This is a genomic window from Geomonas sp. RF6, assembly GCF_021044625.1.
Classification (GTDB): domain Bacteria; phylum Desulfobacterota; class Desulfuromonadia; order Geobacterales; family Geobacteraceae; genus RF6.
This window is the reverse complement of the sequence record NZ_CP087999.1, coordinates 3108015-3223357: the sequence shown is the minus strand read 5'-3', so window position 1 is coordinate 3223357 and position 115343 is coordinate 3108015. Positions and strand designations below refer to the sequence as shown.

104 protein-coding genes and 1 tRNA gene are annotated in these 115343 nt (G+C 62.5%); 31 read left to right on the top strand and 74 right to left on the bottom strand.

Going from position 1 to position 115343, the window contains the following annotated elements; translation table 11 throughout:
• Window positions 1-45: 45 nt before the first annotated feature.
• The 7 genes from flgM to miaB all read right to left on the bottom strand — a co-directional run bounded on the left by flgM (window position 46) and on the right by miaB (window position 7870).
• Window positions 46-357: a flagellar biosynthesis anti-sigma factor FlgM gene (flgM, locus tag LPW11_RS13915; RefSeq protein ID WP_230994476.1), complete on the bottom strand. Its 312-nt coding sequence runs from the start codon at window positions 355-357 to the stop codon at window positions 46-48.
• Between the two features lie 138 nt (window positions 358-495).
• The gene (locus LPW11_RS13910; RefSeq protein WP_230994475.1) at window positions 496-1155 is read right to left on the bottom strand and encodes an HAD family hydrolase; all 660 of its coding nucleotides are present in this window, start codon (window positions 1153-1155) and stop codon (window positions 496-498) included.
• A 217-nt stretch (window positions 1156-1372) separates the two neighbouring features.
• Entirely contained in the window at window positions 1373-2923 is a 1551-nt protein-coding gene (gene guaA / locus LPW11_RS13905; protein WP_230994474.1) for a glutamine-hydrolyzing GMP synthase, read from the bottom strand.
• Window positions 2924-3050: 127 nt separating this feature from the next.
• Window positions 3051-4520, bottom strand: a complete 1470-nt coding sequence (guaB, locus tag LPW11_RS13900) for an IMP dehydrogenase (protein ID WP_230994473.1) — start codon at window positions 4518-4520, stop codon at window positions 3051-3053.
• A gap of 279 nt (window positions 4521-4799) precedes the next feature.
• Window positions 4800-5870 carry a M42 family metallopeptidase gene (locus LPW11_RS13895; protein WP_230994472.1) on the bottom strand — a complete coding sequence of 357 codons (1071 nt, stop codon included), beginning with the start codon at window positions 5868-5870 and terminating at the stop codon, window positions 4800-4802.
• Between the two features lie 148 nt (window positions 5871-6018).
• Entirely contained in the window at window positions 6019-6549 is a 531-nt protein-coding gene (locus tag LPW11_RS13890) for a bifunctional nuclease family protein (protein WP_230994471.1), read from the bottom strand.
• The gene (gene miaB, locus LPW11_RS13885; RefSeq protein WP_230994470.1) at window positions 6542-7870 is read right to left on the bottom strand and encodes a tRNA (N6-isopentenyl adenosine(37)-C2)-methylthiotransferase MiaB; all 1329 of its coding nucleotides are present in this window, start codon (window positions 7868-7870) and stop codon (window positions 6542-6544) included. Before miaB ends, LPW11_RS13890 begins: the two co-directional genes overlap by 8 nt.
• 423 nt (window positions 7871-8293) lie before the next feature.
• Between miaB and rpsT the strand changes: the two genes are divergently transcribed.
• Window positions 8294-8560 carry a 30S ribosomal protein S20 gene (gene rpsT, locus LPW11_RS13880; protein WP_230994469.1) on the top strand — a complete coding sequence of 89 codons (267 nt, stop codon included), beginning with the start codon at window positions 8294-8296 and terminating at the stop codon, window positions 8558-8560.
• 228 nt (window positions 8561-8788) lie between these two features.
• On the opposite strand, the gene holA is transcribed toward rpsT, so the two are convergent.
• From holA to der, 17 genes are all read right to left on the bottom strand, one after another.
• Window positions 8789-9787: a DNA polymerase III subunit delta gene (holA, locus tag LPW11_RS13875; protein WP_230994468.1), complete on the bottom strand. Its 999-nt coding sequence runs from the start codon at window positions 9785-9787 to the stop codon at window positions 8789-8791.
• 5 nt (window positions 9788-9792) lie between these two features.
• Complete coding sequence (gene lptE / locus LPW11_RS13870) at window positions 9793-10296, bottom strand: LPS assembly lipoprotein LptE (protein ID WP_230994467.1); 504 nt, start codon at window positions 10294-10296, stop codon at window positions 9793-9795.
• 82 nt (window positions 10297-10378) lie between these two features.
• Entirely contained in the window at window positions 10379-12853 is a 2475-nt protein-coding gene (leuS, locus tag LPW11_RS13865) for a leucine--tRNA ligase (RefSeq protein ID WP_230994466.1), read from the bottom strand.
• A 290-nt stretch (window positions 12854-13143) separates the two neighbouring features.
• The gene (locus LPW11_RS13860) at window positions 13144-13521 is read right to left on the bottom strand and encodes a response regulator (protein ID WP_230998295.1); all 378 of its coding nucleotides are present in this window, start codon (window positions 13519-13521) and stop codon (window positions 13144-13146) included.
• 25 nt (window positions 13522-13546) lie between these two features.
• Window positions 13547-14368: a GAF domain-containing protein gene (locus LPW11_RS13855; RefSeq protein ID WP_230994465.1), complete on the bottom strand. Its 822-nt coding sequence runs from the start codon at window positions 14366-14368 to the stop codon at window positions 13547-13549.
• Between the two features lie 114 nt (window positions 14369-14482).
• On the bottom strand, window positions 14483-15538 hold the full coding sequence (locus LPW11_RS13850; protein WP_230994464.1) for a protein-glutamate methylesterase/protein-glutamine glutaminase: 1056 nt from the start codon (window positions 15536-15538) through the stop codon (window positions 14483-14485).
• Window positions 15535-16398: a CheR family methyltransferase gene (locus LPW11_RS13845; protein WP_230998294.1), complete on the bottom strand. Its 864-nt coding sequence runs from the start codon at window positions 16396-16398 to the stop codon at window positions 15535-15537. Before LPW11_RS13845 ends, LPW11_RS13850 begins: the two co-directional genes overlap by 4 nt.
• Window positions 16398-18380, bottom strand: coding sequence for a HEAT repeat domain-containing protein (locus LPW11_RS13840; protein WP_230994463.1), 1983 nt, complete (start codon window positions 18378-18380; stop codon window positions 16398-16400). The genes LPW11_RS13845 and LPW11_RS13840 overlap by 1 nt, the downstream gene beginning before the upstream one ends.
• A gap of 75 nt (window positions 18381-18455) precedes the next feature.
• Window positions 18456-19511 carry a response regulator gene (locus LPW11_RS13835; RefSeq protein WP_230994462.1) on the bottom strand — a complete coding sequence of 352 codons (1056 nt, stop codon included), beginning with the start codon at window positions 19509-19511 and terminating at the stop codon, window positions 18456-18458.
• Between the two features lie 3 nt (window positions 19512-19514).
• On the bottom strand, window positions 19515-20015 hold the full coding sequence (locus LPW11_RS13830) for a chemotaxis protein CheW (protein WP_230994461.1): 501 nt from the start codon (window positions 20013-20015) through the stop codon (window positions 19515-19517).
• Window positions 20012-20392, bottom strand: coding sequence for a response regulator transcription factor (locus LPW11_RS13825; RefSeq protein ID WP_230994460.1), 381 nt, complete (start codon window positions 20390-20392; stop codon window positions 20012-20014). Before LPW11_RS13825 ends, LPW11_RS13830 begins: the two co-directional genes overlap by 4 nt.
• A gap of 15 nt (window positions 20393-20407) precedes the next feature.
• Window positions 20408-21358, bottom strand: a complete 951-nt coding sequence (locus LPW11_RS13820) for a chemotaxis protein CheW (RefSeq protein WP_230994459.1) — start codon at window positions 21356-21358, stop codon at window positions 20408-20410.
• Window positions 21359-21454: 96 nt separating this feature from the next.
• Window positions 21455-22255, bottom strand: coding sequence for an ExeA family protein (locus LPW11_RS13815; RefSeq protein WP_230994458.1), 801 nt, complete (start codon window positions 22253-22255; stop codon window positions 21455-21457).
• Window positions 22255-24276, bottom strand: coding sequence for a chemotaxis protein CheA (locus tag LPW11_RS13810; protein ID WP_230994457.1), 2022 nt, complete (start codon window positions 24274-24276; stop codon window positions 22255-22257). The genes LPW11_RS13815 and LPW11_RS13810 overlap by 1 nt, the downstream gene beginning before the upstream one ends.
• 50 nt (window positions 24277-24326) lie before the next feature.
• Window positions 24327-24692: a response regulator gene (locus tag LPW11_RS13805; protein ID WP_230994456.1), complete on the bottom strand. Its 366-nt coding sequence runs from the start codon at window positions 24690-24692 to the stop codon at window positions 24327-24329.
• Complete coding sequence (locus LPW11_RS13800) at window positions 24689-26425, bottom strand: response regulator (RefSeq protein WP_230994455.1); 1737 nt, start codon at window positions 26423-26425, stop codon at window positions 24689-24691. Before LPW11_RS13800 ends, LPW11_RS13805 begins: the two co-directional genes overlap by 4 nt.
• 79 nt (window positions 26426-26504) lie before the next feature.
• Window positions 26505-27827, bottom strand: coding sequence for a ribosome biogenesis GTPase Der (der, locus tag LPW11_RS13795; protein ID WP_230994454.1), 1323 nt, complete (start codon window positions 27825-27827; stop codon window positions 26505-26507).
• Window positions 27828-28192: 365 nt separating this feature from the next.
• Between der and LPW11_RS13790 the strand changes: the two genes are divergently transcribed.
• Window positions 28193-28372: a DUF1328 domain-containing protein gene (locus LPW11_RS13790; protein WP_230994453.1), complete on the top strand. Its 180-nt coding sequence runs from the start codon at window positions 28193-28195 to the stop codon at window positions 28370-28372.
• A gap of 217 nt (window positions 28373-28589) precedes the next feature.
• Here the strand turns inward: LPW11_RS13790 and era are convergent, their stop codons facing one another.
• Genes era through rnc form a run of 3 tightly spaced genes read right to left on the bottom strand, consistent with a single transcriptional unit; the run spans window position 28590 to window position 31272 of the window.
• The gene (era, locus tag LPW11_RS13785; protein WP_230994452.1) at window positions 28590-29480 is read right to left on the bottom strand and encodes a GTPase Era; all 891 of its coding nucleotides are present in this window, start codon (window positions 29478-29480) and stop codon (window positions 28590-28592) included.
• A gap of 38 nt (window positions 29481-29518) precedes the next feature.
• On the bottom strand, window positions 29519-30577 hold the full coding sequence (locus LPW11_RS13780) for an elongator complex protein 3 (RefSeq protein WP_230994451.1): 1059 nt from the start codon (window positions 30575-30577) through the stop codon (window positions 29519-29521).
• Window positions 30574-31272, bottom strand: a complete 699-nt coding sequence (gene rnc / locus LPW11_RS13775; RefSeq protein WP_230994450.1) for a ribonuclease III — start codon at window positions 31270-31272, stop codon at window positions 30574-30576. Before rnc ends, LPW11_RS13780 begins: the two co-directional genes overlap by 4 nt.
• A 139-nt stretch (window positions 31273-31411) precedes the next feature.
• On the opposite strand from rnc, the gene tmk reads away from it, so the two are divergent.
• The 5 genes from tmk (at window position 31412) to LPW11_RS13750 (ending at window position 36530) form a co-directional block, all read left to right on the top strand.
• Window positions 31412-32092 carry a dTMP kinase gene (gene tmk / locus LPW11_RS13770; RefSeq protein ID WP_230994449.1) on the top strand — a complete coding sequence of 227 codons (681 nt, stop codon included), beginning with the start codon at window positions 31412-31414 and terminating at the stop codon, window positions 32090-32092.
• 2 nt (window positions 32093-32094) lie between these two features.
• On the top strand, window positions 32095-33066 hold the full coding sequence (gene holB / locus LPW11_RS13765; protein ID WP_230994448.1) for a DNA polymerase III subunit delta': 972 nt from the start codon (window positions 32095-32097) through the stop codon (window positions 33064-33066).
• Window positions 33067-33160: 94 nt separating this feature from the next.
• Complete coding sequence (locus tag LPW11_RS13760) at window positions 33161-34105, top strand: PSP1 domain-containing protein (protein WP_230994447.1); 945 nt, start codon at window positions 33161-33163, stop codon at window positions 34103-34105.
• The gene (gene metG / locus LPW11_RS13755; protein WP_230994446.1) at window positions 34105-35634 is read left to right on the top strand and encodes a methionine--tRNA ligase; all 1530 of its coding nucleotides are present in this window, start codon (window positions 34105-34107) and stop codon (window positions 35632-35634) included. The genes LPW11_RS13760 and metG overlap by 1 nt, the downstream gene beginning before the upstream one ends.
• A 212-nt stretch (window positions 35635-35846) precedes the next feature.
• On the top strand, window positions 35847-36530 hold the full coding sequence (locus LPW11_RS13750) for a DNA alkylation repair protein (protein ID WP_230994445.1): 684 nt from the start codon (window positions 35847-35849) through the stop codon (window positions 36528-36530).
• Between the two features lie 198 nt (window positions 36531-36728).
• Here the strand turns inward: LPW11_RS13750 and LPW11_RS13745 are convergent, their stop codons facing one another.
• From LPW11_RS13745 to LPW11_RS13735, 3 genes are all read right to left on the bottom strand, one after another.
• Window positions 36729-37460, bottom strand: coding sequence for an SDR family NAD(P)-dependent oxidoreductase (locus tag LPW11_RS13745; RefSeq protein WP_230994444.1), 732 nt, complete (start codon window positions 37458-37460; stop codon window positions 36729-36731).
• A gap of 86 nt (window positions 37461-37546) precedes the next feature.
• A complete protein-coding gene (locus LPW11_RS13740) occupies window positions 37547-39112 on the bottom strand; it encodes an MFS transporter (RefSeq protein WP_230994443.1) in 1566 nt (521 codons plus the stop codon).
• Between the two features lie 183 nt (window positions 39113-39295).
• Window positions 39296-39886: a YdcF family protein gene (locus LPW11_RS13735; RefSeq protein WP_230994442.1), complete on the bottom strand. Its 591-nt coding sequence runs from the start codon at window positions 39884-39886 to the stop codon at window positions 39296-39298.
• Window positions 39887-39996: 110 nt separating this feature from the next.
• On the opposite strand from LPW11_RS13735, the gene rpmB reads away from it, so the two are divergent.
• Complete coding sequence (gene rpmB / locus LPW11_RS13730) at window positions 39997-40188, top strand: 50S ribosomal protein L28 (protein WP_230994441.1); 192 nt, start codon at window positions 39997-39999, stop codon at window positions 40186-40188.
• A 67-nt stretch (window positions 40189-40255) separates the two neighbouring features.
• On the opposite strand, the gene LPW11_RS13725 is transcribed toward rpmB, so the two are convergent.
• The 7 genes from LPW11_RS13725 to LPW11_RS13695 all read right to left on the bottom strand — a co-directional run bounded on the left by LPW11_RS13725 (window position 40256) and on the right by LPW11_RS13695 (window position 46800).
• Entirely contained in the window at window positions 40256-40636 is a 381-nt protein-coding gene (locus tag LPW11_RS13725) for a RidA family protein (protein ID WP_230994440.1), read from the bottom strand.
• A 293-nt stretch (window positions 40637-40929) separates the two neighbouring features.
• On the bottom strand, window positions 40930-43080 hold the full coding sequence (locus LPW11_RS13720) for a RelA/SpoT family protein (protein WP_230994439.1): 2151 nt from the start codon (window positions 43078-43080) through the stop codon (window positions 40930-40932).
• 179 nt (window positions 43081-43259) lie between these two features.
• Window positions 43260-43469: a DNA-directed RNA polymerase subunit omega gene (gene rpoZ / locus LPW11_RS13715; RefSeq protein ID WP_230994438.1), complete on the bottom strand. Its 210-nt coding sequence runs from the start codon at window positions 43467-43469 to the stop codon at window positions 43260-43262.
• 27 nt (window positions 43470-43496) lie between these two features.
• Complete coding sequence (gene gmk, locus LPW11_RS13710) at window positions 43497-44141, bottom strand: guanylate kinase (protein ID WP_230994437.1); 645 nt, start codon at window positions 44139-44141, stop codon at window positions 43497-43499.
• Window positions 44131-45009, bottom strand: coding sequence for a YicC/YloC family endoribonuclease (locus tag LPW11_RS13705; protein WP_230994436.1), 879 nt, complete (start codon window positions 45007-45009; stop codon window positions 44131-44133). Before LPW11_RS13705 ends, gmk begins: the two co-directional genes overlap by 11 nt.
• A gap of 41 nt (window positions 45010-45050) precedes the next feature.
• The gene (gene galE / locus LPW11_RS13700) at window positions 45051-46037 is read right to left on the bottom strand and encodes a UDP-glucose 4-epimerase GalE (protein WP_230994435.1); all 987 of its coding nucleotides are present in this window, start codon (window positions 46035-46037) and stop codon (window positions 45051-45053) included.
• 286 nt (window positions 46038-46323) lie between these two features.
• Window positions 46324-46800, bottom strand: a complete 477-nt coding sequence (locus tag LPW11_RS13695) for a hypothetical protein (protein WP_230994434.1) — start codon at window positions 46798-46800, stop codon at window positions 46324-46326.
• Window positions 46801-46985: 185 nt separating this feature from the next.
• Here LPW11_RS13695 and LPW11_RS13690 point away from each other — a divergent pair, with 185 nt between their 5' ends.
• Together LPW11_RS13690 and LPW11_RS13685 are read left to right on the top strand one after the other, a co-directional pair.
• Complete coding sequence (locus LPW11_RS13690; RefSeq protein WP_230994433.1) at window positions 46986-48323, top strand: GGDEF domain-containing protein; 1338 nt, start codon at window positions 46986-46988, stop codon at window positions 48321-48323.
• On the top strand, window positions 48320-48859 hold the full coding sequence (locus tag LPW11_RS13685) for a hypothetical protein (protein WP_230994432.1): 540 nt from the start codon (window positions 48320-48322) through the stop codon (window positions 48857-48859). The genes LPW11_RS13690 and LPW11_RS13685 overlap by 4 nt, the downstream gene beginning before the upstream one ends.
• 8 nt (window positions 48860-48867) lie before the next feature.
• Here LPW11_RS13685 and LPW11_RS13680 read toward each other — a convergent pair whose 3' ends face one another.
• Complete coding sequence (locus LPW11_RS13680; RefSeq protein WP_230994431.1) at window positions 48868-49170, bottom strand: hypothetical protein; 303 nt, start codon at window positions 49168-49170, stop codon at window positions 48868-48870.
• A 275-nt stretch (window positions 49171-49445) separates the two neighbouring features.
• On the opposite strand from LPW11_RS13680, the gene LPW11_RS13675 reads away from it, so the two are divergent.
• The 4 genes from LPW11_RS13675 (at window position 49446) to LPW11_RS13660 (ending at window position 59979) form a co-directional block, all read left to right on the top strand.
• Window positions 49446-51395 (top strand): Ig-like domain-containing protein, encoded by a 1950-nt coding sequence (locus LPW11_RS13675; protein WP_230994430.1) that lies wholly within the window; start codon window positions 49446-49448, stop codon window positions 51393-51395.
• 200 nt (window positions 51396-51595) lie between these two features.
• The gene (locus LPW11_RS13670) at window positions 51596-56848 is read left to right on the top strand and encodes a trifunctional serine/threonine-protein kinase/ATP-binding protein/sensor histidine kinase (protein WP_230994429.1); all 5253 of its coding nucleotides are present in this window, start codon (window positions 51596-51598) and stop codon (window positions 56846-56848) included.
• On the top strand, window positions 56845-58680 hold the full coding sequence (locus tag LPW11_RS13665) for an ATP-binding protein (RefSeq protein WP_230994428.1): 1836 nt from the start codon (window positions 56845-56847) through the stop codon (window positions 58678-58680). Before LPW11_RS13670 ends, LPW11_RS13665 begins: the two co-directional genes overlap by 4 nt.
• Window positions 58681-58830: 150 nt before the next feature.
• Window positions 58831-59979, top strand: coding sequence for a sensor histidine kinase (locus tag LPW11_RS13660; protein ID WP_230994427.1), 1149 nt, complete (start codon window positions 58831-58833; stop codon window positions 59977-59979).
• A gap of 450 nt (window positions 59980-60429) precedes the next feature.
• Here the strand turns inward: LPW11_RS13660 and LPW11_RS13655 are convergent, their stop codons facing one another.
• Entirely contained in the window at window positions 60430-61020 is a 591-nt protein-coding gene (locus tag LPW11_RS13655; RefSeq protein WP_230994426.1) for a fibronectin type III domain-containing protein, read from the bottom strand.
• 197 nt (window positions 61021-61217) lie between these two features.
• Here LPW11_RS13655 and LPW11_RS13650 point away from each other — a divergent pair, with 197 nt between their 5' ends.
• Together LPW11_RS13650 and LPW11_RS13645 are read left to right on the top strand one after the other, a co-directional pair.
• Complete coding sequence (locus LPW11_RS13650) at window positions 61218-62120, top strand: protoglobin domain-containing protein (protein ID WP_230994425.1); 903 nt, start codon at window positions 61218-61220, stop codon at window positions 62118-62120.
• Entirely contained in the window at window positions 62121-63140 is a 1020-nt protein-coding gene (locus LPW11_RS13645) for a serine hydrolase domain-containing protein (protein WP_230994424.1), read from the top strand.
• Window positions 63141-63258: 118 nt separating this feature from the next.
• Here the strand turns inward: LPW11_RS13645 and LPW11_RS13640 are convergent, their stop codons facing one another.
• A complete protein-coding gene (locus LPW11_RS13640) occupies window positions 63259-63897 on the bottom strand; it encodes a response regulator (RefSeq protein ID WP_230994423.1) in 639 nt (212 codons plus the stop codon).
• Entirely contained in the window at window positions 63869-65629 is a 1761-nt protein-coding gene (locus LPW11_RS13635; RefSeq protein ID WP_230994422.1) for a sensor histidine kinase, read from the bottom strand. Before LPW11_RS13635 ends, LPW11_RS13640 begins: the two co-directional genes overlap by 29 nt.
• Before the next feature lie 425 nt (window positions 65630-66054).
• Between LPW11_RS13635 and LPW11_RS13630 the strand changes: the two genes are divergently transcribed.
• The 4 genes from LPW11_RS13630 to LPW11_RS13615 all read left to right on the top strand — a co-directional run bounded on the left by LPW11_RS13630 (window position 66055) and on the right by LPW11_RS13615 (window position 68294).
• On the top strand, window positions 66055-66681 hold the full coding sequence (locus LPW11_RS13630) for a cytochrome c3 family protein (protein WP_230994421.1): 627 nt from the start codon (window positions 66055-66057) through the stop codon (window positions 66679-66681).
• Between the two features lie 31 nt (window positions 66682-66712).
• Complete coding sequence (locus LPW11_RS13625) at window positions 66713-67114, top strand: transposase family protein (protein ID WP_230994420.1); 402 nt, start codon at window positions 66713-66715, stop codon at window positions 67112-67114.
• Window positions 67115-67187: 73 nt separating this feature from the next.
• The gene (locus tag LPW11_RS13620; RefSeq protein ID WP_230994419.1) at window positions 67188-67817 is read left to right on the top strand and encodes a sigma-70 family RNA polymerase sigma factor; all 630 of its coding nucleotides are present in this window, start codon (window positions 67188-67190) and stop codon (window positions 67815-67817) included.
• A 57-nt stretch (window positions 67818-67874) separates the two neighbouring features.
• Complete coding sequence (locus LPW11_RS13615) at window positions 67875-68294, top strand: hypothetical protein (protein WP_230994418.1); 420 nt, start codon at window positions 67875-67877, stop codon at window positions 68292-68294.
• Between the two features lie 505 nt (window positions 68295-68799).
• On the opposite strand, the gene LPW11_RS13610 is transcribed toward LPW11_RS13615, so the two are convergent.
• Complete coding sequence (locus LPW11_RS13610) at window positions 68800-69861, bottom strand: hypothetical protein (RefSeq protein ID WP_230994417.1); 1062 nt, start codon at window positions 69859-69861, stop codon at window positions 68800-68802.
• Window positions 69862-70242: 381 nt separating this feature from the next.
• Between LPW11_RS13610 and LPW11_RS13605 the strand changes: the two genes are divergently transcribed.
• Complete coding sequence (locus tag LPW11_RS13605) at window positions 70243-70428, top strand: hypothetical protein (protein WP_230994416.1); 186 nt, start codon at window positions 70243-70245, stop codon at window positions 70426-70428.
• Window positions 70429-70545: 117 nt separating this feature from the next.
• On the opposite strand, the gene LPW11_RS13600 is transcribed toward LPW11_RS13605, so the two are convergent.
• Window positions 70546-71517 (bottom strand): alpha/beta fold hydrolase, encoded by a 972-nt coding sequence (locus tag LPW11_RS13600; RefSeq protein ID WP_230994415.1) that lies wholly within the window; start codon window positions 71515-71517, stop codon window positions 70546-70548.
• A gap of 218 nt (window positions 71518-71735) precedes the next feature.
• Here LPW11_RS13600 and LPW11_RS13595 point away from each other — a divergent pair, with 218 nt between their 5' ends.
• Complete coding sequence (locus tag LPW11_RS13595) at window positions 71736-73244, top strand: HAMP domain-containing methyl-accepting chemotaxis protein (protein ID WP_269145342.1); 1509 nt, start codon at window positions 71736-71738, stop codon at window positions 73242-73244.
• A gap of 307 nt (window positions 73245-73551) precedes the next feature.
• On the opposite strand, the gene LPW11_RS13590 is transcribed toward LPW11_RS13595, so the two are convergent.
• Window positions 73552-74502, bottom strand: coding sequence for an aldo/keto reductase (locus tag LPW11_RS13590; protein WP_230994414.1), 951 nt, complete (start codon window positions 74500-74502; stop codon window positions 73552-73554).
• Between the two features lie 344 nt (window positions 74503-74846).
• On the opposite strand from LPW11_RS13590, the gene LPW11_RS13585 reads away from it, so the two are divergent.
• The 5 genes from LPW11_RS13585 to LPW11_RS13565 all read left to right on the top strand — a co-directional run bounded on the left by LPW11_RS13585 (window position 74847) and on the right by LPW11_RS13565 (window position 78295).
• Window positions 74847-75158 (top strand): hypothetical protein, encoded by a 312-nt coding sequence (locus LPW11_RS13585; RefSeq protein WP_230994413.1) that lies wholly within the window; start codon window positions 74847-74849, stop codon window positions 75156-75158.
• Between the two features lie 248 nt (window positions 75159-75406).
• Window positions 75407-75661 (top strand): hypothetical protein, encoded by a 255-nt coding sequence (locus tag LPW11_RS13580; RefSeq protein ID WP_230994412.1) that lies wholly within the window; start codon window positions 75407-75409, stop codon window positions 75659-75661.
• 36 nt (window positions 75662-75697) lie between these two features.
• Window positions 75698-76693 carry a glycosyltransferase family 2 protein gene (locus LPW11_RS13575; RefSeq protein ID WP_230994411.1) on the top strand — a complete coding sequence of 332 codons (996 nt, stop codon included), beginning with the start codon at window positions 75698-75700 and terminating at the stop codon, window positions 76691-76693.
• Between the two features lie 156 nt (window positions 76694-76849).
• Window positions 76850-77830: a helix-turn-helix domain-containing protein gene (locus LPW11_RS13570; protein WP_230994410.1), complete on the top strand. Its 981-nt coding sequence runs from the start codon at window positions 76850-76852 to the stop codon at window positions 77828-77830.
• 168 nt (window positions 77831-77998) lie between these two features.
• The gene (locus LPW11_RS13565; protein ID WP_230994409.1) at window positions 77999-78295 is read left to right on the top strand and encodes a PLD nuclease N-terminal domain-containing protein; all 297 of its coding nucleotides are present in this window, start codon (window positions 77999-78001) and stop codon (window positions 78293-78295) included.
• Between the two features lie 136 nt (window positions 78296-78431).
• On the opposite strand, the gene LPW11_RS13560 is transcribed toward LPW11_RS13565, so the two are convergent.
• The 14 genes from LPW11_RS13560 to LPW11_RS13495 form a co-directional block, all read right to left on the bottom strand.
• Window positions 78432-78518, bottom strand: a tRNA-Leu gene (locus tag LPW11_RS13560).
• 18 nt (window positions 78519-78536) lie between these two features.
• Window positions 78537-78818 (bottom strand): integration host factor subunit beta, encoded by a 282-nt coding sequence (locus LPW11_RS13555; RefSeq protein WP_230994408.1) that lies wholly within the window; start codon window positions 78816-78818, stop codon window positions 78537-78539.
• A 52-nt stretch (window positions 78819-78870) separates the two neighbouring features.
• The gene (locus tag LPW11_RS13550) at window positions 78871-80625 is read right to left on the bottom strand and encodes a 30S ribosomal protein S1 (RefSeq protein WP_230994407.1); all 1755 of its coding nucleotides are present in this window, start codon (window positions 80623-80625) and stop codon (window positions 78871-78873) included.
• A 69-nt stretch (window positions 80626-80694) separates the two neighbouring features.
• Window positions 80695-81543 (bottom strand): 4-hydroxy-3-methylbut-2-enyl diphosphate reductase, encoded by an 849-nt coding sequence (ispH, locus tag LPW11_RS13545; protein ID WP_230994406.1) that lies wholly within the window; start codon window positions 81541-81543, stop codon window positions 80695-80697.
• A gap of 2 nt (window positions 81544-81545) precedes the next feature.
• Window positions 81546-82247: a (d)CMP kinase gene (gene cmk, locus LPW11_RS13540; RefSeq protein ID WP_230994405.1), complete on the bottom strand. Its 702-nt coding sequence runs from the start codon at window positions 82245-82247 to the stop codon at window positions 81546-81548.
• Window positions 82244-83533, bottom strand: a complete 1290-nt coding sequence (aroA, locus tag LPW11_RS13535) for a 3-phosphoshikimate 1-carboxyvinyltransferase (protein ID WP_230994404.1) — start codon at window positions 83531-83533, stop codon at window positions 82244-82246. The genes cmk and aroA overlap by 4 nt, the downstream gene beginning before the upstream one ends.
• A 37-nt stretch (window positions 83534-83570) precedes the next feature.
• Window positions 83571-84431, bottom strand: coding sequence for a prephenate dehydrogenase (locus LPW11_RS13530; protein WP_230994403.1), 861 nt, complete (start codon window positions 84429-84431; stop codon window positions 83571-83573).
• A gap of 6 nt (window positions 84432-84437) precedes the next feature.
• The gene (gene pheA, locus LPW11_RS13525) at window positions 84438-85514 is read right to left on the bottom strand and encodes a prephenate dehydratase (RefSeq protein ID WP_230994402.1); all 1077 of its coding nucleotides are present in this window, start codon (window positions 85512-85514) and stop codon (window positions 84438-84440) included.
• Window positions 85515-85653: 139 nt separating this feature from the next.
• Complete coding sequence (locus tag LPW11_RS13520) at window positions 85654-86403, bottom strand: hypothetical protein (protein ID WP_230994401.1); 750 nt, start codon at window positions 86401-86403, stop codon at window positions 85654-85656.
• A gap of 296 nt (window positions 86404-86699) precedes the next feature.
• Window positions 86700-87857: an ABC transporter permease gene (locus tag LPW11_RS13515; protein WP_230994400.1), complete on the bottom strand. Its 1158-nt coding sequence runs from the start codon at window positions 87855-87857 to the stop codon at window positions 86700-86702.
• A 40-nt stretch (window positions 87858-87897) separates the two neighbouring features.
• Window positions 87898-89064, bottom strand: a complete 1167-nt coding sequence (locus tag LPW11_RS13510; protein WP_230994399.1) for an ABC transporter permease — start codon at window positions 89062-89064, stop codon at window positions 87898-87900.
• Between the two features lie 9 nt (window positions 89065-89073).
• Window positions 89074-89769, bottom strand: coding sequence for an ABC transporter ATP-binding protein (locus LPW11_RS13505; protein WP_230994398.1), 696 nt, complete (start codon window positions 89767-89769; stop codon window positions 89074-89076).
• A 2-nt stretch (window positions 89770-89771) separates the two neighbouring features.
• The gene (locus LPW11_RS13500) at window positions 89772-90989 is read right to left on the bottom strand and encodes an efflux RND transporter periplasmic adaptor subunit (RefSeq protein ID WP_230994397.1); all 1218 of its coding nucleotides are present in this window, start codon (window positions 90987-90989) and stop codon (window positions 89772-89774) included.
• A gap of 226 nt (window positions 90990-91215) precedes the next feature.
• Complete coding sequence (locus tag LPW11_RS13495) at window positions 91216-91497, bottom strand: DUF503 domain-containing protein (RefSeq protein ID WP_230994396.1); 282 nt, start codon at window positions 91495-91497, stop codon at window positions 91216-91218.
• A gap of 302 nt (window positions 91498-91799) precedes the next feature.
• Here LPW11_RS13495 and LPW11_RS13490 point away from each other — a divergent pair, with 302 nt between their 5' ends.
• From LPW11_RS13490 to rdgC, 3 genes are all read left to right on the top strand, one after another.
• Entirely contained in the window at window positions 91800-92921 is a 1122-nt protein-coding gene (locus LPW11_RS13490; RefSeq protein WP_230994395.1) for a hypothetical protein, read from the top strand.
• A 60-nt stretch (window positions 92922-92981) separates the two neighbouring features.
• Entirely contained in the window at window positions 92982-94244 is a 1263-nt protein-coding gene (locus LPW11_RS13485) for a multiheme c-type cytochrome (protein WP_230994394.1), read from the top strand.
• Window positions 94245-94538: 294 nt separating this feature from the next.
• On the top strand, window positions 94539-95729 hold the full coding sequence (gene rdgC, locus LPW11_RS13480; protein WP_230994393.1) for a recombination-associated protein RdgC: 1191 nt from the start codon (window positions 94539-94541) through the stop codon (window positions 95727-95729).
• Between the two features lie 263 nt (window positions 95730-95992).
• On the opposite strand, the gene LPW11_RS13475 is transcribed toward rdgC, so the two are convergent.
• The 16 genes from LPW11_RS13475 to rpsB form a co-directional block, all read right to left on the bottom strand.
• On the bottom strand, window positions 95993-97891 hold the full coding sequence (locus tag LPW11_RS13475; protein ID WP_230994392.1) for a PAS domain-containing sensor histidine kinase: 1899 nt from the start codon (window positions 97889-97891) through the stop codon (window positions 95993-95995).
• Between the two features lie 531 nt (window positions 97892-98422).
• Window positions 98423-99202: a CDP-diacylglycerol--serine O-phosphatidyltransferase gene (gene pssA / locus LPW11_RS13470; RefSeq protein ID WP_230998292.1), complete on the bottom strand. Its 780-nt coding sequence runs from the start codon at window positions 99200-99202 to the stop codon at window positions 98423-98425.
• A 26-nt stretch (window positions 99203-99228) separates the two neighbouring features.
• Complete coding sequence (locus LPW11_RS13465; protein WP_230994391.1) at window positions 99229-99888, bottom strand: phosphatidylserine decarboxylase family protein; 660 nt, start codon at window positions 99886-99888, stop codon at window positions 99229-99231.
• A 262-nt stretch (window positions 99889-100150) separates the two neighbouring features.
• Complete coding sequence (gene ilvC / locus LPW11_RS13460) at window positions 100151-101167, bottom strand: ketol-acid reductoisomerase (RefSeq protein ID WP_230994390.1); 1017 nt, start codon at window positions 101165-101167, stop codon at window positions 100151-100153.
• Window positions 101168-101279: 112 nt separating this feature from the next.
• Window positions 101280-101774, bottom strand: coding sequence for an acetolactate synthase small subunit (ilvN, locus tag LPW11_RS13455; protein WP_230994389.1), 495 nt, complete (start codon window positions 101772-101774; stop codon window positions 101280-101282).
• Between the two features lie 132 nt (window positions 101775-101906).
• Entirely contained in the window at window positions 101907-103607 is a 1701-nt protein-coding gene (gene ilvB, locus LPW11_RS13450) for a biosynthetic-type acetolactate synthase large subunit (RefSeq protein WP_230994388.1), read from the bottom strand.
• A gap of 169 nt (window positions 103608-103776) precedes the next feature.
• Window positions 103777-105435 carry a dihydroxy-acid dehydratase gene (gene ilvD, locus LPW11_RS13445; RefSeq protein WP_230994387.1) on the bottom strand — a complete coding sequence of 553 codons (1659 nt, stop codon included), beginning with the start codon at window positions 105433-105435 and terminating at the stop codon, window positions 103777-103779.
• A gap of 336 nt (window positions 105436-105771) precedes the next feature.
• The gene (gene tsaB, locus LPW11_RS13440) at window positions 105772-106485 is read right to left on the bottom strand and encodes a tRNA (adenosine(37)-N6)-threonylcarbamoyltransferase complex dimerization subunit type 1 TsaB (protein WP_230994386.1); all 714 of its coding nucleotides are present in this window, start codon (window positions 106483-106485) and stop codon (window positions 105772-105774) included.
• A 97-nt stretch (window positions 106486-106582) separates the two neighbouring features.
• Complete coding sequence (rseP, locus tag LPW11_RS13435) at window positions 106583-107647, bottom strand: RIP metalloprotease RseP (RefSeq protein WP_230994385.1); 1065 nt, start codon at window positions 107645-107647, stop codon at window positions 106583-106585.
• 36 nt (window positions 107648-107683) lie between these two features.
• Window positions 107684-108841: a 1-deoxy-D-xylulose-5-phosphate reductoisomerase gene (locus LPW11_RS13430; RefSeq protein WP_230994384.1), complete on the bottom strand. Its 1158-nt coding sequence runs from the start codon at window positions 108839-108841 to the stop codon at window positions 107684-107686.
• Window positions 108842-108927: 86 nt separating this feature from the next.
• Window positions 108928-109722, bottom strand: a complete 795-nt coding sequence (locus LPW11_RS13425) for a phosphatidate cytidylyltransferase (protein WP_269145419.1) — start codon at window positions 109720-109722, stop codon at window positions 108928-108930.
• Between the two features lie 27 nt (window positions 109723-109749).
• A complete protein-coding gene (locus LPW11_RS13420) occupies window positions 109750-110502 on the bottom strand; it encodes an isoprenyl transferase (RefSeq protein WP_230994382.1) in 753 nt (250 codons plus the stop codon).
• A gap of 106 nt (window positions 110503-110608) precedes the next feature.
• Window positions 110609-111166, bottom strand: a complete 558-nt coding sequence (gene frr / locus LPW11_RS13415; protein ID WP_230994381.1) for a ribosome recycling factor — start codon at window positions 111164-111166, stop codon at window positions 110609-110611.
• Between the two features lies 1 nt (window position 111167).
• Complete coding sequence (gene pyrH / locus LPW11_RS13410) at window positions 111168-111887, bottom strand: UMP kinase (RefSeq protein WP_230994380.1); 720 nt, start codon at window positions 111885-111887, stop codon at window positions 111168-111170.
• A gap of 79 nt (window positions 111888-111966) precedes the next feature.
• A complete protein-coding gene (tsf, locus tag LPW11_RS13405; protein ID WP_230994379.1) occupies window positions 111967-112617 on the bottom strand; it encodes a translation elongation factor Ts in 651 nt (216 codons plus the stop codon).
• A gap of 158 nt (window positions 112618-112775) precedes the next feature.
• Window positions 112776-113543 carry a 30S ribosomal protein S2 gene (gene rpsB, locus LPW11_RS13400; RefSeq protein WP_230994378.1) on the bottom strand — a complete coding sequence of 256 codons (768 nt, stop codon included), beginning with the start codon at window positions 113541-113543 and terminating at the stop codon, window positions 112776-112778.
• Window positions 113544-113809: 266 nt separating this feature from the next.
• Here rpsB and LPW11_RS13395 point away from each other — a divergent pair, with 266 nt between their 5' ends.
• Complete coding sequence (locus LPW11_RS13395) at window positions 113810-114613, top strand: OB-fold nucleic acid binding domain-containing protein (RefSeq protein ID WP_230994377.1); 804 nt, start codon at window positions 113810-113812, stop codon at window positions 114611-114613.
• Window positions 114614-115343: the final 730 nt, after the last annotated feature.

The window sequence follows — 115343 nt, the reverse complement described above, 5'->3', positions numbered from 1 at the left end:
CGCACCCTGCCTCTTGCTGTCAATCCCTTTTTTACTCTTCACCCATTAGTGCACGGTGGTGCCGGCTCCGACTTTCGCGAGCATCTTCTCCGCGACGGCACGACTGTCCACCTGGTACGTCCCGGCCTGCACCTGCGCCTTGATCTCCTGCACGCGCTGCGCACGCATCGCCTGCTGGTTCACCATCTCGGCGCTCATGCTGGGCACCATGCCGGACAACTCTACCTTGTCACCGGCAGGCTGCGGCTTCACCACCAAATCTGACTGCGCCTGTGCACCGGTGGCATCAGGCCTCTCGGCCCTGTTGTTCATCTGATGCATGACTGCCATTTTCTGGTTGGAATCTTCGATCTTCATTTCTAAAGCCCCCGTAGTTTTACCACTTGCTCTGCTTATCGGTATCACATAGCGATACTTTAGCAGGAAATCACAGATGGTTCTTTTTTTCCTTCGGTGTCGAGGGCACTTTTTCGGATCGAGTGCGGCTGCTTTGCGTTATTTCACCACTTTAAGAGCAGGGAGATTAAGGATGGCGGGAAAATCCCTGACAACGTATTCGGCGCTTTCCAGTTCTGACAGATCGCCGTACCCGTAGCTGCAGCCGATGGTGATGATTCCGGCGCCGTTTCCGGCCGCGATGTCGTTGATGCTGTCCCCGACGATCGCGCTTTGCCGAGCGGAGACGTCGAAGTGGCGCAGCAGCGTGAGGACCGGCTCCGGCGAAGGCTTCCGCGCTGCGAGGGAGTCGGCTCCCAGCACCGCGGAGAAGTACTGGTCGACTCCAAACTGCTTCAGGACCTGGTGGCAGAGGGCGACGTTCTTGTTGGAAACAACGGCCTGCTGCACCCCCATCTGGTCGAGCTGTTCAAGGGTCTCGCTCACCCCGGGGTACAGCCTCGTCTTGTCGGCGATGTGCTCGGCGTTGTACTTGATGTAGATAGAGAGTCCCTCCTCGATCGCCTCGTTCGGGAAGCCCGGGAGGGCCCGCTGCACCAGCGACCGGGCGCCCTGCCCCACCAGCTTGCGTACCGCCTCGGCGTCGAGCTCCGGGAGGGAAAAATGCGCCCGCACCGTGTTCGTCGCGTCAATGAGGTCGGGAAGGGAATGGATGAGGGTGCCGTCCAGGTCGAAGATTATCAGTTTGATGCCGATCATGCTCCGCTCACCTCTATTGTCTTTTTAGCCTAATGGGGCTGAACCCCATCCCCACCCTGTCCCTCCCCTTGAAAGGGAGGGGACGCCTGGGCGCCGCTTGGAGTTGAAGCGGCAGACCAAGTGGACCAGGGGTCCACCAATAGGAAACGCCGGGTCGCCCCGGCGTCCTTGTGCCTATTTTACTGCAAAAAACCGTCCGAAAAGGCGGGAACCCGTTTTATTCCCACTCGATCGTTGCGGGGGGCTTCTGGCTGATGTCGTACACCACCCTGTTCACCCCTTTTACTTCGTTGATAATGCGGGAGGAAATCGAGCCCAGGAGCTCGTACGGCAGCTTTACCCAGTCGGCGGTCATGCCGTCGAGGGAGTTCACCGCACGCAGCGCGACGGTCCACTCGTAGGTCCTGGCATCCCCCATGACCCCCACCGTCTTCACCGGGAGGAGTACGGCAAATGACTGCCAGATCTCGCGATATAACCCCGCCTTCCTGATCTCTTCGATGACGATGGCGTCGGCCTCGCGCAGGATGTCGAGCTTCTCCGCGGAGAGCTCGCCGATGCACCTGATGGCGAGACCCGGCCCCGGGAAGGGCTGACGGTAGACCATCTCATCCGGCATACCGAGCTCTTTGCCGAGGAGGCGCACCTCGTCCTTGAAGAGCTCACGCACCGGCTCGAGGAGCTTCAGGTTCATCTTCTCCGGCAGCCCGCCCACGTTGTGGTGGCTCTTGATGACCGCGGAGGGGCCTTTCGTGGAGACGGACTCGATGACGTCCGGGTAGAGGGTCCCCTGCGCCAGGTAGTCGACCTGCCCGAGCTTTTTCGCCTCTTCCTCGAAAAGGTAGATGAACTCGTTGCCGATGATCTTCCGCTTCTGCTCCGGATCGGAGATCCCCTCGAGCTTGTCGAGGAAGCGCTCGGTGGCCTGCACGTAGTCGAGGTTGATCTGGAAGTGCTTGGTGAAGAGGTTCACCACCTTCTCCGCCTCCCCTTTTCTGAGGAGACCGTTGTTCACGAAGACGCAGTGCAGCTGGTCGCCGATGGCGCGGTGGATGAGGACCGCCACTACCGCGGAGTCGACCCCGCCGGAGAGGGCGCACAGCACCTTCCCGTCGCCTACCTTTGCACGGATCGCTTCCACCTCGGTCTGGATGAAGTTCGCCATCGTCCAGGTCGGCTTGCAGCCGCAGATGTTGAAGAGGAAGTTCCCGAGCATCTCGCCACCCTGCGGGGTGTGCACGACTTCGGGGTGGAACTGGACGCCGTAGAAGCGCCTCTTCTCGTCCTTCATGGCGGCAACAGGGCACCCTTCGGTGGTGGCCATGATCTGGAAGCCGGCGGGCATCGCCTGGATGCGGTCGCCGTGGGACATCCACACCTCTACGCTCCCGGAGAAGCCGGAGAAGATCTCGCTGGCACCTTCCAGAGCAAGGTGCGCGCGCCCGAATTCCCGCTTGTCGCAACGCTCTACCTTCCCGCCGAGCTGCTGGGTCATGAGCTGCATCCCGTAGCAGATGCCGAGGACCGGAACGCCGAGGTCGTAGATCCCCAGGTCGGACAGGGGGGCACCCTTGTCGTAGACGCTGGAGGGGCCGCCGGAGAGGATGATCCCTTTCGGGGCGAAGGCCTTGATCTTCTCAAGCGCCATGTTGTACGGGTGGATTTCGCAGTAGACGCTCTGCTCACGCACCCTTCTCGCGATCAGCTGGGTCACCTGGGAGCCGAAGTCAAGTATCAGCACCTTCTCGGAATGAATATCTACGGTCATGTACGCCCTATCCTTTTCTGAAAACGATTGAAAGAGACTGCAGCAGGTCCTGATTCTTGCGGAACCGGTGCCCCCCCTCCCCGTGCGGGAGGAGGAGCACCCCTTTTGCGTCCCTGCGTTGAGGAAATTACTTCTCGACCTGGTAGTTCGGGGCTTCCTTAGTGATCATCACGTCGTGGACGTGGGACTCCTTGAGGCCCGCGCCGGTGATGCGGATGAAGCGGCCGTTTTGCTGCAGGTCCGCTACAGTGCGGCACCCGGTGTACCCCATGCCGGCGCGCAGGCCGCCCATGAGCTGGTGCACGCTGGAGGAGAGAGGTCCGCGCAGCGGCACCATCCCTTCGATACCCTCCGGCACGAGCTTCACGTCGCTCTCGACGTCGGACTGGAAGTAGCGGTCCTTGCTCCCCTGCTTCATGGCGCCGATGGAGCCCATGCCGCGGTAGCTCTTGTAGGCGCGACCCTGGTAGAGGATGGTGTCGCCCGGGGACTCCTCGGTGCCGGCAAAGAGGGAGCCGATCATGAGGACGTCGGCGCCTGCTGCGACAGCCTTCGTAATGTCGCCGGAGTACTTGATGCCGCCGTCGGCGATAAGGGGGATACCGTGCTTCTTCGCCACTTTGGAGCACTCGGCGATGGCGGTGATCTGCGGCACCCCGATGCCGGCAACGACGCGGGTGGTGCAGATGGAGCCGGGGCCGATGCCGACCTTGATGGCGTCAACGCCCGCGGCGATGAGCGCCTCGGCGGCGTCGGCTGTGGCGATGTTTCCGGCAACGAGTTCGATGGTGGGGAAGGTCGACTTGATGCGCCTGATGGTGTCGAGCACCCCCTGGGAATGGCCGTGCGCGGTATCGATGGCGATGACGTCCACCCCTGCGCGCATGAGGGCGTCGATGCGGGCCTCCACATCGGGGGTCGGGCCGACGGCTGCGCCGACTCTCAGGCGGCCGAGCGCATCCTTGCAGGAGTTCGGATACTTCTTCACCTTCTCGATGTCCTTGATGGTGATAAGCCCCTTCAGGTTCTTCTCGTCGTCCACCACCAGGAGCTTCTCCACGCGGGTGTGCTTCAGATGTTCCTTTGCCTGCTCAAGCGTCGTCCCTACCGGAACGGTGACCAGGTTTTTCTTCGTCATGCGGTCGGAAATGAGGAGATCGAGGTTCGTCTCGAAGCGGAGGTCGCGGTTGGTGAGGATGCCGACGAGCTTGCCGTTCGCCTTCGTGATAGGCACGCCGGAGATGCGGTACTTCGCCATGATCTCGAGCGCCTCGCGGATGCGCTGGTTGGGGCGCATGGTGATCGGGTCGACGATCATGCCGGACTCGCTCTTTTTCACCTTGTCGACTTCCATCGCCTGCTCTGCAATGGTGAAGTTCTTGTGGATGAAGCCGAGCCCCCCCTCGCGGGCCATGCAGATGGCTGCCCTCGACTCCGTGACGGTGTCCATGGCTGCGCTCAGAAGCGGGATATTCAACGGGATGTTGCGGGTCAGGTTGGTGGAGAGATCAACATCTCGGGGGAGAATCTGCGAGTGAGCCGGAAGGAGCAGGACGTCATCAAAGGTAAGGCCTTCGGGGAGGTTGCTTTCTAACATGGAAACTCCTTTTTCTTGTTGCAGGGAACGAATATTAACCGAAAAATCTAGTACACGCGGCCCCCCAAGTCAATCAAAAAGGAGTTAAAAATGCTTCAAATCATTGGGTGAAACGGTCGCAATGGGAGGATTTTATGTTTACTCAAAAACGGCAGGGTGAGCTGTCTTCGGCCGTACCCCCCTCCCTCCCCGCATCGGAAGGGAGGGAAGGAGGGGCGAGTTGTTGCGCTACAGCTTTATGCTGTCCTTTTAACGCGCAGGCGGCGCAACCGCCAGACCCTAGGCGGGAACGAAGACTTCCTTGTCGCTGATCCTGGTGAGCGCGGCTACGATGAGGCTGACCGCGTTCTCCAGGTCCTGGAGCGAAAGGAGCTCCACCGGGGTGTGCATGTAGCGCAGCGGAATCTTCACGAGAGCCGTAGCGACGCCGTTTCGTGAGATCTGCATGACATTTGCATCCGTGCCGGTCGCCCGCGGAACGCCGGTGTACTGCACCGGGATCCCCTCCTCCACGGCACTGTGGCTCAAGAGGTCAAAGAGGGCGGGGTTGATGTTGGCACCCCTCGGCAGGATCGGCCCCTTCCCGATCCCCACGTCACCCTGCAGCTTTTTGTCCACGTCCGGCTGGTCCGTGGCAAAGTCGACCTCCACGCAGATCCCGATGTCCGGATTCACCGAGTAGCTGCTGGTCGTGCCGCCGCGCAGTCCGACCTCCTCCTGGACGGAGGAGACGCCGTAGAGATCTACCGCCAGCGGCTTCTCCAGCGCCGCGACCCTGCGCAGCACCTCGGCCACCACGAAGCTCCCGGCCTTGTCGTCGAAGCCGCGGGAGACGACGCGATCGCCTGCCAGGCGATCCAGCCCCACCGCGATCGTCACCGGATCCCCCACGCGCACCAGCTCCTCCGCCTCTTTCTTGTTTCCCGCGCCGATATCGATGTACTGCGCGTCGAGCTTCACCACGTTGTCGCGGTCCTTCGCCTCGATGAGGTGGATCGGCTTCTTCCCGATGACGCCGTTCACGCTCCCCTTCGCGCCATGAACCTGAACCCGCTGCCCCTGGGTGATCTGGGAGTCGACGCCGCCGATGGCGCCGAAGTAGAGGAAACCGTTGTCGTCGATGTAGCGCACCTGCAGGCCGATCTCGTCGCTGTGCCCGACGAGCATGACGCGGGGCCGGCGCTCCCCTTCCCCCTGGATCAGCCCGAAGACATTCCCCATGACATCGGTGGCGACCTGCGAGTACTGCTCGATGTAGGCGCGAAAGACGCGCTGGGCAGGCTGCTCGTAGCCGGAAGGGCTCGGCGCCTGCACGAGCGCTTTCAGGAATTCGAATGATGCTTCACGCATGGCAAGACCTCCATCTAATCGGTCGAGGCCGAGATGAGAGTCGCAGCAGCCTCATCACTAACCGTAGCCTCAACCACATTTCATTTCAAATACTTCTTTGCGCCTGAAGCGACTCTGTGAGCCGTCGTTCGAAGCACTGCAACATCCGCTACATCGGATACTTCCCCATGGTAGAGGGGTCGAGCTGGTCGAGGAAGTCGACGAAGCGGCGGGCGTTGTTCTCTTTCGCGAAATCTTCCTCGTTCATGTCGAGGGTGGCGATGTTTCCGAGAATCTCCCGCTTTACCATTACCGGCAGCCGGTATTTGAGGGAGAGAAGCATCGCCTCGCTGACGTGAAGGTCGAGGCAGAGCTCCTCTCCGCCGGTCGTCTCCATGCGCACCGATGCGCTGAAAAGCCCGTCGTTGAGGGCGTCGATGGCAATCATGACGATCTTCATCTCCAGCCGCTCGAGAAGAGAGGTGAAGAGGTCCTTTCTACCGCTGCGGACGGAGATTTCCCTGCCGACAAACTCTGCGGCAAACGCGACAGACTCTGCGGCGTTCACCCAGACGGGGACGGTGTGCTCGCCGCTGGCGTCCTTGAGGATTATCACCGGCATCTGGGCGATGGCGTCGAGCGCAAAGCCGTACACCTGCATCTCGAGAAAAGTATCGTCACCCACTCTGCTATCAGGCATTGATGATCTCCCCCCTGAGAAGTGTCTGCAGCCCCTCGATGATGCGGACGTCGACGACGCGGCCGGCGAGGGAGCGCTCCCCCATCATGATCGTGCCGCGGTTCCCGCCGGTGCGCCCGAAAAGCTCCTCGCCGGAGGTGCTCGGCCCCTCGACGAGAACCTGCTGCACCGTTCCTACCATGCTCTGGTTCCTGCCCAGCGTCACCTGCCGCTGCCGCTCCTGCAGCCGCTCCAGACGGGGCTGCTTCTCCGCACGCCTCGCGTCGTCCGGGAGCTCCGCCGCCTTTGTGCCGGGGCGCGGCGAGTAGATGAAGGAAAAGAGGTCCGCGTACTGCACCTCCTCCACCAGCGAGAGGGTATCCTCGAAAGCAGCTTCGTCCTCGCCCGGAAAGCCGACGATGATGTCTCCGGTGATCTGGATCCCGGGGCAGGCGCTCTTTAGCGCCGCAATCTTCTCCAGGTACTGGGCCCTCGTGTAGCCGCGGTTCATGGCGGCCAGTATCCGGTCGCTCCCCGACTGGGCCGGGAGATGGATGTGCGGCGCGAGCTTCGGGATCTCCGCAAAGCAGGAGATCAGCCGCTCCGAGATATCCTTCGGGTGCGACGTGGTGAAGCGCAGCCGCTTTATCCCCTCGATCTGCGCCACCATGTGCAGAAGTTCGGGGAAATCAGGCTCGCCGGGACTCTTCAGGTCGTACGAGTTCACGTTTTGCCCCAGGAGAGTCACCTCGGTCACCCCCGCGGCGGCAAGCTGCGCTATCTCCTGCACAACCTTCTCCGCTTTCCTGCTGATCTCCCGCCCGCGCACGTACGGCACGATGCAGTACGAGCAGAAGTTGTCGCACCCCTGCATGACGGTGACGAAGCGGGTGACGCCCCCCTCCTCCGCTCCCGTTATGGGGAAGAGGTCGAAGCGTTCCTCGTTGTCGATGAAGGTAGTCTCGATGCGCCTCTTTCCCGCGGCAGCGGCGCGCACCATCTCCGGAAGAAGCTGCAGGTTGTGGGTGCCGAAGACCAGGTTCACGAAGGGCGCCTTGCGCAGGAGCTGCTCACCTTCCTGCTGCGCTACGCAACCGCCGACGCCTATGATGAGCTCCGGCTTTCTCTTCTTCAGGCTCTTGAACTTGCCGAGGTGGCCGTACATGCGGTTTTCCGCGGTCGCGCGGATGCTGCAGGTATTGAGAAGAATGAGGTCGGCCTGCGCCGCCTCCGACGTCTCGCCGTAGCCGATCCCTTTCAGCAGTGCCACTATTTTTTCGGAATCGCTCACATTCATCTGGCACCCGAAAGTCTCCAGATAGAGCAATTTTTCCTGTTTCACGCGTTTTCCTCTGATTATGACAAATAGAGCCGGATTCTACGCAGTTTCCCCTTCTTTCGTCAACTCATTTCAGGTTTGAACCCCGCCAGCAGGCGCCCTCCACCTTTTGCTTCCCCTGATTTCAGGAAGGCGCAAACCCTGGCTCAGTGGGAAGGCGAAGAGGCGGACGTTAGGACTTGCCGAGCCAAATCGCAAAATGCAAAGCCTGACCCCGGATCGAACATCGCGACGGCGGAGATGATAAACTGTCGGAAGAAATAGGTGGAAAAGGGTGACGGGGAATGGTATGGTCGGCGTTTGGAAAAGCGCACGGTGACGGAAATGGTTGGCAGGATTTTTTCTTGACACTTTCCTGCAGCCGGTGGTATAAGTTTTACTTTCGAAAATTCACGGCTCTACTTATAAATACATCGGAGGTGTAGTTTGGCAAATCATAAGTCGGCACTCAAAAGGATCAAGCAGACGGAAAAAAGAACGGACCGTAACAAGCACGTTCGCTCCACCCTGCGCACCTTCATCAAGCGCGTCCGCGAAGCTGTGGCCAGCAAGGATCAGGCAGCTGCAAAAGAAGCGCTTGCTCTCGCTATTCCGGTCATCGACGGCGCTGCTACCAAGGGTGTGATCCACTCCTCCAACGCTTCGAGGAATGTGTCCCGTCTCACCAAACTGGTGAACACGCTGGGTCAGTAACAGCTCCGATCATAATAGTAAGAGAAAAAGGGGATCCCGTTTCGGGAGTCCCCTTTTCTTGTTTCCAGAACCGTTGCGTTGCAGGGCGGAATAAGCGATAGCGTTTCCGGCATTCGCTGGTGTCCGCTGCGTCTGTGGTGGACTGCCGGGAACGCCTGGCGGCTTATCCCGGCCTACATGGACTACATCTGACCTCACATGTAAATCCGGCGCGCAGGGGGGAGAGCTTTACCCCCTGTTCCCCTGGCAGACCTGAAAGACGAATCCCTCCAGCAACGCCTCTGCCTTTCCCCCCGATTTGAACGCCAGATCGAGCTCCAGCATCTGCTCGAAAATCCGCAGCAGGTCGGCGGTGCCGAAGTTGCGCACCTGCTCCTTTATCTTGTTCAGCGCAAAGGGTGCCACGCCTGAAGCCTTGGCGAGCTCTGCCGGCGGCACCTTCCGCTGCAGCGCCGAGCGTACCTGCCAGATCTGCCGGAAGTGCCTCGCCACCGCGCCGAGAATCTTCAGCGGCGCCTCACCGTCCGCCAGGAGCCCGGAGAGCATGCGCAGCGCCTTCGCCGCATTCCTCGTCCCGAGAGCGTCGGTGAATTCGAAGACGTTCTCCACCTTCGTGTCGGAGACGATCGCCTTCACCTCTTCCACGCCGATCGTCTCTTTCTTGCCGCAGTAGACGACGAGCTTCTCGATCTGCGACGCGAGCTCCTGCAGGTTGTTTCCCACCAGGTACGCCAGAAGCTCCGCGGCGGAGGAGTCTATCCTCTTCCCGGCGGCGCGGATCTCCTCGCGCACGAAGGGGCCGAGCTGGTTCTCGTAGGGGCGCTTGAACTCGACAGCCTCCCCCTTCTTCTTGAACTCGGCAAAGAACTTCTTGCGCCCGTCGACCTTGTCGGCCTGCAGAATGAGGCACGTCTCCGGTGCGGGATCCTGCAGGTACGACAGAAGGACCTCCTGCGCCGCCGCCGGCAGGTCGCCCCCCTTTTTCACCAGCACCACGCGGCGCTCGGCGAAGGTCGGCAGCGTCTGCGCGGCGCCGAAGATCTCGGCCCCCTTGCACTCGTTGCCGTAGAAGATGTCCAGGTTGAAGTCGCGCAGCCCCGGATCGACGACGCGATCCATCAGCTTCTTCACGGCGCGCTCCACCAGATACGGCTCGTCACCGTAGAGGAGATAGAGGGGGCCAGGCGTCCCCTTTTCCACCATTCTGTCGAATTCTTCCGGCTTCATGTGTACTAGAACCTCTCCGAAAGCCTATGCCAGACGTCTTCGGAGAGCTTGCGGCAGATCCTCTCCAGCGCAGCGTCCTCCGCGTTTTGCTGGAGGGCGATATTGGGATTCACCGGATAGACCTGGGTCTCCGTCAGCTGCTCCTTCCAGAGCACCTTCTGTGTCTTCGCGTCGCGCAGTACCGCTTCCACCCTCAGGGCAGAGCGGTATTCGCGGATCGTGTCGGAGGCGGAGTAGGAGACCGCGCCGGAGTCGTAGGAGAGGATGGTGCCGGAAAGGACGGTGGATGCCTGCTCGGCGGAGACGACGCGCCCCCCTGTACGACGGGCCAGTTCATCCACCATGGCGCGCCCGAGTACACCTTCCATTCCGCCACGGTAGGTGGTGTTGGCAAAGATGAGGACGTTGACGCCGTTCCCCTCGGAGAGCGCGCCGACGTTCGTTACGGGATGATAGCCGCACCCCGACAGGGCGCAGACGACGGCAATGGCTGACAACAACTTTCGCAAGGTAAGAACTTCTCCTTTGTGCTACCTGGCCTCAGGCGATGGTCCCCTCCCCCTTCGAAGGGGGAGGAGTGCCGCTTGCATTTTACCCAACGACGATGTTTACCAGCTTCCCGGGGACGTAGATCACCTTCCGCACCGTCTTGTCGGCAAGGAAGGGCTGCACCTTCTCCTCGGCAAGGGCGGCGGTCCGCACTTCCTCTTCCGTGGCGGCGGGGGCGACGCTGACCTTCCCGCGCAGCTTCCCGTTCACCTGGATCACCACCGTGATCTCCTCGTCCTGGACCGCGTCGGTGTCGTAGGCGGGCCACCCCTCTGCCTCGAGGGTATTGTCGTGACCGAGCTCGGTCCAGAGCTCCTGGCTGAAGTGGGGCACGAACGGGGCCAGCAGCCGCACCACCGACTCCACCGCTTCCTTCACGACCGGCACGTTCTCAGGGCTCGTCTTCGCCTCGAAGGCCTGGATGCCGTTCACCAGCTCCATGACCGCCGCGATGGCGGTATTGAAGTGGAAGCGCCCGTCGACGTCCTCGGTGACCTTGCGGATCGTCTTGTGCACGGTGCGGCGCAGGTTCTTACCTTCCGGGGAGAGCGCATCGGCCTGCGGCGCGCCCACGCCCGCAAAGGACGGAAGGGTGTCGTACACGAGGCGCCAGACGCGGTTCAGGAAGCGGTAGCTGCCGTCCACCCCCTGGTCGCTCCAGTCGAGGTCCTTTTCCGGGGGTGCCGCGAAGAGGGAGAAGAGGCGCGCGGTGTCGGCGCCGTACCGCTCGATGAGGGCGTTGGGGTCGACGACGTTCCCCTTCGACTTGCTCATCTTCGCGCCGTCCTTGATGACCATCCCCTGGGTGAGGAGGTTCGCGAACGGCTCTGCCACCTTGCAGTAGCCGAGGTCGCGCATCACCTTCGTGAAGAAGCGCGCGTACAGCAGATGGAGCACGGCGTGCTCGATGCCGCCGATGTACTGGTCGACCGGCATCCAGTACTCCACCTTCTCGCGGTCGAGCGGCCCGGCGGTGAAGCTCGGGGAGCAGTAGCGCAGGAAGTACCAGGAAGACTGCACGAAGGTGTCCATGGTGTCGGTCTCGCGCCGCGCGCTCTTGCCGCACACCGGGCACTCGCAGTTCACAAAGCCGGGGATAGCCGCAAGCGGGTTCCCCCCTTCTCCGGTAAAGGCCGCATCCATCGGCAGGACCACCGGCAGCTGCTCCGGCGGGACGGGGACGATGCCGCAAAGGTCGCAGTTGATCACCGGAATCGGATTCCCCCAGTAGCGCTGGCGGGAGATACCCCAGTCGCGCAGGCGGAAGTTCACCGTCTTCTTCCCGATCCCCTCCTTCTGGAGGTAGTCGGCGATCGCCTCTTTTGCGTCGGTGTTCGCCATCCCGTCAAAGCGGCCGGAGTTCACCATGGTTCCGTCGGCGGTGAACGCCTCGGTCATCCCCTCGGCGGCGAGCGTCTCGCCGGAGGGATTGATCACCACCTGCAGCGGCAGGTCGTACTTCCTGGCGAACTCGAAGTCGCGCTGGTCGTGGGTCGGCACCGCCATGACCGCGCCGGTGCCGTACTCCATGAGGACGAAATTGGCGAGGAAGATCGGCATGCGCCGGTTGGTGAGCGGGTTAATGCAGTAGGAGCCGGTAAATACCCCTTCCTTTTCCTGGTCCTCAGATCCCCTCTTCAGGCGGTCGCTGCGCTTCACCTTCTCGATGAATGCCTCCACCTGGGGACGCTGCTCCGGGGTCGCCAGCTCCAGCGCCAGGGGGTGCTCCGGGGCAAGGCTCATGAAGGTCGCGCCAAAGACGGTGTCCTGGCGGGTAGTGAAGACCTTTATCTTGTTCAGGCTCCCTTCGAGGGGGAAGTCGATCTCGCACCCGACGCTGCGCCCGATCCAGTTGCGCTGCATGGTGAGGACGCGCTCCGGCCAGCCGTCGAGCTTGAAGGTGTCGTCCAGAAGCTCCTGCGCGTAGTCGGTGATGCGGAAGAACCACTGCTCCAGGTCCTTCTGCACGACCTCGGAGTCGCAGCGCCAGCAGCAGCCGTCCTCCACCTGCTCATTGGCAAGGACCGTCTCGCAGTTGGGGCACCAGTTGACGCTGGAGCGCTTCTTGTAGGCCAGCCCCTTCCTGTACATCTCCAGGAAGACCTGCTGCTCCCACTTGTAGTAATCGAGGTTGCAGGTGGCGATCTCCCGCTCCCAGTCGTAGGAGAGCCCGAGCCTCTTCAGCTGTCCCCTCATGTAGTCGATGTTTTCGTAGGTCCACTTCGCCGGGTGGCTCTTGTGCTGGATCGCGGCGTTCTCGGCGGGCATGCCGAAGGCGTCCCACCCCATCGGATGGAGGACGTTGAAACCCTGCATTCTCTTGAAACGCGCAATGACGTCACCGATGGAGTAGTTGCGCACGTGTCCCATGTGGATGCGCCCGGAGGGGTAGGGAAACATCTCCAGGAGGTAATACTTCTTCTTCCCCGGGTCCTCCGTCGCCTTGAAGCTCTGCTTCTCTTCCCACTCTTTCTGCCACTTATCCTCAACCCGCGCGGGGATGTATCTTTCTTCCATTGACCGTACCTCCTGGAGGGAGCGATCTGCTCCCGGAAATGTGAATTTTATGTTATTGCGGCTTCGCTCGCGCCGTTTCGCGGGGAGAACCCCATCCCTACCCTGTCCATCCCCTTGAAAGGGAGGGGACGTTGCGGCTCCCTTGCCTGCTAAAGATCTGCGGCTCCCTTGCCTGCTGAAGGTCGCGTCCCCGATGCGGCACCCTCAACACGCAAGCGTTCCCAGACCGGGGAGCCTGGGAACGTCGCGGTGCTGCAGTCCTTCGTGCCGGAGCCGCTGACTGTGCGGCTCTAGGTGATCTTCAGCAGAGTCTTTGCCACGTCGAGGATGCGCGTCGGCTGGATCGGCTTCGTGATGTAGTCGTTCGCGCCGAGGGAAAGCGCGCGCTCCCGGTCCTCCTGCGCCCCCTCCGTGGTGATCACCACGATCGGGATGGAGCGGTAGTTGGCGTCGTTGCGCACGAGGCTCACCAGTTTCAGCCCGTCCATGATCGGCATGTTGATGTCGGTGAGGATAAGGTCGAAGCGCTCGGAGGAGAGCTTTTTCAGGCCGTCGACGCCATCGTTCGCCTCGACGATCCTGACCCCCCTGATCCTTTTCAGGGCAAAGGCGATGAGCTGCCTCATCGTCGGGGAGTCTTCGACTATCAAAACATTGTATTGTGAGATCTGCACGGATTCCTCCAGATATTCGCTACTTGGTCAATAAGTCAATAAATCCCTGGATCGTAGAGAGCTTCCGCTCGGAGTCGCTGTAGAGCCGCGAGCTGAAGATCGCCGTCGCCGCGTGACCGGCAAGGAGGGTGAAGAGCTCGAAGTCGACCGGCGCGAATTCCGTCTTCTGGGTCAGCAGCTTGTACACCGCGAGGACCCCGATAACGTGATCCTTGATCTTCAGGGGGATGCACACCATCGGCTCCGTGAAGTCGCGCTGGTACACGGTGACATCGGGGGCGAAGTAGCTCTCGCCGGAGCGGGCCACCTCCCCCACCACCCCTTTCCCGATCCTGACCGTGGGGATCTCGCTGCGCTCCACCCCTTCGGTGGAGACCGCCTGCAGTTCGTGGCTCTTCTCGTCGAGCAGGAGAATGGCGAACTCTTCGGCACCGATCAGGTTGATGATGATCTCGGTGATGATCTGCAGCACCTCTTTGAAGTCGAGAGTGGAGTGCAGCTGGTAGCTCGCGATGTAGAGGTTCGCCAGGTTGTTGTTCTCGTACTCGATCTCCAGGTAGCGGTTGGCGAAGTCCTGGTTCTCGGCCTCGACCTGCCGGATGCGGTCGAGGATCTCCGCCTTTTCCCGCTCCAGCTCCTCGATCCGCGCCGAAAGCCTCTGCGCCTCCGGGCTGTCCGGCGCTATCGCCGCGAGGCTCTGCCCCTTCTCGAGCTCCAGCAGCCGGTAGCGCAGACGCTCGTTTTCGCGCAACAGCTCCTGGGTGAATTCGGCGCCCTTCTTGAATACCTGCAGGAACTCCTCGCCCCTGTTGTGGACCAGCTTATCGTCATCCTTCTGCATTGAGCACCCCGGAAAAGGAAAATCAGAAACGGAAACAAAAAAAGAAGATCTTACCACCGGCTTTCCCTAAAGACCCGGGAAAAAGGTGGAAAAAGCATCAGTTGCGGGGCTCCCTCACCCCTTCTGGCAGCAGCGCTGCACTATCTCGCGGGCCATCCCGTCCAGCGGGAGGACCTTGTCCACCAGACCGGTGGCGATCGCCTCGCGCGGCATGCCGAATACCACCGACGACTCCTCAGACTCCACGATGACCTGCGCGCCCGAGGACTTCGCCTCGCGCACCCCTTTGGAGCCGTCATTCCCCATCCCCGTCAGCACGACCGCCAGCATGCGGGCGCCGTAGATGCGGGCACAGGAGGAGAACATGGCATCAGCGGAAGGGATGAAGCGGTCGCTCGGCGCCGGCTGGACGATCCGGGCCATGACCTTGCCGTCGATCTCGGTGAAGAGGAGGTTCTTCCCCCCCGGCGCGATGAGGATCCTGCCGGGAGCGACCACGTCACCGTCGCGCGCCTCCAGAACCTCGAAGCCGCAGCTGCGGTTCAGCCTCTCCGCAAAGGTCTTCGTGAATCCCGCCGGCATGTGCTGTGACACCACCACCGCGAAGGGGAGGCGCTCGGTGAACGCTCCGAAGATCCGCTGCAGGGCCGGAGGGCCTCCGGTGGAGGAGGCGATCGCCACAATGTCCAGCGCGGGCTGCACCTCGGTGCGCGGCGGAATCGTCACGGCCACAGGCGCGGGCTTCTGCTCCGCCCTCGCCGGGAGCCTCTCGCGGTTGAGCTTGAATACCCCCTGGACCTTCTGATGCAGGTCCTCCTGGATCTTCAGGAGCTCGTCGGAGATAACGGTGGTCGGCTTCGCGATAAAATCGAGCGCGCCGAGCTCGAGCGCCTTGAAGACGCGCTCGTCCCCGGAGGAGGAGCTTATCACGATCGTCGGAACGGGTGTCGTCGCCATGAGGATGCGCAGCATGGTGAAGCCGTCCATCCGCGGCATCTCCAGATCGAGCGTCACCAGGTCGGGGGTGAGATCGATGACCCTGCGGATCCCCTCCTCCCCGTTGGTGGCGTATCCTACCACCTCGACTTCCGGCAACGCCTCCAGCATTTTGGTGATGGCCCGGCGATTGTACGCCGAGTCATCAACTACCACCACCCGAATCTTTTTCAAAAGGTCACTCCCGGCAGCGCCACCTTCTGGTACACCATGTCGTTTTTCAGGTGACGCAAGGCAAACGCCGTGGATATGTTCATCAGAGATTCGGAATGACCGAGAAGCAGGTACCCCCCCGGACGCAGCGCCTGGTAGAAGCGCTCGATTACCCGCTTCTTCGCGGCGAGATCGAAGTAGATGATCACGTTGCGGCAGAATATGAGATCCATCTTCCCGAGGAGCGCCAGCCGGTGCTCGTCGAAAAGGTTCAGGTGGCTTATGGTGACCAGCGACCTCACCTCGTCGCTGATGCGCATCCCCCCTTCCGTCTCGGTGAAGAAGCGACTCTGGTAGCCATCGGGGGTGCAGCGGAAGGCGGACTTCCCGTAGACCCCCTTGCGGGCCTGCTGCACGACTCTCTGGCTGATGTCGGTCCCGACCACTTCCACCCGCCACCCCTTGAAGAGGTCGCTCTCCAGGATCAGCATGGCGATGGTGTACGGCTCTTCCCCCGTGGAGCAGCCGGCGCTCCAGATGCGCAGGGTGCGGTCCCCCTTGCGGGTCTGGGCGAGCTCCGGGAGGATCTCGTCGGTGAATGCCTTCAGCTGGAAAGACTCCCTGAAGAAGTACGTCTCGTTCGTGGTGAGGAGGTCCATGATGTCGGACAGCTCCTCGTCCTTTTTCCGGTCGTACTTCAAAAACTGGTAATACTCGCGAAAGTCCGAGAGGTTGCGCAGGTTCACCCTCTGGAAGAGGCGCTTTTCCAGCAGGTACTTGCTGTCGGAGTCGAAGTAGAGCCCGCAGTGCTGGTGGATGAGGTCCCGGATCAGGCGGAACTCCTCCTCGGCGAGTGGGAGGGATGGCTCGAAGAAGGAGATCACGACACCCTTCCCAGGAGCTTCTCCAGCTCTCCCTTCACCAGCGAATCGGACTCCGCCGCGTACGCCTCGCGAAGGACCGGGACCGCCTCCACCCCCATGAGTTGCGCCACCGCCCTGAAGAAGGCACGCCTCACCCCCCAGTGCGGGTGCCCGGTCAGTATCTCCTGGTAGCGCGGGATCCAGGAGCCGTCACCGGCGCAGAGAATCTCCAGGGCGGCCTCCACGACCTCCTCATCGGCATCGGCAAGCGCCTCCTCGACGACTCCGAGCCCATTCTCCCCGGCTATCGCGGCAACGGTCTTCAGCGCCTGGATCAGGGGAAGGCCGCGTGCGCTTCGTGCGGTCGCAGTGACGGCAGGGAGTGCCGCCGGGTCCGCCAGGGCGGCGAGTGCCTTAAGGCAGGCGGACTGCACCCACGGGTCGGGGTCTGTGAGGGAGAGGATGAGCGCCTCCACCCCCTGCGCCCCTCCCGCCTCGCCGAGAGCGGCGGCAGCGGCGGCCCGCACCTCCGGTTCCTCGTCCATGAGCCCCATGACAAGGATGGCGGTCCCCTCCGAGAGGCGCCCCTTCCCTATGGCGGCAAGGGCCGCGCGGCGCACCTCCGGGTCTTCGTCCTTCGCGAGCCGCGAGAGGCGCTCCGCATCCCCGAGCCTTGCCAGGAGTCGGCAGGCGTCGCGACGCCGTGAACTCTCGCCGGAGCCGGCAAGCTCCTGGCAGATAAGGGAAAGCTCCCCGTCTTCACTTCCGATGAAGCCGTGCAGCGCCTCCAGCGCCCCCGCACGCACCTCCGGATCAGGATCGTTCAGAAGGCGCGCCACCTTGCGCGCGCCCCCCTCGGGGTGCAGCCTCCCTAGCGAGGCGAGGCACGAGGCTTTGACCAGCGGGCTCCCGTCGTCCAGGGCGACCAGGAGAAGGGGTACCGTCTGATGCAGCTCGAGCTCGCCGAAGAGATAGGCTATCACCGACCTCTCCTCCGACGACCCCTCGGGGAAAAGAGTGGTGAGCTTCGGGAGCGCGGCGCTCCCGACCCGGCGCAACGCCCGCAAGGAAGCGGCGCGGACCTTCTCTTTGCCGGCCAGCGGGACGAGCCGCGAAACGCAGCGCTCGTCGCCGATAAGGCCGAGGATCTCTACCAGCGCTTCCTGATCCTCCGCCCCCTCCAGTGCGGAAAGGATCCCCTCCACCTGCGAGCCCCCTTTGAGCGCGGCGAGGGGGGCGTCTATAGCGTCGTTGGCAACCTCCGCGGCGAGCCTGCCGCGCAGTCGCATGAGCCCCACGGCGGCGGCTTCGCGGGCGTTGCGCGGTCCCTGCTGCACCCCCTCTATGAGGAGAGGAGCCGCATCTGCATCCCCCACCACCCCGAGGCACTCGAAAATGGCGCGCTTCAGGAGCGTCTCGTGCACCAGGGGAGCGAGGATCTCCAGAGGGACCGGCATCCCGATGGCGGTGAGCGCATCAAGAACGGTGAACTTGAGCCACAGGTCCCCGTTTCGCAGAGCTTCCACCAGATACGGCACGGCACGGGGGTCCTTCAGCTTCCCCAGGTTCTCCACCGCCCCCACAGAGACGTTCGGGTCCGGGTCGTCCATCGCCTGCACCAGAAGGGGGAGGCAGCTCGGCGAGCCGATGCTGCCGAGGATGTCGATGACGAACTTGCGCAGGTCCGGGTCGCGGTCGTTCAGGTGGCGGCACAACGGCTCCACGGCGATCGTGCCGAGACGCTCCAGAGACTCCACCGCGCAGTTGCGCAGGCCGGCGTTGTCGGAGGAGCGCAAGAGCGCGATGAGGCCGTCGACAGCCTCCAGCCCCGGCTCCTCGCCGAGAAAGAGCGCCTCAACCGCCTCCTTGCGCACCCGCCAGCTCACGTCTCCCATCGCCTGGAAGATCAGGGGGAGCGCATGGGAGAGAGGGTGTCTCGCGAGCTCGGCCACCGCCCCCCTGCGCACTTCCTCGTCAGCGGCGTTGAGTCTTTCTGTCATTTCCTGCAAAGCCATCGGCATCCTTTGAAGATTTCCTTCGCGGCCCGTCCTGCGGCCCGACTGGCGACTGCAGCACTACAGCTGCAACTCCCCTTTCTTCTGCTTGATAAGCGTCTCGAACGCCTCCTCCAGGTATGAGGTCCTCGCCCTCACCCCTTCCGGCACGCGCTGCTCGTAGAGGCGCTCCCCTTCCCGGATGTCGTCCGCGAGAAGGGTGTAGAAGCTCCCTTCGCGCACCCCTTGCTCCACCTTCGCCTGGTTGTACAGCGCGATGTCGGAGACGATGATGCGGGCGAGGCGGCGTGCCTTCTTTTCCGCCTCCGGCACTTCCACGCGCGGGGGGAGCGAGGTCTCGCGTACCTCGAACTGGCGCAGCTCGAGGCGCGCCCGGTCCTGGACGGCAAGCTCCTGGATGGAGGGGGAGGTCATCTCCGTCGGACCGGTGCCGCTGAGACGGTAGATCATCGGCACCAGTGAATCGGGGATGTGGTGCTTCTCGATGTAATCGTCCGCCCCGTACAGGGAGTTCGGGGACCTCTTGTAGCGGGTCTTGTCGTAGATGGAGGCGACCAGCACGATCTTTACGCCGGAGAGGGCGGGATCCTGGCGCACCCGGTCGCACACCTCGAAGCCGAGCATTCCCGGGAGTGCCACGTCGAGGAGGAGCACCTGCGGGACGAGCTTCTGCACCAGGGCAAGGGCTTCCGCCCCGTCGTTGGAGACGTGCACCTCGAACGGCTCGGCCGCCAGGAGCTTCTGGATCGCCTCGCAGAAGGGGCGGCTTTCGTTCGCCACCACGATGCGGATGGTGCCGGGCGCGGCACCCTGCACCGAAGCGGGTGCCGCCTCAACCCCATCCCCACCCTGTCCCTCCCCTTGAAAGGGAGGGGACGCGATCGGGGGGGGGGCGCTGGTAAGGGGGCTTGCTGCCGGGGCAACGGGTGCCACCGGTGCTGCCGGAGCGACGGGTGCTCCCTCGGCGACGGGTGCAGCCGGGGCGGGGGGGGGTGTCCCCTTGCGCACGACGCGGAAGATCGCGCGGCAGTTCGCGCAGCGCACCTTTACGGCGAGAGCGTCCCCCTTCGGTGCCAGAGACGATGTTTTCTTGCAGTTCGGACAGGTGATCAACATGCGTTACGGCCTTTCGTTGCTATCCCCGGAGGCGGGGACGGTGCCGGAGGGGTGGTCGGCAAATGTGAGCAGTGAGTCGATATCGAGGAGAAGCACCGGCGTCTCCCCTACCAGGCAGAGCCCGAGGAGGTGCTCGGATGCCACGCCGCGCCCTTTCGGGGGGGGCTTCAGGTCGCGCACCGCCACCGTGATCATCTCCCGCACCTCGTCGACGATGAGTCCCATGCGCTGCCCGGGAAGGGAGAGGATGAGGAGTCGCGCCTGGTCCATCGCCTCCAGTGGGGGAAGCCCGAGGCGCTTTCTGAGATCGACGACGGTGATGACCTCGCCGCGCAGGTTGATCACCCCCTCCACAAAGGGGAGCGCGCCGGGGAGCGGTGCAAGCCGGGGGAGCCTGATGATCTCCTTGATGCGCATGATATCCACGGCGTAGAGGCCGTCGGCCACCGTCACGCAGGCGAGCTGGATGTCGTGCATCTCGTTGTTTGTCGCGATATCTGTCACTGCGGCGCGTTCTCCAGAAGCCCTTCGATCACCTCTAGTACCTTTACCGACTTGAACGGCTTCGTAATGTAGGCATCCGCCCCCACGCTCCGTCCCCGTTCCAGGTCCTGGGCACCCTTCTTTGCGGTGAGCATCACCACCGGAATGGAAGCCGTCTCCGGATTCCCCTTCACGGCCCGGCACACCTCGAATCCGTCCAGACCGGGGAGCATGACGTCCAGCACGATCAGGTCCGGCCGGTTCAGCGCGACCTCCTCGAGGGCGCTCTTGCCGTCCATCACCCCGGTGACGAGGTACCCCTTGGAGGTAAAGAGAATGCTCTCCAGCTTGAGGAGGCTCTCCTCGTCCTCGACCACCAGTATCCTGTTCTTCCTCATCCTGCCTCCGCCCAGCTAGGAAAGGGTGACATCCAGCACTTTTTCCATGTCCAGAAGGATGAGCATGCGCCCGTCGACACGGCCGATCCCCTGCACGAAGTCGCGGTCGATCCCCTCGAGGACGAGCGGCGGCGGCTCAAACCCCGCCAGGGGGAGACGCACCACCTGGACCACCTGGTCCACCAGCACTCCGCAGAAGCCGCGCTCCCTCTTCACCACCACGATCCGCTCGCGCGGCGAGCGCTCGTGGAGGGAGAGACCGAGCCGCACCCGGAGGTCGAAGACCGGGATGATCATGCCGCGCAGCGACAGGACCCCTCCCACAAAGGGGGGGGTGCGCGGCACCTCGGTGAGCTCGCGCGGCTTGATGATCTCCTTTACGTCCATGATGCTGATGGCGTACTCCTCCTGCGCCACCTTGAAGCAGAGGAGCTCGACGGAAACCGCGCTCTCTTCCTCCACCGCCACGCCGGCACCCTCCCCGGCAGTGGCCTCTTCACGTCCTTTGAGGATCGCGGAGAGAGGATCAAAGGGGGCAGGAGCCCCCTGCGCCGCCACCGGCGCGGGAGCCGCTTTTTGCACGGCGGCAGGCTTTGGCGCAGGGGCGGGAGCCTCGCTTGCAGCCGGGGCCTCTTCCTGCACCGCGGCCTCCTGCAGCACATCGTCGACGATTTCCAGCAGACTTTCCTGGGGGAGCGCAGCTGTCGGCCACTGCATGTCGCCGTCGATCTCCTCCTCGTCCCCCCGGAGATCCTCGTCCAGCGCACATTCCACGACCGGCTGCGGGAACGTCTCCTCCATATCCTCCGGCGCCGGAGGCGCAGCGAAGGGGGCTTCCCGGAAGGAAACGGGGACCAATTCCACTACCGGTTCCGACGGCGCCGCGGCGGCGGGTGTTACCTCCTCCCACCCCGGCCGGGGTGCCTCCTGCTGTTGCGCTTTCTTTCTTATTTCCGCGAGGTTCATGGGAAACCTATACCTTTTGTCTTGCTGCCGGCGGCACCGGCTCTGCCGGCACCGTGTCTTTCCTTATTTTGTCCGGAGCTCTGTGCAGCCGCCTTCTCAGGAGAACATCTCCAGTGCCGCGTCCTCCACGATGGAGCTGTCGATCCAGGAGGAATCCTTCCCAAAGCCGATCAGGAGGGCGTTGGTGGCGACCGCGTTGATCTTTCGCGGCACCCCCCCCGTCAGCTCGTAGATCCGGTGCACCGCGTCCGGCGAAAAGAGCCCGGCCTCCCCCCCTGCAGCGACGATACGGAAGTCCAGGTACTCCAGCGTCTCTTCCAGGGAGAGGGGGAGGAGATGGTAAAAGAGCGAGATCCGCTGCCTGAACGGCTCGTACACCGGGAGGGAGAGCATCTCCCTCAGCTCCGGCTGCCCCATGAGGATGACGCTCAGGAGGTTTCTCTGGTCCAGCTGAAAGTTGGTGAGAAGCCGTATCTCCTCGAAGAGCTCCCGGTCCGGAATGAGCTGCGCCTCGTCGATCACCACGACCGGGATCTTCCCCGCCGCGTGCAGCCCGTAGAGGCAGCTGGTGATCTCCGCAAGGAGGAGGTCCTTCCCCTGCGGCGCCGGGGAGATGCCGAGTCCGGCGGCGATTACCCGCAAAAGCTCCAGGGCGTTGAGGCGCGGGTTGAACACGAAGAGGAAGTGGTAGCGGCTCCCCATGCGGTCCATCAGGGCGCGCGACAGCATCGTTTTCCCGCAGCCGACATCGCCGGTCAGAAGGGCGTGCTCGCTCTCCTCCACGGCGTACTCCAGGCGGGCGAGCGCCTCGCGGTGTCCCGAGCTCATGTACAGAAAGCGCGGGTCCGGGGTCTTGCTGAACGGCTTTTCGCCGAGCCCGTAAAACGCCTTGTACATCAGGCGCCCCCTCGCGTGGCCTCGTTGATTATTCCGGCAACGTCGAGGACGAGGATGGTGCGCTGGTCGCCGAGGTCCGCCGCGCCGGCAATCCCCTTGAAGCCGGAGAAGGTTTCCCCGATCGACTTGATGACGATGTCCTGCTGCCCCATGATGTCGTCCACCACGATGCCGAGCCGCTTCTCCGCGACCCCCACGACCACGACGTAGAAGCTGTCGCCGCTCGGTGCGCCCCCCTTCAGCTGGAAGAGCTCGCCGAGGCGCAGCAGCGGCAGGGTGTGATCGCGCAGCTGGATGACTTCTTTCCGCTCCACCGTGCCGACCTCACCCGCCTCCACCATGATGCTCTCCAGCACGGAGGCGATGGGGAGTGCGTAGGTGCGCCCGGAGGTCGCCACGATGAGCGCCTTGATGATGGCAAGGGTGATCGGAAGGGTGATGGAGACGACGGTCCCCTTCCCGGGGCGGCTGTCGATGTCGATGAGGCCGGAGAGGGCACCGATATTGGTGCGCACCACGTCCATCCCGACGCCGCGCCCGGAGATCTCGCTCACCCCCTCGGAGGTGGAGAAGCCGGGGAGGAATATGAAGTCGAGCGCCTCGCGGTCGGTGACCTGGGAAGGGTCGGAGATGACGCCGAGCGCCACCGCCTTTTCCTTCACCCTCTGCACGTCGATCCCCTTCCCGTCGTCCTCGACCTGGATCACGACGTGATTCCCCTTCTGGAAGGAGGAAAGGGTGATCGTGCCGCGCTCCTTCTTCCCGGCGGCGCTGCGTGCCGCGGGGCTCTCGATACCGTGGTCGATGGAGTTGCGCACGATGTGCATGACCGGGTCGGCGATCTCCTCGATGATGAGCTTGTCGAGCTCTGTCTCGGAGCCGAAGAGCTTCAGGTCGACCTGCTTCTCCTGCTCGCGGGAGATCTTCCTGACGATGCGGCTCATCTTTTCGAAGAGCTGCCCGACCGGGATCATCCTTATTTCCATGACCCCCTTCTGCAGCTCGGAGAGCTTCTTCTCCAGCCCCTTCGCCGCCTTGCCGAGCTCGATGGAGGGGGCGATCAGCCCGTCGCGGCGCAGGCGGCTGGCGAGCTCGTTGATGACCGAGTGAGAGAGGACGAGCTCCCCCACGATGTTCATCAGGCTGTCCAGCTTCCCGATATCGACGCGCACCGTGCGGCTCATGCTCTTTGCGGTGACGGTCGCCTCCGGGGGAAGCGATATCTCTTCCTCCGCCTCGGCGGGAACTGCTGCGACCGGCGCGCCGCTCTGCGAGCCGAGAAGGGTCAGGGTGAGGCGGTCCCGCTCGATGAGGGGGAGAAGTTCCTGCTCCGCGAGGTCGGTCCCGAAGAGGATCTCGAAGTCGATCCCGACGGAGAGGTCCCCACCGGCGGACGGGAGGGTGCTGATGACCTCGCCGACCTTCTTGAGCTGCTCGGTGAGCTCCATGAGATCGGAGTCGAAGCTCGTCAGCAGGAGCGAGACGCGCACCGAAAAGACCCGGCGCCCGCGCTTCACATTCTCCAGGAGCCGGTGCTCCTCGTACTCCGTCATGGAGGAGAGGACCCGCTCAGGGAGGCCGAGGACCGCAAGCGGCGAGGCCGGAGCGGCCGCCTCGTTTTTTTCCAGGCATGCGTTGATGCGGGAGATTGTCTTCGAGAGGTCGGGGCGGGGGGCCTCCGGGTCCCCTGCGCTTTGCAGGAGGGAGCCCAGAAGCTCCAGCGCTTCAAAGAGCGCCCCCACCATCTGGTGGTTCAGTTCGGTGCGCCCAAGGCGCAGGGCGTCGAGGAGGTTTTCCAGGTTGTGGGAGAGCTCGGAGATGTCGGAGAAACCGAACATCCCGGCGAGCCCCTTCAGCGAGTGGGCGGCGCGGAAGACGGAATTGATGAGCTCGGGGCTGCACTCCCCGCCGTCGGCGCAGTCGGAGAGCGATACCAGATCGACGCTCAGCTGATCGAGAACCTCTTCTGCCTCGGCGAGAAAATCTTTTAAAGCCTTCCCTGCGTTTTCTTCAACGCTCATAAAACACACTGTGCGGACGGCCCTTCCGTCCGCGCCCCCTCGCGGTATTCCTAGTCGAGATACTTGCAGATCAGATGCTGCAGCTTCTCCGGGTCAAACGGTTTCACCAGGTATTCGTCGGCTCCCAGAGCAAGCCCCTTCTCCAGATCGCGGTCGCCGCTCTCGGTGGAGACGATAAAGAGGGGGATCAGCTGGTAGTTCGGGTTGTTGCGCACGTAGCTTATCAGTTCGAGCCCGTTTATGTCGGGCATGTTGATGTCGGTGATGATGAGATCGACCTGCTGCCGCGGCAGGAGCCGCAGCGCCTCGAAGCCGCTCGCGGCCTCCACCACCGTGAAGCGCTCCAGGGCGTCTATGGTGGAGACGAGCATCGAACGCATCGTCGGCGAATCTTCGGCAATAAGGATCTTCTTCACAGCTCCTCCCGCGCCTTTTCCTGCAGCCTGCGCTGCAAAAGCGCCTTCTCCATGGCGATCCCCGCCTGGCTCAGGAATATCTCCAGGGAGTCGGTGTCCCTGATCGGACCGCTCTTCGGGAGGTTGTCGCCGTACAGAAGCGCCACCACCTTCCCTTCGCTTACTATGGGACCGGCGAAAAATTCAGTCGGGCGCTCCCCCCCGAGCTGGCGCACGAGGTAGTCGCTCCAGCGCGAGTCGTCCAGGCGCCCGCGCACCGCAAACTGGGTCTCGATGACCTGGGTGAAGGGGGACGCCTCGTTTCTCGGGATGCGCAGGCTGCGCACGCGCGCATCGGCGTCGCCGGCGCTGTCATCCATGCCGAACTGCCCGAGCCCCCGGATCTCGTCGCGCTTCACCAGGAGGATAAGGGCGCGGTCCACGAACTCGGCGGCAAAGCGCAAAACGAGGAGGATGATCCCGCCCCCCAGCGACGGATTGTTCAGCTCCTCCAGCATGCCGCGCAGCTGCGAGATCCCGGTGCTGTTCGCCATATGCGGCACCGGAAGGGCCGGCTCCTCGCCGAGCTCCAGGCGGAGCTCATCTCCGATGTTCACCCGGCCGCCGCTGCTCTTATCGACACCTACCCCCTGCGCCTGGCCGAGCCCCTGCACCACGGCGGGGGCGAAGGCGGCGGCCTCCCAGGCTATCTGGGACGGAGAGGGCTTCTGCAGAACGGAGACACCCATACCGCGGGCGCGACGCTCGGCGTCTTCGTTCGGGAAGTCGGTGAGGGCGAGGATGCGCAGCTCCGGGAAGTTGCAGCGCACGAGCTCCATCAGCTCCAGCCCGCCGAGAATACCGGTGCCGTCCATGCGCGGCATGATGAGGTCGAGAACGAGCGCGGGAGGGGTCCCCTCGCGGTACAGGGTGTCGACCCGGATCAGGGCATCCTCGCTGCGCTCCAGCGGGAAGACCCGGTACCCTTCCTCCTCGAGGAGCGGAGCGAGCGCCTCCAGTGTCGCGGGGTCGTCGTCCACCAGGACAAGGGGCTGGCCGCTCCCGCTCGGGACCTGCAGTACGTGGGAGGGAACGCTCCCCGCAGCGTGGTCGGAGATAGCGGCGGGCGCCGTCTCGAAGTGCGCCGTCCCGGCTGCTTCAAAGGGGGAATGGGTCGTTGGTGCGGGAGGGGATTCCGGCTGGGGTTCCGGCTCGAGGATGTCGTCGTCGATCTCGCCGCGATGGCGCCTCTCGTCGATGATGCGGGACCCTTCCATGGCGAGGAACTGCGGGTTTAGCCCCTGCTGCAGCATGAACTGCACGGAGTCCGTGTGGTGGGGCTCCCCCTCCGCGATCTCCTGGAGCTCGAATTCGAAGGTCCCTTCCGCCCAGGCGAAAAGGGAATAGACCACGTTTTCGATCTGCTCCCGGGCCACCGCCTCCACATCGTCGGCGCTCACTCCGAAGCGCTCCACCATGATCGCCCCGAGGAGCTGCCGGAACCCTTCCTCGGCCTGGATGCTGAGGGCGCGCTTCAGGATCGTGAGATCGATGATCCCCTTCTGGATCAGCACCTCTCCAAGGTTCTGCTGGAAGGTGCTGGAGCTTGCCCGGATCACCTGACCGGTGCGGAAGATGATGCGCGCCTCTCTTCCCCGGCTCATGAGGGACAGGACGCCCGATCTCCTGCTCAGGCTGACGATCTGCAGGATCTCTCCCAGCCCCAGGTCTTCCAGATTACCGACAAGACTCATAGCTCACATCTCTTAGGGGAAATGGCCACCGGAAACGGGCCTCATACTAAACTATCGCCACTTTTGTGTAAAGGAGCTTTTAACGATCCTTCTTGTCCCTGCCGCGGAACATGAGGCGCAGGGGAGTACCGTCGAATCCGAAGGCCTCGCGGAACTTGTTCATGAGGTATCTCTCGTAGGAGAAGTGGATCCCCTCCGGGCGGTTGGTGAAGATCACGAATGAAGGGGGCTTCGTCGCCACCTGGGTGGAGAAGTAAAACTTCACCCTCTTCCCCTGGTCGAGCGGGGCGTGATGCTCATCGGTCGCCTGAGAAAAGATGCGGTTTAACTCACTCGTGGAGACCCGGCGCGAGAACTGCTCCATGACGCGGTCCACCTCGCTTATGATCTTCCCTGTGCGCTGCCCCGTCTTTGCGGAGATGAAGAGGATCGGGGCGAAGGGGAGGTACTTGAAGCTGCGCCTGATCTCCTCCACGAATTTCCCCATGGAGCTGTTGTCCTTTGCCAGGGTGTCCCACTTGTTCACCACGAAGATGCAGCCGCGTCCCGCCTCGTAGGCGTAGCCGGCGATCTTCGAGTCCTGCTCCGTCACGCCATCCTCGGCATTGAGGACGATGAGGACGACGTCGGCGCGCTCGATGGAGCGCAGGGCATCCATGACGCTGTACTTCTCCAGCTTCTCCGTCGTCTTCCCCTTGCGCCGGATCCCGGCGGTGTCGATCAGGAGGTACGGCTTCTTGTTGCACATAAAGCGGGTATCGACGGAGTCGCGCGTCGTGCCTGCGGTGGGGTTCGCCACCACGCGCTCGAAGCCGAGGAGACGGTTCACCAGGGTCGACTTCCCGACGTTCGGGCGCCCGACGACCGCAATCTTCGTGATCTCCTCTTCCGTCTCATCGCGCCCCGGAGCCGGAAGCTTGGTGAGCACCTCGTCCATGAGGTCGCCGACCCCGCGGTTGTGCTCGGCGGAGATGGTGTGGATGGTGTCGATCCCGAGGGTGTAAAAATCGGCGGCGGCGTCTTCCAGCTTTTCGCCGTCGACCTTGTTTATGACGTAGAAGATCGGCTTGTCGACGCGGCGCAGCATCTTCACGACGTCGCGGTCGGCGGGGGTAAGGCCGTCGCGGCCGTCCATGACGAAGAGGATGAGGTCCGCCTCCTCCATGGCGAAGAGGGACTGCTCGCGCATCTGCTGCAGCAGGCGGTCCTCCGTCTCCGGCTCGAAGCCGCCGGTGTCGACGAGGATGAAGGGGATATCGAAGCGGTCGACTTCGGCGTAGTTCCTGTCGCGGGTCACCCCGGGGCGGTCGTCGACCATGGCCTTGCGGCGTCCGACGAGCCTGTTGAAGAGGGTGGACTTTCCGACATTGGGGCGACCGACGATGGCGATAATAGGTTTCATTTGCGTTTTTTCCAGGCTGAGACACCCGTCGCTAAGTTAGCGGCGGCACAGCATTTTCTGCGAGATGGGGTAAAGACGACCTGTATGTGTAGCATTTTGCGACACAATACGCAAGGGGGACGGCGCCCCTCATCCCCCCCCTCGGGCGAATGGGACAGAGGCAAGGAGAGAGGGGGCGATGCGTCGGGGAGTGGTTCCTTTGTTAAAAGGTGCCTCTCCCCTTTAGACCGGGCCGAGGGGAGGCAATGAAGCGGCGCAGAAAGAACTCATTGGAAAAAGGTTGAATTATAAGGGTTTTCACCGATGGGACTATGCTATACTTTTCCTAGCCACAGCAAGAATCACTGTGAGGAGGTGAGCCTCAGATGTTAAAGTGGGCACTCATATTCTTCATCGTCTCGATCATTGCCGCAGTATTCGGATTCGCCGGTATAGCTTCGGCAGCGGCAGGTATTGCCAAAATCCTCTTCTTCCTCTTCCTTGCGGTAGCGGTGATCATGCTGATCATCGGCCTTACCGCTGGCAATAAACTAATTCGCCATTAACCATCAAAGCAAGCTGAATAGCTTGAACAATAAAAGCGGCTGAAATACGCCGCTTTTTTTGTGTCCAGTCGGGAATCCGATCCCCGGGGTCCCCCCTCCCTTGACGGGAGGGGGACAGGGGGTGGGTGAAGCTGCCATCTGCAGATCTGGTGGCACCTTCCCCCCCACCCTCGCCCTCCCCGCAAGGGGGGAGGGGACGTGCAGAGAAGTGACGCCGCTAGTACCCGAACTCCTTCAGGAGGCGGCTGTTGTCGCTCCACTCCGGGCTCACCCGCACGAAAAGCTCGAGAAAGACCTTCGCGTCGAGGAGCCGCTGTATCTCCTGGCGCGCCTCCGTCCCGATCCGCTTCAGCATCGCCCCCCTCTTGCCGATGACGATCCCCTTCTGCGAGTCGCGCTCCACGTTGATGGTGGCGGTTATCGCCACGACTCCGTTCTCGCGCTCCTTGAAGGAATCGACCACCACCGCCACGGAGTACGGTACCTCGTCGTGGGTTAGCCGCATGATCTTCTCGCGGACGATCTCGGCCACCACGAAGCGCTCCGGGACGTCCGTCAGGATGTCCTCGGGAAAGTACTGCGGTCCCTCCGGCAGGAGGCCGTGCACAAGTTCCACCAGATCGTCGACGCCGTCGCCGGTGGAGGCGGAAACGGGGAAGATGTCGCGGAAGGGGAAGCATTCCTGGTAGCGGGAGATTTTCGCGAGGAGCTTCTCCTTCGGCACCAGGTCGATCTTGTTCATGACCAGGATGACCGGCGACCCGACGCCGCCGAGCACCTCGTCGATCATGCCGCATTCCTTGGCGGGGTCCGCTCCGGCTTCTACCAGGAAGAGGATGACGTCCACCTCCTGCACCGCGGCAAGCGCCTCATCCACCATGAACTTGTTAAGACGCGACTTCGCCTTGTGGATGCCGGGGGTGTCGATGAAGACGATCTGCCCGTTCGCGATGTTGTGGATCCCCTGGATACGGTTCCTGGTCGTTTGCGGCTTGTCGGAGGTGATCACCACCTTCTCCCCCAGGATGCGGTTCAAAAGGGTGGACTTCCCTACGTTCGGGCGCCCGACGATGGAAACGAAGCCGGAACGGAAAATATCTTTTGCCATGGATGTTGCTCCTTTTTGTCATACCGTCCGACACGCCGCTACCGGAGGGGCGGGCGTGTCAGATCCAATAAAGTTCCCGCAGAAATGCCGCCAGCCCACTCGACGACCACGTCGCCAGCGGAAAGCTCAGCATCTTCCCGCACCGACTCTACCACCAGGCCGAGGCGCTCCTGCATCCTATCGACGTTGCGCCTGCGCTGCCCGACGAGGTCGGAGAGGCGACCCGTCCCGCAGGAAAGGGAGATGCGGGTGCCGGATGGCATAGCTGCCGACAAGCGGCAGGTGAGATCAAAGTGCAGTTCCGCCGCCACGAGTTGCCCAAACGCCGGGTGATACGGCCCAGCGAGGAGGACACCGGACTCGAGCTCCGCGGTCGGCTGCAGTCCCATCCTGATTACCGGCACCCCACGGCGGGTCGCCTCCAGCAGCATCTCCTTGCAAAGAGAGAGCGCCTCGTCGAGTTCCAGAGGGCGGTAGGCGCCGCTGCGGTACATCTCCGCGAGCTCAGTCCCCTCCAGGACGAGGGTCGGGTAGATCCGCAGGAAGTCGGGATCGAGCGCCAGTGCCCGCTCGAGGGTCGCGAGGGAGCGCTCCCGGGTGTCCCCCGGCAGCCCCGGCATGAGCTGGATGCCGAGCGCGAGCCCCGCCTCCTTCACAACTTCGGCGGCCTCTACCGTATGAGCCGCGCTGTGCCCGCGCCCGGAGAGGTTCAGCACCTCGTCGTCCAGAGACTGCACCCCGAGCTCAACTGTGCGCACCCATTTCTCCCGCAGAAATGAGGCGATAGAGGTGTCGACGGAATCAGGCCTTGTGGAAATCCGCACCCCGCAAAGCTCACCGGAGGAGAGAAGCCCCTGCAGCGGCTCGAGAAGCGCCTCCTGGTCTTCCCGGGGGAGCGCGGTGAAGGTCCCGCCGAAAAAGGCCACCTCCATGGTGCGCCCCTTCGCGCTCGAACGGTACATCGATATCTTCTCGAGGATCTCTGCCGCGGTAGGAAGAGCGCCCCCCGCCCCTGCGATCTTTTGCTGGTCGCAAAAGACGCAGCGCTGTGGACACCCCTGGTGGGAAATGAAGAATGGAACGGTGATGCCGCTCACGCCTTTGTCTTGAGAAGTGCGCCGGCCACCTGCGCCGCCGCCTGCTCCGCCTCCTTCTTGCTCCTCCCGGTCCCCTGCCCCATGAGCTCTTCCCCGAGGTAGATCTCCACAGTGAAACGACGATCGTGATCGGGACCGGTCACTTCCTTCAGAAGGTAGCGCGGGAGCACCCCGAGCTGCAGGTGGGCGCGCTCCTGAAGGTCGGTCTTGTAGTCGCGCCCGAGCTGCGCGCCGGAGTCGAGGACCGGCAGGAAATGCGCCTCGACCACCCTCGTCGTCGGCTCGAGCCCCCCGTCCAGGTAGAGCGCCGCCAGGAGCGCCTCGTAGGCATCGGCAAGAAGGGAGCGCTTCTCCCGCCCTCCCCCTTTCTCTTCGCCGCGCCCGAGGCGCAGCGCCAGTCCGAGCCCGAGCTTCGTGGAGATCGCCGCAAGGCTCGTCTCGTCCACGAGCGCCGCGCGAACGCGGGTGAGCTCCCCTTCCCTGCTTCCCGGGAAGCGCGCCAGCAAAAGGGCGGAAAGGAGGAAGTCGAGGACCGCGTCGCCGAAGAACTCCAGGCGCTGGTTGTCGCGCCCCCGTCCCGCCTCGTTCACCCACGAACGATGGGTCAGCGCCTCCAGTAAAAGGGCGCGGTCGCGGAAGCGGTAACCGAGTGTTTCCTCGACTGCGGCAAGTATCGACTCTTCGTTTTGATCCATCACTCTTTCCGATGCCAATTTTTTATGCCACTATAGCCAAACGACCGCGTCATAGCAATAGCCATGCGGGTTTGCGGCTACTTTACTCTTGTATAATTTTTCTTCTTTCCCTATACTTCATTGATTTTATGGGGTTCGCGTGACGAATAAGAGCGGGTTTTTCATTACATTCGAAGGGATCGAAGGGTGCGGCAAGACGACGCAGCTGAGACTCCTGAAAGAGCGCCTGCAGAGTGCCGGTGAAGAGGTTGTCGCCACGCGTGAACCGGGTGGATGCGCCATCGCCGACAAGGTGCGCACCATACTCCTCGACGCGGAAAACAGCGCCATGACCCCTTGCGCCGAGCTCCTTCTCTACGCGGCGGCGCGGGCCCAGCATGTGGAAGAGGTCATCACCCCGGCGCTCAGGCGCGGCGGGATCGTCCTCTGCGACCGCTTCACCGACGCCACCGTCGCCTACCAGGGGCACGGCAGAGGGCTCGACCTCGACCTCATCGAAAGGCTGAACGCCCTCGCCACCGGCGGCGTCGCCCCGCACCTCACACTCCTCATGGACTGCCCGGTGGAAGTCGGGCTCTCCCGGGCGCGCGCACGAATCGAGAGCAGCGCAGGGGAGCGGGAGGAACGGTTCGAGCTCGAGTCGATGCGCTTTCACGAGCGGGTCCGCAGCGGCTACCTGTCCCTCGCGCAGAGATATCCCGAGCGATTCATCGTGATCGACGCCGGCCAGGGGGTTGCAGAAACGGCCGAGGCGATCGCCCTCGCCCTCTCCGGCAGGCTTCCGACGCGCCAGGCCGGCGCCGACTCCCCGAGTTCCTAGATATGGCCTTCTCCGAGGTCATAGGGCAGGACCAGGCGATTTCGGTGCTGCGCCGCTCAATTTCCATGGGACGCGTGGCGCACGCCTACCTCTTCTCCGGCATCGAGGGGTGCGGCAAGAGAAAGACCGCCCTCTCCTTCGTGCAGGCGGTGTTTTGCAGCGCGGAGGAGGCGTGCGGAGTGTGTCCTTCCTGCAAGAGGGTGGCGGCCGGGCAGCATCCGGATCTGCACATCCTGGAGCCGGACGGCGCCTTCATCAAGATCGAGCAGGTGCGCGAGCTGCAGAAGGAACTCGCCTACCGCCCCTTCGAAGCGCCGAAGAAGGCGTGCATCATAGACGGCGCCCACAAATTCAACGCCTCCTCCGGAAACGCCCTCCTGAAAACGCTGGAGGAGCCGCCGGGGGACGCGCTCATGATCCTCATCGCGCCGGAGCGCGCGGCTGTCTTGCAGACGATCCAGTCGCGCTGCCAGTCCCTCCCCTTCCAGCCCCTCTCGCAGGAGGCGATCGAGAAGCGCCTGGAGCTGGACGGCATCGCCCCCGCCGCGGCGCGCATCGCCGCCACCCTCTCCGCCGGGAGCCTGAAGCGCGCGCTGGAGATCACGAGCCAGGGGGCGCTCGGGGGACGCAGGGAGTTTTTGGAGCGGGTTTTCTCCCTCTCGCTCACAGACATCGCCCCCCTCCTCGCGCTGGCGGAGGAGTGCGCGGGGAACAAGGAAGGGATTCCGGAGCTCATCGAGCTTCTCCTCTCCTTTTTGCGGGACATCCTCCTCTTTGACGCCACCCCCGAGGGTGTGGCGAATGCCGACCTCGCCGAACTCGTCGCGCGGGAGGCGCAGGGGCTTGGAAAGACGTCCGTGATGGAGCTTATCGAGCAGCTCATGGCGCTGCGCGGTGCCATGAACCGCAACGTGAACGCGCGACTCGCCTTCGAGGTCTTCTTCATGAAGCTCGCGGCGGCAAAAAGGGGATAAACCCCTTCGGCCCATCTCACCATAGAGGTGGCGCCACCCGGCAGTACCACACGCAAAGCCTACAGGAGCGGGGCTCCTGATCTGGAGGCCATTTTTGGCAAAGATAGTAAGGATTCAATACAACACCGCAGGAAAGCTCTACGACTTCACCGTCGGCAAATTCATCCTCAGCCAGGGCGACAAGGTCATCGTCGAAACGGAGCGGGGGAAAACGATAGGCACCGTCGTGGCGGGCCCCATGGAAGTGGAGGAGTCGCTCCTCCCGGAAGGGGTAAAGCAGGTGCAGCGCCTGGCCGAGCCGACCGACCTCGCGGCGGCCGCAGCGAACCACGCCAAGGAGAAGGAAGCGCACAAGTTCTGCCTCGCCCGCATCAAGGAGCGGGGGATGGACATGAAGCTCGTCCGCGTGGAGTACCTCTTTGACGGCTCCAAGGCCATCTTCTACTTCACAGCCGACGGCCGCGTCGATTTTCGCGAGCTGGTGAAGGATCTCGCCCACGCCTTCCACACCCGTATCGAGATGCGCCAGATCGGGGTGCGGGACGAATCGAAGATGGTCGGGGGGATCGGCATCTGCGGCAGAGAGCTCTGCTGCTCGTCGTATCTTCGCGAGTTCGAGCCGGTGTCGGTGAAGATGGCAAAGGAGCAAAACCTGGCCCTCAACCCGAGCAAGATCAGCGGGCAGTGCGGGAGGCTCCTGTGCTGCCTCTCCTACGAGTACGACACCTACTGCAGCCTGAAGAAGGGGCTCCCCAAGTGCGGCAAGAGAGTCCAGTGCGGCTGCGCAGACGGCGAGGTCGTGAAGGTGAACGTGCTGCAGCAGACCGTGACGGTCAAAAACGCCGACGACACGCTGGTGACACTGAAGGGTGACGAGATCGCCCCGGAGAATATCAGCGACCGCCCCAAAAAGCAGCCGCAGCAGCAAAAGGGGGAGGCGCAAGGAAACGATCCGAAGTCGAAGGCCGCGCGCGAGAAGCAGCAACGCCGTGAGCGGCGCCCCGTCGACGTCAAGGAAAGGAAAAAGGAGAAACCATAATGAAACCGAGCTACTACGTCACGACCCCCATCTACTACGTAAATGACGTCCCGCACATCGGGCACGCCTATACGACCCTGGCCGCCGACGTGCTGGCTCGCTACAAGAGGCTGAAGGGGTTCGACGTCTTCTTCCTCACCGGCACCGACGAGCATGGGCAGAAGGTCGAGAAGGCGGCAAATGCCGCGGGGGAGACTCCGCTGGAGCTCGCCGACCGCGTCATGAAGCGGTTCCAGTCGCTGTGGGACAAGCTGGAGATCTCCTACTCGGACTTCATCCGCACCAGCCAGGAGCGCCACAAGAAGGGTGTCTCCGAATTCTTCAAGAGGGTGCAGGACAAGGGGGACATCTACCTCGGCGAGTACGAGGACTGGTACTGTACCCCCTGCGAAACGTTCTGGACCGAGACGCAGCTCATCGACTTCAAGTGCCCGGACTGCAACCGTCCGACGGAGAAGCTGAAGGAAGAGTCGTACTTCTTCAGGATGAGCAAGTACCAGGAGGCACTCCTGGCGCACATCGAGGCGAACCCCGACTTCATCCAGCCGAAGTCGAGGCGAAACGAGATCATCTCCTTTGTGAAAGAGGGTCTGCGCGATCTTTCCGTCTCCCGCACCACCTTCCAGTGGGGGATCCCCGTTCCGGAGAACGACAAGCACATCGTCTACGTCTGGTTCGACGCCCTCACCAACTACATCACCGCGCTCGGATATCCGGATGAGGAGGGGAACTTCTCCAAGTACTGGCCGGTCGACGTACACCTCATCGGGAAGGACATCCTGCGCTTCCACACGGTGTACTGGCCGACGTTCCTCCTCGCCGCGGGGCTCCCGCTCCCGAAGAAGGTGTTCGCGCACGGCTGGTGGACGGTCGAGGGGCAGAAGATGAGCAAGAGCCTGCAGAACGTGGTCGAGCCGAACATGCTGGTCGACAAGTACGGCGTGGACGCGGTGCGCTACTTCCTCCTGCGCGAGGTACCGTTCGGACTGGACGGCGACTTCTCGCACTCCGCGCTGATCCACCGCATCAATTCCGACCTCGCAAACGATCTCGGGAACCTCTTGAGCCGCTCCACCGCGATGCTCAACAAGTACTTCGGCGGCGTGCTGCCGGAGCCGGGGGCACCGACCGAGCTCGACCAGGCGCTGCGGGAGAAAGCAGAGGGGATGGTGACGCAGGTCGACTCCTACCTCGACGAGCTCGCCTTCAGCCGCGCGCTGCAGAGTATCTGGGAAGTCATCTCCGCGGGGAACAAGTACATCGACGAGACCGCCCCGTGGACGCTGGCGAAAGACCCCGCCCAGAAGGAGCGTCTGGGGACGGTGATGTATCACATGCTGGAGGCGCAGCGCATCTCCTTCCTCCTGCTGTCGGCCTTCATGCCGAAGACGGCGGAGAAGGGGCTTTGCTCCCTCGGCGTCGTTGGCGAGCCGGACCAGTCATCCTTTACCTGGGGCGGCCTGAAGGCAGGGACGACGATCTCGAAGGCGGAGGCGCTCTTCCCGAGGATCGACGAGAAGGCGGAGTAGCGACAGTATTTTGAGCATGTGAAGGAAAAGAGAGGGACGCCAGCAGCAAGGCGTCCCTTTTTTATTGAGGCTCCCCCCTCCCTTGACGGGAGGGGGACAGGGGGTGGGTGAAGCCGCCATATGCTTGACTGCTGGCACCTTCCCCCCCACCCTGGCCCTCCCCCGCAAGGGGGGAGGGGACGTGCCTACCACGGAGTAAGGGAGCAGAAACTATGCTGGACGCGATACAAGTTGACTTGCACCACCTCTCCAACCCTCACGACGCCCTCTTCCTCCAGAGGTACTTCAAGACGGCTCCCGGAGAGTACGGCGAGGGGGACATATTCCGCGGCATCCGGGTCCCGCCCTTGCGTGCTCTCGCCCGCAAACACCGGGAGCTCCCGATGGAAGAGGCGGAGCTCCTTCTGAACAGCCGCTACCACGAGGACCGGCTGCTCGCCCTGCTGATCCTGGTACTGAAGTACGGGAAGGGAACAGAGGCCGCCCGGACCGCTATACACGACCTCTACCTCGACAACACTCGCCATATCAACAACTGGGACCTCGTCGACTGCTCAGCCGAACATCTGGTAGGGGCGCATCTTTGGGAGCGCGACCACGGGCTCCTGCACCGCCTCGCCCTCTCCCGTTCCCTCTGGGAGCGGCGCATCGCCATCATGTCCACCTTTCACTTCATCAGGAAAAAGAGCTTCGACTCCACCCTCCTCGTCGCGGAGCAACTCCTGCACGACAGGGAGGATCTCATTCACAAGGCGGTGGGGTGGATGCTGCGGGAGGTAGGAAAGCGTGACCTGTGCCGCGAGGAGGAGTTTCTCGCCCTGCACTACCGGCAGATGCCGAGGACGATGCTGCGCTACGCGATAGAGAGATTGCCGGAGGAGAGGCGTCTGGGTTAACTGAAGGGGACGATCTAGCAGAGGGGCCACCAGCGTCCATGTAGGCCGGGATAAGCCGCAGGCGTTCCCGGCAGTCCACCGCAGCGCCACCAGCGAATGCCGGAAACGCTATCGCTTTATTCCGGCCTACATTTTATCCGGCGTAAGGAGACAGGGTGGGGAGTGGGGAGAAGGGATCGTACCGCCAGCGGCGGAGTCTCACTCCAGGAAATCCGATGCGACGTAGCGCACACCGGTGCGGTTGTTCCTGCCGATGATCCTGAAGATGGCGGCAGCGATGTGGCGTGGCTGTGGCAACTGTTCGAATTTCTTCAGCTCCAGAAAACGGTCGAGCGAGGGGAATTCCGTGGCGCTCGACGCTCTGATATCGGCCTGCATGTCAGTGTCCATGACACCGGGATCGATACTGATGACCTGGAAGGGGTTCGGCTCCCTCTCCTGCTCCGCCGAAAGGGAGCGGATAAAGTTCTCCATCCCCGCCTTCGCCGCACAATACAGAGAGAGCCCTGCATACGCCTTTTGCGCTGCACCGGAAGTGGTATGCGCCACCGTCTTTTTCCCGGGGCGTTCCTGAAAGAGCCGCACGGCCTCACATATAAAGAGGATCGCGGTAGTGAAGTTGACATTGATGTTGTTCAGAACGTGCTTTCTGTCCTTCTGCGGCGCGGGCCCGATCGGGCTGATTAGTCCCGCATTGCTGACGATAACGATCTCGTCGTAGTCGTTCCCGGCCAGCATGGTGAGCTTCTCCGAAATGATGCCGGAGGCCGCAACCGGGTCAGAGAAGTCTGCACGCACCGAGAAGCTGTGGGGCGCGCTGCGCGAAAACTCCACCACCTCGAAACCGCCCCTGACATATTCTGCACATATCTCCGCCCCGAGCCCCCTCGACCCTCCGGAGACTACCGCAAGCTTCATCGCCTTCTTCATTCACTCCTCCCTCACCTGCACCGGGCGCTGTCTGCGTCACCTCTGACACCCCTTTATTCTATAACGGCGACCGAGGTTATTGCACGTCACTCTTCTTCGCCAGTCGAGGGGACAGGAAGGCCGCTATGGAAGCGATCGAGCAGCAGGAAGAGGAGCGCGAGGACGCCGTAGCCAGCAGCGAGGTGCATCACCAGGGGCTCAGGGAGTTGCCAGGGAAGAAACATGGCGCCGCTTGGCAGGGGAGAGTGAATGGCGCCGCACAGGGTGGCGAGCGCGGCAACGACCATGAAAAGTGCCCCCCTCTTCAGGCGGTGGTCGAGAAGCGCCGCAAACCCACCCCCCCACAAGAGGGCGGTGACGATGAAACCGTTCCCCATGATCAGCGTGGCGCGGTAGCCGTCGAGGAATTCGCCGCTGAGGTCGGCAATGGTCTTTCCGAGGTTCCCCAGCATGAGGCCGAGCTCGATCTGCACGAGATACGCGATGACGGGGAGGAAAGAGAGGGCTATCGCCTTGTAGTGCCGCTTTGGCGTCGCCTCGAATGCCTGCGCAGTTATTTCCACGCCGATGAAGATGAGGATCGGCGCGACCGCTGCCGGAGGAAGGAGATCGACGAAGAAGGAGAGGTACCCGAAGATCCCGCCGAGCCCGACGAAGAGTGCGGTGGCGAGGGTGTACCCGGCACGCCCGCCCATATCCTTGTACGCAGGGTGACCGATGTAGGGGGTGGACTGGATGACGCCGCCGCACATCCCGGCGAGGAGGGTCGCCACCCCCTCCACGAGGAGGACGTCCCGGGTGTGGTAATCATCCCCCGCCGCGGCCGCGCTTTCGGAGACGTCGATCCCCCCAACGACGGTGGCAAGCGCAAAGGGGATCGCCAGGGGGAGGTAGGTCAGCGCCTTCGTCATGCCGTGCATGAATTGAAAGGTCGGCAGTGGGAAAGCGACCTGCAACTGGGGGAGATGCGGCAGGAACTGGTGGCTTCCCGGCAGGAGCCCGATCCAGCCGAGGAAATAGTACAGGATAGTGCCGCACACGATCCCGGCAAAGGCCCCCGGCAGGCGGAACGGGAGACGGATCTTCGCAACCAGTGCCGCCAGCACAATACCTAAGGAGAGAAATCCGACGACCGGGGAGGAGATGAGGCGCAGGGTCGGCAGATAGGCGATGAGGAGAAGCGCCACGGCGGCGATACTGCCGAGGAGACCGGCGCGGGGGACGGCGCGACGCAAGGCAGGGGCGCAGAAGGAGGCAACGATCTTCAGAAGCCCCATGAGGACCACCACCGCCATCCCCACCTGCCAGGTGAAGGTGGCATCCCTGGTGGCAAGGAAGCAGGGGCCGATGACACCGAAGGCCATCCCGAAGGTCGACGGCGTATCGAGGCCGAGGGGCATCGCTGTGACGGTCGAGCTCCCGGTCCTGCGCGCCAGGCGCACCGCCATGAAGGTGTAGAGGAGATCGCCGAGCAGTACCCCGATGGCGCTCCCCGGAATCATCCGGTACAGCACGATGTCGCGCGGCATCTGGAAGGCGCCCATGAGGATGCTCGCCATGATCACCAGGTCGCTTATGTTGTCGAGCATGAGGCCGAAGAAGGCGTTGATGTCGCCGACGGCGAAGATGCGGTACTTGCTGTGGTCGGTCATGCGGTCGGTTCCCTGCCTGTACTATTTGTTGCCATTGCAGTCATCATCGACAGTGAGGCGCGCTGGCACCTGTAGGCCGGAATAAGCGGTAGCGTTTCCGGCATTCGCTCGCTGCGTCTGGGGTGGACTGCCGGGAACGCCTGGCGGCTTATCCCGGCCTACATTGGATCCGCCACTCCTGGCTTACGCCGGCACCGGGAGCGGCCTCAGCTCGCCCGGGGCGAGGAGGAAGAAGATCCGGAACATGCAGTACTTGTAGAACTCGGAAAAGAGGAGCTTGAAGCTGCCGCCGTGCACCCACCAGTCCTCCTTCAGGTTCGTGGAGTCGAGCGGATGCGCGTAGATCGCGATGTCCTTCGGGAGTGCGTTGCGGAAAATGAGGGTAGCGCGCTTCATGTGGTAGCGCGAGGTGATGAGCTTGATCGAGTTGACCTTGTGCTTTACGATGAGATCCCGCGCATAGAGCGCGTTTTCCAGCGTGTTGCGGGAAACCTTCTCGAGAAAGACCCCTTCCGCCCTACTCCCCTTGAAGAGCTCCACCTTTCTCACCAGCGGGTCCACGCCGATCAGAAAAAGGAGGCGCCCCTCCCCCTGCCGGTACAGCCTTGCACCCTCTTCGATGCGCCCCTTGCCGCCCGCCAGAACGACGATGGCGTCGGCGCGCACTTCGCGCTGGCTCACGGAGTAGGTCTTGTACACGAAATCGACGAAGAGGACACTGATAAATACGAGGAACAAAAGGAGCAGGGAGAAGATTCCCTTGATTAAACCCATAGACAATACCTTATACTAAACCGAGATGGCACCACGCATTTTTCCCTTGCGTGCGCTCCCGTCATCTGATATAAATAGCGACTTCAGTAAACACCGGGGGGTATGAAGAAATGTCCAGAATATGCGAAATCTGCGGTAAAGGCCCTAGCTTCGGGAATAACGTCAGCCACGCTAACAACAAAACCAGCAAGGTCTGGCGTCCGAATCTGCAGAAGATCAAGGCCGTGAAGAACGGTACCGTCAGGAGCATCAAGGTCTGCACCCGCTGCATCCGCTCCGGTCACGTTACCAAGGCTCTCTAAGCCTTCCTCACAGCTCGGTCCCGAAAGCCGCTCGCGCTCCATGCGCCAGCGGCTTTTTTTCGTGCCCCTAGCCGAGAACAGCGATCACCTCGATCTCCACGGTAGCACCGCGCGGCAATCCCTTCACCTCGACGGTGGAGCGCGCCGGCGGGTTCTCCTTGAAGTATTCTCCGTAAATCCCGTTCACAGTCGCGAAATTGGCCATGTCGGTCAGAAAGATCGTCGTCTTCACCACGTCCGCAAAGGTGAGCCCGCTCTCCGCGAGGATGGCGCCGATATTCTTCATCACCTGCTCGGTCTCCGCCTCTATCCCCTGGCGCATCTCGCCGGTTGCCGGATCGAGTGCGATGGAGCCGGAAAGAAAGAGAAATCCTCCCGCCTTTACACCCTGGGAATACGGCCCGATCGCCTTCGGCGCCTGATCGGTGCTTACGATTTCCTTCTTCATAGTTTGCCTCCTTACATATTGTTTGCGGAGATCCCGACATGCCACGTGTATGCGAGGACGAGGAGACAGCTGCCACATGTAGGCCGGAATAAGCGCTAGCGTTTCCGGCATTCGCTGGTGCCCGGCTGCGTTGTGGTGGACTGCCGGGAACGCCTCGCGGCTTATCCCGGCCTACAGACTACAGACGCCCCAGGCTCAACCCCATCCCCACCCTGTCCCTCCCCTTGAAAGGGAGGGGACGCTGGCGATCGGCATCGCCTCCCGCTCAGCTTCGCCAACCCGGAGAGCCGCGGCTAGCTGCGCAGGCGCTCGACTTTTATTACACCTTTTACCTTCATGATGTTCGCCACGACCTTCTTCAGGTGGTCGAGATCGGTGACGTCCACCTCGAAGAAGTTCTCGCCGCGCTTGTCCGGCGTGCTCTGGATCGAGGCACTGGAGATGTTCGCCTCGCAGTTGGTGATGGCGGTGGTGATGTTCGCCAGGATCCCCTTCTCGTCGTAGCAGTCGACCCTGATCTTTACCGGAAGCGCGCTCTTCTTCCCCTTGTTCCAGGCGACCTCGATGCGCCTCTCCGGCTCGCTCTCCAAGGCGACCGGGCAGTCGGCGGCATGGACGGTGACGCCGCGGCCGCGGGTGATGAAGCCGGTGATCTCGTCGCCGGGGAGCGGATTGCAGCACTTTCCGAAACGGACCAGCACATCCTCCACACCGTCGATCCTGATGGCGCTGGAGGACTTCCCCTTCAGCTTCTCGATGACCTTCCCGATGCGGGTCTCTTTCCGCTCCTGCGCCGCCTCCAGCGTCTCCGGCGGGAGGATCTTCCCGAGGATCTGGTGGCTCGAATACTTCCCGTACCCCACCGCCGCCATGAGATCGTCTTCCGCCTGGAATCCGAACTCCCCCGCCACCCGCTTTATCTCGCCGGTCTTCGAGAGCTTCCCGAAGTTGAGGGAATAGCGGCGGAATTCCTTCTCGCATATCTCGCGTCCGAGGGAGATGCTGCGCATCCTCTCCTCGGTCTTTACCCACGCCCTTATCTTGTTGCGGGCCCTGCTGCTCTTGACGATCTTCAGCCAGTCCTTGCTGGGTGTGTGGTGCGGGGAGGTGATGACCTCGACGATGTCGCCGGTCTTCAGCTCGTATTTCAGCGGTACGAGCTTCCCGTTCACCTTCGCCCCGACGCAGCGGTGGCCGACGTCGGTGTGCACGCTGTAGGCATAGTCGATCGGCGTCGACCCCTTCGGGAACCCCTTCACGTCCCCCTTCGGGGTGAAGACGAAGACGTCCTCCGGAAAGAGCTCGACCTTCACGGTATCCATGAACTCGCGGGAATCGGCGAGCTCCTGTTGCCATTCGAGGAGCTGGCGCAGCCAGGTGAAGCGCTTCACCTCCTTCTCATCGTACCCCTTCCCTTCCTTGTACTTCCAGTGGGCCGCAATCCCCGACTCCGCGACGCGGTGCATCTCGAAGGTGCGGATCTGCACCTCCATCCGTTCTCCGAAGGGACCGATGACAGTCGTGTGCAGCGACTGGTACATGTTCCCCTTCGGCATGGCGATGTAGTCCTTGAAGCGCCCCGGGATCGGCTTCCACGTCGAGTGGATGATGCCGAGCACCTCGTAGCACTCCCGGATGTCGTCGACGGTCACGCGGATGGCGATGAGGTCGTAGATCTCGTCGATGTCGACGTTGCGGCTCTGCATCTTCTTGTAGATGGAGTAGAGATGCTTGCTGCGGCCGGAGACGTCGCCGTTCAGCCCGTGCTCGTTCAGCTGGTCCTTGATGATCTTGATCGCGGAGTGGACGTACGTCTCGCGCTCCTGCTTCTTCTTGGCGACCTTCGCCGCCAGATCGTAGTAGAGCTGCGGCTCGAGATACCGGAAGGAGAGGTCCTCGAGCTCGATCTTCACCCAGGAGATACCGAGGCGGTTCGCGATCGGGGCGTAGATATCGAGCGTCTCCTTCGCGATGGCGCGCTGCTTCGCCTCCGGCTGGTACTGCAGGGTGCGCATGTTGTGCAGACGGTCGGCGAGTTTCACCAGGATGACCCTGATGTCGTTCGCCATCGCCAGAAGCATCTTGCGGAAATTCTCCGCCTGGCTCTGCTCCTTCGTCTTGAAGTAGATCTTCCCGATCTTCGTGACGCCGTCCACAAGGCGCGCGACCTCCGGGCCGAACATGGCGTCCAGCTCCGGGAGCGTCGCCAGGGTGTCCTCCACCGTATCGTGGAGAAGCCCCGTGACGACGGCGGCCATGTCGAGGCGCAGGTCGGCGAGGATCCCCGCCACCTCCATCGGATGGATGAGATACGGCTCGCCGGAGAGACGGGTCTGCCCCTGGTGCACCTTTGCGCAGTACACGTACGCCTTGCGCAGCATGTCGAGATCTGCGGCGGGGTTGTACGAGGAGACCTTCTCCAGTATGTCGTTCAGTCGTATCATTTAAGCCCTGCACCTGCTGGTTGTGAGTCTTTGGAAGGTAAATCGGCCGCTGTCATGATTCCAGCATCTCGGCAAAAAGGACAGCAAAAAGAAAGGGGCCGGTGGCCAAGGGCTCTTCCCTTTAGCCGCCAGCCCCTTCGAGCCTGCAAGAGGGAGGCGTGCGGCTGCCCCCCGGTGTGCTAGCGAGCCTTCTTCGTGCTCAACTCGCATCCTATCTTCCCCTGTGCGATCTCGCGCAGGGAAAGTACCACGTTCTTGTTGTTCCCCTTGTTTTCCATGAGAGGCTTCGCTCCCTTGTAGAGCTGCTTCACCCTCTTCGAGGCGAGCATCACAAGAAGAAAGCGGTTGTCCACCTTCTCCAGACAATCTTCTACGGTAACTCGTGCCATTTAGCACCCTCCCTCTGTTGAGTCCTGCTAGATTTTGAAACGGGATGAGAGCCCCTGGAGCACCCGGGATGTCCTGCACTGCTCCGCGATCAGAACGCTCTTCAACTGCTCTACCGCTACCGGGAACTGGTCATTGACGATGATGTAATCGTACCAGCGGGCCTGGCTGATCTCGGAGGAGGCGTTCTCTATCCTGCGCTCGATGACTTCAGCCGTGTCGGAGGAGCGCCCGGTGAGCCTGCGCCTGAGCTCTTCCATCGTCGGCGGGAGAATGAAGATGTAGACACCGCCGTCGAAGCGCCCTTTCAGGGTGCGCGCTCCCTGGCAGTCGATGTCCAGGATCAGGTCTATGCCGGCCGCGCGGTGCTCCTGCAGGATCTTCAGCGAGGTGCCGTAAAAGTTGCCGTGAACCTCGGCCCACTCGGCGAATTCCCCGGCGGCGACCATGCGGGAAAATTCATCCTGCCCCACAAAAAAATAATCACGTCCGTGCACTTCCCCGGGTCGGGGGGTGCGGGTCGTGTAGCTGACAGAATGCCGCAGGTTCGGGAAAATGTCAATGATTTCCTTGCAAAGCGTGGTCTTCCCCGCCCCCGACGGCGCTGATATCACAAAGAGAGCCCCTTCCCTTCTGAACTCCGCCGGGGCCTCCAGAACCGCGCTACTCGACATTTTGCACCTGCTCCCTGATCTTTTCCAGCTCCGCCTTCAGCTCCACGACGCAGGCGGCGATCTGGGCGTCGTTCGCCTTCGAACCTATGGTGTTCACCTCGCGGTTTATCTCCTGCAACAGGAAGTCGAGCTTGCGCCCGACAGGCTCCGGCCGGGCCAGCGTCTCGTCGAACTGGCGCAGGTGGCTGGCAAGGCGCACCAGCTCCTCCGTCACGTCGCACTTGTCCGCAAGGACAGCCACCTCGAGGGCGAGCCGCTCCTCGGGGAGCCCACCGTCGCTCAAGAGGGATGCCACCCGGTCCTTCAGCCTGATCATGCACTCCCCCACCACGGAGGGCGCCCTCTCGGAGACCTGGCGGATCAGCTCCTCGAGGGTCGAGCGGCGCTTCAGGAAGTCTGCAAGGAGGGACTCCCCCTCGAAAAGGCGCATCTCCTCCACCCGCTGCAGCCCCTCGTCGAGTGCGGCGACGAGCTCCTGGGGCACCTCCTCGGGGGGCGCCTCGCTGTCGGTGGCGAGGGTGATGACGTCCTTCTGGCCGGCGATCATTGCGAGCGTCACTGGCTCACCGATGCCGAGCGCCTCGCGGATGCTGTTCAGCGCCTTGTAGTAGCCGAACGCGAGCTGCAGGTTCAGCGTCGGGGCTCCCGCGCCGCTGGCACCTTCGACCTGGATGAAGACGTCGATCTTCCCGCGCTGCAGCTGCTGGGAAACCCGCTTCTTGATGTCGTTTTCAAAACGCAGCAACTGGCGGGGAAGCTTCACAGAGATCTCGCCGTAGCGGTGGTTGACGCAGCGGATCTCCACCACGATCTTCCCTCCCGCGTACGGGACCTCACCCTTGCCGTACCCTGTCATGCTCTTTATCATGGCCCCCCCCACTCCCGTTCATTTCAAGCTTGCGCCTCTTTTCAGCGCGACGCGTTCAGATTCTTCTCCCAGCGCCAGGCATCCGCCACGATCCGCTCCAGATCGTCGTGCAGCGGCTCCCATCCGAGGAGGGAGCGGATCTTCGTCGCCCCGGCGATGAGGCTCGGCGGATCCCCCGGTCGGCGCGCGGCCTCAAGGACCGGGAAGTCGACGCCGCTTACCTTCTTCACCTCGGCGATGACCTGGCGCACCGTCTCCCCGCGCCCGTACCCCACGTTGATGACGGTGGAGGGGTTCCCCTCCTCCAGGTAGCGCAGCGCCTTCAGGTGCGCGGAGGCGAGGTCCTCGATGTGGATGTAGTCGCGCACCCCGGTGCCGTCCGGTGTCGGGTAGTCGGTGCCGAAGATGGAGACGGAGGGGCGCATGCCGAGCGCCGCCTGGCACGAAACCTTGATGAGATGGGTCGCGTCGGGAGTGCGCTGTCCCATCCGTGCCAGGGGATCGGCGCCGGCGACGTTGAAGTAGCGCAGCGCCACGTAGGAGAAGCCGTGTGCGAAGGCCGCATCGCGCAGCATCCACTCGCTCATGAGCTTCGAGGTGCCGTAGGGGTTGATCGGGACCGTCGCGGTCTCCTCGAACGCCTCCCCCCCCTCGGGGATCCCGTACACCGCGGCGGTGCTGGAGAAGATGAAGCGCTCGACGCCGCAATCGACGCACGCCTGCAGGAGGTTCAGCGTGTTTCTGGTGTTGTTTGTGTAGTACTTGAGCGGAAGGACGACCGACTCCGGCGCGACGATCGCCGCGGCGAAGTGGAGCACCGAGCGCGCTCCGCTCTCCCGGAGGGACTGGGTGAGAAACTCGCGGTCCGCCAGGTCCCCGACGATGAGACGCTCCCCGTTTATCAGGGCGTTCGGGCTCCCGGTGGAGAGGTTGTCGTACACCACCACCTGATGCCCCGCCTCGGAGAGTTGCCTTACGACGTGGCTCCCGATGTATCCCGCCCCGCCGGTAACGAAGATTGTGCTCATGGAGATGCTCCTTCCGTCATAGTATTGGCAGATTCGCCGGCGCCCCTGCCGCGGAGAGACGGGGGGGGATGGAAACGTGAAGCCGGCGCCCTTAACCTTTCGGTAAAAATAAACAAAGGGTCTAGCCTGTGGGACCAAACCCTCGTATTCGTCTGCTGCCGGAAGTGGTGCCTGCGCCGCGTGCGCTCGCCCCCATTCCTTTCGTTAATCGGCGATTAGATATACCACTTACCCCTGTGCCATGCAACCATTTTCACCCCTTTTCCGCTGCGCGGCCCGGGAAAAGCTAGACCCACGGCACCCGCCGTTCGTACGGCAGGCAGGCGTTGATGGAGAGGACCTCCTCGGCGAGGGCGTGGCTCTCGTAGAGGACGGAGACCTTCTCCAGACGGCTCTTCAGCTCCATGAGGAGCTCGATGTTCCCGGTGGAGCGGTAGGAGCGATAGAGGGCGGTGATCCGGTCCGCCTCCTCCAGTACCGGCTGCAGCGCGGAGCCTGCCGGAGGGGCGTTACCGATGGCGCCGGGCGCAAGAGGAAGGGACGCCCTCTCCCGCATCTTCGCCTCCGCGATAAACGCACAGAGGGCTGCCTGGTTGAAGGTGTATCTCGCGTTGCCAATCTTGAGGATGTGCCGGTGCATGGGGTTCTTCTCCTTCACGATGGTAGCATGGCGCTGGCCGCGAGCCGCGCGGAAAGCGGAGGCTCGGGAGCCATGCCCTCCTCTCATCGTCAGGGGGAGGAAAAACTTTACTGTACACGGCAAAAAAAAATTCCTTTTTCTGAGAAAGGGGGAAAAAGCGCACTCATTGGGTCTCCCTGCGAGCGCGCGGTGACTTTATTTTCTGTAAGAACTCGCCTTCAGTGAACGGAGTAGTATAATTCGCAGGCGCTTTCCGCGCAAAAGGGTCACGCGTTGACTATTACCGGTGCGTTATCTACGATTACCCAATGGGCACAAATCCTGAGCCGCAAAGAAAATCAAAGAGTTTCCTGCGCCTCTCCATCACCCGGAAACTCATTGCAGGGTACGCAGCGATGGCGATCTTCACCCTCGTCGCCCTCGCCTTCTCCTACCGCGGCCTCATCTCCATAAACAGCACGGCACGGGAGATCGCCACCTCCGACCTCCCCGCCATCAGCTCCCTCACCAGGTTGCGCAGCTCGCTCCTGGCCCAGGAAGGGTATGCCGGGAAGTACGCCATCTTCAGGAGCCCCGAGTTCATCGATCTCTTCCGCGACCGCCAGCGGGAGTCGCTGCAGCTCCTGGCCACCGTCACCCGCACCGCACCGCGCAGCGAGAGCGAGCCCCTGGCCGCCCTCTACCGCGACTACGGCTCCGCCGCACAGAGGCTCTTCTCCGGGGCCTCCGGAAACAGGAAGGAGCTGCGCGCCCTGGCGCTGCGCCTCTTCGATACGATCGACACGCTGGAGAAAAGCCACCAGGCGACGCTGCAGGGGAAGCTGCGCACCGCGGACGTACAGAGGCACTCCACCATCAGGTGGGCACTTCTGATCTCGCTCGTCGGCTTTCTCCTCGCCCTCGTCGTCGCCGCCGTGGTCATCTACCGCATCTCCAGCTCCATCAAGAGGTTGCAGCGCGCCACCCACCGGTTCGCCGCCGGGGACTTCGATCACGACCCGCAGATCGTGGCGGGAGACGAGATAGGGGACCTCGCCAGCGACTTCACGGTAATGGCCGCGCGGCTGAAGGCGCTTGAGCGGGTAAACCTCGACGCGAGCCCGCTGACGAGGCTCCCCGGGAACCTGGCGATCGAGCGCACCATGGAGGAGCGGCTGAAAAGCGGCAGGCGCTTTGCCTTTTGCTATGCCGATCTCGACAACTTCAAGGCGTACAGCGACCGCTACGGCTATGCCAAGGGGAGCGAGCTCATCAGGCTCTCCGGCGACATCATCCAGCAGGCGGTGGCGCGCCACGCCGGGGCGGAAGGGTTCGTGGGGCACATAGGGGGGGACGATTTCGTTATGGTCGTTCCCGACACCCTGGCGGCACCGGTATGCGAGACGGTCATCAGGGATTTCGACGCGGAGGTGGTGAAGCACTACAGCGAGGAGGACAAGGGAAGCGGCGGGATCGAAGGGTTCGACCGCTACGGGGTGCAGCGCTTCTTCCCCATCATGAGCATCTCCATCGCGGTGGTGATCTGCGGCGGCGCCCAGGTCGCCTCCGCCGTGGAACTGGCGCGCGTAAGCGCGGAGCTGAAGGACTACGTGAAGGAAAGCCCGGGGAGCAGCTACTCCATCAAGTGGTACGGACAGGAGAAATGAAGAAAATCGCCGCAGCCATCGTCTTCGCCCTCTGCGCCGGGTGTGCCTCGAAAGGAGCGTTGCCTCCGGACGCGGTGGGGCCACCGGCACCTGCACCACGCACCCCCTCACGCGCGAACCAGGCGGAGCAGCTCTCCCAGGCGGTGAAGGCGCTGGGGAGGGGGGATGTCGCCAACGCCCGCGGGCTCCTTGCCGCGGTATGCGAAGCCCCCCCGGTGGCGGGGGTGACGGACGAGGCGCTTTTCAGGCTGGCCCTTTTATCGGTACGCCCGGGAGGGGAGAGCACGAGGGCGCACCAGCTGCTGCGCCGCCTGAAGCGGGAGTACCCGCAAAGCCCCTGGACCGCCCAGGCGCAGCCACTGGCGGACCAGCTCAGCTCAGGGGACGAGCTGCGGCGCCAGAACCGCACCTACCGCACCCAAAGGGACGCCCTCAGCAAGGAAAACAGCGACCTCAGGGACACCATCGAGCAGCTGAAACGGAACATCGACGAGCTGAAGCACCTCGACCTGGAGCTGGAGAAGAAGAGCCGGTAGCCCCGCGGCTAGCGGGTGATCTCCGGCGGGACGCTCTTGTCCATAGGGACCTTCTTCCCGCAGCGCTTGCAGCAATCCCTGCAGCCGTTCGTCTTCGGAGGCCCCTCCTCCTTCCCCTTCGTCGTCTTCATCGCCGCCTGACACTCCTGGCAGCAGTTGCACGCCTTCTGACGCGAGCTGTCCATCTCCTCTATGGCACCGTCGCGCGGCTGCTGCATCCCTCCCTCATCGGGAGCCACGACCTGCCCGAAAGCAGTGGGCCCCGTCGCAAAGACAAAAGAAAACGCCGCCAGCAGAACCATACGCCTCATGACTACCTCCCGGGGATCTTCCCCCATTTTCCGCCCACCTGCGACTTCCTCCCTAGATGGTATCCCATTTCCACAAAAGCCGCCAAGGCGTTCCCCCCACGTCCGACGCGGAGTCAGAGAGCCGAGGGTACATTGGTATACCTTAACTATTTGCGGCTGTGCAGTATAATTTGGAAGTCGTTCGCCAGACAGGAGAGTTGGCCCGCAAGTCATAGGCTCTGACACTCCCTATTTCCCGGACGGTCTATCACATTCGATTCCACAGGAGGCAAGACATGAGAAAACCGCTATTGCTACTATGGGCCATGGTGATGTCACTGCTCGCACTCTCAGGTTGCGGCGGAGGAGGGTCTGGAGGGGGGAACGGAAGTTCGGCAAACGTAGCAACCGGTCCGACGATCCAGGTCCACCCCGCCACTCTGACACTCCCGCCGGGTACGACACAGCAATACACAGCCACACTGGTGGCAACTGACGGCAGCACCCAGGATGTCACCGGCACCGTCACCTGGAGCTCGTCCGCAAGCGCTGTCGCCTCCGTCAGCAGCTCCGGCCTGGTCACCGCGGGGTCCACGCCGGGCACCGCAGTCATCACCGCAGCCGGATCGGGTGCGACCGGCTCGGCGACCGTGAAGGTCCTCGCCCTCTCCTCCATCGCCATCGACCCGGTCCCCTCCATGCCGGTCGGTGTTCCGAAGCAGCTGACCGCCAAAGGCACCTTCTCCGACAACAGCACCGGAGATATCACCAGCCTCGTCTCCTGGAGCTCCTCCGACACCGCGAAGGCGACCGTCAGCAGCACCGGCTTAGTGACCTCGGTAGCGCCCGGCGCGGTCACCATAACCGCCACACTCGCCGGCATCTCCGGGAGCGTGGGGATCACCATCAACGCTGCCACCATCAACTCCCTCTCCATCGACCAGGGGAACTCCACCATCGCCATCGGGACGAGCATGCGCTTCACCGCGAAGGCAGGGTACAGCGACGGCAGCACCCATGACGTCACCCCGGCGGCGACATGGACCTCTTCCGATCCGACCGTAGCGACAATGGCCGCTGATGCGAGCGGGCGCGTCTCCGCCACGGGGCTGAAGCAAGGTTCCACCACCATAACCGCCGCCTACGGCGGAAGGCAGGCACAGGCGACACTCACGGTCAGCGGCGCCCACGCAGTCTCCATCACGGTGGAGCCCGGTACACCCGCGGTCGGCCTCGGAATAGAGAAAGTGCAGCTCACCGCGGTTGCGAACTTCTCGGATGGCACCAAACAGGACGTCACCGAAACCGTCACCTGGTTCTCCTCGGACGAGCAGGTAGCGGTGGTGGACAATACCAGCAACAAGGGGGAGACCTCCACCGCCATACGTACCGGAAAATCGACGCTGACCGCCAGATGGCCGCTGGACCAGAGCGTCTCGGCCCAGTCGGTGATGACCGTAAACCCGCCGCAGCCCACCATCGGCTCTATTGGTCCGACCTCGGGGCCGATCGGGCAGCTCGTGCGCATCATGGGGACGAACTTCGTGCCGGGAACGACGGTCTCCATAGGAGGCGTAACCGGCATCGAGACAATGGTGGCACATTCCAGCTACCTCTCCTTCGCGGTGCCGGCAGGGATCACCTCCCCGAGCACCGTCAAGGTCACCACGCCGTACGGGGAGGCAACCTCCACGGAGGCGTTCACGGTGCAGCAGCCGACCGCTGCGCCGACGGTGACGAGCTTTGCGCCTGCCATAGGGCCGGTGGGGCAGACCGTGACGGTCCACGGGCAGGACTTTATTTCCGGCAGGACCTCCGTTACCATCGGCGCGGTTCCGGGAACGAACGTCCAGGTCCTTGACTCCTACACCCTCATCTTCACCGTCCCCTCCATTGCGGAAGGAAGCGGCGGGGCGATCACCGTCAGCACGACGGACTTCGGTGCGGGCGCCCCGAGCACCGCGGTCTTTACGGTCCAGACACCTACGGGAGCTCCGACGATCACGGCTGTCGATCACTACATCGGCCCCCCGGGTGCCTACCGCATCGTCACCGGCACGAACTTCGTCCCGGGACGCACCTATATCAGTATGGGGGGTGTGACTCGCATAGAGACGACGGTGTACGGCACGAACCAGCTCTCCTTCCTCGTGCCGAAGGGAACCCTCACCAACACGAAGATCACGGTGGAAACACCATCCGGCAGCGCGGAAAGCCCCGAAATCTTCGTGGTGACAAAGAAATAGCTCATGCCGTACCGGAGGCCCCTGCAGTGCAGGGGCCTCCCCTTTCCCCCCCCCACGTCACATCCTCCCCGCCGCAGCGTATCCCCTCAAGTATTTGACCTTTCCAGCCGATACCTCAGCTGATGGAGCATCCCGGGTCGCGCAAGCGCTGAAACTCCCCGCCCTCTCCCTCCCGGCACAAACCGCCACAGGAAGCTACTTTGACTGCAATTTGCAAAAATCGTTGGGTGATGGGCCTTCCCCAGTGGGCGGCGGACGAGGTCCTGTACCATTGCGCGCTTACGCGGGTCTTTCGCCGCAAGCTCCCCGGGGGGGGGAGCGTCATCTGCAAGGAGCTCCTCGGGCCGAACGCCGACATCCGCTTTCACCACGAGAGGGGAATCCTGGAGCGCCTCTCAGGGATCGCGGGAGTGCCACGACTGGTACAGGGGGCATTCCCCCCCTCTACCATCGCCATGGAGGATAGCGGCGCCCTCCCCCTCCACGAAGTCACCCCGCAGCGCGGTGGGGAGATGGCGGCGCTGGTGCGGCTTTTCCTGCAGACAGCGGCGGTCCTCGCCGACATCCATGGCGCAGGTGTGGCGCACAAGAATCTGAACCCCGACAACGTCCTCTTCTCCCGCAGGGACGATTCCCCTGTGGTCATCGATTTCAGCCTCGCCACCACCTTCGCCGAGGAGCGCCCCGTCTTCGTGCACCACCGCGAGATCGCCGGCACCCTCCCCTACCTGGCACCGGAGCAGACCGGCCGCACCGGCCGCACCGTCGACCAGCGCGCCGACCTCTACGGCCTCGGGGCCACCTTTTATCACCTCCTCGTGGGACGCCCCCCTTTCGAAGGGAGCGACCCGCTGCAACTGATCCACGACATCCTGGCGCGCCCCCCCGTCCCCCCCGCGCAGATCGTCCCCTCCGTCCCGCCCCCCCTCTCCCGGATCGTGATGCGACTTCTGGAGAAGGAGCCGGACCTGCGCTACCAGAGTGCCGCCGGGCTCAAGCACGATCTCTCCCGGCTCCTGCAGGAGGTGATGAGCGGAGGGGAGACCTCCCTTTCGCTGGGGGAGCACGACTTCTGCATCAGGCTTTCGCCGCCGTCGCGGCTGATCGGGCGGGAGAGGGAGATCTCGGCGCTGCGAAAGGCACTGGCCGTGGCGTTGCAGGGGCCGGGGGCCGCCGTCCTCGTCTCCGGCGCCCCCGGAGTCGGGAAGAGCGCGCTGGTGAACGAATTGCGCCTCATGGTGGCGCAGGCGCACGGCTGGTTCGTCAGCGGCAGGTTTGAGGCGCAGCGGCACGACCCCGCCTCCAGCGCCAACGTGCAGGCGCTGCGCGCCCTGGGACGCCTCCTCCTGGCGGAGCCGGAGGCGGAGCTCTCCTTCCACCGCGAGCGACTGCTGCGTCGGCTCGGCCCGAGCGCCGCACTTCTCAGCGCCTCCCTTCCCGAATTCGCCACCATCCTCGGGGTAACGCCGGAGCAGGTCTCCGGGGATGCGGTGAAGACGCAAGCGAGGCTCCACGTGGCAGGGCTCGATCTTTTGTGCTCCATCGTTTCGCAGCGCCCGGTGGTGGTCTTTCTCGACGACCTTCAGTGCGCTCCCCAGCATGCCATCGACTTCATCGACAGCATCCTCGCCTCGGGGCTCCCTCCTGGCCTTCTCCTCGTGGGGAGCCACCGCGACGGGGAGCCCGCCTCGGCCCCTCTGGCCTCCGCACTGAAGCGCTGGAGGGGGCAGGAGTCGGTGACGCTCAGGCTGCGTCTCGGAAGCCTCCCCCACGAGGACCTCGCCCTCATGATAGAGGAGATGCTGCGCCTCCAAGGGGGCGAGGGGGCCTCACTGGCGCAAGCGGTCGCCACGAAGACGGAGGGTAACCCGGGGGACACGGTGGAGCTTCTGAACTCCCTGCGCAGCGACGGGATCCTGAAACTCCGGGAGCAGGGGTGGGGGTGGGAGGACGAGGCGGTCAGGGGATATCTCACCCGCACCGTGGTCACGGAGATCCCGGCGCTACGCCTGGCAGCACTTCCCCCCCGCATCAGAGATCTCCTGCGTGGGCTCTCCTGCCTCGGGGGGGAGGTCATGCTCCCCGCGCTCGCGCAGACGATCTCGCTACCTGTGCAGGAGCTGGAGGAGGATCTTGCCGCCGCCCTGACGGAAAATGTGCTGGTACTGGAGCAAAACGGCGCGCCAGGGGAGGCGCGGGTAGGCTTCCGGGACGATCGGGTGCGGCAGGGGGTGTATCGTGGCATCCCGCCGCAGGACAGAACACTCCTTCACCTCTCTGCTGCACGCCGCCTTTCCGAGTGTGCGTCCTTCCGGCTGCTGGCAGCGGAGCAGTACCTCCGGTCGCTCGAGCTGCTCGACGACCCCGGGGAGATGAGGCGGGTCGTCGCACTTTTCCGCGAAGGGGCCGGATCGGCGCGCGCGGTGGCCAATCACCAGGCGGCGGAGCGCTTCCTCGGCGCCGCGCTGAAGCTCGCCTCTGCGGGGCTCCCTGAGGACCCGCTCGTCCCCCTCCTGGAAAGGGAGTGGCATGCAGCGCTCTATAGCCTCGGCCGCTTCGAGGACGCGGAGCGTCTGTACCAGGCGATCGAGGAAAAGGCGAAAGAGCCGGGGGAGTTCCTGGAGGCAGCCTGCATCCAGATAAAGAGCCTCACCGACCGGGGGAGGCCCCAGGAGGCGGTGGCGCTGGGGCTCGATCTACTGGAGCGGATGGGGGTTTCACTGCCGCATCGCCTCGATGAGAGTCTGCAGGAGGCGCTCCCTGCCTGGTGCGAATTCACCGCCGCCTTCTGTGCGCGACGGGAGATGGAGCGCGTCGAGGTGGAGGACGAAAAGGTCCTCGCGGTTGCCCGTCTCCTGCATCGGCTCGTCCTCCCGACCTTCTTCTGCGCCCCCGCCGTGAGCACCTGGATCGTGCTGGAGTGCCAGCGCCTCTGGGCGCAGCACGGGCCGTGCGCCCCGCTCATCTCAGGGTTCAGCGGCTTTCCGTACGTGGGGATGCAGCTCGCCGGCGACTACGTCTCCGGCGCACGCGCGGCGCAGCAGGCGCTCCTCGTCGGGGACGCCCGCGGCTACGAACCGGAGACATCCTGGGTACGGCACTCTTTCGCCCTTTTTGCCTCCCACTGGATGAACCCCCTGGAGGAGAGCGGGGCGCAGGCGGAGAAAGCGCGCCGGGGTCTGCTCCACGCGGGAGAGATGCAGCTCGCGGCGTTTACCTACAACACGACCCTCGCCTCCTTCCTGGATACCGCAAAGCTGGAGGATTTCGGCCAGGAACTCGACGCCGCCCTCTCCTTTGCGCTGCGCAACGGCATCGAGAACTCCGCCTCATCCTTGCAGACGTACGGGAGGCTCCTCCTCACCGTGCAGGGGGGACCGGAATCGGCGGGCGCCTTCGGGGACCCCTCCTTCGACGAGGCGGCGCACCTCGCAGCGCTGCAGAGGAACCCGAAGGGGGTGGCGATGTACCACGTCCACCGGGCGCTCGCCGCCGCCCTCTTCGGAGACGCCACCGCCCTGTGCCGCCATGCAGCGGCGGCACTACCGACCCTCCCCTTCATCCAGGGGATGTACCCGACGGCGCTGGCGCACCTGCTGCACTCCCTCTCCCTCGCCTGCCTTCTGAAAAGAAGCGAGGGGAGGGAGCGGGATGCGCTCCTTTCGCAGGCAACCGAGGCGAATCGGTGGCTTCTCCTGCGTGCCGCGGACGCGCCGGAGAACTTCCAGCACCTCGCCCACCTGGTGGAGGCGGAATGCGCCTGGGCCATCGGTGCGCGGGAAGAGGGGGCCCGCCTTTTCGACAGGGCGCTCGCCACCGCGGAAGAGATGGAGCGCCCCTGGCACCGCGCCCTCATCACGGAGCGCGCCGCTCTCTTCTACGACGACTGCGGACGCCCGGCCCTGGCCCGCCGTCTCCTCGCGGAGGCTCGCGACCTGTACCACAGTTGGGGCGCCGCGGCAAAAGTACTGCAGCTGGAAAAAGCGCACCCCTCCCTGCGCATGGCGCGGCGGGAGCGGGAGCGCAGAGCCGGCAACGGCCCCTTCTCCGTCTCCAGCGATTCCGTCGACCTCCTCGCCATCCTGCGTGCCTCCCAGGCGCTCAGCTCGGAGACGAACCTGGAGCGGCTGAAGGCGCGGGTGGTCCAGCAGCTTTGCGCCCTCACCGGGGCAGGCTCCGTCCACCTCGTCGTCTGGTCCGAGGATTCGGCACGCTGGCTCCTGCTCGATACCAGCGGAGGGGCCTCTGCCCCTCTCCCGGTGGACGAGGCGGGGGCTGCCGGGCTCCTGCCGCTTTCGGCGGTGCGCTACGTGGAGCGCACCCTGAAGCCTCTCCTCGTGGAGGACGCGCCGCACGACGAGCGCTTCTGCAGCGACCCTTTTCTCCAGGGGGTGGATCATTGCTCACTCATGCTGGTGCCGATCCTGAACCAGGGGGTGCGGCGCGCCATACTGATCCTGGAAAACCGCCTCACCAGCGGGGCGTTCAGCTGCGAGCGCCTCGACGCGGTGCAGCTCATGGCGGGACAGCTTGCGGTTTCCCTGGAGAACGCCCTTTTGTACGAGAAGCTGGAGGAGCGGGTCGTGGAGCGCACCCGGGAGCTGCAGGAGGCGCAAAGCAAGCTTGTGGCGACCGCCCGTCAGGCGGGGATGGCGGAGGTGGCGACAAACGTGCTGCACAACGTGGGGAACGTCCTAAACAGCGTGAACGTCTCTGCGGGGCTTCTCACCGAGTCGTTGCGCGACTCGAAGGTCGGGGGGCTCGCCAAGGCGGTGCGCCTCATGGAGAGCCGCGCCGACGACCTCGGAGCCTTCTTCACCCTCGACGACAAAGGGAAGCGTCTGCCGAAATACCTGGCAAAGCTCGCGGAGTCGCTGGAGGGGGAGCACCGGGAGATCCTCGCGGAGCTGAGCAGGCTGTGCGGCAGCATCGATCACATAAAGACGATCGTGGCGACGCAGCAGTCGTACGCAGGGACGTGCGGCGTGAAGGAGCCGGTGCGCCTGTCCGAACTTCTGGAGGATGCCCTGCGCATGAACGCGGAGTCCTTCAGGCGCTACGACGTGACGGTGGTGAAGGAATGGGAAGAGGGACCGGAGCTCCCTCTGGACCGCGGGCGCATGCTGCAGATACTGGTGAACCTGATCAGCAATGCCAACCATGCCATGGCGGCGACTGAGGGGGCGCGCATCCTTACGCTCGGCGTGGAGCTCCTCGACGGGCGGCTGCGGATCACGGTGCGCGATGCAGGGGAAGGGATAACGAGTGAGAACCTCTCCCGCATCTTCAACCACGGCTTCACCACCAGGAAAGGGGGGCACGGCTTCGGGCTGCACAGCTGCGCCCTCGCTGCAAAGGAGATGGGAGGAACATTGATGGCGGCAAGTGACGGTCTCCGGAAGGGAGCCTGTTTCACCCTCGATCTTCCGGTCGAGACGGGGAGCAAAGGATGAAAATGGCGGAGAACAGGCGGGTCCTGGTGATAGACGATACGCCCGCGATCCACGAAGACTTCCGGCGGATACTCGCCCCGGTGGCAAAGGTTACGGAGCTCGACGAGCTTGAGGCGGAGCTTTTCGACGAGGAGATAGAGGAGCTTCCCGGGGGATTCGAGATGGAGTCCGCGTACCAGGGGCAGGAGGGGTTGGCGAAGGTGCAGGCGCGCCTCCAGGAGGGCTCCCCCTACGCCGTGGCCTTCGTGGACGTGCGCATGCCCCCCGGATGGGACGGCGTGGAGACGGTGGAGCGGATCTGGGAGGTAGACCCGCGGATCCAGATCGTCATCTGCACGGCGTACTCCGACTACTCCTGGAGGGAGCTCTCGAAGCGGCTGGAAATACGGGACCGCCTGCTGATCCTCAAAAAGCCGTTCGACGCCATGGAGGTCTATCAGCTGGCGAACGCGCTGACCTCTAAGTGGGAGCTGTCGCGTCAGGCGGAGTTGAAGGTGGAGAGCCTCGAGGAGGGGGTATCGGCCCGCACCGCCGAGCTTGCCGCCGCAAACCAGGCGCTGCAGGCGCGCACCGCGGAGCTCGCCGCCACCAACGACGCCCTTGAGGGGCGCACCCGCCAGCTCGCCCTGGCAAACAAGGCGCTCACGGTCGACATCGCGCGTCGCCAGGCTGCTGAAGAGGAGGCCCTGAACGCCCGCCAGCGCGTCGAGGACATAGTGGAGTTTCTTCCCGATCCCACCTTCGTGGTGGACAAGGAGAAGCGGGTCATCGCCTGGAACAGGGCCCTGGAGGAGCTCACCGGGGTGGGAAAGGAGGAGATGCTCGGCCGCGGCGACCACGCCTACGCCGTCCCCTTCTACGGCGTCACCCGGATGCTCCTCATCGACATGCTGCAGGACGGTGGAAAGCTCGACACCTTCTACAGCGGGGTCGATAGGAAGGGGCAGACGATCTGCACGGAGGTGAAGCTCGTGCTGGGGGGAAAGGAGCGCCTCGTCTGGAGTGCCGCGGCGCCCTTCTTCGATCTGCACGGGGAGCTTGTGGGGGGGATCCAGACGATGCGGGAGATCACGGAGCTTCGGCGCTCCGAACAGGAGCGATCGAAGCTGGAGGCCCGGCTCGAGCACGCAAACCTCGTGCAGTCCCTGGTGGTGAAGCTGAACCACGACCTGCGGACACCGATCACCCCGCTCTTCGCCCTCCTCCCGATCGTGAAGGAGAGGACGCATGATGACGCCCTGAAGAGGATGCTGGAGGTGTGCGAAAAGAGCGCGGAGCAGATTCTCGCCCTCACCACCAACTCCACAGCACTGGTCCGCCCGCGCGGCCGCCGCGGCGAGCTCACCGCGGTTCCCCTCGCTGCCGTGGCGAGAGAGCGGCTGCAGAAGAATGCCGGGCTCTTCACCCAGCTGGGGGTAGAGTGCGACTGCAGCGGGATAAGCGAGGAGCTCGCGGTGCTGGGCGCTCTCGACCAGCTCTCCCTCCTCTTTGACAACCTCCTCTCCAACGCCGCCCGCTACGCGCGCAGGAACGGAAAGGTGCGCATCTGGGTCCTGAACGCCGCGGGGATGGTGACCGTAGCTGTGCAGGACGACGGCGCCGGACTCGCGCCGGAGGAGTGCGAAAAGATCTTCCACGAGGCGGACCCGACCCGGGAGTCGAAAAGCGGCGAGGGGCTGGGGCTTTCTCTGTGCAAGAGGATCGTGCTCAACCACGAGGGGAGCATCTGGGCGGAAAGCCCGGGGCCGGACCAGGGAACGACGATCTACTTTACCCTGAAGGAGGCGCGCCAGGAGTCGCCAGAGGAAGCTCCACCCTCAGCCGTGCCGTGACGTTCGACGGCGACTCGTCCCGCGGCCGCAGATTTCAAAACAACTTTTAATAACCGCCCGCTTATGCTATGACTGATTCAGTCTATAGGGGGACCACCGGCGCGAACGGTGGGAGCAGCCAAACGCCCTAAGGCTCTGAAGAGGCGTGCCATGAAAGAGCACCGCAACGGCGAGAGATTGGAGAGCTATTTCGCACCGGCGGAAAGGAAGGGAAAGAGCGAACTGGAACGGGACATAGCGATCATCACCGCCAGCCCCGTCATCGGCGCGATCATGACCGTGGCGAGCGGGCTCTTGGCGGTCCTGAACGAGCAGCGGCAGGTCGTAGCCCTCAACAACGCCTTCCTGCAGCAGATCGGTATTGAAGACGCCGCCGAGTCGCTGGGACTGAGGCTCGGCGAGGCCCTGAAATGCAGGCACGCCTGCGAGATGGAGGGTGGATGCGGCACCTCGGAGTACTGCTCCACCTGCGGCGCGGTCATTGCGACCGTTGCCGCGCTCGATACCGGCCTTCCCCAGGAGAGGACATGCGCCCTGGCGCTGGAGAAGGAGGGGTGGCAGGGTGCCATCTACTTCAGCGTCAGAACCTACCCGCTCGAGCTCGAACGGCAGAAGTATCTCCTCCTCTTCATGCAGGACATCACCATGCAGCAGCACCGGGCCTGCCTCGACCGCACCTTTTTTCACGACATCAACAACATGCTGTGCGGTCTGATCGGGAAGAGCAGGGTGTCGGCAACGCAGGTGGTGGCAAAGGAAAGGATGGAGGACATCCAGCACCTGGTGAAGCGCATCGCGCAGGAGATCGCGATCCACAACTCCCTGCAGAAATCGCTCGACGCCTCCTACAGGCCGATCTATGCGCAGGTGACGGCAAACTCCCTGCTGAACGAGATCGAGAGGCTCTTCGACGGACACGATCTGGCGGCGAGGAAGAAGCTGGTAGTCGAGTACGCGTCGCCAGAGCTCCTTTTCACCACCGACTTTCACCTCACCAGCAGGGTGATCATCAACATGGTGACCAATGCGCTGGAGGCGACCGCCGATGGTGGGGAGGTGGTGCTGAGCTGCCGCGAGGAGGAGGGTGCGGTGACGTTCCGGGTCCGCAACCCGGGGGAGATTCCGGCGGATGTGGCGCGCAGGATCTTCCAGCTCAACTTCAGCACGAAGGCGACCATCGGTCGGGGGTTTGGCACCTACTCCATGAAGCTGTTCGGGGAGCAGATCCTGGGAGGGAAGGTGTCCTTCGACTCGACTTCCCGCGGAACGACCTTCAGCCTGGCCCTCCCCGCGCGGTAACGGGTACAGCCAGGTACCGAATGAAAAAGGGCCTCCAGAAATGGGGGCCCTTTTTTTGGTCTTCCTCTCTTAACGGGAGGGGTAAAGCCTTGCTCTACTAGAGCAAATCCCTCCTGTCCCCCCTTCGCAAAGGTTCATCCGGGAATTCCGGGAATTCAGCCCGGTCGCTTCCGTTGACGTGAGGGGGCACTAGTAGCGCCGCGCTGGAGCACAGGCTTCCCAGCCTGTACCGCGGCGCCAGCCGCGCGGTCTGTGGCGGCTGCGCCGCCATCGCAGGCAAGATGCCTACGCTCCAGCGTGGGGGCACCCGGATTCTTTGTAGCGCGTTCCACAGAATTCCCGGAAGAACCTTCGCAAAGGGGGGGACGCGAGGTCTCGTGCGGTGCTTCGAGGGAGCATACTCACAGCCCCCCGGCCACTTCCGGAAGGCATTCTTTTACGTCCGTCGTCTTACCTCAAGCCGACGCACCTTCGGAGGATCGATACGACGTCGCCGATGTCCACCGCCCCGTCCGGCTCGGGGGTGCCGTCGGCACCGGCGGGGGAGATGTCGTACTGCGACAGCTGGACAGGTGCCAGCGGCGAGGTGCCGACGACGTACTTCAGCGCGAGGAGCGCGTCCTGCAAAACGAATGTCGTCGGGGGGAGCGTTTCCACACTTCCCAGGAAGCTCTTCACCACCTCCTCGGAAAAGGGGCTCTCCTCGCCGGAGGTATTGTACGCCGTGACGGCAAAATAGTAGGTGGTGCCGGGGACAAGGTTGTATGCCAGGTAGTTCTGGCGGCTTCCGGCGTCAAAGCTCTCGTCATACTTCCCCGACGAGGTCCCGATATACACCCGGTACCCCGCGAGGTCGGATATCGGGGAGCCGTCCATGTTAACGGAGGGGGCTTCCCACGAGAGAGCCGCCTCGGCAGCCTCCGCCGTAGCGGGGCCGATTCCTACGGCGGCGACCGCAATGCAGGCTATGAGCACGGCTGCTGCAACAGCTCCGCGTGAGCCCGCCAGCGACGCTCTCCTGCCAGTCCTCCGATCGATCATGGTTCCTCCTCGTCACGGTCAGCCTTTTTCCGGACAGATCAGGTTCACACGCAAAAATGGTCGGCGGCAGTGTAGCACGGGTGACGGGAAATCTTCTGTGACAGGCGTCACAGTGAGAAAAGGATAATTGTGATCCGAATTGCAATGCGCGAGGCCTGCCCTATAATTGCCATCATTTTTCGTACCAGGAGGGCGTAATGCTCACAATGCAGGACATCAAAGGCCACTACCTCTTTAACGACGAGGACGCAGCTCTGCTGAAGGAACTTGCACCTCTCATGGCCGCCAATGCGGAAAGGATGGCGGACATCTTCTACGACTTTCTGCTGGGGATTCCGGCCAGCGCGGAATTCCTGCACGACGCCGCACTCTTGCAGCGGCTCAAGAGCTCCCACAGGGATTGGTTCTGCACCCTCTTTTCAGGCGGCTACGACAACCAATACCTGCACAAGTTGCAACGGATCGGGCTCGCCCATGTCCGCGTCGGGCTGAACGCCCACTACGTGAACGTGGCGATGAACGTCGTGCGCCGCTTCCTGATCGAGCTGCTGCAGGAGAACTACCCGGAGATCGAGGAGCGCCGCAAGTACCGCATCGCGGTGGAAAAGATCATCGACATCAATCTCGACATCATGAGCGCCTCCTACCAGGAGGAGGCCCTGAAGAAGGTATTCGTCTCGCACCGGCTGGAGTCGAAGCTCATCGGGGCGGCCGAGCGCTTCACATATGGCCTGAACCTCGTGCTGATCCTCGCTCTTGCGGGGGTATCGCTCTCGGTGGTGGGGCTCTTTATCTGGGACATCACCCATGTCTTTCGCGGCGACATAGAGAAAGGGATCCTGGGGGCGCTCGGCACCCTTCTCATCATCTGGATGATGATCGAGCTCATGGACAACGAGATCAAGAGCCTGAAAGGGGGGAAATTCAACATCCTTGTCTTCATCGGGGTGATCATCGTCGCCCTGATCCGCGAGATCCTGATCTCCACCTTGCGCCACGACCTCCTCTCCACCCAGGTCTTCCTCGCCGGGACCCTTCTGATTCTGGGGGTGGTCTATTTCCTGATCGCCAAGAGCCAGCAGTGCCGGGGATCGGTGTAGATGCTTCAGCAGCGTCTCGAGACCTTGATCCGACAGCGCTCACCCCGCGCCTGCGCCAGCGTGTCGCTCCGGCTAGCGGGGGCAGCGGGGCCGCACGCCTTCACCGCCGCGGCGGGGGTGCACGGTGGCGCCCCTCCCCTCTTCCTCGCCTACAGTTGCACGAAGACCGTTATCGCGGCCCTCGTCCTGCTGCTGTGCGAGAGCGGGCGCACCGCGCTGTCGGCACCCCTGGCCCGCTGGTTTCCCGCAGTACCCGAAGCTTCAGACATCACGCTGCGCCACCTGCTGAACCACACCTCCGGCCTGCCGGACTACGGGACGCTGGCCGCATACCATGAAGCGGTGCAGACCTCTCCGTCGACACCGTGGAGTGCCGCGGAGTTTGTGGAGAGGACGTTGGCGCAGGGGATGTTGTTCCGGCCGGGGGAAGGATGGAGCTATTCCAACACCGGGTACCTTCTGCTGAAGCGGATCGCGGAGATGGAAAATAACCGGAGCTTGCGCCTGCTGGTGCAGGAGAAGATATGCCGCCTCCTCGGACTGGGGCACACCTTTGTCGCGGAGACGGTCGCAGACCTCCAGGCGCTGCAGCCTGCCCGGTCGGATCTTGTGGCGATGGACAAGGGGGTCGACATCCGCACCGTCTATCACCCCGGCTGGGTCGCCCACGGCACGATGGCATCGACGCCGGCAGAGCTCGCGGCCCTCTTTGACGGACTCTTCTCTGGCGCGATCATCTCCCCCGCAATGCTGGCGGAGATGACCGTGCTGACACCGGTGCCAACCGCGCCCCCCAAATACGGGAATCCCTGCTATGGCCTCGGACTGATGGCTGATACCGCCTCGCCGTACGGCATGATCCTCGGACACAACGGCGGCGGCCCGGGGTATGAGGCAAGCGTCTTCCATGTCACCCGGGGCGGCAAGGCAGCAACTGCCTGTGCAATGTGCTCGTGTGAAAATAGCGGAGTCGCTGAGGGGCTGGTACGCGGCGCTTTCGCCGTGATGGCAGAAAGTTAGTGCGAAGACAACGGTAGCTGACGGGGGGCATGCTCTGCATCGCATCCCCTTCGCGCCGAGCCGGCACATGTAACTTCGGCAGGCTCAGCGCGAATGGAGGAGCGGGACAGGGCACCGCCTACACGAGACCTCTCTCCTGCGCGTGACGTAATAGAGCGACGCGCCCGTTCACCTTTACCTTTTCGTAGATGTTGTGCAGGTGGACCTTCACCGTCCCTTCACTGAGACAGAACTTTTCGGCGATCTCCTTGTTGCGCAGCCCACGGGAGACCAGACGCACGATGTCCAGCTCCCGGGGCGTAAGGTTCGCGCACGCCTCCGGAGGGGCATTTTCACGCTGCAGCATCCTCCCCAGCGCCTGCATTACCGAGGCATGCTCCACCCACTGCTCTCCGGCATAGACCTTCCGTATGCATTGCACCACAAGATGCGGCGTCATTTCCTTCAGGAGGAGGCCGTGTACCCCTATGCGCAGGGCCTCCAGGGTCTGCTCCTCTTCCAGCGCGGCGGTAAGGAGGACGACGCGGGGACAAAGCTTCTCCTCCAGGATCTGGCGCGCGGCGTCGAGCCCGTTCAGCTTTGGCATCCGGATGTCGAGAACCGCCACGTCCGGGCGATGCTCGCGAATGGCATCCATGGCCTCCACGCCGTTACTGCAGCAGGCCACTACCTCTAAATCCTCCTCCATCCTGAAAAGATTGGAGAGGCCGTTTAGCAGGAGGGGATGATCATCTGCCAGCACGATAGTAATAGACATTGGTTTCCTCCTGTTCATGGCTGTCCACGGAAGGAACTCCCGCCACAGACGCGTCGTTACAAGCCTCACCTTCGGGCAACGGAATGGCAATCTCGACCACAGCCCCTTCCGGGGAGGAATGGACGGTGATACCGCCACCGAGGGCGGTCGCCCGCTCCCGCAAGGAGACCGGTCCCTGCTTCATCTCCAAAAGTGCCGCCTCGTCCAAAGATCCTGCGAATGGAAATCCGCACCCATCGTCCGAGACCGTGATACGGGCCCGGTCCCTGCTGAAGTCGAGATGCAGGTGCAGCGCCGTGGCGCTCGCATGCCGCACCGCATTGAGGAGCGCCTCGTGGATCAGGAGGTAAATCTCCCGGTCCAGGGAGGCGGCACACTGCGGTATCACCGGGGGCGCCTCGATGACTACGGGAACGTTCCACTGACGTGTGATACGCTCGCCAAGTTCGTGCAAACGGGGGAGGAGATGGAACTCGACATGCGGTCTCTGCCACCCCCTGAAACGGGTAACCTGCGATCTCAGGTCCTTCTGCTCCGCCGCGGCCTGGTGCTGGACCTGCAGGATCAGCAGTCTCGCGGCGTCCGGATCGCCCTCCATGAGCCGATGCGCCCGCTCCAGATCCAGCACTACCCCCGCAAGGGACTGCAAGAGGCCGTCGTGCAGGTCACGGGCCATCGCGGCACGCTCATGCAAAACGGCATCCTCCTGCAGCTCTTTCTCCAGAAAGAAGGCATCGAGCAAGGCCGCCACCCTTGCGGCGACGACGTCACAGACAACGAGTCCGTGCGGAGAGGGCTTCTTGCTGTCCAGTGCCAGCAGGAAACCATGAGCCCTTTTCCCCTCCACCCGCGAGCCGAGTACGGCGCAGATGGAGTACCTCTCCCGCAGCTCCGCCGCGACCGGGGCGCCTCGTCCGTCACTGAATCCGTCGCGGCCGTGCTGCAGCAACGCGGGGTTGCGCTGCCCGGCATCGCTGCAGTAGAAGGTATTCATGCTCGTTGAGACCGGGATGAGGGTGGCCAGATCGGAGTACTCTCCACAGCTGTACTCGCACCCCTTTTGCGACCACAACACCGAGTGCATCCACGGCTCCTGATCATCCTCCACGAGAAGAAGGAGTCGGGGGGCATCCAGGACCGTCGCGGCATGCGGCAGTGTCCCGCAGCAAAGCTTCTCAAGACTTTCCGTGCGTGCGGCGGGCCACTCGGCGAGGAGGGAGAGGACCTTCAACAAGGAGTTCTCCTGATACTGGCGGTGGGCGAGCAAAGCAGTGATAGCGGCTACGCTGGCACACTGCATAAGCAAGCGCGGCAGGTCGTCCAGAAGCTCGATGCCGTTGAGGGAAAGGGCAAGGACTACGGCCATGGTGGCGAATGGGGCAGAGAATCGGAGGAGCGGCACTGCCAGCGACCAGCACATAAGAAGAAAGATGAAGAAAACGGAGGAAGTGGTGGTCATCCCCTCCGCCAGCAACAGGGCAGGTCCGAAGAAGAAGAGATCCACAAGGCGTGCAGCTGCGTTCAGCCGCTCCGGAAGGAAATACCTGCAATGCCCGATTCCCTGCAATGCAAGGGTGTAGATGACGAATCCTCCCAGCACGAGCGCCGAGAGTCCCGAGAGGCGAAACAAAAAGGACAGAATGAAGAGGACGGAGATGACGGTGCGCCCGGTGGCAACGAAATCATCCCGCTGTGCCTGCAAGAAATAGCGTATTCGTGCGCCTGTCGTCATGGCCCCCCCCTCGCAACACGCCAGGACCCCAGTGCCTGCCGCCGTGGAGTCACGGCATCGACGCGTAGGGCCTACCATCTACATGAGAATGTATCCATTGTGGTTGCTGTATCTATCTTTATAGATACTTCGTTACTTTTTTCAACACCCGATAATTTTTTTAACACCATTCCCCCCAATTTTTTTCCTCACCCAGCGACGCCCGATGCAGCGCTCTCGGCTATCCGCCCGCATTTTCGATGTTTCCGCCGTATCGCCCCATCCAACGAAAGGTATAGCAACAAACTACCCCAGGGAATATTTTCACCACGCCGACACCTGCTAAGTTGTAATCATTAACACGCGTCAATTTTACTGACACCGCGGCAGATTCACTCCAAACAGCCACAGGAAAACGGGACGATCGGCACTAAAAGGAGGGACTCATGAAGGTTACAACCGCAGTCTTCGCCTTCGCCATTGTCGCTTCATCATCCTTATCCGTTGCCGCCCTGGCTCCGGGAACCGGCTTGAGCGGCTCGGTCCACGACATGACCCGCTACACGAGCAGTGGACCGAGCCCGTGCCTTTACTGCCACAACGGACACAGCCTCGCCGGTACAGTCCGGACCGCCAGGACAGGGAGCGGTCCGGATGCGGCAGGGGATTCAGGGGACCCGGGACGCCTGTGCTCTACCTGCCACGACGGCATCGTGGCGAGCTACCCTCTGCAGCACCACCGCACCGGCCTTCCCTACCGCAATGAAGTGAAAAGCGGTGCGTGTGGCCCCAAGGCTGCCGCCGACGCGGGTGCGGCGGTCCCGTGCATGCTTCGGGATAAAGATTCATTTTTCGCCGGGACAGACGTCACCATTGCTGATCGCTTGTGGACCAGTCCGAGCAAAGGGGGAGCTATGATCATCACCTGCACCACCTGCCATGAAGTTCACAACAAGGGGAGCAGGGATGAGTCCGAAGGGAAAAACTATCTCCTTATTTCCTCAAAGAGAAACAGCGCGCTCTGCTTCTCATGCCATGTGGATGAAGGCGAGCAGACTCCTGAAAGGAAGTAACCGCTACAAGCTCTCTGTTGCGGAGGGGATCATGAAGCTGATACCGAAAGAGTCACACGCAGTCTTTGAATTCGCCTTATCGGTGCGCCCCCCATGGCAGCTCACCACGATGGCGATCAGCAAGGCGAACAGGCGCATCGACGTCGGCTTTCACTACAGCATCGGCAACGGCGAAACCTGCCCTTTCTGCGGGAAGGACCTGAGGGACGTGTTCTTTTCTTCGACAAAGAGGTGGACGCACCTCAACTTCTTTCAGTACGAGACCCACATGAGCGCGTCCATTCCCGTATTCCGGTGCAGCAATAAGGGGTGCATCGCCAGCGTGGAGCGGGAGGCGATTCTCAACACGATATTCCTGGACGTCCTCCTCATGGTTTCACCTTTCGATTCCAATTACGCCCTCGGGCTGATGCTGACACAGCACTTGAAGTAGCAGGAGAGAGCCAGATGCCAAAACCGCTGGAGAGCGCCGCATCGGTGATACCAATGGCGTCGAGGAGGAGACGATGAAGAGATATGCTCCTGTCCCTGTACCTGGAGAGGTCGACTCACCTCTCCCTTTTACCGGTCGAGCCGACGGTCCGGTCGGCGTTGCACGGCCCCAGGGGCAAGACCTGCTGCCTCCTTCACCGCAGAAGGTGGCGCAGTTGCGCTCGCAACAAACGACCGTACCGGAGACAATGGCGATCCTGGAGAGGGCGCTTTCGCGCCTGGAGCGGCTAACGGGGCGGCACCCGGCGATGGAGGAAGTCGCGAGGAATCTGGGACTCGAACTGGAAGAATACCTGTTCGTGCTGGAGGAAGTGTACCCGGTGCCTTTGCTCACTTCCGTCGGCGCTCCGGGGGGCAGCGCGGACCCGCAAGCAGGAGGATTCGAGATGCAGGGGGGAGAGAATTTTGACAGCTTCCTGCTGGACACCTTTCTGATAGAGACCCTCGCGAAGGCGATTTCCGACCTGCCGGAAAAGGAGGGCCTTGTGGTGACGCTGCGCCATTACGAGAAGCTGACATCTCACCAAATCAGCGACGCACTGAACCTCCCGGAATCGACGGTGCACCAGCTGCACAGCCAGGCCATGATCCGGATGAGGGTGCAGGTAGCTGAGACGCCGTACCAGGGCCGATACGTGGCATGACACCTTTTACCGACGATTCCCCAGGATCTGCGAAGGCTTGGTCCGCCGGAGGATGCTATGAGCTCCGTTCCGAAGCATGTCCGCAGCACAATACTTGAAAAAGCACGTCGTGAGTGGCAGGAAGACTACGAGATGCAAAGGTTCACGGTGGAAAGGCAGACAGCGGCCTATCACGAGTTCCAGGATCTGAAGGCAAGGATGCATGATAATGACTTCGTCGCACCCATTTGTGACTTCGCAACCAGGAGCTGGCCCGACGACTATGAGATGCAGCTGTTCACCTTCAAGGAGCAGCACCTCGCCGTCATCCGCTTTATCACCTACGACCATGCAGAAGTCCCCGCCCGTGTCCTTTCGGACATAAAGCTGAAGGCGTGCCGGGATTGGCCAGAGGACTACAGGATGAGAATGTACATTCTTGAAAGGCAGGTAGCTGCCTGGCTGAGTCTCAATGCACGCTCTTGCGCGAGGCCGTAAGGTGCCGTCGCCATTGCGCAGAAAAAGAAACGTTGCGCTCCTTTTGCTGGCTATCCTCCCCGGTATCTTCCTTGCTTTCTGCGGGAACAACAGCTGGCACCTGCACGAGGCATCACGAATTATGACGATGCAGGAGTGTCTCGGTTGTCATGCCGGCGTGCTCGGCACGGCGGTCTCTGTCTGTACGGGGAAGGAGTGCCTGTACCAGGGGACGCATTCGATAATGCATCCTTACCCGCCGCCGGGAAAGGAGAGAGACTACGCGCCTGCAAGCAGCATAGAAAGTGCGGGATGCGTCCTGGAAAACGGCAAGATGACTTGCCTCTCGTGCCACGATCTCACAAAGCCGCCTCCACACCTTGTCCGGAATGGAGACGAGCTTTGTCTCCTCTGCCACATCGACCAGCGCGGTTCCCCATAACGACTGGAGGTCGGGGGGATGAAAGTGCCATTGGCCTGGTGGCAGCTTCCCCCCCTGTCCCTCCCTGTCCTAATCTTCGCGGCTTTAGAATCCGGTAGTGCCGCTGGTCCCTGTTCCACCGCCAACTCCCGTAGTGCCGGGAGTACCTGTCGTGCTGGTACCGGTAGTTCCTGTCGACCCTCCGGTCCCCACACCGATGGTACCTACACCTCCGCCGGTCCCGGTACCGGTTGTTGTTCCCGTACCGGTTGTTGTTCCCGTACCGGTAGTTGTTCCGGTGCCGAACGTGCCGGTCGTTCCCGTACCTGTGCCGAAGGTACCTGTGCCGGTGCCGAAGAATGTACCACCGGTTCCGGTTCCAGTGCCAGTGCCGGTTGTGGTGCCGGTACCTGTGCCGAAGGTTGTTGTGCCAGTGCCGCCGCCGGTCCCTGCACCCGTGCCGAATGTAGTACCGGTGCCTGTCGGCGTGGTTCCAGTCGCGCCAGTGCCGGTAGTCCCCCCGGTCGCTGCACCGGTTCCGACTGTACCTGTGCCTGTGCCTACGGTGCCGGGCGTCGCGGTTCCTATAGTTCCAGGCGTCCCGGTTCCGATAGTGCCGGGTGTCCCGGTTCCGATGGTGCCAGGCGTTCCGGTGCCGATGGTGCCGGGTGTTCCGGTTCCGATGGTGCCGGGGGTACCGGTGCCAAAGGTACCTGTCGCCCCTGTGCCGGTTGTGCCACCCGTACCGGCACCGGTTCCCATCGTGGTGCCGCTGGTGCCAAGGGTCCCGCCAATACCACTGCCGCTCGTGCCGATCCCAGTTGTACCGCTGCCTGGAGTCGTGCCGGTCCCGAGCGTAGTGCCGTTCGTTGTGCCGCCGCCTACCGCGCCGCCGGTGGCGGTCCCGCTGAAAGTGCCACTGAAAGTCGTACCGCCCGTGGAGCCACCACTCGTTGCGCCCGTCGTTGCGCCCGTCGTTCCACCAGCAGCGCCACCGCCAGCGCCACCGCCTGCACCTGCGCCCGCTCCGCCGGCTCCTGCTGCCGCCATCAGTGTCCCGGCACTGCCCCCGTTACCGCTACCACTGGTCGTTCCGGTCCCGTACGATATCCCTGCAAGCCCCATCATCGCTACTGCTGTGAAAATAACCCTTTTTATAGTCGCCATAGCTGCCACTCCTGTCGGCGCACCGATTTTCGATAACTTCTCCAATGATTTAGTCTAGCATCCGCCCATGTAAAAAGCACTGGAAATGGAGTGTGCCGAGCAGGCGTAAAACTTCAGAATCATTCACCTTTTGCCGCAGCACCACAAGCTGATCATTAAAGTCGATGGACGTCCTGCGACGAGGGCAGCCTCGCCTGAGGCTGAATACTGTATACAGCTACCGGAGGCCACAGCGCCGTAAGCTATGTTAGAATGATCTGCGTCGCCAGCTCATCTTCCACAGCATCACCTGTCGAGTGACTCGTTTCCGGGCGGAGGCACTCCGTACCGAAGCCCAACTTGAATGCTTCTGATATGACAACCGTAGGGGAAGGAGGCTTTATGGACGCCAAGAGAAATGACCCACTTGGATGGTTAGCAAAGGTGTACGGGCGGGCTTCAGCGGATGCTTTTGACAAAGGAGACGAAGTAAAGAAGATTGAGGAGAAACGGCGACCAGTGAACAGGACGATCCGGCACTGCGACGAGCGCTGGCTCACCACCGTGTACAGACAATTCAAGGGTTGAACTGAAATAGCTGGTACCTACTTTACAAAAAACCCGAATTGACCAACCACAGAGATTGAAAAGGTGCCTACCCCTACAGGCACCTTTTTTGTTGGTCACTCCAAAGTTTGACGGCGGTCACGCAAACCTTCTTTTTAGCCAGTCGAGGATGATAGCGTTCAGCTCCGAAGGCTTCTCCGCCTGCGTCCAATGTCCGCACTCCCGTATCACATGCATCTCGAGGTCCGCTATATAGCGCTCCGTTCCGTCGGCGGAACTAGGTGGGAGAAAGATATCATCCCCGGAGGATAGCATGAGGCACGGAACGGCAATGTGCTCTGGAGTGCCGGCGAGGATCTCGCTATTGGTGACCAGGTTGCGGTACCAGTTTATCGGGCCGGTCAGCCCCCCGGAGCTGAAGGCGTCCACATAGACCTGCAGCTCCTCCTGGGTGAGGAGCTGCCGTCCCGCAGGCTCCTCGGCCAGAGCCGCCTCCATGATGAATTCGAATTCCAGGTTGCGCACCTTCGGGGGTGCCGCGAGGTACTGCTCCATGGTGATGGGACGCCCGCGGAAGAGCCCGTCGAAGAATCGGGGCAAAAGCTCCGGCGTCAGGCCGTCCTCCACCCCCTCCTGAAGAAAGGCGAGGCGGTAGTTCCGGTCGCTGAAATGCTGCACTATCCATGCAACAGGATCGCTCCCCATCCTCCGGAAATAGCGGTGCGGCGTGTTTACGCCGATGACGCCGGCGACCCGGTCCGGGTGGAGTAGCGGCATCTCCCATACCACATGTCCGCCCCAGTCGTGTCCGCAAAACACCGCCTTTTCCAGCTCGAGGGCATCGAGTAGCCCCACGAGGTCGTCGGTCAGCTTCCCGATGTTATATTCGCAGACAGCATCCGGCTTCTCCGTGAGACCGTACCCCCGCTGGTCCGGTGCAATGGCGCGGAACCCCGCCTGCGCGAGAGCGGGAAGCTGATGCCGCCAGGAAAAGGCGAGCTCCGGAAAGCCGTGACAGAGTATGACCGGGAACCCTGCCCCCTCCTCGTACACCGCCATCGAGATGCCATTGCTCCGGATGAAAGCAGGTTCGGGGAATTCCCTCTTCATGTACAGTCTCCTCACGGTCTGGAATGAAGGTGCGCGTGGAGCCTAGCACGACAGAATTAAAATTGCAATTTCCTCACAGACCTTTCCTCCATTTCGACAGGTACCCCAAATAAGTGCTCAAACCCCTAAAGTTTTATAGGAACCAGTCGACCTGTATACACAAATCAGGATGGTACGGCTGGCGGCGGCCACATTCGATCACGTCTCAGGAGAGAGTCATGTCCATATCAAAGCGTTTGTTCATGTTGCTGTTCATCACGGTCGTCTGCATAGTGGGGCTGGAAGTGTTCAACTTCTACCAGCTGGAGCGAGTCTTCGATGCGACGAACTATGGAAACGTGAACAGCGTCCCGAGCATCCTCGTCCTCGACGGCGCAGCCACCAATGCGAGAGATCTGCAGAATCACACCTACATGCACATCCTGAACACCGACGACGCTAAGATGGCGGAGGTCGAGAAATTGATCGAGGAGGATCGCGCCAGCCTCAGCAAGGCTTTGAAGGAGTACGAGGCGCTTCTGTCCGGCGACAAGGACAAGCAGATGTTCACGGAGGACCGAGCCGCGATATCGGAATTCAACGGGCTGGTAGACAAAGTGCTGGCGCTCTCTCGCGGCAACAAGAACAACGAAGCGCGCGACTTGTTCACCAGCAACAACGCGATCTACAAAAAGCTCACCACCCTCCTCGATGCCCACATGCTGTACAACAAGGAGCTTGCGGACAAGGGGACCAGTGACGCTGTGGCTATGAAGAAAACCGCCGTCATCTTTGCCCTCACCTCGACTCTTCTCGCCATTGCCGCCATAGTGGCGGTGGCTCTCTTTATCATCCGTTCCATCCGGACGGTGGTCGCCGAGGTCGTCAGCGCCTCTGACAACGTCGCCTCCGGGAGCCAGCAGATGTCTTCCAGCGCCGAAGAACTCTCTCAAGGGGCAACGGAGCAGGCTTCAGCCGCAGAAGAAGCATCATCCTCCATGGAGGAGATGTCCGCCAACATCCGGCAGAACGCGGACAACGCTTTGGAGACTGAAAAGATCGCCATCAAGTCCGCAGCGGATGCAAAGGAAAGCGGCGAGGCGGTAGCAAAGACCGTCTCGGCGATGAAGGAGATCGCCGGAAAGATCTCCATCATCGAGGAGATCGCGAGGCAGACGAACCTCCTGGCGCTTAACGCAGCGATCGAGGCCGCGCGTGCCGGCGACCACGGCAAGGGGTTCGCGGTCGTGGCAAGCGAGGTGCGAAAACTGGCAGAGCGCTCGCAGAAAGCCGCGGCAGAGATCTCGGATCTTTCTCTCGCCAGCGTGGAAATAGCGGACAGAGCCGGAAGCATGCTGGTCGCGATGCTGCCGAACATCCAGAGGACCGCTCAGCTCGTGCAGGAGATCACTGCAGCATCCAGAGAGCAGGACGCCGGCGCAGGGCAGATCAACAAAGCGATCCAGATGCTCGACCAGGTCATCCAGCAGAACGCTTCCGCGGCCGAGGAGATGTCCGGCACCGCGGAGGAGCTTTCCGGGCAGGCCGAGCAGCTGCAACAGGCGGTTGCCCTCCTGACGGTGGGAAATCGCTCCGCCCAGGAGAAGGAGATGAAAAGAGGAGCAAAGCCGCAGACGCGGAAGAAATGCCAGACCCGCGTCACCGTCCGCACATCCGGCGATCGCAGCGCCGTCTCGGGAGCGGCACTGAACCTTGATGAGACGGATGAGCGGTTCGAGCATTACTAGGCGTGAAGACTCGTTCGCGCCTCTCCGCCGAAATTCGGGGGACCCTCATTGTGAACGTCCCCTCCCCCCTTGCGGGGGAGGGACAGGGTGGGGGGGAAGGTGCCACAAGCTCAGCATGTAGGTAGCTTCACCCACCCCCTCTCCCCCTCCCGTCAAGGGAGGGGGGACCTTCCTGACGCAGGCTCCCCGGTATCCCCGGATGAGCTTCCAAAGGGGGGGGCGCCCAGACATGCAAAAAAAGCCGTCTCCATAGGAGGCGGCTTTTTCGTTGGGGGATGATTGTGAGGTGACCGGCGGCCGGCACTTGTCAGATAACCCGTATGAAGAATTCGGGGCACCCGGAACCGCAGTACCCGCAAAGGACGCAGGCGCTCTCGTCGACGACGGCCTTTCCATTGACCAGCGACAGCGCCTTGCTGCCGCAGATATCGAGGCATTTGCCGCACCCTTTGCAAAACTGCTCCATGATCTTCAGCCTGCGCCGCCGCTTTTCCAACTCGTCCCAGACAGCTTCATCGAGTACTCCGTGCTGAAAATAGGAGACGTTGGCGTCGATCTCTTTTTGCGAGAGCATGCCGATCGCAATGCCGTGGACACCTTCCAGCGCGGCGACGTAGGCGAGGCTCTCGCGGGCCTCCGATATGAGATTGCCGCCGGCGAAAGCTTTCATGGCGTACACCCCCTGCCCCGCTCCGGCGCATCCGGCTATCGCCTCCGCCATCTCCGCCGCCGTGCCGTCTATGATCCCCAGCCCGATCTTGTTGATGAGCGGATGAACCACTTCAATTTCCGGATGAGCTGCTGCCTTGCGGAACGCTTCGACATAGTGGGAGGAGAGGCCGACGTGGCCGATCTTTCCTTCCTCCTTCATCTTGAGAAGCTCCTCCAGCACCGCAGCTCTCTCGGTGAAGGGATCGGCGACACGTGCGCCGTGGATGTGAACGATCTCCAGCCGCTCGCGCCCCAATTCTTTCAGCGCCAGCTCGACGTGCTCGCGGGCTGCTGCCGGATCCGCCGTGTGTGTCTTGGTGGCGATCACCACCTCCCCGCCCCAGCCGCGCAGCGCCTCGCGGATGTGGGAGTACGTCCCGTACATGGTGGCGGTGTCGATGCAGTTGACACCCTTTTCCAGGGCGTAGCGTATGAGCCGCCCCCCTTCCTGCGGAGAGAGGTCCGCCTGCAACGAGCCGAGCGGGAGGGTGCCGTAGATAAGAGGAAAGATGCTGAGGCCGGTATTGCCGAGAGAGACTCGTTTCATTTCACACTTCCTTCGGTTGGGATAGACGCGACCTGGGCTCAGGCGGAGATGGGCCGGGTATGAGGAATAGCACACGCGGGAAGAGAGTGTAAACAGGGAATAGCAGGAGAAGCGGGATACCGGCGTCGCCGGCCGCCCCCGCGCTGGAGCGCAGGCATCTTGCCCTGCGATGGCGGCATCGCCGCCACAGAACCGCCCCCGCCGCCGGGACGGCACCTCCCGGCGTGCCATCGCCGCCGGAGAGGGAGCATTGATTCCTGGCGCCCACCTGATAAGGTCAATAGTAACCCCCACCCAAAAATCATGCAGATTCGCGAGCACGCGGAAAGACCGCAGGAGGCATCATGAAAAGGATTGTTTTCCTTCTGGCCATGACGCTCATGGCTTCCAGCACCATCGCGGCAGGGCCGCATGACGCCGTCGGAAGGCTCCCGGACAAAGGGGCTCAACCCGATCCCACACTTACTATCAAAGAAAACGCGTACGCCCCCGGAATAGGGCTGGACCAGTACAACCGCCCCGTCGTTCTCGCGCCCGCGGGTAAGGCACAGGGAGGTGGGAGCTATACCAATTCCTATATCGTCAAGCGCGACGCCTTCGGCCCCGGGATCCACATGGACCAGTACGGCCGCCCGGTGCAGATTGTTCCGCGGTGACAGATCGTCCACCAGGAGGGGCTGTGTCTGCGGCACAGCCCTCTTTTTGCGTCGATCTCTCTTACACTTTTGAGCCCACCGGGTCGCCCCACCCCATCTGTTCCTACTCCCATCCCACCATGCCCTGCCAGAATTTATGCGCCTTCGCGCAGCAGAGCCACCTCACGGCAGATGTCAACGAATTGACCTTCCCCCTACCTCCGATACCATTATTAGAGACGGTAAACCCTCTACTTTTCGAGGAGCTGATGTCTTACAAGCTGAACGTGCAACTCTTCATGGCGGATGGATCTTCAAGCACCATCCCAACCGTTCGCCGCGCCGCCCTCTACGTCGGAGCAGTGTGCCTCATTTCCCTTTTCCTCACCAGGTGCGCCGCTCTTTGTGTCTGTAGCGTGGTCGCCCTCCTTGTCCGCTGTTATCCATCAAAGGTGCTGCTCACCAAGGCAAGCGAGGAGTTGGCCCCGGGACTGGTGCTGAAGCCGGTCCTGTTTCATTATTAGGTGGCTAGGGAGGGTAGCCCCTGCGGGAGGCCTACCATGCCCACAGTGAGTGTTATCATACCGACATTCAACAGGGAGTTTTACGTCACAAAGGCCATAGACAGCATTCTGGAGCAGACTTTCTCGGATTACGAAATAATAGTGGTGGACGACGGCTCGATTGACGGCACCCGTGCCGCCTTGAGCAGGTATGGGGACAGGATCAGATACATCTACCAGGAGAATGCCGGCGTAAGCGCTGCGAGAAACACGGGGATCGCAGCGGCGCAGGGGGACTGGATTGCCTATCTCGACTCCGATGACGAGTGGATGAGCAACTATCTTGCAGCTCAAATGGAAAGCGTGGGACGGTATCCGGAGGCGGTCGGGCATATAACAAACAGCCTCTACATATTCCTCGATCAGCCGCGCAGCATCGTGCACTTCGACGAGATCGGGATGCTGCGGAAGTTCCCTCACGGGACCGATCACCTGCTGGTGGAGAAGCCGTTCAAAACCATCATCGACTGTAGTCACTGGTTCCTGCAACCGATCATCATGCGTCGCGAGGCGCTGCTGCAGGCGGGGCTCTTCAATACCGGCCTCAGCATCGCCGAGGACATCGACGTCGTGTCGCGCCTGGCGCTGAAGGGTCCGTTCGCCTTCAACAGGTCCGTCCTGGTGAACGTCTACCGCCGCCAGGAGAAAATAGGGCACCTTTCGGCGCAATATTACAGGAACGCGATATCGAGCAGAAAGACGTTCGGACGGGTCTACACCGACCTGCTGGGCCGGCCCGGGCTCACCCTCCTCGAGAAAGTGGCCGTCGCAAAGGCACTGTGCACCAAGTGGCGGGCGGTGGGAAACATGTACATGATGGCCGACAGGCAACAGGAGGCGCGAAGGTTCTACCGCAAGGCGCTCCTCATCTATCCCTCGCTGAAGGCTCTTTTTAAATACTGCGGGACCTTCATGCCGCAGCAGCTGGCGATGTACGTGGTGCGGAAAGGGGTAACTATCGCACCGGGGGATGACCTCGGCGAGGAGAGCTGAAGCGGCTACGCCACCGTTGCCGCGTTTTAGGAAGGAAGGGGTGCGGCAGGCGGCAGCACCCCTTTTCTTTTGCCACCTGCACACCGGCGCGCTGGATTCACAATTGGAGTGTGAGATACTATTCCGCAGGTAAATTACCCCCCGAGGAGGTCCTGGATGAACAAGACGACCAACCTGCAGAAACTGAGGGAAAACCGCGGACTCGGGCACGAGGAGCTATCGAGCGCAACAGGCGTCCCTGCAGCTACGATCGCGAGCGCGGAAGCGGGCGAAGGGGCGCTCACGGCAGAGGAGCTGTACGACCTCGCGGTTTTCTTCGAGACCGGGACGTCGGATCTGCTGGAAAGAGACGAACTGGCGGTGACCACGCACCTCGACTACCCTGAGAACGAAGATTACGACGGATTCTGGGGACATGTCGGCATCCTGCTCCACGGGCAGCAACACACGAAGTGGTATCCGATAACCACCACGGCGTCGGACGCCATCGCCGAAGATCTGCAAAACCTCGAAAAAGGCTTCATCGCCATCCGCACCCTGAACAACCGCGTCCTTTTTGTAAATCCCCTGCGGGTGAAAAAGATCATGCTCAACGATGACGACGCCGGTGCGCCCCCCGATTTTGAAGATGTCGCACGCTACATGTCCCCCGCCTCCTATGAAGCGATCAGGGAATGGTACTGGGAGAAAGCGGGTGCAGGGGAAGTGTCGTACTCCCCGAAGGTCCGGAAACTGGTGGAAGCGCTGCTGAAGGAAGAAAACCTCGATGAAAAGAGGATCGAGGAAGTGCTGCTGAAGACCTTCATCTACTACCGCGACGGCTCGTCGGAAAGCTACCACGCCGACAGCGCCCATCTCGGGAACATATGGGCCCTCGGTCGCAACCTGAACATCCCGATCATTTCGATACCGGAGCGAAACGACCTTTTCGATTGCTGGTATTCCGCACAGGCTATCGCCCTTATCGACACACCTTACCTAGAACTCGCAGGGAACGACGAAGAAGAGAAGCCCCTGCACCGAAAAGGAGTATTAGCCGCGACAGCCTCAGGTGACGAAGGGAAAAAAGAAGGTAAAGCCTCGAAGGGAGCAAAGGGCTCCGAAAAGAAGAAGGGGAAGAAAAACGGCAGCGGCTAAAGAGGAAGCGTTGCAGGGTCTGTAACAGTCTCTGTTTTCAGCCCTGCCGGCATGGAGATAAAAAAAGAGTCGCACCATCAGATGCGGCCCTTTCATTTTTAGTAGATTCCAACGAAGGGGTGTGTTAAAAGATAGCAGCCTTTAACCTCCAGAAAGGAGGATGTCCCAGTGCCCTTCCCTGTATTGACCTTTTCCCTCCTCGTTTTCACCCTCTTCGCCTGGTTTTTCACACTGGTAGATATCTCTCGCAATGAGTTTTCAGGCTCCAACAAGGCCTCATGGCTGCTGCTGACTGTTTTCCTTCCGGTGGTAGGGATAGTGCTGTACCTGTCACTTGGGCGGAAGCATCGGGTCGACAAGGGGGGGTGGGGAACTTCTGCCAATATCGCCGGCCTCATCACAGTACCTATCGTCGCCGCAACGGTTCTTATATACCGTTTCCTGTTGGGGCAGGACCTGCCGTAAGCGGGGGGATACCGGAAGCGGGCGGGCCCAAGGCCCCCCCTGCATCAAAATCCGCCACAGCCGCAGCCATAAAAAGAAGAGGCCATGTCGTCAGACATGGCCTCTTGTCGTTTCATTCTACTTTTCAGCCTTTACGTGGTGCCCGGAGCCGGGGTCGAACCGGCACGCCCTTGCGAGCGAGGGATTTTAAGTCCCTTGCGTCTACCAATTCCGCCATCCGGGCGTGGCTGGCAGGCCGGTCCTACAGGCTGTTGACCCGCTCGCGCAGATCTTTCCCGGTCTTGAAGAACGGAGTCTTCTTGCTGGGAATGCTTACAATCTCCCCGCTCTTCGGATTCCGCGCCTCACGCGGCTCGCGCTCCCTGATGGTGAAGCTGCCGAACCCGCGAATTTCCACCTTGTCACCACTGGTGAGCGCTTCGCTCATGGCATCAAACACCAGAGATACTACCGCCTCGGAGTCCTTGCGGGTAAGCACCCCGCGGGTTTCCACGAGTTTGTCAATCAGTTCGCTCTTAGTCATAGTATTCACCTCAAAGCTATTAAATTACACCTAGTTGCGAATGAATGCGTTCTTACTGCTCTTCGGTGCTCTTCTTGAGCTTCTCTTTCAGAAGATCGCCGAGGCTGGAGGTCGCTTCGCCCTGGCTTTCCATGTAGGAGGCGAATTCAGCCTTGTCGATGGCGCCCTGCAGTGCCTTGATGGAGAGGGCGATCTTCTTCTCGGAGGTGTCCACGTTGAGAACGACTGCCTCCAGCTCGTCGCCGACGTTGGCGAAGTCCTTCGGAGATGCCACCTTCTCCTGGCTGAGCTCGGAGACGTGTACCAGACCCTCGATCCCTTCTTCGATCTCGAGGAAGACGCCGAAGTCGGTCACGGAGGTCACTTTCCCCTTCACGCGGGAGCCCGGACGGTACTTCCTGGGGATCTCGTCCCACGGATCCGGAGTGAGCTGCTTGATGCCGAGGGAGAGCCTCTCGTTCTCGACGTCGATGTTCAGAACGACTGCCTGCACGGTCTGCCCCTTGGAGAAGAGCTCGCCCGGGTGCTTCACGCGACGGGTCCAGGAGATGTCGGAGACGTGGACCAGGCCGTCGATGCCGTCTTCGATGCCGATGAAGACGCCGAAGTCGGTGATGTTCTTGATCTGCCCTTCGATCTTCGTGCCGACCGGGTAACGGTCGCCGATCACGGTCCAGGGGTTCACTTCGGTCTGCTTCAGGCCGAGGGAGATCCTGCGGTTCCCCGGATCTACACCGAGGATGATTGCATCGACTTCCTCACCAGCGCGGAGGATTTCGGACGGGTGACGCACCCTCCTGGTCCAGCTCATCTCGGAAACGTGCACCAGACCTTCGATGCCGTCCTCGAGGGAGACGAATGCGCCGTAGTCGGTGAGGCTGACGACCCTGCCGTGAACCTTCATACCCTCGAAGTAGCGGTCAGCGACGTTGAGCCACGGATCGGGCACGGTCTGCTTCAGGCCGAGAGAGATCTTCCCTTTCTCGCGGTCGTACTTGAGAACCATGACCTTCAGGGTGTCGCCCACCTTCACCATTTCGGAGGGGTGGCCGAGACGGCCCCAGGACATGTCGGTTACGTGCAGCAGGCCGTCGACGCCGCCCAGATCAACAAAGGCGCCGTATTCAGCGATATTTTTCACCACGCCCTCGACGGTCTCCCCTTCCTTCAGGGTCGCGAGAGTCTCGGTGCGGGCCTTGTCACGCTCTTCTTCGAGAAGCGCACGGCGGGAGAGTACCAGGTTGCCGCGCTTCCTGTTCAGCTTCAGGATGCGGAACTGGTACGCCTGACCGATGAAACGGTCCATGTTGCCGCCAGGACGGAGGTCAACCTGGGATGCCGGGAGGAATGCCTCCACCCCCACGTCGACGGTCATGCCGCCCTTCACCTTGCCGGTGATCTTCCCTTCGATCACGCCGCCTTCGCCGGCTGCGCAGATCGTCTCCCAGGCAACCTGGGAATCGGCCTTCTTCTTGGAAAGGACCATGTGGCCGCGGATGTTCTCACCGCGCTCGAAGTACACATTGACTTCGTCACCGACCTTGACGGTCAGCTCGCCGCTCTCGTCGATGAACTCGCCGATGCGGATGCACCCTTCGGACTTGTAACCGACGTCCACCAGCACGACGTCCTGCTCGATCTGAACAACAACGCCTTTGACCACCTCGCCGCTCTGCGGCTGCCTCAGGCTGTCCTGGAAAAGATCAGCAAATTCCCCACCTTCTGCCTGATCCAGATCCTCGTCCGTATCGTGGAACCTTTTGATTGGCATTTCTTTCTTTTTGTACGTCTTTTTTTCGTCTGCCATCGAAGCCTGTACCCCCTAAGTTAATCTCCCGATTAAAACCGAGTTAATCTAACACATCTTCTAAAAAATTCAACGCTTTTTATCTCTATCCAGCTCGGCGATACGATCGAGAACCTCGTCTATCAGCCACTTTGGTGTGGAGGCGCCGGCAGTGACCCCCACCTTCTCCACCCCGGTGAACCATTCGGGGTCGAGCTGGCTCGCCGTTTCGATATGGTAGGTGCGCGGCTGCAACTCCCCGCACACCTCGGCAAGGCGTTTGGTGTTGGCGCTGTTGTAGCCGCCGATGACCACCATGCAATCCACCTTCCCTGCCAGTACTTTTGCTTCTTCCTGCCGCACGGCGGTGGCGTCGCAGATGGTGTGGTACACCCTGATTTCGCCACCTTTGCAGAGGCAGGCATCGACCACCTGCTTCAGGTTCTCGAAGGACTGGGTCGTCTGCGCGACGACGCCGATCTTCGTCATGCGCGGCAGAGCCATCGCCTCGTCCCCCGAGCCGACGACGTAGACCGGGCCGGTGGCGTAGGAGACGATACCCTGCACCTCCGGGTGGTCGGCATCCCCGACGACGACCACGTCGTACCCCTGCGCGGAGAGGCTTTCCACATGCTCCTGCGCCTTCTTGACAAAGGGGCAGGTGGCGTCGACGATCTCCAGCTCGCGGGCAGCCGCCTCGTTCAGCTCGGAGGCGGTGACACCGTGGGAGCGGATGATGATGGTGCCGGAATCGACCCCCTCCAGGCTCTCCAGGAGTTCCACACCCTTCTCCTTCAGTCGCTGCACGACCTGGGGGGAATGGATGATCGGGCCGAGGGTGTACGTCTCGCCGCCGCGATCCGCGGCCTCGAAGGCCATCTGCGTCGCCCGCTTCACGCCGAAGCAGAAACCCGCCTGTTTTGCCAGAATGACTTCCATAGCTACCTCTTTTCCCCGGCGATCCGCTCGCGCACCGTCTCCTCCATGAGATTCAGGACCTCGTCGATGGAGAGCCTCGTGGAGTCGACGGCAAGTGCATCATCCGCCTGCCTGAGCGGTGCGCACTCGCGCGCCTCGTCCTGGCTGTCGCGGCTGATGACCTTGGCGATGGTATCTTCCAGCGTCACCTCTTCGCCGCGGGCTGCGAGCTCGAGGAAGCGACGCTTCCCCCGCTCCTCTGCGGAAGCGGTGAGGAAAAATTTGACCTCGGCGTCCGGGAAAACGACGGTGCCGATGTCGCGCCCTTCCAGGATCACCCCCCCTTCCCGGGCCATCTGGCGCTGCATCGCCAAAAGGGCGGCGCGCACAGGCTTTCTGGCGGAGATCGCGGAGGTGAGGAGGCTTATCTCCTCCGTCCTGATGGCGCTGGAGACATCCTCACCATTTACCAGCACCCGCGCCCCCACCCCCTCCCTGAGGAAGGAGATTTCCAGGGTGCTGCACAGTGCCGCGAGGGCCGCGTCGTCGTCGACCGCGATCCCCCTTTGGCTGGCCATGAGGGCCACGGCGCGGAACATGGCGCCGGTGTCGAGGTGGATGTAGCCGAGGCGCTGGGCCAGGAGTTTCGTTATGGTGCTCTTCCCTGCTCCGGAGGGACCGTCGATGGCGACGATTACCCCTTTTTCCCTTACTTTGCTGCTCAAGAGACGGATACCCCTTTCAAAAGATCGAGGAAACCGGGGAATGAGGTGGCGATGCACTCGACGTCGGAAACGGTCGTCTCGCCCTCGGTGGCGATGCCAGCGACCAGCATGGACATGGCTATGCGGTGGTCGCCGAAGCTCTCGGCGGCGCAGGGCTCCAGTCTCTCCCTGCCGACAATTTCCATCCCGTCGGGGGTGTCCACGACCTCGACACCCGCTTTTCTCAGATTGGCGGTCATGGCCGCGATACGATCTGTTTCCTTTACCCGGAGCTCTTCAGCGCCGCTCACCCGGGTGGTCCCGGAGGCGTGGGCCGCTGCGACGCAGATCGCAGGGAACTCGTCGATCGCTCGCGGCACGACCTCGCCGGAGATGTCGATCCCCTTGAGCTGGGAGGAGCGGACCAGGATGTCCGCCACCGGCTCGCCGGAGTCCTCCGACTGGTTCAGGAGCTCTATGTCTCCCCCCATGGCGCAGAGGATGTCGAGGATCCCGGTGCGGGTGGGGTTGATGCCGACGTTCTTGATCAAAAGCTCGGAGCCCGGGACGATGAGTGCCGCCACCATGAAGAAGGCAGCAGACGAAATGTCCCCCGGCACCACGATGTCGCGTCCCTGCAGCTCCGCCCCGCCGGAGAGGCGGACACCGCCGGGGAACGATTCCACGGAGGCGCCGAAGTGGCGGAACATCCGCTCGGAGTGGTCACGCGACAGGTGCGGCTCGGTGATCGTCGTCTCGCCGTCGGCGTAGAGCGCGGCGAGCATGATGGCGGACTTCACCTGAGCGCTGGAAACCGGGGAATCATAGCTGATCCCCTTGAGGGGCGAGCCCTGGATCGCCAGCGGCGCCTTCGTGTTTCCGGCGCGTCCAAGGATGCGCCCCCCCATGCGGGAGATCGGCTCCACCACCCTCTTCATCGGGCGGTTGCGCAGGTACTTGTCGCCGGACAGTACCGAGAAGAAGGACTGCCCCGCCAGAAGCCCCGCCAGGAGGCGCATGGAGGTCCCGGAGTTGCCGCAGTCGAGGACGTCGGTCGGCTCGGAGAGGCCGTGCAGACCTTTGCCGGCGATGGTGACGGTCTCGCCGTCGTCGGTGATCTCGATACCCATGTCGCGGAAAGCCTGGAGCGTCGCCAGTGCGTCCTCGCCGCGCAGGAAGCCGCTGACCCGGGTGATGCCGTTGGCGAGGGAGCCGAGCATGATGGAGCGATGGGAGATGGACTTGTCGCCCGGAACCGTGATCTCTCCGCGCACGCCGCGCACGCCCTTTACCGTGTAGCTCTGCATAATGCTCCCTGCGAATGGTGCTGCTTGTTTTTTAGCTCTACAGGATCGCGTCTCTTGCGAGCTTCGAGTTCAGGAAGAACTTCTCCAGCCCCGCGCCGTCTCCTGCATCCACCAATTTTCTCAGCTCTGCCAGGGTGGTGGCAAAGAAATCCATCATCTCCAGCACCGCATCCCGGTTGGTGAGGGCGATGTCGCGCCACATGGCGGGATCGGAGCTGGCGATGCGGGTGAAATCCCTGAAGCCGCCGGCGGAGAAGCACAGCAGATCCCCCGCCGTCTTTTCATACCCTTCCACCGCGTTCACCAGCGAGTACGCCACCATGTGCGGCAGGTGGGAGATAGCCGCCACCACCCGGTCGTGACGCACCGGATCCATGACCGTGACGCTTGATCCAGCCGCTTCCCATACCGCGACGACTTTCGCCAGGGCGTCCGCATCGGAGCGCTCTGTCGGCGTTATGATGCAGCGCTTCCCCTGGTACAGCGTCGCAAAGGACGCCTCGACTCCGGAGTGCTCGGTACCGGCGATCGGGTGCCCCCCGATAAAGAAGGTCCCTTCCGGCATGAGCGGCTCGCAGGCGGAGACGATCGTCCCCTTCACGCTCCCGCCGTCGGTGACGATGCACCCCTTGGCGAGATGCGGAGCGATCCGCTCAACGAGTCCCGGGATGGAGCAGACCGGCGTTGACAGAAAAACCATGTCAGCGCCCTGAACCCCCTCGACCGGATCGGTGCAGTAGCGGTCCAGAACGCCGAGCTCGACGCCGCGCTTCAGGTTCGCCTCTCCCCTGCCGACTCCGACGACCTCGCCGACGGCCCCCTGCTCGCGCAGCGCGCGTGCGAGAGACCCTCCGATGAGGCCGACGCCGATGACGGTGAGACGCTTGACCAGCGGCATCGACATCTAGCGGGCCCGCGGGTACGAGCCGAGGACCTTCACAAACTGGCAGCAGGCGCCGAGTTCGTGCACCGCCTCCGCCACCGTGGGATCCTGAATGTGTCCGGAAAGGTCGAGGTAGAAGATGTACTCCCACGCCTTGCGCTTCAGGGGGCGCGACTCGATCTTGGAAAGGTTGATGTCGCGCTTGGCGAACGGCTCCAGCATGCGGTGCAGGATCCCCGGCTCGTCGCGCACGGAAAACATCAGCGAAGTCTTGTCGTCACCGGTCGGGTCCGTGATCTTCTTCCCGATCACCAGGAAGCGGGTGAAGTTGTTCACCTGGTCCTCGATGCGGGCGCGCACGACCTTCAGATCGTACAGGTTGGCCGCGTACTCGCTGGCGATCGCCGCCGCAGTGTAGTCTTCCCCCACGATCTGCGCTGCGAGGGTCGTGGAGGCGACATCGACGAGCGGCACATTGGGCAGGTGCTCGGCAAGCCAGTTGCGGCACTGCGCCAGCGGCTGCGGATGGGAGTAGACCTTCTTTATGTCCTCGATGCGGCCGGTGCGGGACAACAGAAAATGGGACACCTCCAGGAGGACCTCTGCGTTGATCTTGAGGTCGCTGTCCATGAACATGTCCAGAGTATGGGAAATCATCCCCTCGGTGGAGTTCTCCACCGGCACCACGCCGTAGTAGGCGGCACCCTTCTCCACTGCCTCGAACACCGCGGGAATGGAGCGCTCGGGGACGATCTCCGCGGAGAGCCCGAAATGCTGCATCGCGGCGAGGTGGCTGAAGGTCGCCTTCGGCCCGAGGAACGCCACCTTGAGGGTCGATTCGAGGGCAAGACAGGCGGAGATTATCTCGCGGAAGACGCCGCGGACAGCCTCGGACGGGAAAGGGCCCGGATTGGCAGCCGCAAGGCGCTCGTAGATCTCCCTCTCCCTGCTCGGTACGTGAAAATCGCTCTGATTTTTGGTCTTGATCGCGCCGACCTGCATGACCAGATTGGCCCGCTGGTTCAACAGCTCCAGGATACGATCGTCGACCGAATCGATCTCCTGGCGGAGGGTTTTCAGCGTCTGCTTTTCAGTCAAGCGTATGATCACCTTTAGGGCGGGGGTAGTGAAGGCTCAGAGAAGCTTCCGAACATAATGCAACGCCGTCAAAAATGCAACCTTTTTTCGGTATACCAAATCCGCGGCGTGTGAGCGGCGCAACGTGGGTGCAAAGGGTCTATCGGTACACCACCTCCGCGCTCGCCTCCGGATTCATCGGATTCATGCGCACCGCGAGAGAGAAAAGGTAGGGGTAGTCCTGCCTGAGGTGCCTGAGATAGTTGAGCCACTGGATCAGGAGCAGGGCGTGGGCGCGCTTCATGTCGCCGGATAGGTGATCGAGGTCCGATTCGGGCAACCGGTCGAGCTTGGTACGGGCCTGAAGTTCCTCGATGAGGTGGAAGACCGCCCAGAGTAGATCGGTAAATGCTTCGTGCTCCAGGAGATTCGGGTTCTCCATGAGGGAGAGCATTACCCCCCTCTTTTCCACCAGAAAGGCCTTCAGCGCCTCCCGGTCCCCCAGCGTCGAGTCGAGACAGAAGTCGTGCCCCTTCACAAAGGCAAGAGCGGCGGCAAAATCTTCATCCTCCCATTGCGGCGTAAAGCTCAGTCGCTCCGAGAGCTTTCTTCCGTCACAGGTAAAAGCAAGGAAGTCGTGCAGCAGATGATTTCCCACCTCGCTGAAGAAGACACCGATGACCATGTTGAGCTTCTTCATGATAGCTTCGCGCTCCCGCTCCTTGAGAACCCGCTCGATCATCAGGGTCACAAAGAGGACATACACGGGGAGAAAGGCAAGGTTTGCCATGAAGCCGAAGGCGATCTCCTGCAGTCGGCCGTAAAGGAGGTAATCCACCCCGTAAAGGACGAGCGAAACGACGAGCAGCAGCCAAACGATGATATCCCGAGGCACCCGGATGAATCTCACATCTCCCTCCTGCAGCACAGACGAAACTTGATCATCCTCTATTACAGGGGCATCTGCCTAACGTTCCCCCCTCCCTTGACGGAGGGGGACAGGTGGGTGAAGCTGCCATATGCGCGACCGGTGGCACCTTCCCCCCCACCCTGTCCCTCCCCCGCACGGGGGGAAGGGACCATGCACAGAGAGTCCCAAGTCTGATGACCAAAAAAAGTGGGAGATTAGACGAAGGAGGGGGAAATGTCAAAGGAGATTCAGGGATTCCGGGACGCTCACGCAGAAGAGCACGCTCGATCTATTCTCTATCCGATCCGCTTCAACCCGTCCGCGATGCGGATGGTCGTGCCCCTCCAGGTGGGAAAGATACCGGAGACGATGCCGACGGAGACGGCCGCCAGCACCTCCAGCAGCAGGGTCTCGGGGGAGAGGGAAAAATAGGGGAAATATTGCGCGAGCTTCACCTCGATCCAATGGGCGGCGGGGAAGCTCAGGATGACGCCGAGGATCCCGCCGAGGAAGGAGATGACGACAGATTCTCCGAAGATGATGATGCCGATGTGGAGCCCGTTGAAGCCGAGCGTCTTCAAGGTGGCGTACTCCCCTACCCGCTCCCGCGCGGTCATCGCCATGGTATTTGCGGCGACGACCATGATGATGGCTATCACCATGTACGACACGATCTGGATGGCGATCATGATCGCTTCGGTCATCGCCACGAACCCGAGCTGAAAGGCCCGCTCCGTCTCCGTGAGGGTTTCCGCAAGGGAGTTCTTGAACATCTCGTCAACCTTCAGCGACACCTCCGGCACGTGGTCGACATCCTTCACCCCTATCACATAGAACCCGACCTGGTCGGCCCGCCGTGGCACCGTCCTCCTCACGCTTTCGTTGAGATAGTCGTAGTGAAAGAGGAGGATCCGCTCCTCGGTCCCCCGCTGCGCACCGCGGTAGATGCCGCGCAGCATGAACTCCCACTGCCCAGGATAGATCGTACCGCGCAAGGTGATGAGGTCGCCGACCTTCCAGTGATAGGTCTTCGCGAGCTTCGCGCCGACCACGCACCCTTTCCGATCCTGGTAAAAGGCGGTCTTTTCTTCGGGAGAGAGTATGAATTCCGGGTAGAGGTCGAGGTAGCTCTTTGGCTCCACCGCGTAGTTGGGAAAGAAGTTTTTCTCGTCGATGTACACCCCGCCAAACCAGGAGCCGTAGGTAACTTGAGTCACCCCGGGGACGCTGCGGATCCGTTCCAGGTAGGAGATGGGAAGGGGGAATATGAGGGAGATGGAGTTTCTGGTGACGAGGCGGGTGGCTGAGGCGCGATCCGCCCCCGAGTACCAGAGCCCCACCAGAGTGCGCAAAAGGCCGAAGGCGAGGACGGCGACTGCAACACCGACGACCGTAAGCACCGACCGCAGCTTGTGTCGAAAGAGGTTTCTCAGGATGAGCTTGATGAAGAACATTATGAAGCCTCGGTTCTTTCCGTCCCCGCACGCCCTGGCGTCAGCTCGCCCGCAGCGCGTCCACGATGCTGAGGCGCGCCGCCCGAAAGGCAGGGAGTACCCCGCCGATAAACCCCATCCCCATGGAGAAAAGGAGCGACTTCCATATCGTCCCGAAGGTCAGCGCAAAGGAGAAGGCGAGCTCGGAGAAGGACTGCCAGTTCATGGTGGAGATGGTGATGAGCTGCATGAACGATGCTGCCGCTATCCCCAACAGCCCCCCGAGCAGCCCGAGGAAGAGCGATTCCAGCACAAAGGCGGCGAGGATGCTCGACCTCTGGAACCCCAGCGCGCGCAAGGTGCCGATCTCGCTGACGCGATTTGCCACGGCGGCATACATGGTGATCATCGCGCCGATGACCGCCCCGATGGAGAAGACGCTGGTAAGGACGAGACCTAAGATCTTCAGGAACTTCGCCATCGCCTCGGACTGGTCGAGATAATACTGCGTCTCCCGCTTCGCCTCCACGGTGAGCCGCGGATCCGATTCCACCCGCTCCTTGTAGCGCTGGAATCCGGCGCTGTCGCGCAGCCGGAAGATCACCGACGAGTAGACCGGCCTGCGAAACGCCTGCATCATCTGGTCGACGTCCCCCCAGATCTCCGAGGAAAAGCCGGTGGTACCGGCATCGAAAACGCCGACGACTCTCCAGTCGCGCATGCCGAAGCGCATCGTCTCCCCGAGCCCCCCTCCCTTGAAGCGGCGGGCGATGCTGGCGCCCGCGATGATTTCCGCGGACCCCGGGCGCGGCAGGCGCCCTTCCTTGAGAACAACAGAAGGACGAAGGAGAAAGGAGCTTCTGCCGACACCGCGGATCACCACGTTCGCGGGCTTGTTGCTGACCCTCTTCTGCAGGTTTATGAGGACGACCAGCTCCTTTGCGAAGAGGGGATTGCCGTCGGAGCCGACCGCCACCTCCGGCTCGCTTTCCAGGAGAGCCGTCTGCAAACGCTCCATGGAGCTCTGAACTTCGGAGTTGGAGGAACGGCGGATCACCACCACGTTTTCCGGCGACCCTGTCTCCACCAGCGTCTTTTGCAGCCCGTCGGCAAGCATGAGTGTAGCCGCGAAGACAAAGACGACGAGCCCCATCCCGCTTGCGGTAAGAGCGGTGGTGAGGCGCCGGGTCCAGAGATTCCGGAAGCTGTAGTAGTACGGGATTCCCATCTCGAGGATTTACCCGCCATTCTGGCTCAGGACACCCTTTTCCAGATGCCTGATGATGTGCGCCTTCTCTGCGGCGCGGGGGTCGTGCGTTACCATGATGACGGTCTTGCCGAAGTCCGTCACCAGTCGGTCCATGAGCTCGAGGATCTCCCCCGCCGACGCCCTGTCCAGATCGCCGGTCGGCTCGTCCGCCACCAGGATCTCCGGATCGGTAACGATCGCCCGGGCGATGGCGACCCGCTGCTGCTGCCCGCCGGAAAGCTGCGCCGGGTAATGATCCATGCGGTCAGCCAGCCCCACCACCGAAAGGACCGTTTCCACGTGCTCGCGGCGCTCGCTCTTCTTCAGCGAGGTGAGAAGAAGCGGCAGCTCGACGTTCTCGAACGCGGTCAGCACCGGTATCAGGTTGTAGAACTGAAAGATGAAGCCGACGTGCCCGGCGCGCCAGCGAGAGAGCTCGAGCTCGGAGAGACCGGTGATTTCCACGCCGGCGACCTTGATGGAGCCGTGGTCCGCCGAGTCGATCCCGGCGATGAGGTTCAAAAGTGTGCTCTTGCCCGATCCGGAGGGGCCCATGAGGGCGACGAATTCGCCCTGGGCGATGTCGAAGGTGATGCCGTCGAGGACGGGGATGAGCTGGCTGCCGCGCCGGTACGATTTGGCGAGGTCCCTGATGGAAACGATGGGGGAAGCGGTCTCTGGCATGGCTATTTTTCCGGCACCTTGACCTTCGTGCCGTCGTGCAGCTTGTCGAGGGGCTTGATGGCGATCTTCTCGCCGGCCTTCACGCCTGACACAATCTCCACCCACTCCCCCATCCGTGTGCCGAGCTTCACCGGGGTCTCCGCCACACTGTCGCCGCGCACGACGTAGACGACACTCCTGCCCTCCCTCGTCGCCACCGCGGTCGGGAGTACAGCCACGCGCGGCTTGTCCTCGCCGGCGCGGATCTCCCTTTCGAGGAAGGCCACCTTTGCGCTCATCTCCGGGAGGATGCGGCGGTCGTTGGTGAGGAAGCGCACCTTCACCATGACGCTCCCCTTGCTGCGGTCCGCGGTCGGCACGATGGTGTGCAGCACGGCCGGGAAGCGCACGTCGGGCAGGGCATCGAGGAGGACTTCACACGGCTGCCCCGGCCGCACCCGGGAAATGTTCGCCTCCGACACATCCGCCTCCACCTCGAGGGAGCCCATGTCGGCAAGAGTGACGACTGCGGCCTTGGCGTTTGCCGCCGCGCCGAGAGGGGTGACAATGTCGCCGACATCCGCATCCTTGGTGAGGACAACGCCGTCGAAGGGAGCGCGTATCACGGTGTAGTCGACAGTCGCCTGAGCATTGCGCAGGGCCGCCTGGGTACTTTTTACAGCGGCCTCCGCCGCGGCGGTTGCTGCCACACCGCGCTGGTAGCGCGCCTCCGCAGTGTCGTAATCGGCCTGTGCGATGATCCCCTGGGAGACGAGCTCCTTCGCGCGCTTCAGGGCGCGTGCGGCATCCTTTTGTTCCACCCGGGCCTGCTCCAGCGTGTGGCGCGAATTCACCACGTTCGCGGCCGATTGCTCTTCCGTGGCCTTCACGTCGCGGGCGTCAAGCCGCGCCAGGGGCTGACCGGCGCGCACCACACTCCCCTCTTCGACTCCGAGCCAATCGAGCCGTCCCGTCGCCTTGGAGGAGACGGCCGCCTTGCGCTGGGCCACCACGTAGCCGCTGGCGTTAAGCAGGGAGAAGGTCTGCGAAGGGTAGACCATGGAAACGGCGGCGGTCTCCACCTCCACGCGTGGCGAGAAGAGGCCCTGCCAGGCAGCGAGCACCAAAAGGAGCGCCGCCACCGCCAGTGCCGCCCACAGGCGTGCCTTCTTTCCGCGCGACGGGCGCGTGGCGAAGCGCTCCTTATCGATGGTCAGCTTGTTAAGATCCCCTTCGGCCATGCAATCTTTCCCCTCGCTGCATCTTGTACCCTATGGATAATTACGCGTCTGGACGGAGTCGGACCTGCCGGAAACGCTGCGCTTATTCCGGCGTACAGACCTACAGAAGCGTCGTGTGGTGATGTAGGCCGGGATAAGCCGGAGGCGTTCCCGGCGGTCCACATACTTGCGGCTTCAGCCCACGGTTACATATCACCATTCTCAAAGGTTGGAAAGTTCTTTGTTTTCACAGCTCCTCCACCAGGACGTCTGTGACCTCCACATCGGGACGTGTCTCCACGACCCACTCCTCGACCTGCTGTAGCAGGCGTCTGGCATCGGGGACGCTGAAGGAGAGGGCGACGAAGGAGAGTTCGGCGTCGCCAGGCTGGTCGTGGAGCTCCGATTCGGCGCAGGCGACGTTGAAGCTATTGCGCGCCCGCGACAGCACACTCTTCACGATGCTCCGTTTTTCCTTCAGCGTCCGGCTCATCAGACGCAGCCTCATCTTAAGCAGCAGTACATGCACTCCCGCACTCCCTTTAGAAGAAAGAATTCTAACGCATTGTTTTCATGAAGTGTCGGCATAGCGACAGATATGTATACCGTTTTCGTCTACATTGCCGTCCATCGCCTGCGGCGGCGTCTTTTCTCTCCGAAGGACGCCCCCAACCCGCCTTCGGTTCCCTCTCCTCAGGGAGAGGGGGCCGCGGGCACTTTCCCGGCCATGCGAGAGTCCCCGGGGCTGCAATGAAAACACCGACCTATCTTCTCACATTGAAAGGACTCCGTAAATCCGCTAAGATGGCGGCCTTTGGTAAGGGGGGATAGATGATTCGGTACTGTTCGAGGCTCGCGCTCCTGGCGTCGATTGCCTGCTTTTTCTCTGGATGTGCGACTCTGCCGCACTCCTCTCCGCTCCCTCAAGGCTCGCAGCTGCGAAAGATCTCCCCTGCCGACTCCGGCTCCCCCTTCTCTCTCCAAGAAGGAGACGGCCCCCTCGCCTTTTCCGACGAATCCCTTCAACTTCTCGATCTAAAAACAGGAACAAAGCGCCTGCTCGCCAAGGAGCGCCCGATCGCGGTCGCCATTTCTGCCTTCGATAAGCGCGTCGCAGCAGCATTTCCGGCCGGGAGCGGCAGCATTGTCCGCATCTATGACGCGGCAGGGAAGGTGCTCGCCGAGACAACCGTCGGGGGAAGGGTAACCTCGATTGTGTGGCGAAACAAGGATGAGCTCGTCCTCGCCGCCCTTTCCATCAAGAAATACAGCTTCGGCGCCCAGCTCGACTCCATCCTGTACCGCTGGGACGGCATCGGGAAAGTGCTGGCTATTCCCGCCAACGGCACGACGGTGCGCCCGTATATCGCGAAGATGCCTGATGAGGCGCTGGCAAGAACCTTTGCGATGGCGCTCTCGCCGTACGGAGACGAGGTCGCCCTCACCAAGCTCAAGGACCCTCCCAACTTCACCCCCTTTCTGCAGATCTTTACGCACCACTTGGACAGCAGCGGGGAGCGCCAGATCGGCGAGGCGCCCCTCGGTTCGGGAGGCCCTGTCTATGCTCCGGGCGGCGAGAAGGTGTTGATGGGGAATGCCGACGGCGAGGCCCGCTGGATCCCGCTCTCCGGTGGCAAGGAGGCTGAGGCGTACCGCTCCCCCGGAACCTCCATCGCCCTCTCCCCCTCCGGCACTTATGCGCTCGTTGACGGGCACCTCTATCGGGAGCGGAAGGAAGTCACCTCCTTTCCTCCGGGGACGACAGGGGTCTTCTCCAGCGATGGTAGCGTCCTCGTCCTGAGGTACCGCGACGCGATATATCTCCTCACCGGCATCAACGATTCACCTGCCCCTGCCCTTTCCCAGGACAGTCGCTTGATGGAGTTGCGCCGCCTGCGCAGCAAGGGGCTGATCACGCAGGAAGAGCTGGAGAAGGCCAGGGGAAAGCACTGAAGCTGCCGGGAAAGCACCGGCACACCATGTAATCAGAGTGAGCTTTTAAGAGGGGAAGAGATGAAACTGTTTGCAACACTCCTTACTATCATTGCGGCGACCTCCCTGCCGCTGTCTGCCTTCGCGGCCCCCGGATGCATCGAGTGCCATGAGAAGGAAACTCCCGCGGCGGTCGTGCAGTGGAAGGAGAGCGCCCACGCCAAGGCAGGGATCGGGTGCGAAAAATGCCACGGGACCGATCACGACAAGATGCTCAGGGGGGAGGCAAAGGTCACCATCAAGGTCTGCGCACCGTGCCACAAAAAGGCCGCGGAGGATCACCTGGCGAGCCGCCATTCCCTGGCGCTGCAGGCAGGATGGGGGTGCACCAGAAAGCTGCCCAGCAGAAAGCCGGGCGAGTGCCGGTTCTGCCACCGGGAAGGTGACGAAACGGCAAAGATAAAGGCGCAGTGCGCGCGGTTCCTGAAGCAGAGCCCGGAGATGCAGGAGATAGGCTGCAACTACTGCCACAGCGTGGCCACAGCCTGCGACTCCTGCCATTCGAAGCATTCCACCAGCCTGAAGATCGTGCGCGATCCGAACTCCTGCGCAAAGTGCCACATGGGGCCGGACCATCCGCAGTGGGAGATGTGGCAGACATCGCTGCACGGTACGCTGAACCAGAGCGCGGGGAGGAGCGTCGGCCCCGACTGCCAGACCTGCCACATGCCGCGTGGTAGCCACAATGTCTCCGGCGGCCTCACCATGAACTCCGGGGGGGTGCCGTCACCGGCGAAGGAGGCGGAGCCGGAGCGGCAGAAGATGCTGAAAATCTGCGCCGAGTGCCATGCCCCCACTTTCGGTAAGAAGGAGCTCGAGCGCGGGGATGCGGTGCGCGCCCAGAGCCTTGCCATGCTGAAGGAGGCAGAGAGAATCGTGTGGGAACTGAACGACCTCGGGTTACTCGACCCGATGCCGGCGCAGAGGCCGGAGCATCCGTTGAGCGGGGCGAAGCTCGTCACGGACGCGCAGATGCTCTACGAGGACACCTCGCACATAGAGCGGCTCTTTTTCAAGATGAAGAAATACGACTACGCCCGCACCATCAAAGGCGCCTACCATCAGAACCCTGCCTACACCCACTGGTATGGCAATGCCGAGATGAAGATGGACCTGATCGATATAAAGGCGGAGGCGGCGAGACTGAAGGAGAGGAAAGGGACGGCGCCGACTCTGACTGCGGAGGAAGAGCTGACGCTTCTGAAGAAAAAGTTCGACCGCGGAGTGCTGAGCGCGGAGCAGTACTCGGCGGAGAAGGCGAAGGTGCTGGAGCGGGTGAAATAGCCCTTCTTCAGACAATGGGGACGCCACGCTGGAGCACAGGCTTCCCAGCCTGTAGCCGCGGCGCCAGCCGCGCACCCTGTGGCGGCTAAGCCGCCATCGCAGGCAGGATGCCTACGCTCCAGCGCGGGGGCACGCCGCTCCTCACGAAGCCACAGTGGTCCGTAATTCCCAAGCTCTGGCACGAAACGGGTTCCCGAAATGGGAGCCCGTTTTTTGCTTGCCGCGAGCCGCCAAAAGGTGTATCCAAATTGGTTCGCTTCAGGACGACAGGAACAATCAGAAGGAGAAGATGAGATGGGCATACTCGCAAACACCGTAAGCATCTGTCATTTCAAGGTCCAGGGGGAGCTCCCCCAGGAAGACCTATACACGTGGGCCACGAAGCAACTGGCCGGCAACAGGTTCAACCCCATCGACGAGGGGAGCGAGGAGCTCTCCCTTGGCTGGGTGCACCAGGACGATCCGCGCGTTTCCGACTTCTACACCCCCGCCGCCTGCTGGCGCGAACACTACCTTATCTTCACGCTGCGCCGCGACCGCCGCTCCGTCCCGGGCCCGATCCTGAAGGCCCACCTCGAGAGGGCGATGGAGCAGTGGCTGGTGGAGAACGCCGGCTACAACAAGGTGCCGAAGCAGAAGAAAGAGGAACTGAAGGAAGCGGTGCGCGCGACTCTTCTGTCGCAGACCCTCCCCACCCCCTCCACGTATGATGTCGTGTGGGATACCAGAAACGGTCTCCTCACCTTCACATCCCTCTCCGCGAAGACGATCGAGCTTTTCGAGGAGCTCTTCAAGAAGACTTTCGACGGGCTGCGTCTGACCGCCTTCCACCCCTTCGCCAGAGCGGAGAGCGTGCTGAAGGAAGAGATGCAGGCGCTCCTGCAGCAGGCAAACAAGGCAAAGAGCGAGAACTTCCTCGAGCTCATCAAGGAGAACCAGTGGCTCGGCACCGACTTCCTCCTCTGGCTCATGTACCAGACGATGAACGAAGCGTCGGAGTACAGCGTGAACCAGCCGGGGATCTACTCGGATCGCGAGCCGTTCGTCGGCTACCTCGACGACCGCCTCGTCCTTCTCGGTGCTGGGGAAAACGGCGCGCAGAAGATCCTGGTGGCGGGGCCGCAGGACCGCTTCAACGAAGTGCGCAGCGCGCTGCTGAACAAGAAGCAGATTACCGAGGCGACGCTGCACCTTTCCAGCGGCGACGACAACTGGAAGATGACCCTGAAGGGGGAACTCTTCCACTTCGCCTCGTTCAAGTCGCCGGCGGTCAAGCTGGAGAAGGACAACACCACCGACGAGGCGCTGGAGCGCGAGGCTGTCTTCTTCGAGAGGATGGCTCTCTTGGACAAGGGGGTGCAGCTCTTCGACTCCCTCTTCGCCACCTTCCTCGAGACGAGGCTGGCGCCGACCTGGGTCGAAGAAGAAGGGAAGATCCACGGCTGGCTCAACGTGTGCAGCAACTGCCAATCACCGCTGGCGTAAGATCAAAAGCCCCCTCCCGACACCGGGAGGGGGCTTTTTTTGGGTCGGATTGCGGAAGTGCTACCCACCTCAGCCGCCGACAGCACGTCCCTCCCCTTTCAAGGGGGAGGACAGGAGGGGGATGGGGCTCGGCGCGCTCACCTCACTTCTACCCCATCCCCACCCTGTCCCTCCCCTTGAAAGGGAGGGGACGCCTGAGCTACTTCTTTCCTGAAGAGCACACACCTATAGAATTCGATGGGCCACGAGACCCTGCCGGCCCATTAAAGTGTGAAGTAAAATACCGCACCCTTCCCTTTCTCCCCGACTCCCCACACCTTGCCGCCGTGGCGGCTCACGATCCTCTTCACGGTGGCGAGGCCGATTCCGAACCCTTGATAACTCTTCGCGCCGGACAGGCGGCCGAAGGGGCTGAAAAGCCTCTCGGCGTCTGCCATGCCGAACCCCTCGCCGTTGTCGCGCACATAGCAGGCTCGCAGCCCCTCCACGGTCGTCACACCGAACTCGATGACGGCTTCCTCCCGCGTCGAGGTGAACTTCCAGGCGTTCCCCAGGAGATTCTCCAGCATGACCCGGAGCATGGCGGCATCCCCTTTTACGACCACTCCGTCGGCTATCTCAACCCGCACCCGGCGCTGCGGCTCGGCGACCTGGAGAGTAGCTACGATCTCCCGCGCAAAGGTCGTGAGGTCGACAGGCTCCCTCGTGAGGTCGGCGCGTGACAGGCGGGAAAAATCGAGGAGGGTGTCGATGAGGGAGCTCATCCGCTCCGCCGCCTGATGTATCTCGTCCAGGTACACGGAGCATGGCTCTTCGCTGGAAGGGAAGCATTCGGACCGAAGCCAGTTGCAGTATCCGCTGATGACCGTGATTGGGGTGCGCAGGTCGTGGGAGACGGTGTAGTTGAAGGCCTCCAGCTCGGGTATCACCGCCTCCAGTTCGTGAGTCCGGGCCGCGAGCCTCGTCACCAGGAGATTTATCTGCTCCTTCGCCTGCTTGTGCGCCGTGATGTCGCGTGTGATGGTGGCGGCCCCGGTAATGCGACCGTTGCCGTCGAAAATGGGCGAGATGCAGGAGGAAACTGCCAGGATCCTGCCGTCCTTGGTGATTCGCTCCGTCTCGTAATGCTCGACTCGTTCACCCCGTCTCAGCTTTTCCAGGACGTCCTCGAACGAATCGGAGGCGCCGGGGGGAAAGAGCATCCTGATGTGCCTGCCGATGACTTCGCTGGCACGGTAGCCATACAGCATCTCCGCGCCGCGGTTCCAGTCGACGATGATGCCGTCGAGGGTCTTTCCCACTATCGCGTCGTCGGAGGACTGCACGATCGCCGCCAGCCGCGCCTGCTCCTCCTGTGCCCTCTTCCGCTCCGTGATGTCGTTTACCAGCGTCACCAGGAACTGTTTCCCCTTGATGTTAATGAGCTCAGCGGAGAGAAGGCCTGCTATGAGAGCGCCGGTCTTGCCCCGAAGAAGTACCTCGTGCTCCCGCACCTCCCTTTTCTCCAGCAGTGCCTGCACGATCTTTCCGCGGTCGGCGGGATCGACCCACAGGTCGAGTTCGAGACCGGAGCGGCCGATGACCTCGCCGCGCTCGTACCGCAGCGTCTTCAGAAACGCCGCGTTCACCTCGAGGTGAATCCCTTCCGCGACGGTGGTGATGCTCACGAGTGCAGGCGCGGCCTGGAAGATCTTGGAGAAGCGCTGCTCCGACTCCCCGAGGGCCTCTTTTGCCATGTGGTATTCGGTGACGTCGTGGCAGGTTCCTATGAGGGAGACGGGACGTCCGGCGGTGTCGTGGACGACCTCGCCGTTTCCTACGACCAGCCGAAGCGACCCGTCCGGGCGGATGATGCGAAACTGCAGGTTGTGGATCCCCTCCTGCGGCGCCTGCCGCAACGCAGCCTTCACCCGCTCCCGGTCGTCGAGGTGCACCCTCCCGATGAAGCCTTCGTCGGAGGCAGGCACCTGGTCGGGATCGAGGCCGAATATGCGGTACGTCTCCTCGGACCAGCGCACCTTGCCGGCGCCGATCTCGCACTCCCAGCTCCCGAGATGCGCCACCCGCTGCGTATCCGCAAGTTGCTGCTCACTCTTCCTAAGCTTCGCCACGCATGCGTCGAGCTTTTCCTGCAACAACTCCGACTCGGATCTGACAGGCATCACGACCTCTGAAACAGAAGCGGCGCCTAAAGCATGGCGCACCATGCCCTATGCGGAAAAAAGCATTGAACTAGCAGTATTTTAGCTCAGGCGAGCTTCTGTATACAAGGTGGTGTTTTCATTGGGGAGGGGACCTCAAGGCAAATCCCCCCTGTCCCCCCTTCGCAAAGGTTCATCCGGGAATTCCGGGAATGGAGCCCGGTCTCTTCCGTTGAGGTGAGGGGACAGTAGTGGCACCGCGCTGGAGCACAGGCTTCGCAGCCTGTACCGCGGCGCCAGCCGCGCGGTCTGTGGCGGCTGCGCCGCCATCGCAGGCAAGATGCCTACGCTCCAGCGTGGGGTCACCCGGATTCTTTGTAGCGCGTTCCCCAGAATTCCCGGAAGACCCTTCGCAAAGGGGGGAACGTGAGGGGCAGCTGCAGTGCGGAGGGACAGGGTGGGGGATGGGGTTCGTGGCCACGAGAACGAAAAACGGCGCATCCCATAGAACGCGCCGCAATTCAAATCATCTACTATAACTCTTTCAGCACATCACCGCCCGCCGGTTCCGGTCCCCCGTCCCCCGCCGCTCAGCACACCCTCGCGCCCTTTGCGCAGCGCGCGCTCGAGACGGCGGCGGCGCGGCCAGGTCATCACGAAGCCGATGGGGCCGGAGAGGATGTAGCAGATGAAGATGGTGAAGAGCATGATCACCGGCTCGGCGGCGATGATGATCAGGAGGATCACCGCCAGAACGAGGAAGGCGAAGGGCTGCTTCTTGATGAGCGACGGGTCCTTGAAGGAGTAGTACCGCACGTTGCTCACCATCAGAAGTGCCAGGAAGTAGATCAGGACGAGGATCGCCAGCCGCCCCACGGCGACGGGCCACCCCATGTGGTAGAAGATAAGTACCGTGGCGGAAACCATGCTCGCTGCGGCAGGTGTCGGCAGCCCCACGAAGCGCTTGCTCTCCACCGTCTCCACCTGCACGTTGAAGCGGGCCAGACGAAGCGCGGCGCAGGCGACGAAGAGGAACGCGGCGAGCCAGCCGAGCCTGCCAAACGGCTTCAGGGCCCAGGCGTACATGAGAAGCCCCGGCGCTGCGCCGAAGGAGACGAGGTCCGCGAGGGAGTCGAACTCCACGCCGAACTTGCTCGCGGTCCCGGTGAGGCGCGCGACCTTGCCGTCCAGTCCGTCGAAGATGGAGGAGGCGAGGATCCAGAGCGCGGCGGTCCGGTAGTCGCCGTTCAGCGACGACACCATGCAGTAAAAGCCGGCGAAGAGGCTCCCGGCGGTAAAGAGGTTGGGGAGGATGTAGATCCCCTTTCTCATCCCTTCGTTTCTCGGTATCTGCTCGGTCACGGCAGCAACCCCAGCACGGTTTCACCCGCCACAGTACGCTCCCCCATGGTCACGGTAACGTTCGTCTCCACGGGGAGGAAGATGTCGAGCCGCGACCCGAAACGGATCAGGCCGTAGCGCCTGCCGCGCTCCAGGAGATCGCCGACCTTCGCATAGCAGACGATGCGCCGCGCGATAAGGCCCGCGACCTGGACCACCACCAGCTTCGCGCCGGACGCGGTCTCCACGATCAACCCCTTCTGCTCGTTCTCAAAGCTCGCGCGCTCGTCGCGCACGTCGAAGAACTTCCCCCTGGTATAGAAGGCGTCCACCACCCTCCCGGTCACCGGCACGCGGTTCACGTGGACGTTGAAGACGGACATGAAGATGCTCACCTTCTCCATCTCCACCCCGAGATGCGGCTCGTGGGCCCTGCCGCGGTACACGACGATGCCGTCGGCGGGGGCGACGATCGCCTTCTCGGAGGAGGGAACGGTCCGCTCCGGATTTCTGAAGAAGTAGAGGATGAAAACGGTGAGGATGGCGAAGATGGCTGCCGGGATGGCGAAGGCGCCATGTGCCGTCAGCGTCAGGAGGACCAGGAGAGCGGTGAGAGCGAAGCTCCCCAGGATGAACGGTACCCCTTCTGCTGCGATAGGGGCATGCTGATTACGCATCAAGTTACCTCGTGGCTACCCCATCCCCATCGGGTCACTCTGGAAAGGAGAACCGAGGAATCCCCCGGAAGGGGGAGGAAGCGGGGGTGGGGCAAAGTTAGAACCATCGTGGCGGGTCCACCATGGTGCGGCAAGGGCGTCGAAGGTGCTGCCCTTTTAACTGAAGAAAGGGGTTAAAGCGAAAAAAGGCCGGGTCCGGGAGACCCACATCAACGCGTGAGTATATCCCGAATCCGGCCTTCGTTGCAACTAAAAGCAATCTTTAGTTTTTAGACTTGTCCACGATCTTGGAGTTGGTGATCCATGCCATCATGGAGCGCAGCTTCGCGCCGACTGCCTCGATCTCGTGGTCATTGCCACGACGACGCAGTGCGTTGAAGCGCGGCTTGTTGACCTTGTTCTCGAGCATCCACTCGCGGGCGAACTCGCCGGTCTGGATCTCGTCGAGGATCTTCTTCATCTCTTTCTTCGTTTCTTCGGTGATGACGCGCGGTCCGCGGGTCAGGTCGCCGTACTCGGCGGTGTTGGAGACGGAGTAGCGCATGTTGGCGATGCCCCCTTCGTAGATCAGGTCGACGATCAGCTTCGTCTCGTGCAGGCACTCGAAGTATGCCATCTCCGGTGCGTACCCCGCCTCGACGAGGGTCTCGAAGCCGCACTGGATGAGGGCGGAGATGCCGCCGCACAGAACGGCCTGCTCGCCGAAGAGGTCGGTCTCGGTCTCTTCCTTGAAGGAGGTCTCGATGATGCCGGCCTTGCCGCCGCCGTTTGCGGAAGCGTAGGCGAGTGCGATCTCCTTGGAGTCGCCGGAGGGGTCGTGGGCGATGGCGATGAGGGAGGGAACGCCGCCACCCTTGGTGTACTCGTGACGCACGAGGTGACCCGGGCCCTTGGGAGCGACCATGATGACGTTGATGTCAGCGCGCGGCACGATCTGGCCGAAGTGAATCGCGAAGCCGTGGCCGAAGGCGAGGTATGCGCCCTGCTTGACGAACGGAGCGATCTGCTCGCGGTACACGTCCCCCTGGATCTCGTCCGGGAGCAGGATCATGATGATGTCGGCGACTTTCACCGCCTCGGAGGTCGGCAGCACGGTAAGGCCGGCAGCCTGGGCTTTCGCCACGGAGGGGGAGTCGGCCTTCAGGCCGACAACGACGTCAACGCCGGAGTCCTTCAGGTTGTTGGAGTGGGCGTGACCCTGCGAGCCGTATCCCAGCACCGCCACCTTCTTCCCTCTGAGAATGTCCAGGTTGCAGTCCTTGTCATAATAAATCTTCATCGTCTCTCCTTTGTGAATTCCTTCAGTTTAAGATTAAGGGCCTGGAACGGGAGGTCCCGACCAGGCCGCATGCAGAAAGCACTCTGTTCGTGCTGTGATGGATACTGCCCGTTTACTGCCCTTTCCACCCCTTGGAGCCGCGCCCGATGGCGACGGGGCCGGTGCGGACGAGCTCCTTCAGCCCGAGGGGGCGCAGGAGCTCCACCATGGCGTCGATCTTTGACGGCGCACCGGTGGCCTCCAGGGTGTACGACTTCGGTGTCACGTCGATGACCTTCGCGCGGAAGATGTCCGCCACGCGCAGCACCTCGGCGCGGCTCTGGTCCTCCGCGTTCACCTTCACGAGGGCCATCTCGCGCTCGATGGCGTTCTCCGGCTCAAAGTCGATGACCTTGATGACGTCGATCAGCTTGTTCAGCTGCTTGGTGATCTGCTCGATGATCTGCTCGTCCCCGCGGGTTACCAGCGTGATGCGGGAGAGGGACTCGTCATTGGTGGGAGCAACGGTGAGGGAGTCGATGTTGAACCCCCTCCCGGAGAAAAGCCCCACCACGCGGGAAAGGACTCCGAATTCATTTTCTACCAGCACGGCTATGATGTGTCGCACGGTCCCTCCAGATACTTCAGGGGTCGGGATGAGTCCTTCCGCTCCCGGCCCGGCATAAGCAAAGCGTAACAGTGGCGAGGGGGGATTCCCCTCCATTTCGCAGAGAGCCTCTCCCTTGCGGGAAAACGCCTTCTAGGACGCCAGCACCATCTCGGTGAGGGACGCGCCGGCGGGCACCATCGGGAGCACCTTCTCCTCGCGGGCGACACGGAACTCCATGATCACCGGGCCTGGCGTGGCGAATCCTTCCTTGATGACGTTGTCGACCTCTTCAACGGAGGAGGCGGTGAAACCTTTCGCGCCGAAGGCTTCGGCAAGCTTCACGAAGTCGATCGGCAGCTCCAGGCAGGTGGAGGAGTAGCGCTTGTCGAAGAAGAGCTCCTGCCACTGCCGCACCATGCCGAGGAAGTTGTTGTTGATGATGCAGATCTTCACCGCGAGGCGGTTCTGCACCATCGTGGCCAGCTCCTGCAGGTTCATCTGGAAGCCGCCGTCGCCGCAGATGGCGATGACCTGGCGGTCACGGAAGGCTGCCTGCGCTCCCATGGCGGCGGGGAGGCCGAAACCCATCGTCCCGAGCCCGCCGGAGGAGAGGAGCGTCCGCGGACGGGTGAAGCCGAAGAACTGCGCGGTCCACATCTGGTGCTGCCCGACGTCGGTGGCAACGATGGCATCCTCGTCGGAAAGGGCGCGCAGCCTCTGGATCACGTACTGCGGCTTGATGACCTTGTCACCCTGTTGGTAGGCCATCGGCTGCTTTTCCTTCCAGTCGGCGATCTCCTCGAGCCACGGCAGGTACCCCTGGCGGGCGTTGTCCGCCTCCAAGTCGCGCTCCTCAATGACCTTCAGCATCTTCTTCAGGATCTCGCAGACGTCCCCTACGATCGGTAGGTCGACCCTCACGTTCTTCTTGATGGAAGTGGGATCGACGTCGAGGTGGATGATCTTCGCGTGCGGGGCGAACGCCGGAATCTTCCCGGTGACCCTGTCGTCAAAACGGGCGGCGACGGCGACGAGCACGTCGCAGTTGGAGACGGCCATGTTGGCGTAGTAGGTGCCATGCATGCCGAGCAGCCCGAGGGAGAGGGGATCGTTCTCCGGGAAGGCGCCAAGCCCCATGAGGGTGGTGGTAACCGGAGCGCCGAGGCGCCGCACCAGCGTGGTAAGCTCGGCGCAGGCGTTGCCGAGGACGGCTCCGCCGCCGACATAGATGACCGGCTTCTTCGCCTGCAGGATCATGGAGACGGCTTTCTCGATCTGCTTCGGGTGCCCTTCCAGTGTCGGCTTGTAGCCGCGCAGCTCCACGCTGTCCGGATAGTGGAACTCGGTGGTGGCTACCTGCACGTCTTTCGGGAGATCGACGAGGACCGGGCCGGGGCGGCCGCTGCGGGCGATGTAGAAGGCCTTCTTCATGATCGTCGCCAGCTGCCTGATGTCCTTCACCAGGAAGTTGTGCTTCGTGCAGGGGCGGGTGATCCCCATGATGTCCGCTTCCTGGAAGGCGTCGTTGCCGATGAGCGCGGTGGGGACCTGCCCGGTGATAATCACCATGGGGATCGAGTCCATGTAGGCGGTGGCGATCCCGGTGATGGTATTGGTCGCGCCGGGGCCGGAGGTCGCTATCGCCACCCCTACCCTGCCGGTCGCGCGGGCGTACCCGTCGGCGGCATGCACCCCCGCCTGCTCGTGGCGCGGCAGGATGTGCTTGATCTCCTTGAAGGAGAATAGCTCGTCGTAGAGGTTTATGACGGTTCCGCCGGGGTAACCGAAGACCGTATCCACCCCCTCCAGCTTCAAGCACTCCAACACTATCCGAGCACCATTCATCTTCATAACACCCCCGGCATGACTGCAAACTTCGTTGTGTTCACTATTGACCGTTTCATTGTTGCTGTTTGCTGAACCCCATCCCCACCCTGTCCCTCCCCTTGAAAGGGAGGGGACGTGGTGCGGGAGTTGCCAATTGCTGGCTGGCTGAGTTGCAACACTAACCCAAAAAAACTTATGCCGTGGTGACCGCTCCGGTGTTGGCGGAGGTGACGACCTTCGCGTAACGGGCGAGCCACCCCTTCTTGATCTTCGGCTCCGGTGCGCTCCAGCGTGCGCGGCGCTCGGCGAGGACTTCGTCGCTCACCAGAAGCTTCAGGGAGCGGGACGGGATGTCGAGCTCGATCCGGTCACCGTCCTCCACGAGAGCGATCGGGCCGCCGACCGCAGCTTCCGGGGAGATATGCCCGACGCACGGACCGCGGGTGCCGCCGGAGAAGCGGCCGTCGGTGATGAGCGCTACGGAGTCGCCGAGGCCAAGCCCCATGATCGCTGCGGTGGGGGCGAGCATCTCGCGCATCCCCGGGCCGCCCTTCGGCCCCTCGTAGCGGATCACCACCATGTCGCCGCTCTTGATCTGGCCGCTCATGATTGCCTGCATGGCGAGCTCTTCGGAGTCGAAGCAGCGGGCGGTGCCGGTGAATTGCATCATCTTCTCGCCCACGCCGGACTGCTTCACCACCGCGCCGTCCGGAGCGATGTTCCCGAAGAGAACCGCGATCCCCCCTTCCTTCTTCACCGGCTGTGCGGTCGGGCGGATGACGCTCTCGTCGACGTCGGAGAGGGAGGAGACGATCTGCTTCGTGGTGAGCCCCATGACGGTCGGGCAGTCGTGGATGCTGTCGCCGAGCTGCTTCAGCACCCCTGCCACGCCCCCTGCCGCGTCGAGGTCTTCCATGAAGTGCTCACCTGCGGGGTTCATGGAGGCAATCTGCGGGGTCTGGCGGGAGAGGACGTCGAAGGTCTCCAGCGGCAGATCTACCCCGGCCTCACGTGCGATGGCGAGGAGGTGCAGGACCGTGTTGGAGGAGCCGCCGAGGGCGAGGTCGACGCGGATGGCGTTTTCGAATGCTTCCCTGGAGAGGATGGAGCGCGGGGTGACGTTCTCGCCGACCATCTGCACGATTCGCTCGCCGGAGGCAAAGGCGATCCTTCTCTTGAGGGCAGAGACGGCGAGGGCGGTGCCGCAGCGCGGGAGGCTCATGCCGAGCGTCTCGGTGAGGATCGCCATGGTGTTGGCGGTGAAGAGCCCCTGGCAGGACCCGACGCCGGGGCAGGCGTTCTCCTCGCAGCGGGCGAGCTCGGCGTCGTCGATGACGCCGGCCTTGTAGCGGGCCATCGCCTCGAAGGTGTCGGTGACAAAGGAGTAGCGCCTTCCCTCGACGCCGCGGCCGCTCATCATCGGACCGGCGGTCACCACGATGCAGGGGATGTCGAGACGCGCGGCAGCCATCAGCATCCCCGGGGTGATCTTGTCGCAGTTGGTGAGAAGGACGAGACCGTCCAGGCGGTGCGCCTCGGCGACCGACTCCACCATGTCCGCGATCAGCTCGCGGGTGGGGAGGGAGTAGTGCATCCCCTTGTGCCCCATGGAGATCCCGTCGCAAACCCCCGGAATCCCGAAGAGAAAGGCGTAGCCGCCGCCGGTGTGAATCCCCTTTTCGATGAAACGCTCGAGGTCCCTCATCCCTATGTGGCCGGGGATGAGATCGGTGAAGCTGGTGGCAATGCCGATGAAGGGCTTCGCCATCTCGCTCTGCGGAAGTCCTGTACCCTTCAGAAGGGCGCGGTGCGGAGTACGCTCCAGTCCCTGAGTAATAGTATCGCTACGCATATGTTGTCCCTTGCACCGGAGCGCTCACCGTTTGGAGCTAATAAACCGGTAGTTGATGACGGTAAAATTTCTTCGTATTTAGAGGAGGTTACCGTTGGATTAAAAATAGAGGGGTCAACATAATACATTACAAAAGAACTGTCAACAGCTACTCGGGCGCCTGCTCAGCCCCCTTCCCGGCGTTTTTCAGTTTAATCGAACATTTTTTTAAAACGGCTGCAGGAATGTTCCCTTCCTCCTCGCGGGGGAGGGACAGGGTGTGAGGGAAGGCGCCACCGTTCCAGCTCATGGCAGCTTCACCCACCCCTGTCCCCCTCCCGTCAAGGGAGGGGGGACTCAAGGAGCGTTTTTCCTGAATTCTTCGGAGGCCCGTTTTTTGGCCACTTCCGCCTCGGAGAGGCGCAGGTAGCGGGGGTTGAGTTGGGCGAGAGGGATGAATGCCCCGGCCAGAGCGGCTTCATGGGCAACAAGAGCCCCCGCCGATGCCTTCGGGAGGTGGGCATTCCAGGGGGCGAAGATGGCGAGGTCGCCGAGGGTCTCGGTGATCAGCTCCCGGTACCTCAGCGCTCCGTCCCCCACAAAGACGGTAGGCTCGGTGATGGTGGCCAGAAAGTCGACAGGGGGAAGGACCGCCTCAGCCGCCACCGGAACCGGCACCCCGCTTCCGGTGCGGTACAGCGCGCAATACACCTCGCTTTTCCGGGCATCGAAGAGGGGCGCCACCTGCCAGGCGCACAGCGGGAGATTGGCGGCGAGCATGGCGAGGGAGGAGAAGCCCAGCGCCGGCTTCCCTGCCGCCAGCGCCATCCCTTTCACCAGGGAGATGCCGACGCGGACGCCGGTGAAGGAGCCGGGGCCGAGGGAGACGGCGAAGGCATCGAGATCCGCCGGAGCGAGGGAGGCTGTGTCGAGGAGCGCGCGGGCGGCGTCGAGGAGCTTCCCTGTGGGGGTGCGGTGGCCGCTGAAAAGGGTTTCACCGATCAGTTCGGTGCCGTGGGAGAGTGCGACGCTTGATGAGCTTCCGGAGGTATCAAAGGTGAGAATCTTCAAGGCTATTCCGATCTACGCCTGCTGCTGGAGCGATGAGAAAGCCGGGAGGTATTCCCCTCCCGGCCGTGAATGATGATGGGATCCTTACTCCCCCCGACTATTTCCCTGTCACGATCCGGGCGATGTCGTTGTAGAAGGCGAGGATCATGAGGCTCACCAGGAGGACGAGCCCGACCTGCTGCGCTATCTCCCGCGCCCTTTTCCCCACCGGACGGCCGATGATGAGCTCGATGATGTAAAAGGCGAGGTGGCCGCCGTCCAGGATCGGCACGGGGAGGAGGTTCAGCACCCCCAGGTTCACCGAGAGGAGCGCCACGAAGGCGAGGAAGTTCACGCCGCCGGCCGCTGCCTGCTGCCCGGCGATCTTCACGATCATGATCGGGCCGCCGATGGTGTCGAGCGGTATGGCGCGCTCCACGAGGCGCACCAGGGAGAGGAAGGTAAGGGAGATCACGTTCCAGCACTGCTCGCTCCCCCGCTTTATCGCCTCCAGCGGAGTGAAGTGGTCCGTCACCGTCTCGCCGGCCGCCACGACCCCGATCACCGGGGAGGTCACCGTTTCACCGAGGAGGTTCTTCGTCGTGCGGGGCTCCGGGACCATGTTGTAGTTCATGACAGTCGCGCCGCGCACGACCGTCACCTGCATCGGGGCGATCTTCCCCTTGGAGATGACGGTGGCGAAATCCTCCCAGCGGTCCACCGGCTTGCCGTTCACAGCAGTGATAAGGTCTCCCGGCAGGATCCCCGCCTGCGCCGCGGGTTTCCCCGGGACGACCTCGCCGACCTTCGTGGTGACGGCTGGAACGCCGATCATGAAGACGACGATGAAGAGGAAGTAGGCGAAGAGGAGATTGAAGATCGGTCCCGCCGCGACGATGATGATGCGGCGCAGTACGGACTTGTCGCTGAAGGAGACTGTCCTCTGCTCCTCGGTGATTTCGACGTCGTCCCCCTCCCCCACCATCTTGACGTAGCCGCCAAGGGGGAATGCGGAGAGGAGATACTCCGTCTCGCCATATTTTTTCCCGACGATCTTCGGCCCAAATCCGAGGGAGAACTTCTCGACCCCTACCCCGAACGCCTTGGCAAAAAGGAAGTGCCCGAGCTCGTGAATAAAGATCAGCACCCCCAGGGCGATAATTGCGAAGAATATGCTAGTCATTACCCCCCCTACGGTCTTGCAGCGACGGCTTCGGTCTTACTCCTCGAACTTCAGGACCTTCCTGGCGGTCCTGCGACCGAAGCGGTCGGCCTCCAGCACCTCCTCGAAGGTGCGCAGAGCGTGCGGTTCGTGCAGCTCCATCGTCTTTTCAATCGCCACCGGGATGGCGGCGAACCCGATCCTCCCCGAGAGAAACGCCTCCACGGCGATTTCATTGGCTGCATTCATGACTGCCGGCATGCTCTCGCCGGAGCGTGCCGCCTGGTAGGCAAGATCGAGCGCCGGGAAGCGCAGCGGATCGGGCCTATGAAAGGTGAGCCCGGAAAGGCTGGTGAGGTCGAGCGGCTTGACGCCGGCGGGGATGCGGGCCGGATAGGTCAGGGCGTAGGCGATCGGCCCTTTCATATCCGGCATCCCGAGCTGCGCCATGACGCTGCCGTCCAGATACTCCACCATGGAGTGGATGATGCTCTGCGGGTGGATGTGCACCGCGATGCGGTCGACAGGGATGTCGAAGAGCCAGCGCGCCTCGATGACCTCGAGCCCCTTGTTCATCATCGTCGCTGAATCGATGCTGATCTTTTTTCCCATGCTCCAGTTCGGGTGGTTCAGGGCGTCGTTTATGGTGGCGCCTGCCACCTTTTCGCTGCTCCAGCTCCAGAACGGCCCTCCGGAGGCGGTGAGGATGAGGCGGCTCACGTCCTCCTTCCGGTGCCCCACGAGGGACTGGAAGACCGCACAGTGCTCGCTGTCCACCGGGTAGAGGTTGACCCCCTTCTCCTGCACGAGGTCCATGATCAGGTGCCCGGCGGTGACGAGCGTTTCCTTGTTGGCCAGTGCCACGTCCTTGCCGGCGCTGATCGCGGCTGCCGTCGGGACAAGCCCTGCGGCGCCCACGATGGCGGCTACCACCATGGTGGCATCCGGCGCGGTGGCGGCGGCGATCAGCCCTTCCACGCCATGCATGATCTGCGGTTTCTTCCCGGAGAGCATACGATCGAGCTGCGCGGCGTGCTCGGCGGTGAGAACCGAGACGAGCACTGGGGAGAACTTCTCGATCTGCGTTTTGAGGAGCTCCAGGTTGGTGCCTGCAGTTAGCGCCACCACCTGGAACATCTCGGGGTGTTTATCGACGACGTCGAGGGTGCTCACCCCGATCGATCCGGTGGAGCCGAGAATAGCGATCTTTTTCATAATACCTCATAACAAGCGCCGTTGGAAAAGAGAGCGCTGTGCAATTTTGTGCGTGAGTACGCCAGAAGAGGGATGTAGCTCACTCTCTACCCCGCGAACACGAAGTACGCGTAGTAGAAAACCGCGGGGGCTGCGAAGAGGATGCTGTCCAGCCGGTCGAGAATTCCGCCGTGGCCGGGGATGAGGGTGCCGGAATCCTTCACGCCGCAGCTTCTCTTGATGAGGGACTCGAAAAGGTCTCCCAGCTGCCCGAGGACTCCGCAAAGGAGCGCCACCGCCACCGCGTCGACGATCGTCAGCTCAGCGAAAAAGAGGGCGCGGAAGACAAGGGCGCCGATCACGCTCCCCGCGAGCCCCCCGAGGGAGCCTTCCACACTCTTCTTCGGGCTCACCGCAGGGTAGAGCTTCGTGCGCCCGAAGCTCGAGCCCACGTAGTAGGCGGCGCTGTCCCCGGACATCACGATCACCATCATCAGGAAGATCCAGGCCACGCCGTGCGGCTCGACGCGCAGGAGGATCAAGTGCGCAAGGAGCAGCGGGACGTAGAGAAAGCCCATGAAGATGAAGGCGGACTCGGATGCGGCCTGCGCGATGTCCTTCAGGCGGAAGAGGCCGACAAGGGAGAAGCCGAGCACTGCTGCGGTGAGGGCAAAGAGGGAGAGCATCCCGTCGGCGAAGGGAATGGTGAAGAGCGCGAGGGCGCCGACGACCGCGGCGCTCCACCCTTCGCTGCGGCGCTCCGGGAGGGTCATGCGGTAGAACTCGTCGAGCCCGATGGCCGCCACCACTGCGATGAGGATGTCGAACCAGACGGGGGGCGACTTCAAAATGAAGAGTATGAGCAGCGGCAAGAGTACCGCTGCGGAAGCAAGACGTTTGATAGCGAGCTCCTTTCTTGGCGTCCCCCGCTAGGAGGGCTGCTCCCCGCCACGACGCAGCTGGTCGCTGGTCTTGCCGAACCGGCGCTCCCTGGACTGGTAGTCCTTGAGCGCGCGGGCCAGCTCGTCCCTGTCGAACTCCGGCCAGTTGACCTCCGTGAAGTAGAGCTCCGCGTAGGCCAGCTGCCAGAGGAGAAAGTTGCTGATGCGCATCTCACCACTCGTCCGTATCAGGAGGTCGGGATCGGGGATCCCGGCGGTGCTGAGCGATGCGCCGAAAGAGTTCTCGTCGATGGAATCGGGGTCGAGGCGGCCGGCGGCGGCCTCACTCGCGAGCCTTCGTGCGGCGGAAATGATCTCCTGGCGGCCGCCGTAGGAAAGGGCAAGGGTGAGGAGCATGCCGCGGTTTCCCGAGGTCTTCTGGATCGTCGAGTCGATCTCGCGGTTTACGTCCTCCGGCAGGTCGGCACGGTTCCCTATCACGTTGAACCTGATGTCGTTTTGCATCATCCGTGCGGTCTCACCGCGAATGTACTGCTTGAGGAGCGCCATGAGCGCAGTCACCTCGGTCTTCGGGCGCAGCCAGTTCTCCGCAGAGAAGGCGAAGAGGGTAAGGTAGCCGATCTTCAGGCGCGAGCACTCCTCCACGATGACCCGGACCGTCTCCACACCTTTGCGGTGCCCGACGATGCGGCGCAGCATGCGCTCCTTGGCCCAGCGCCCGTTGCCGTCCATGATGATGGCGAGGTGACGCGGCAGGTTTTCCGGCTTGAGTGTTTTCATGAGCACCCTAAAAACAAAAAATCCCCTGGATTGGAGGGGTGGTGCGCGCCCCGCGGCGCGCGAGAGGTTGCCGGGGGGGAGAGACTCCCCCCCGATCCGGAGCGTCCTAGACCTCCATAACCTCTTTTTCCTTGTGCGCGAAGACCTCGTCCACCTTCGCCACGTGGGTGTTGGTGAAATCCTGCACTTCTTTCTCGGCGCGCTTCAGCTCGTCCTCGGAGATCTGCTTCTCCTTCTCCAGCTTCTTCAGCTCGTCGATCGCCTCGCGGCGGATGTTGCGCAGCGCGACCTTCGCGTCCTCGCCGTCCTTCTTGAGCTGCTTCACGATGTCCTTGCGGCGCTCCTCGGTAAGCGGCGGGAGGTTCAGGCGGATCTGCTTCCCGTCGTTTGCCGGGGTGAGCCCCAGGTTCGCGTTCAGGATCGCCTTCTCGATGATCGGGATCATCTTGTTCTCCCACGGCGAGATGGTGATGGTGCGCGCCTCCGGGACCGCGAGGGTGGCCACCTGGCTCAGCGGGGAGAGGTTGCCGTAGTAGTCCACCTTCACCTCGTCCAGAAGAGAGGTGGAGGCGCGGCCGGTGCGGACCCTCTGGTACTCCCTCCTAAGCGCCTCGATGGTCTTGTCCATCCGGGCGTTCATGTTGGCAAGGACGTCCTTGATCATTTTACTCTCCTTTCACGATGGTGCCGATCTGCTCGCCGCAGATGACCCGCACTACATTGCCGTCGGTGGTCACGTCAAAGACCACGATCGGGAGGTTGTTGTCCATGCACAGGGAGGTCGCGGTCGCATCCATGACCGCCAGCCCCTTCTTCAGGACATCGATGTAGCTCAGCTGGGTGTACTTCGTGGCGTTCGGGTCCTTCTTCGGGTCCGCCGAGTAGACGCCGTCCACCTTCGTCCCCTTCAGGATGACGTCCGCGCCGATCTCCATGGCACGGAGGCTCGCCGCGGTGTCGGTGGTAAAGAAGGGGTTCCCCGTGCCGGCGCCGAAGATCACCACGCGCCCCTTTTCCAGGTGCCTGATGGCGCGCCTGCGGATGTACGGCTCTGCCACCTCCTGCATGGCGATCGCCGACTGCACCCGGGTATCGACCCCGATCTTCTCCAGCGCGTCCTGCATCGCCAGCGCGTTGATCATGGTGGCGAGCATCCCCATGTAATCGGCGCTGGCGCGGTCCATACCCTTGGAGGACGCCGCGAGGCCGCGGAAGATGTTCCCGCCGCCGATGACGAGGGAGAGCTGCACCCCGAGCGCCACCACCTCCTTCACCTCGTTGGCGATGGTGGTAATGGTGTGGGGGTCGATGCCGTATCCTTGGTCACCCGCCAGCGACTCGCCAGAGAGCTTCAAAAGCACATTTTTATAAAACGGTTTCGCCATGTCTTCCCCAAGTGCTCGTGTTTATGGTTTTTGGATAAAAAAAGAGCCGCCCATTGCTGGCCGGCTCCCGTGGGACGTTTTAAGCGCCGACCGCAGCGGCAACCTCGGCCGCGAAGTCGCTCTCCTTCTTCGCGAGCCCCTCGCCCAGTACGAACTTGGCGAAGCGGCGGACACTCATGTTCTCGCCGATGGTGGCGATCGTCTCGTTCAGGTAGGTCTGGACCGACTTGTCCGGATCCTTCACGTACGGCTGCTCGAGGAGGCAGATGTCCGCGTAGAACTTGTTGATCTGCCCTTCGATGATCTTCTCGACGATGGCGTCCGGCTTGCCGGACTCTTTCGCCTTGGCGCGGTAGATGTCCTTCTCGCGCTCGAGGAGCTCGGCGGGGACTTCTTCACGACGCACGAACATCGGGCTTGCTGCTGCGATGTGCATGGCGATGTCGCGCACGAATGCCTGGAAGGTCTCGTTTTTGGCCACGAAGTCGGTCTCGCAGTTTACTTCCACGAGGACGCCGATCTTGCCACCTGCGTGGATGTAGGAACCTACCGCACCCTCGGTAGCTGCACGGCCGGCCTTCTTGGAGGCGGCTGCCAGACCCTTCTTGCGCAGGTAGTCGATCGCCTTCTCGTGATCGCCGCCGGTTTCGCCGAGGGCCTTCTTGCAGTCCATAAGCCCCGCGCCAGTTGCCTTCCTCAGTTCATTTACCTGTGCTGCTGTAATGCTCACGTAAGCCTCCAATAGCACCCCCGCCCCGAAAGGCGGGGGTCAGTATGTATTAGTCTTCACGGTCGAAGGACCCCATCCCCGCCGCGCTCCCCGAAAGGACGCGGGCTCGCTCCGCTTGGGGAGGGAGAAAGGAGGGGATGGAACTAAAGCAGGGGGGACTAGGCCTCGCCGGCTGCCTCTTCCACGAACTCGGCGGACTCGGCTACGAATTCCTCTTCGCTGCCGGTCTGCAGCTTCGCGTTCCTGGTCTGGGCGCCTTCGAGGACGGCGTCAGCCATCTTGCTGGTGAGGAGCCTGATGGCGCGGATCGCGTCGTCGTTCCCCGGGATGACGTAGTTGATGTCGTCCGGGTCGCAGTTGGTGTCGACGATGGCGACGACGGGGATACCGAGCTTCTTCGCCTCGCTTACCGCGATCTCCTCGTTTTTCGGGTCGACCACAAAAAGGACGCCCGGAAGCTTGCCCATACCCTTGATGCCGCCGAGGGTCTTCTCAAGCTTCTCACGCTCCTTGGCGAGCTTCAGCGCTTCTTTCTTGGTGTACGCCTCGATGGTGCCGTCGGCGACCATGGCGTCGAGCCTCTTCAGCCTGTCGATGCTCTGCTTCACGGTGGCGAAGTTGGTGAGCATGCCGCCCAGCCAACGGTCGTTCACGTAGAACTGCCCGCAGCGCTGCGCCTCTTCGGCAACCGAATCCTGTGCCTGCTTCTTGGTGCCGACGAAGAGGATGGAGTCGCCACCCTGCGCCGCCTCGGTGACGAAGCTGTAGGCGTTCTTGAAAAGGCGGACGGTCTTCTGCAGGTCGATGATGTAGATCCCGTTGCGCGCGCCGAAGATGTACGGCTTCATCTTCGGGTTCCATCTCTTGGTCTGGTGCCCGAAGTGCACACCGGCTTCCAGCAGTTCCTTCATGGTGATGTTCGACATTGTACTCTCCTTTGGTTTTTCCTCCGCCACCAGGGGCCCCGGAATCCGCGGAATGCGGACACCGCCGGGACTAAGCAGATGGCGTGCGAATTTTGTGCAGCACACTTCTATAACATAGCGCATTTACCTTGGCAAGGGTAAAAACTCATGAATCGCGAAGGGAATGCACCCTCTGTTTACGTCAAAAAGCTTGTCAAGACGCGCGTAAAAAAGTACTCTGTCGCGACCCATTCCCCCCGGGCACGGGGATAATCCAAGGAGCTTTCATGACCCCTTCTCGCACTACACTCTGCCTGCTGTTCACCGCCTTCACCCTGACCACCGCACCGCTCGCCCTCGCCGGCGCCGAAGCCCCCGCCACCGTGAACGGGAAGCCCCTCCCGCAGAGCATCCCGCTGTCGGGGAAGGTTGCCGAGACGATGGACGGCGGAGGGTATACCTATATTCTTCTCAAACAGAGCTCCGGGGAAAAGGTGTGGGTGGCCATTCCGCAGATGAAGATCTCCGTGGGGCAGGAGGTAAGCCTCATGCCCGGCTACGAGATGAAAAACCTGAACAGCAAGTCGCTAAACCGCAAGTTCGACAGGATCATCTTCTCCGGCGGCCTGAGCAGCCAGCAGGAAGTAGTGATGAGCCCGGAGGCGATCAAGAAGGCCCACAAAGGGGTCAACATGGACGCCGCCATGGCGCGCGCCTCCCAGGGTGAGAAGCCCGGCTCCGCGAAGCCTGTGAAGGGGAAGCCGGCGAAGGTCACGAAGGCAAAGGGGGCAAACGCCTATACCGTCGCGGAACTCTGGGCGAACAGGGCAAAGCTGGAAAAGAAGAATGTGGTGATCCGCGGCAGGGTCGTGAAGGTCGCCAGCAGGATCCTGAAGAAGAACTGGCTGCACATTGAAGACGGCACCGGGAGCGCGGCGAAGAAGACGAACGAGCTGGTGGTGACCACAAAGACGCTCCCGAACGAAGGTGACGTGGTGACGGTGAAAGGTGTCCTCAGAAACAGGATCGACTTCGGCGCCGGGTATCGCTACGAGCTCATAATCATGGACGGAAACGTGAAGGGGAGCTGACGCCGCCCCCACCGTGACGACTGCACCAGGCAAAAAAAGGGCTACCTCTTCAGAGGTGGCCCTTTTCCTTTGGTGGCGTTGAATGTGGCCTATGCAGGCCGGAATAAGCGGAGCGTTTCCGGCAATTGCCGGCAGCACCCAATCGGCTGGCGCCGACGCCGGGAACGCCTGCGGCTTTATACCGACCTACAATACCGCCGAAAGCAGCCTCACCGCCGCCCCCTTCACCTCGTTCCCAAGCTCCGGCTTGGGAACGCACTTGCCCGCGAGGCTCCGCCTCGCCACCGCCCCTCATCCGTTTGTGCGGACGCAAGAATGTAGGCCGGAATAAGCGGAGCGTTTCCGGCAATTGCTGGCAGGCACCCAATCGGCTGGCGCCGACGCCGGGAACGCCTGCGGCTTATCCCGGCCTACAATACCGCCGAAAGCAGCCTCACCGCCGCCCCCTTCACCTCGTTCCCAAGCTCCGGCTTGGGAACGCACTTGCCCGCGAGGCTCCGCCTCGCCACCGCCCCTCACCCGTTTGTGCGGACGCAAAAATGTAGGCCGGAATAAGCGGAGCGTTTCCGGCAATTGCCGGCAGCACCAAATCGGCTGGCGCCGACGCCGGGAACGCCTGCGGCTTATACGGCACACCCGACGCCAGCACCCTCACGGCCTATTGCCACGCAGCACTGCACGAGACCTCTCGTCCCCCCCTTTGCGAAGGGGGGACAGGGGGGATTTGCTC

Bases quoted from the DNA above. Each gene is read 5' to 3' on its own strand.
- rdgC (WP_230994393.1), top strand. From the start codon at position 94,539: ATGGGCATACTCGCAAACACCGTAAGCATCTGTCATTTCAAGGTCCAG.
- LPW11_RS13475 (WP_230994392.1), bottom strand. From the start codon at position 97,891: ATGCCTGTCAGATCCGAGTCGGAGTTGTTGCAGGAAAAGCTCGACGCA.
- LPW11_RS13620 (WP_230994419.1), top strand. From the start codon at position 67,188: ATGAAGAGATATGCTCCTGTCCCTGTACCTGGAGAGGTCGACTCACCT.
- LPW11_RS13580 (WP_230994412.1), top strand. From the start codon at position 75,407: ATGTCTTACAAGCTGAACGTGCAACTCTTCATGGCGGATGGATCTTCA.
- aroA (WP_230994404.1), bottom strand. From the start codon at position 83,533: ATGCAGAGCTACACGGTAAAGGGCGTGCGCGGCGTGCGCGGAGAGATC.
- LPW11_RS13500 (WP_230994397.1), bottom strand. From the start codon at position 90,989: ATGGCCGAAGGGGATCTTAACAAGCTGACCATCGATAAGGAGCGCTTC.
- LPW11_RS13855 (WP_230994465.1), bottom strand. From the start codon at position 14,368: ATGCAGAAGGATGACGATAAGCTGGTCCACAACAGGGGCGAGGAGTTC.
- holA (WP_230994468.1), bottom strand. From the start codon at position 9,787: ATGAAGCCGGAAGAATTCGACAGAATGGTGGAAAAGGGGACGCCTGGC.
- LPW11_RS13575 (WP_230994411.1), top strand. From the start codon at position 75,698: ATGCCCACAGTGAGTGTTATCATACCGACATTCAACAGGGAGTTTTAC.
- LPW11_RS13635 (WP_230994422.1), bottom strand. From the start codon at position 65,629: ATGACGACAGGCGCACGAATACGCTATTTCTTGCAGGCACAGCGGGAT.
- LPW11_RS13720 (WP_230994439.1), bottom strand. From the start codon at position 43,080: ATGATACGACTGAACGACATACTGGAGAAGGTCTCCTCGTACAACCCC.
- LPW11_RS13485 (WP_230994394.1), top strand. From the start codon at position 92,982: ATGAAACTGTTTGCAACACTCCTTACTATCATTGCGGCGACCTCCCTG.
- ilvB (WP_230994388.1), bottom strand. From the start codon at position 103,607: ATGAAGATGAATGGTGCTCGGATAGTGTTGGAGTGCTTGAAGCTGGAG.
- LPW11_RS13665 (WP_230994428.1), top strand. From the start codon at position 56,845: ATGAAAATGGCGGAGAACAGGCGGGTCCTGGTGATAGACGATACGCCC.
- LPW11_RS13810 (WP_230994457.1), bottom strand. From the start codon at position 24,276: ATGAGCGTTGAAGAAAACGCAGGGAAGGCTTTAAAAGATTTTCTCGCC.
- LPW11_RS13835 (WP_230994462.1), bottom strand. From the start codon at position 19,511: ATGTTGATCACCTGTCCGAACTGCAAGAAAACATCGTCTCTGGCACCG.
- LPW11_RS13590 (WP_230994414.1), bottom strand. From the start codon at position 74,502: ATGAAACGAGTCTCTCTCGGCAATACCGGCCTCAGCATCTTTCCTCTT.
- LPW11_RS13395 (WP_230994377.1), top strand. From the start codon at position 113,810: ATGACCCCTTCTCGCACTACACTCTGCCTGCTGTTCACCGCCTTCACC.
- LPW11_RS13585 (WP_230994413.1), top strand. From the start codon at position 74,847: ATGAAAAGGATTGTTTTCCTTCTGGCCATGACGCTCATGGCTTCCAGC.
- galE (WP_230994435.1), bottom strand. From the start codon at position 46,037: ATGAGCACAATCTTCGTTACCGGCGGGGCGGGATACATCGGGAGCCAC.
- LPW11_RS13655 (WP_230994426.1), bottom strand. From the start codon at position 61,020: ATGATCGATCGGAGGACTGGCAGGAGAGCGTCGCTGGCGGGCTCACGC.
- frr (WP_230994381.1), bottom strand. From the start codon at position 111,166: ATGATCAAGGACGTCCTTGCCAACATGAACGCCCGGATGGACAAGACC.
- LPW11_RS13615 (WP_230994418.1), top strand. From the start codon at position 67,875: ATGAGCTCCGTTCCGAAGCATGTCCGCAGCACAATACTTGAAAAAGCA.
- LPW11_RS13685 (WP_230994432.1), top strand. From the start codon at position 48,320: ATGAAGAAAATCGCCGCAGCCATCGTCTTCGCCCTCTGCGCCGGGTGT.
- LPW11_RS13640 (WP_230994423.1), bottom strand. From the start codon at position 63,897: ATGTCTATTACTATCGTGCTGGCAGATGATCATCCCCTCCTGCTAAAC.
- guaB (WP_230994473.1), bottom strand. From the start codon at position 4,520: ATGTTAGAAAGCAACCTCCCCGAAGGCCTTACCTTTGATGACGTCCTG.
- LPW11_RS13430 (WP_230994384.1), bottom strand. From the start codon at position 108,841: ATGAAAAAGATCGCTATTCTCGGCTCCACCGGATCGATCGGGGTGAGC.
- LPW11_RS13595 (WP_269145342.1), top strand. From the start codon at position 71,736: ATGTCCATATCAAAGCGTTTGTTCATGTTGCTGTTCATCACGGTCGTC.
- ilvD (WP_230994387.1), bottom strand. From the start codon at position 105,435: ATGCGTAGCGATACTATTACTCAGGGACTGGAGCGTACTCCGCACCGC.
- rseP (WP_230994385.1), bottom strand. From the start codon at position 107,647: ATGACTAGCATATTCTTCGCAATTATCGCCCTGGGGGTGCTGATCTTT.
- LPW11_RS13800 (WP_230994455.1), bottom strand. From the start codon at position 26,425: ATGAGTCTTGTCGGTAATCTGGAAGACCTGGGGCTGGGAGAGATCCTG.
- LPW11_RS13890 (WP_230994471.1), bottom strand. From the start codon at position 6,549: ATGCCTGATAGCAGAGTGGGTGACGATACTTTTCTCGAGATGCAGGTG.
- LPW11_RS13630 (WP_230994421.1), top strand. From the start codon at position 66,055: ATGAAGGTTACAACCGCAGTCTTCGCCTTCGCCATTGTCGCTTCATCA.
- LPW11_RS13550 (WP_230994407.1), bottom strand. From the start codon at position 80,625: ATGGCAGACGAAAAAAAGACGTACAAAAAGAAAGAAATGCCAATCAAA.
- rpoZ (WP_230994438.1), bottom strand. From the start codon at position 43,469: ATGGCACGAGTTACCGTAGAAGATTGTCTGGAGAAGGTGGACAACCGC.
- LPW11_RS13650 (WP_230994425.1), top strand. From the start codon at position 61,218: ATGCTCACAATGCAGGACATCAAAGGCCACTACCTCTTTAACGACGAG.
- rpmB (WP_230994441.1), top strand. From the start codon at position 39,997: ATGTCCAGAATATGCGAAATCTGCGGTAAAGGCCCTAGCTTCGGGAAT.
- LPW11_RS13750 (WP_230994445.1), top strand. From the start codon at position 35,847: ATGCTGGACGCGATACAAGTTGACTTGCACCACCTCTCCAACCCTCAC.
- LPW11_RS13570 (WP_230994410.1), top strand. From the start codon at position 76,850: ATGAACAAGACGACCAACCTGCAGAAACTGAGGGAAAACCGCGGACTC.
- LPW11_RS13895 (WP_230994472.1), bottom strand. From the start codon at position 5,870: ATGCGTGAAGCATCATTCGAATTCCTGAAAGCGCTCGTGCAGGCGCCG.
- LPW11_RS13600 (WP_230994415.1), bottom strand. From the start codon at position 71,517: ATGAAGAGGGAATTCCCCGAACCTGCTTTCATCCGGAGCAATGGCATC.
- flgM (WP_230994476.1), bottom strand. From the start codon at position 357: ATGAAGATCGAAGATTCCAACCAGAAAATGGCAGTCATGCATCAGATG.
- LPW11_RS13465 (WP_230994391.1), bottom strand. From the start codon at position 99,888: ATGCGTAATCAGCATGCCCCTATCGCAGCAGAAGGGGTACCGTTCATC.
- LPW11_RS13675 (WP_230994430.1), top strand. From the start codon at position 49,446: ATGAGAAAACCGCTATTGCTACTATGGGCCATGGTGATGTCACTGCTC.
- LPW11_RS13705 (WP_230994436.1), bottom strand. From the start codon at position 45,009: ATGATAAAGAGCATGACAGGGTACGGCAAGGGTGAGGTCCCGTACGCG.
- LPW11_RS13510 (WP_230994399.1), bottom strand. From the start codon at position 89,064: ATGGGAATCCCGTACTACTACAGCTTCCGGAATCTCTGGACCCGGCGC.
- LPW11_RS13625 (WP_230994420.1), top strand. From the start codon at position 66,713: ATGAAGCTGATACCGAAAGAGTCACACGCAGTCTTTGAATTCGCCTTA.
- LPW11_RS13645 (WP_230994424.1), top strand. From the start codon at position 62,121: ATGCTTCAGCAGCGTCTCGAGACCTTGATCCGACAGCGCTCACCCCGC.
- LPW11_RS13530 (WP_230994403.1), bottom strand. From the start codon at position 84,431: ATGCCGCTGGTCAAGCGTCTCACCGTCATCGGCGTCGGCCTCATCGGA.
- LPW11_RS13555 (WP_230994408.1), bottom strand. From the start codon at position 78,818: ATGACTAAGAGCGAACTGATTGACAAACTCGTGGAAACCCGCGGGGTG.
- LPW11_RS13610 (WP_230994417.1), bottom strand. From the start codon at position 69,861: ATGGCGACTATAAAAAGGGTTATTTTCACAGCAGTAGCGATGATGGGG.
- LPW11_RS13820 (WP_230994459.1), bottom strand. From the start codon at position 21,358: ATGAACCTCGCGGAAATAAGAAAGAAAGCGCAACAGCAGGAGGCACCC.
- rnc (WP_230994450.1), bottom strand. From the start codon at position 31,272: ATGGATCAAAACGAAGAGTCGATACTTGCCGCAGTCGAGGAAACACTC.
- LPW11_RS13840 (WP_230994463.1), bottom strand. From the start codon at position 18,380: ATGACAGAAAGACTCAACGCCGCTGACGAGGAAGTGCGCAGGGGGGCG.
- LPW11_RS13605 (WP_230994416.1), top strand. From the start codon at position 70,243: ATGGACGCCAAGAGAAATGACCCACTTGGATGGTTAGCAAAGGTGTAC.
- pyrH (WP_230994380.1), bottom strand. From the start codon at position 111,887: ATGGCGAAACCGTTTTATAAAAATGTGCTTTTGAAGCTCTCTGGCGAG.
- LPW11_RS13740 (WP_230994443.1), bottom strand. From the start codon at position 39,112: ATGACCGACCACAGCAAGTACCGCATCTTCGCCGTCGGCGACATCAAC.
- LPW11_RS13725 (WP_230994440.1), bottom strand. From the start codon at position 40,636: ATGAAGAAGGAAATCGTAAGCACCGATCAGGCGCCGAAGGCGATCGGG.
- metG (WP_230994446.1), top strand. From the start codon at position 34,105: ATGAAACCGAGCTACTACGTCACGACCCCCATCTACTACGTAAATGAC.
- pssA (WP_230998292.1), bottom strand. From the start codon at position 99,202: ATGAGAAAGGGGATCTACATCCTCCCCAACCTCTTTACCGCCGGGAGC.
- LPW11_RS13745 (WP_230994444.1), bottom strand. From the start codon at position 37,460: ATGAAGAAGGCGATGAAGCTTGCGGTAGTCTCCGGAGGGTCGAGGGGG.
- gmk (WP_230994437.1), bottom strand. From the start codon at position 44,141: ATGTCGAGTAGCGCGGTTCTGGAGGCCCCGGCGGAGTTCAGAAGGGAA.
- LPW11_RS13680 (WP_230994431.1), bottom strand. From the start codon at position 49,170: ATGAGGCGTATGGTTCTGCTGGCGGCGTTTTCTTTTGTCTTTGCGACG.
- guaA (WP_230994474.1), bottom strand. From the start codon at position 2,923: ATGACCGTAGATATTCATTCCGAGAAGGTGCTGATACTTGACTTCGGC.
- LPW11_RS13420 (WP_230994382.1), bottom strand. From the start codon at position 110,502: ATGAAAACACTCAAGCCGGAAAACCTGCCGCGTCACCTCGCCATCATC.
- LPW11_RS13790 (WP_230994453.1), top strand. From the start codon at position 28,193: ATGTTAAAGTGGGCACTCATATTCTTCATCGTCTCGATCATTGCCGCA.
- era (WP_230994452.1), bottom strand. From the start codon at position 29,480: ATGGCAAAAGATATTTTCCGTTCCGGCTTCGTTTCCATCGTCGGGCGC.
- LPW11_RS13735 (WP_230994442.1), bottom strand. From the start codon at position 39,886: ATGGGTTTAATCAAGGGAATCTTCTCCCTGCTCCTTTTGTTCCTCGTA.
- LPW11_RS13505 (WP_230994398.1), bottom strand. From the start codon at position 89,769: ATGCCAGAGACCGCTTCCCCCATCGTTTCCATCAGGGACCTCGCCAAA.
- LPW11_RS13825 (WP_230994460.1), bottom strand. From the start codon at position 20,392: ATGAGGAAGAACAGGATACTGGTGGTCGAGGACGAGGAGAGCCTCCTC.
- ispH (WP_230994406.1), bottom strand. From the start codon at position 81,543: ATGGAAGTCATTCTGGCAAAACAGGCGGGTTTCTGCTTCGGCGTGAAG.
- LPW11_RS13910 (WP_230994475.1), bottom strand. From the start codon at position 1,155: ATGATCGGCATCAAACTGATAATCTTCGACCTGGACGGCACCCTCATC.
- LPW11_RS13815 (WP_230994458.1), bottom strand. From the start codon at position 22,255: ATGTACAAGGCGTTTTACGGGCTCGGCGAAAAGCCGTTCAGCAAGACC.
- ilvC (WP_230994390.1), bottom strand. From the start codon at position 101,167: ATGAAGATTTATTATGACAAGGACTGCAACCTGGACATTCTCAGAGGG.
- der (WP_230994454.1), bottom strand. From the start codon at position 27,827: ATGAAACCTATTATCGCCATCGTCGGTCGCCCCAATGTCGGAAAGTCC.
- LPW11_RS13660 (WP_230994427.1), top strand. From the start codon at position 58,831: ATGAAAGAGCACCGCAACGGCGAGAGATTGGAGAGCTATTTCGCACCG.
- rpsB (WP_230994378.1), bottom strand. From the start codon at position 113,543: ATGTCGAACATCACCATGAAGGAACTGCTGGAAGCCGGTGTGCACTTC.
- leuS (WP_230994466.1), bottom strand. From the start codon at position 12,853: ATGGAAGAAAGATACATCCCCGCGCGGGTTGAGGATAAGTGGCAGAAA.
- holB (WP_230994448.1), top strand. From the start codon at position 32,095: ATGGCCTTCTCCGAGGTCATAGGGCAGGACCAGGCGATTTCGGTGCTG.
- LPW11_RS13490 (WP_230994395.1), top strand. From the start codon at position 91,800: ATGATTCGGTACTGTTCGAGGCTCGCGCTCCTGGCGTCGATTGCCTGC.
- LPW11_RS13515 (WP_230994400.1), bottom strand. From the start codon at position 87,857: ATGTTCTTCATCAAGCTCATCCTGAGAAACCTCTTTCGACACAAGCTG.
- LPW11_RS13690 (WP_230994433.1), top strand. From the start codon at position 46,986: ATGGGCACAAATCCTGAGCCGCAAAGAAAATCAAAGAGTTTCCTGCGC.